We start from the raw sequence: 115,343 nt of genomic DNA on the forward strand, positions 1-115,343 counted from the left end.
CCTGATCTCGCTGTGGTTCCACTTCTACCGTTACCGCTATGTGCGCCGCGGCGACCAGTTCACCATGCCGTGGCCGAAGCCGCAGGGCTATTGACAGGAGAGGGCCTGCCGGTCTGGGCGGGCATGGCGTGACGAGGTGTCTGACGTGACGACAGCATTGCTGGCCGGGGCGGTCGCCGTGGCTCTCGTCCTGCACCTCGCCTGGCATACGCGCGCCAGCCGCAAAAAGGCCAAGGCTGATCTTGCAGCCGAGGCAGCCAGCATCCGGACCGTCATCACAGATGCCGTTGATGTCTCCGATGGCACAGCCGGCGTTGTCACCTGGGCCGGCACATGGAACGGACAGCGCGTGCAGCTGCGCACCATCGTCGACACGCTGGCAACGCGAAAGCTGCCGGCGCGATGGTTGAGTGTCACGATCACAGAGCCGGTTGCGGTGCCGGCGACCTTCGACATGATGATGCGGCCGGGCTCGCCGACGACCTTCTCCAATTTCGATCATCTTCAGCATACGCTGCCGAAGGCTCCGGGATTTCCGGCTGAAGCCGTGCTGCGAACCGACCTCAGGGCGGCGCGCTTTCCGCAGAACCTGATCGCCAGCCATCTCGACATCTTTGCCGAAGGCCGCGCCAAGGAACTCTTGATCACCCCGAACGGCGTGCGCATCGTCTGGCTGCTGGCCGAGGCCGAGCGGGCGCGCTACGGCGTGTTCCGGCAGGCCGCATTCGGCGGCGCAAGGCTGGATCCAACGCTGGTCGAGAGACTGCTGACCTCGGCCTCAGTGCTGCGCGATGCCATCAACCGACAGGAAAGGCAGGTCGCATGAGCGCACCCGCACCGACAAACCCGTATCTGGTGCTCGGCGCTGCCATCGTCTTACCGGCCAGCGGCCACGTCATTCTGGGCGTGCCCGTGCGCGGCCTGCAGTTCCTGTTCTTCATGGTGATCCTCGCCTGGGTGACGGCCAAGATCGCGCCGGCCGATGCCAGCTTCGTCGGCCGCCACGCCGGCGGCTTCCTGATCTATGCGCTGTCGATCCTCGATGCCTACAGAATAGCCCGCATCCGCACCGCCACATGGATTCACAGCGCCCGCGACGGCGGCGATAGTTCACAAGGCCGCATCGAGCCGGATACGTAACTACAGGAATATTTTTTTCATACGATTGAATTCGCACGACGCATTCGATACATCATCGTCTAGTGGTAACGTCGGGAGGCTGACATGTGTGGAATCGTCGGACTTTTTCTGAAAGACAAGTCGCTTGAGCCGCAGCTCGGCTCGATGCTGTCGCAGATGCTGATATCGCTCAGCGATCGCGGCCCCGACAGCGCCGGCATTGCCATCTATGGCGCGCCTTCCAGGAATGAAGCCAAGATCACCATCCAGTCCGCGAAGCCCGAGCGCGATTTCCGCGGCCTCGACGCCGAACTCGCGAAGGCCATCGGCGCGCCGGTGAGCATAGCGGTGAAGTCCACCCATGCAGTGTTGAGAACCGCGCCCGACAAGGTCGATGCCGCGCGCGAAGCGCTGCAGTCAATCCGCCCCGACGTGCGCATCATGGGCGCCGGCGAAGCGGTGGAAATCTACAAGGAAGTCGGTCTGCCGGAAGCGGTCGTCGACCGCTTCGACGTCCGCTCGATGACCGGCACGCATGGCATCGGCCATACCCGCATGGCGACGGAATCGGCCGTCACCACTATGGGCGCGCATCCGTTCTCGACCGGCGCCGACCAGTGCCTGGTGCACAATGGCTCGCTGTCCAACCACAACAATGTGCGGCGTGAGCTGGTGCGGGAGGGCATGAAATTCGAGACCGAGAACGACACCGAGGTCGCCGCCGCCTATCTCTCCTCGCAGATGGCGCATGGCAAGAACCTCGGCGAGGCGCTGGAAGGCACGCTGTCCGACCTCGACGGCTTCTTCACCTTCGTCGTCGGCACCAAGAACGGTTTCGGCGTGGTGCGCGATCCGATCGCCTGCAAGCCCGCCGTCATGGCCGAGACCGACCAGTATGTCGCCTTTGGCTCGGAATATCGGGCGCTGACCAAGCTGCCCGGCATAGACAATGCGAGGGTCTGGGAGCCGGAACCCGCAACCGTCTATTTCTGGGAGCATTGAGCCCATGCCGGCAACCAAACTTTCGAAGGCGGCGCAAGACCAGGCGTCCCGGGTCTTCGATCTTGATGTGTCGTCGCTGCGCGAGCTCAACCAGGCGCTTCACAATCTGACGCCCGGCTCCAACGAAACGGCGTGGGAAGTGCTGCACCCGAAGGGCAGCCATTCGGTTGCGGTCGGCGTCGACCAGCCTGTCAGCATCGATGTGCGCGGCAGCGTCGGCTACTACTGCGCCGGGATGAATGACGGCGCTGCCATCACCGTGCACGGCTCGGCCGGACCTGGCGTCGGCGAAAACATGATGTCGGGCTCGATCGTCATCAAGGGCGACGCCAGCCAGTATGCCGGCGCCACCGGCAAGGGCGGGCTGCTCGTCATCGAGGGCAACGCCTCGTCGCGCTGCGGCATCTCGATGAAGGGCATCGACATCGTCGTGCACGGCAATATCGGCCACATGTCGGCCTTCATGGCGCAGTCCGGCAATCTGGTGGTGCTGGGCGATGCCGGCGACGCACTTGGCGATTCCATCTACGAAGCGCGGCTGTTCGTGCGCGGCAAGGTCGAAAGCCTGGGCGCCGACTGCATCGCCAAGGAGATGCGGCCCGAGCATATCGAACTGCTGCAGGGACTGCTCGACCGCGCCGGCGTCACCGGCGTCAAGCCGTCGGAATTCAAGCGCTACGGCTCGGCGCGCACGCTCTACAATTTCAATATCGACAACGCCGACGCGTATTGAGGCAGCATGACCTACAAGAACCCGCCGACGACGCCGCGCAAATCCGCGACCTTCGACGACTACACGCTTTCCGAAATCCGCCGCGCCGCGGCGACCGGCATCTATGACATCAGGGGCGCCGGGGCCAAGCGCAAGCTGCCGCATTTCGACGATCTGCTGTTCCTCGGCGCCTCGATCTCGCGCTATCCGCTGGAAGGCTATCGCGAGCGGTGCGACACGTCGGTGGTGCTGGGCTCGCGCTATGCCAAGAAGCCGATCGAGCTGAAAATCCCGATCACCGTTGCCGGCATGAGCTTCGGGTCGCTGTCCGGCCCGGCCAAGGAAGCGCTCGGCCGTGGCGCCACACTCTCAGGCACGTCGACCACCACCGGCGACGGCGGCATGACCGAGGAAGAGCGCGGCCATTCCAAGCAACTGGTCTACCAGTACCTGCCGTCGCGCTACGGCATGAACCCCAGGGATTTGCGCCGCGCCGACGCCATCGAAGTGGTCGTTGGCCAGGGCGCCAAGCCGGGCGGTGGCGGCATGCTGCTTGGCCAGAAAATCTCCGATCGCGTTGCCGAAATGCGCACGCTGCCGAAAGGCATCGACCAGCGTTCGGCCTCGCGCCATCCCGACTGGACCGGGCCGGACGATCTCGAGATCAAGATCCTCGAACTACGCGAGATCACCGACTGGGAAAAGCCGATCTACGTCAAGGTCGGTGGCGCCCGCCCCTATTATGACACTGCACTTGCGGTGAAGGCCGGCGCCGATGTCGTCGTCGTCGACGGCATGCAGGGCGGCACGGCGGCGACGCAGGAAGTGTTCATCGAAAATGTCGGCCAGCCGACGCTTGCCTGTATCAGGCCGGCGGTGCAGGCGCTGCAGGATCTCGGCATGCACCGCAAGGTGCAGCTGATCGTGTCCGGCGGCATCCGCAATGGCGCCGACGTCGCCAAGGCGCTGGCGCTCGGCGTGGACGCGGTGTCGATCGGCACGGCAGCGCTGGTCGCACTCGGCGACAATGATCCGCGCTGGGAAGCGGAGTACAATGCGCTCGGCACCACCGCCGGGGCCTATGACGACTGGCACGAGGGCCGCGACCCCGCGGGCATCACCACGCAGGACCCCGAACTGATGAAGCGGGTTGATCCGGTCGCCGCGGGACGGCGTCTCGCGAACTACCTCAAGGTGATGACGCTGGAGGCGCAGACCATTGCGCGTGCCTGCGGCAAGAACAGCCTGCACAATCTCGAGCCCGAGGATCTCGTAGCCCTCACCATCGAAGCCGCCGCCATGGCCGGCGTGCCGCTGGCCGGCACCAACTGGATACCGGGGAAAAACGGCTTCTAAAAACACATCAAAATAAGCGAGGAACTATAATGGGGAACGATCTCGCCGCATTCGCCAAAGAGAACGGCGTCAAATATTTCATGATTTCCTACACCGACCTGTTCGGCGGCCAGCGCGCCAAGCTGGTGCCGGCGCAGGCGATCGCCGACATGCAGAAGGACGGCGCCGGCTTCGCCGGTTTCGCCACTTGGCTCGACCTGACGCCGGCGCATCCTGATATGCTGGCGGTGCCGGATCCGGATTCGGTGATCCAGCTGCCGTGGAAGCCCGATGTCGCCTGGGTCGCCGCCAACTGCATCATGGACGACAAGGAAGTCGAGCAGGCGCCGCGCAACACGCTGCGCCGGCTGATCGCGGAAGCCGCCACTGACGGCATGCATGTCAAGACTGGCGTCGAGGCAGAGTTCTTCCTGATCTCGCCGGACGGCAGCGTCATCTCCGACAAATACGACACGGCTTCAAAACCCTGCTACGACCAGCAAGCGGTGATGCGCCGCTACGATGTCATCGCCGAGATTTGCGACCACATGTTGGCGCTGGGCTGGAGCCCCTACCAGAACGACCATGAGGACGCCAACGGCCAGTTCGAGATGAACTGGGCCTTCGACGATGTGCTCGCCACCGCCGACAAGCACTCCTTCTTCAAGTTCATGGTCAAGTCGGTGGCCGAGAAACACGGCCTGCGCGCGACCTTCATGCCAAAGCCTTTCCAGGGCCTGACCGGCAATGGCTGCCACGCCCATATTTCGGTCTGGGACAAGGCCGGCAAGGTCAACGTCTTTGCCGATAACGCGATGGAACTCGGCCTGTCGGCCAAGGGCAAGAATTTCCTCGGCGGCATCATGAAACATGCCTCGGCGCTGGCCGCCATCACCAACCCGACGGTGAACTCCTACAAACGCATCAACGCGCCGCGCACCATTTCGGGCGCCACCTGGGCGCCGAACACGGTGACCTGGACCGGAAACAACCGCACCCACATGGTGCGCGTGCCCGGCCCCGGCCGCTTCGAGCTGCGGTTGCCGGACGGCGCCGCAAACCCTTATCTGCTGCAGGCCGTCATCATTGCCGCCGGTCTCGACGGCATCCGCTCCAAGGCCGATCCCGGCAAGCGCTACGACATCGACATGTACCAGAACGGCCACACGGTGAAAGGCGCGCCGAAGCTGCCGCTCAATCTGCTCGACGCGCTTCGCGAATACGACAAGGACAAATCGCTCAAGGCGGCGCTGGGTGAGGAATTCTCGTCGGCTTATCTAAAGCTGAAGCACCAGGAATGGAATTCCTATGCTTCGCACTTCACGCAATGGGAGCGCGACCACACGCTGGACATATAATCGTCCCCGCTGTGCGAGCGACCTCGGAATGACCTGATGAAATATTCGATCTTCTCGCTCGCCCGTGCTGCCCTTTCCGGCCACAAGAATTGGCAGCGCACCTGGCGCGATGCGGCGCCCAAGGACCACTACGATGTGGTGATCATCGGCGGCGGCGGCCATGGGCTCGCCACCGCCTGGTTCCTCGCCAGCGAGTTCGGCATCAGAAACGTCGCCGTGCTGGAAAAGGGCTGGATCGGCTCCGGCAATGCCGGCCGCAACACCACCATCATCCGTTCCAATTACGGCCTGCCCGGCAATACCGGCTTCTACGAGCTTTCGATGAAGCTTTGGGAGCGGATGGAGCAGGACCTCAACTATAACGCCATGGTCAGCCAGCGCGGCGTCCTCAACCTCTATCATTCCGATGCGCAGCGCGACGCTTATGCGCGGCGCGGCAACACCATGCGCATCAATGGCATCGATGCCGAACTGCTCGACCAGGCAGCGCTGAAGAAGATGCTGCCGTTCCTGAATTTCGACCATGCGCGCTTTCCCGTGCAGGGCGGCCTCCTGCAGCGCCGCGGCGGCACCGCGCGGCATGACGCGGTGGTCTGGGGCTATGCCCATGCGGCGAGCGAACTCGGCGTCGACATCATCCAGAACTGCGAGGTCACCGGCTTTGTCCGGGACGGCAACGGCAAGGTGACTGGCGTCGAGACGTCGCGCGGCAAGATCGGCGCCGGCAAGGTCGGCATGGCAGTCGCCGGGTCATCGTCGCGTGTCGCAGCGATGGCGGGCATGCGCCTGCCGATCGAAAGCCATGTGCTGCAAGCTTTCGTCTCGGAGGCGATCAAGCCGCTCATTCCTGGCGTCATGACCTTCGGCGCCGGGCATTTCTATGTCAGCCAGTCCGACAAGGGCGGGCTGGTCTTCGGCGGCGACATCGACGGCTATAATTCCTACGCCCAGCGCGGCAATCTGCCTGTCATGGAAGATGTCTGCGAGGGCGGCATGGCGCTGATCCCGATGATCGGCCGCGTGCGGCTTCTGCGCCAGTGGGGCGGCATCATGGACATGTCGATGGATGGCTCGCCGATCATCGACAAGACGCCGGTCGACGGGCTCTACCTCAATGCCGGCTGGTGCTATGGCGGCTTCAAGGCGACGCCGGGGTCGGGCTTGGTCTTTGCCCATCTGCTGGCGCGTGACGAAACGCACAAGGAGGCGGCTCGTTTCCGCCTCGACCGCTTCCGGACTGGCGCCATGATCGACGAAAAGGGCCAGGGCGCCCAACCGAACCTGCACTGAGGCTGGCGAGATGCGTATTGTCTGTCCCTTCTGCGGCGAACGCGAACTCGGCGAGTTCAGCTATCTCGGCGACGCCAAGCCGGCGCGGCCGGCGGCGGGTGCCGGCGAGGATGCTGTCTACGACTACGTCTATCTGCGCGACAATGTCGCCGGCGTGGTGGCTGAGAACTGGTATCACGGCGGTGGCTGCCGGGCCTGGCTGAAGGTCACCCGCAACACGCTGACGCACGAGATCTCGGCGGTGGAGCCGGCGGCGGGCGCCGGGGCGAGGCAGGTGGCGAAATGAGCTATCCTGTCGAAATCGTAGCCGTCGCGAAAAGCGCCAGCCCCCTACCTCCCCCTTGTGGGGAGGTCGGACCGCAGGTCCGGGTGGGGGTCGGTGCCGCACCCCCACCCCGCTGCTGCGCAGCGACCCTCCCCACAAGGGGGAGGGTGAAGAGCGCGACGGTCCCGCCTGGCATTGGATCGATGAGAGGCCGGCCATCGTGAGTTCCAGCCAATCCCATCGTCTCACATCCGGCGGTCTCATCGACCGCTCGGCGCCGCTCAACTTCCGCTTCGATGGCAAGAGCCTCTCCGGCTTCCAGGGCGACACGCTGGCGTCGGCGCTGGTCGCCAATGGCGTCAAGCTGGTCGGCCGCTCGTTCAAATACCATCGTCCGCGCGGCATTCTGACTGCGGGCTCGGAAGAACCCAACGCGCTGGTCGAACTGCGCACCGGCGCACGGCGCGAGGCCAACACCAAGGCCACGACGGCCGAACTCTATGAAGGCCTCGAAGCGGCAAGCCAGAACCGCTGGCCCTCGCTGCGCCACGATGTGATGTCGGTGAACCAGCTGTTCGCACCGATCTTCGTCGCCGGCTTCTACTACAAGACCTTCATGTGGCCGGCAAAATTCTGGGAAATGGTCTACGAGCCGGCGATCCGACGCGCCGCGGGTCTGGGTCGCGCGGCGGTCACCCCCGATCCGGATCACTACGACAAGGCCTGGGCGCATTGCGATGTGGTGATCGCCGGCTCCGGTCCGGCCGGTCTCGCCGCCGCACTCGCTGCAGGCCGCAGCAGTGCGCGCGTCATCCTGTGCGAAGAAGATTTTGCGCCCGGCGGCCGTCTGTTGTCGGATGGCGGCACGATCGACGGTCTGCCGGCCGCGGAGTGGCTGTCGCGCACACTGGCCGAGCTCAGCTCGATGCCGGATGTCCGCATCATGACCCGCACGACCCTGTTCGGCGTCTATGACGGCGGTACCTATGGCGCGATCGAGCGGGTCAACGATCATCTGCCGGTGCCGCCCCAGCATCAGGTGCGCCAGCGCCTGTGGCGCATCGTGGCCAAGCGCTGCGTCGTCGCCGCCGGCGCGATTGAGCGTCCCATCGTCTTTGCCGGCAATGACACGCCCGGCGTGATGATGGCGTCCGCCATCCGCACCTACGTCACACGTTATGCGGCGACGCCGGCAAAGCGGATCGCGCTGTTCACCAACAATGAGGATGGCTGGCGCACGGTCGAGACGGCACTCGGCGCCGGACTGCAGATCGCGGCGGTGGTCGACACGCGGCCTGACGTCTCGCCTGCCCATCGTTCTCTCGCTTCCAGGAACGGCTTCACCGTGCTGCATGGTTCGGTCAGCGGCGTCGACGGCAGCAAGGACGGCGTAAGAAAAATAGCGGTGTCGCTGACCGGCGGCGCGCGCGCCGAGGTCGAGGCCGACGGGCTTGCCGTTTCCGGCGGCTGGAATCCGGCGGTCGGGCTGACCTCATACCATCGCGGCCGGCCGAAATGGCGCGACGACATCGCCGCCTTCGTGCCGGACGGCGCGCCGCCCGGTATGGTCGCCGCAGGTGCGGCTAATGGTGACTTCGGGCTAGGCGCCTGCCTGCGCGCAGGTTTCGAGGCCGGCGCCGCAGCGGCGCATGACGCCAGCCGGATCGGCAATGCGGGATCGGCACCGGTCGCCGACGACGAGGCGTTCTCGCTGACCCCGCTCTGGCATGTCGCTGGCAAAGGCAAGGCTTTCGTCGACCAGCAGCATGATGTCACCGCGTCCGACGTCGAGCTGGCGCAGCGCGAGGGTTTTGAATCGGTCGAGCACCTGAAGCGCTACACCACGCTCGGCATGGCGACCGACCAGGGCAAGACGTCCAACGTCGCCGGCCTCGCCATCATGGCGGCGGTAACGGGCAAATCCATTCACGAGACGGGCACGACCATCTATCGCCCGCCCTACGTGCCGGTCGCCATCGGCGCTTTTGCCGGCCACCATCGCGACGAAAATTTCCATGCGACGCGGCTGACGCCGTCGCATCACTGGGCGGCCGAACAAGGCGCGATTTTTGTCGACACCGGCCTGTGGAAGCGCGCGCAATGGTATCCGCGCGCCGGCGAGAAAGACTGGCTGGAATCGGTCACCCGCGAGGTCAAGGCGGTGCGCGGCGGCGTCGGCTTCTGCGATGTGTCGACGCTGGGCAAGATCGATGTGCACGGCCCCGATGCCGGCGCCTTCCTCGACCGCGTCTACATCAACACCTTCTCAAACCTTGCCGTGGGAAAAGCCCGCTACGGGCTGATGCTGCGCGAGGACGGCCTCGTCTATGATGACGGCACGACCTCGCGGCTGGCCGATGACCATTATTTCCTCACCACGACCACGGCGAAGGCCGGGCTGGTGATGCAGCATCTCGAATTCTGCCGGCAGGTGCTATTCCCCGAACTCGACGTGCAACTGACCTCGGTCTCCGACCAGTGGGCGCAATTCTCGATTGCCGGGCCAAGGACGCGAGACCTGTTGAAGGAAATCGTCGACCCTGCCGAGGACCTTTCGAACGAAGGTTTTCCATTCATGGGCGTGCGCGAAGTCGCTTTGCGCGGCGGCATCAAGGCGCGGCTGTTCCGCATCTCCTTCTCCGGCGAGATGGCGTTCGAGATTTCGGTGCCGGCGCGTTACGGTGAAGCGATGGCACGCAATTTGATGCTGGCGGGAAAACCGTTCGGCGTGACGCCGTATGGCACAGAAGCCCTCGGCGTCATGCGCGTTGAAAAGGGCCATGTCGCCGGACCGGAACTGAGCGGCACGACGACCGCCGCCGATCTCGGCCTCGGCAAGATGATGTCGACCAAGAAGGATTTCATCGGTCGCGTCATGGCCGGCCGCGAGGCGCTGGTGGCGCCGGACCGGCAGGTCGTGGTCGGCATCAAGCCGGTCGACAAGGCGCGCCGCCTGCGCTCCGGCGCGCACATCATCCCGAAGGGCCAGACGCCCGGGCCTGATAACGACCTGGGCTACGTCACCTCGGTCTGCTTCTCGCCGACGCTCGACCAGTGGATCGGTCTCGGCCTTGTCGAGCGCGGCCGCGAACGCATCGGCGAGATCGTCCACGCGCATGATCCGCTGCGCGGTGAAGACTACGATATCGAACTCTGCAATCCCGTCTTCTACGATCCCGATGGAGGGCGCCAGCGTGGCTGACTTTTTCTGGGATGTTCGCAGCCCGCTCGAGCGCGCGCTCGCTCCTGGCGCTTGCGGCCCGCAAGGCGATGCCGGTGTGTCGCTGACCGAGATCCGCAATTTCGACCTCGTCCAGGTGATGGCACGGCGCGGCAAGGCGGGTGATTTGGCCGAGGCCGCGAACGCTCGTTTCGGCGTCGCGGCTCCGGAAACGCCGAAGGCAGTTGGCACCGCTGATGCGACGCTGATCTGGTCGGGACCGGATCAGTTTTTTGTCCTGTCGAAGGGTGGCAGGACTGAGGTGCTCGCTCAGACCTTTGCATCTTCCGCTTCGCTATCCGACCAATCGCATGCACGCGTGCTGATCAGCATCTGCGGCCTCAAGGCGCGCGCCATGCTGGCGAAACTGTCGTCGATTGATTTGCATCCCGATGCGTTTCCGGTTGGCGCTGCTGCCGCGACCTCGATGGATCACACCAGCGTCACGCTCTGGCGTGGTGGTGACAAGGCGGATGGGCAGGCGGTGTTCAACCTCCTGGTGTTTGCGACGTTTGCCGAAAGTCTGTGGCACACGATGTTGGATTCGGCTGCGGAGTATGGTGTGGCTATCGGGCATTCCGAGGAGCTTTAGCTCGATAGTTTCAGATGTTGGCGCCGCCCCTCATTGCCCTGCCGGGCATTTCTCCCCGTATAGTGACGGGGAGAAAGAAGCTGGTCGCAGCCTCGGCGCTCGTCCTGCAACGCTGGCGATTGGCGAAACCGGCGACGACAGCATCCTTCGCCCCGTTTACGAGGAGAAGATGGCGGCAGCCAGATGAGGGGCGGCGCTGGCGTTCGAAGATGGGTTTGATTGGAAGGGTCTAACCTGCAGCGACCGCGTCGAGAACGCCACCTCCACCTTGCCAAACCCAACCGCGCTGCTATTCTTGCTGCTAAAATAATTTTACACACAGGCAAACTTGTTTCTGTAACCGCAAGGCTGAGATGAGCCAGTCGCCCTACCCTTCAGTGACAGCCGGGCCGCCGCGGCCGAGCCTCATCCTGAGGCCCGGCCAGATCGCGCTGCCGCCGGGCATGGAGCGCCATACTATCCTGGGGAATGGCGCGGTGCTGATCGAGGTCGAGGCCGGCGATACGTTCACCGTGCGCAATGTCGAGGGCGGGCAGGCTTGCGAGTTGCTGGCCTGGGACAGGACCGGCGCCACCGATCCTTCCATCCTCGGCGAAAAGTCCAACAGCAATGCCGCCGGGATCAAGGCGCTTCTGGCCGGAGGCGATGACAGCCTGGCTTCCGTCCGTCGTGGCCTTGAGCGCCGCCAGGTGCAGCTCGACGAGCCCAAGGCGGTGCGTGTGTTCGGCGGCGCAACGCCTGCCGGCACCGAGCAGGCATTCACGGTCACGCGCGACGGCGCGATGCTGATTGCCGCACCCGGCGGGCCGATGCTCGTCGACGGCCATGATACGGCAACGCCGCTCACCGTTCTCGTGCGGCGCAACACCATCCGGCTGAAAACGAAGTCGCAGCTTGCCGATCCGCTCGCCGATCCGGTGCTAGACCTGCGCGTCCATTCGGCGACGGCCGAATCCTATTTCGTCAAGGCGGGCGACTACCTGCAGATCATCGATGTCGACGGCCGCCAGTGCACCGATTTCCAGTGCTTCTCGGCGCGCAAGCTGGACAAGGGGCTGGACCATCCGCTCGACGTAACGACGACGCGCACGCTGATGGGGTCGAGCTACCCGATGCCCGGCCTTCACTCGAAATATTACGACCAGGACATGGAGCCGTTGGTCGAGGTTATCCAGGACACATGCGGCCGGCATGACGCGTTCGCGCTGGCGTGTGCCGCCAAATATTACGACGACATCGGCTATCCCGGCCACACCAACTGCTCGGAGAATTTCAACCGCGCGCTGGCCGACAAGGGTGTCACCCCACGTGCCGGCTGGATGGCGATCAACTTCTTCTTCAACACGGCGATCGACGCCCATGGCGTCATGGTGTCGGATGAGCCGTGGTCGCGCGCCGGCGACTATGTCCTGCTCAGGGCGCTCACCGACATCGTCTGCGTCTCCTCCGCCTGTCCCGACGACACGACACCGGCCAATGGCTGGAACCCGACCGACATCCATGTGCGAACCTATTCCGGCCAACACAAATTCTCGCGAGCGATCGCCAGACGCATGACGCCCGATTCGGAACCGAAAATGACCCGCGAGACCGCCTTCCATTCAAGCTTCGCCAAGCACACCCGCAACTTCGTGGAATACCGGGGTTATTGGCTGGCCAATTCTTTCGCCAAAGAGGGGCCGATCGCCGAGTACTGGGCCTGCCGGCAGGACGCGGTGATCATGGACCTGTCGCCGCTGCGCAAGTTCGAGGTCACCGGTCCCGATTCCGAAGCGCTGCTGCAATACACGCTGACCCGCGACGTCAAGAAGCTCGGCGTCGGCCAGGTCGTCTATTCCGCCATGTGCTACGAGCATGGCGGCATGATCGACGACGGCACGCTGCTGCGGCTCGGCAAGGACAATTTCCGCTGGGTCGGCGGCGATGACCTGTCCGGCGAATGGCTGCGCGAGACGGCAAAGAAGCTTGGCCTCAACGTGCTGGTGCGCTCGTCCACCGACCAGATGCACAATGTCGCTGTCCAAGGGCCGAAGAGCCGTGACATTTTGCGAGAGGTGGTCTGGACCTCGCCGCTGCAACCGTCGATCGACGAACTCGAATGGTTCCGCTTCGCTGTCGCGCGCATCGGCGGCGGCAATGGCATTCCGGTCGTGGTGTCGCGCACCGGTTATACCGGCGAGCTCGGCTACGAAATCTGGTGCCACCCACGCGACGCCGAAAAAGTGTTCGATGCCATCTGGGAGGCCGGCCAGCCGCACGGGCTGAAGCCGATGGGCCTGCAGGCACTCGACATGGTGCGCATCGAAGCCGGGCTGATCTTCGCCGGTTACGAATTCTCCGACCAGACCGACCCGTTCGAGGCGGGCATTGGCTTCACCGTACCGTTGAAGGCCAAGACCGACGATTTCATCGGCCGCGAGGCTCTGATAAGGCGCAAGGAACATCCGCAGCACAAGCTCGTTGGCCTCGACATCGACAGCAATGTCGCCGTCGGCCATGGGGATTGCGTCCATATCGGCCGCGCCCAGATCGGTGTCGTCACCTCGGGCATGCGCTCGCCGGTGCTGAACAAAAACATCGCTCTGGCGAGGCTTGACGTCACCCACGCGGCAATCGGCACAGAGGTGGAGATCGGCAAGCTCGACGGTCATGCCAAGCGGCTGCCGGCGCGGGTGGTGGCCTTCGCTCACTACGATCCGCAAAAGACCAGGCCGCGATCCTGAGGGTTGCACCCCCGGCCCTTCGCAGGCTCAGGGCGTTCGAAGCTCGAAAGCAATTGGCTTTCCGTCCGCTACCGCGGACCGCTTCTCACCCCACAAGGGGAGAAGGACAAAGCGAGCGTTTCGCAACCGTGATGTGCACGACGCCACAAATCACTTGACGTGAAAGCGCGCCGGATCAATCTTCACTGTTAAGAAAAAAATACGACTGAGTGGAAACACTGGAGTCGTGCGGTCATGTACCGGGGAACAAGCTTCGCGAAGCCGAGGCATCACCGGCCGGGAACACAAAATGGGGAATTCAGACAGATGAGCACGATTACCACTGCCCTGGAGCAGCCCGCTGAAGGCAAGCTGCTCCGCAACATCGACTGGCGCGGCGCCTTCTGGGTGGCGAGCGGCGTTCCTGCCCTTGTCCTGTTTTCGATCGGCGGCATTGCCGGAACGACGGGAACGCTGGCCTTCGGGATCTGGATCGCTTCCATGATCATGGGCTTCCTGCAATCCTTCACCTATGCCGAGATCGCCGGCCTGTTCCCGAACAAGTCGGGCGGCGCCTCGATCTACGGCGCCACCGCCTGGCTGCGTTATTCCAAGTTCATCGCGCCGCTGTCGGTGTGGTGCAACTGGTTCGCCTGGTCGCCGGTGCTGTCGCTGGGCTGCTCGATCGCCGCCGCCTATATTCTCAACGCGCTGGCGCCGGTGCCGCTGTTCACCGAGGCGTCGCCGGACGTCGTCGCCTATATCGCGGCGCATGCCGGAACGGTGCCTGCCGACGCCATCGCCGCGGTGACCGCGGCGGCCACGCCGGCGATCCGCAACTGGACGCTGTTCAGCCACACGCTAGGTCCTGTCTCCTTCACCCTCAATGCCACTTTCTTCATCGGCGCGGTGCTGATGCTGATCATCTTCTCGATCCAGCATCGCGGCATTCTCGGCACCGCCAATGTGCAGAAGTATATCGGCCTCCTGGTCATCATCCCGATGCTGATCGTCGGTGTCGTGCCGATCGTCACCGGCCAGATCAACTGGGCGAACTTTTCGCCGCTGGTGCCGCTGGCGGCGGCTTACGCGCCGGAGCCCGGCTCGTGGAACATTGCCGGCTGGACGCTGGTGCTGGGCGGCATGTTCATCGCCGCATGGTCGACCTATGGTTTTGAGACCGCCGTCTGCTACACATCGGAGTTCAAGAACCCGGGGACCGACACGTTCAAGGCGATTTTCTATTCCGGCCTGCTCTGCATGCTTCTGTTCATCCTGGTGCCCTTCACCTTCCAGGGCGTGCTGGGCCTCAACGGCATGCTGGCGACGCCGATCGTCGACGGCTCGGGTGTCGCCGATGCACTGGCCGGCATGGTCGGGGGTGGCGCATTGATCCACAGCCTCTTGGTGATGCTGATGATCCTGGCGCTGGTGCTGTGCATCATGACGGCAATGGCCGGCTCGTCGCGCACGCTCTACCAGGGCTCGGTCGATGGCTGGCTGCCGCGCTATCTCAGCCACGTCAACGAGCATGGCGCGCCGACGCGCGCCATGTGGACCGATCTCGTCTTCAACCTGATCGTGCTGGCCATCGCCTCGGCCGACGCGACGAGCTTCTTCTTCATCCTCGCCGTGTCGAACTGCGGCTACATCATCTTCAACTTCCTCAACCTCAATGCCGGCTGGATCCACCGCATCGACAACGGCCACATCAACCGGCCGTGGAAGGCGCCGAGCTGGCTGCTCGGCCTCGGCGCCATCTTCGCCTATGTAAACGCCATCTTCATGGGCGCCGGCGCCAAGGTGTGGAACCCGATGGCGCTCTGGGCCGGCCTGATCACAGCCGCCTTGATCATCCCGGTGTTCTGCTACCGGCACTACGTCCAAGACAAGGGCAGGTTCCCCGACCACATGCTGGCCGACCTCGGCATGGCGGGCGCAGACCTCTCGGTCAAAAAGGCAGGCATGCTGCCCTACCTGACGCTGGTCGCCGGCCTGGTGGTGATGCTGCTCGCCAACTGGTACTTCGTCATCTGAAAGTGATGGCTGAAAAGAATGGGCGCGCTTCGGCGCGCCCGTTTCTTTTTGTGGCAGGACGTCAGCCGGCCTTGCGAGTGGCCGCTTCGGAGCCTTCGAAGAACCGGTTCGGCGGACGCTTCAGGCCGAGGTTCTCGCGCAAGGTGGTGCCCTCATACTCGCGCCGGAAGAGCTTTCGCCGCTGCAGCTCGGGCACCACCTTCTCGGCGAAGTCATCGAGCCCGGCAGGCAGATAGGGGAACATGACGTTGAAGCCGTCTGACCCCTCGGCAACCAACCATTCCTCCATCGCGTCGGCGATGGTTTTCGGCGTGCCGACGAAGGCAAGGCCGGAATAGCCGCCGAGCCGCTGCGCCAGCTGGCGGACGGTCAAATTCTCCCGGCGCGCCAGCTCGATGACGCGCTCGCGGCCGCTCTTCGAGGCATTGGTCTCGGGGATTTCGGGCAAGGGCGCGTCGGGGTCGAAGGCCGACGCGTCATGGCCGAGCGCGATCGACAGCGAGGCAATGCCGCTCTCGTAATAGACCAGGCTGTCGAGCTTGGCGCGTTTGGCCTGTGCTTCCTCGACACTGTCGCCGACGATGACGAAGGCGCCGGGCAGGATCTTGATGTCGTCGCGCGAACGGCCGAGCTTCTCGGCCCGGCTTTTGACATCGGCAAAGAAGCGCTGCCCGGACGCCAGATCGGAATGGGCGGCGAAGATCACCTCCGCCGTTTCGGCTGCCAGCTGCCGCCCGGCCTCAGACGCGCCGGCCTGGACGATGACCGGCCAGCCCTGCACCGGCCGCGCAATGTTGAGCGGGCCGCGCACCGAGAGATGCTCACCCTTATGGTCGAGCACATGCAGCTTCGCGGGATCGAAATAGAGCCCGCTCTCGGCGTCGCGGATGAAGGCGTCGTCGGCAAAGCTGTCCCAGAGGCCGGTCACCACATCGTAGAATTCCCGCGCATTGTGATAGCGCTCGTCGTGCTCGACATGCTCGTCGAGGCCGAAGTTCAGCGCGGCGTCGGGATTGGATGTGGTGACGATGTTCCAGCCGGCGCGGCCGCCGCTGATATGGTCGAGCGAGGCGAAGCGACGGGCAATGTGATAGGGCGCGTCGAAGGTCGTCGATGCGGTGGCGACAAGGCCGATATGATCAGTGACGGCGGCGAGCGCCGACAGCAGCGTGAACGGCTCGAACGAGGTCACCGTGTGGCTGCGCCGTAGCGCCTCGATCGGCATGTTGAGAACGGCCAGATGGTCGGCCATGAAGAAGGCGTCGAACTTCGCCGCCTCAAGCGTCTGCGCGAAGCGCTTCAGATGGGCGAAGTTGAAGTTGGCATCGGGATATGAGCCGGGATAGCGCCAGGCCCCGGTGTGAAGACTGACCGGACGCATGAAGGCGCCGAGCCGCAATTGCTTATTGTCTACCATGGGATGATCACCTGATGCGAATGAGCGTTGCCGCTCCGATATGTAAGCAGGATCGGACGGCTTTGTTGTCCTGGAAAGGAATTCTGTTTTGCAAAACCGGCGCCGCGAAGCATTTTCATACAGGTGGCCGTTCAACCTATTTTGATGAACCCGCCTGGTGTTGAGATACTTGCCTGGGTGCTCGGTGCCACCGGGAAGGAGAAAGCCAGAACGCCGCACGTCAAGCGTACGGCGTTCCAGCATTTTCCAAGGAAGATCCTGTGCCCCAGCAGCGCCTACTCGGCGGCCAGCGCCAGTGGCGGCCTGTCATTGTCCTGCACCGCCTCATCAGCCGGCTTCCTGCCTTTCTTCGGCTCGCGGCCGAAGAACAGCGCGTAGCCTGCCGGCAGCACCAGGATGGTGAGTACGGTGGCGACGAGGATGCCGCCCATCATGGCGTAGGCGAGCGGTCCCCAGAACACCGCACGCGAGATCGGGATCAGCGCCAGCACCGCCGTCATCGCCGTCAGCACGATTGGCCGGAAACGGCGCACGGCCGAGCCGATGATGGCCTCCGATCGGTCCATCCCCCTGGCGATGTCCTGATCGATCTGGTCGACCAGGATGATCGAGTTGCGCATGATGATGCCGAGCAGCGCGATGACACCGAGGATGGCGACGAAGCCGAACGGCGCGCCGCTGATCAACAGAGCCGCCGCCGCACCGATGATGCCGAGCGGACCGGTGGCGAGCACGAGCATCGCCTTGCCGAAATGCTGCAGCTGGATCATCAGGAGCACGACGATGACGGCCAGCATGATCGGCGCCTTGGCGGCAATCGAGGCCTGGCTTTCGGCGGAATCTTCCGCACCGCCCTGGATCTCGATCTTGTAGCCGGGCGCCAGGCCGGCGCGCATGCCCTGCATGTCATTGTAGAGCTTGGTGACGACGTCGTTCGACTGCACGCCATCCGGCAGCGTGGCGCGCACCGAGATGGTCGGCAGGCGGTCGCGCCGCCATTCGACGCCCTGCTCGAGCACCGGCACCACCTTGGCCACCTGCGACAGCGGCACGAAGCCGCCGAAATCGGTCGGGATATAGACCGAGTCGACCGAGGACAGCAGGCTGCGGCTGGCGTCCGGTTCGCGGGCGACGATGGAAACCGTCTCCTCGCCATCACGGAAGTCATCGAGCGGCGCGCCGGACATCGCTGCCTGCAGCATCTGGCGGATGCGCTGCGAGGTGACGCCAAGCGCACGGGCGCGGTCCTGGTCGATGACCAGCTTCATCGCCGGTACCGGCTCCAGCCAGTCGTCATGGACGGCGCCGAGCAGCGGATTTCCGGCGAATTTCGCCTTCACCTGGTCGGCGATGCGGCGCACCTCCTGGCGGTCCGGACCCATGATGCGCATCTGCACCGGCCAGCCGGTCGGCGGGCCGAGGAACAGACGGTCGACCTTGGAACGGATCGAGGGGAAATCCTGCGCCAGGATTGAGCGCAGCTTGAGGATCAGCCGCTCGCGCGCCGGTTCGTCATTGGCCATCACCAGAAGCTGCGCATAGTTCGGATTGCGCAATTGCTGGTCGAGCGGCAGGAAGAAGCGCGGCGCGCCTTCGCCGATATAGGTGGCGATGAAGCGCTTGTCCTTGTCGTCCATCATCCGGGCTTCCAGCGCCTTGGCCTGCGTCTCGACTTCCTTGATCGAGGTTCCCTCAGGCAACCAGAGATCGACGAGGATTTCCGGCCGCGAGGATTGCGGGAAGAAGTTTTGTGGGATGAACTGGAACGCCCACAGGCTGGTGGCGAAGGTGACCAGCGTCATCACCAGAACGATGATGCGGTGGCGCACCGCCCAGCCGACCGTGGCGCGCAGCCGCCGGTAGAAGCCGGTGTCGAAGGCGTCATGATGGTTGCCGGCATGCTTGCGCTGCTTGAGGATCATGTAGCCCAGCCACGGCGTGAAATAGACGGCGACGAACCACGACACGACGAGCGCGATGCCGACGACATAGAACAGCGTGCGCACATATTCGCCGGCGGTCGAGGCGGCGAAGCCGACCGGGATGAAGCCGGCGATGGTGATCAGCGTGCCGCTCAGCATCGGGAAGGCGGTCGAGGAATAGGCGAAGCTCGCCGCCTCGATCTTGACCAGCCCCTCCTCCAGCTTGCGCTCCATCATCTCGACGACGATCATGGCGTCGTCGACCAACAGCCCGAGCGCGATGATCAGGGCGCCGAGCGAAATGCGCTGCAGATCGATGCCGAGCTCGTACATGATGGCGAAGGTGGCGGCCAGCACCAGCGGAATGGCAATGGCGATGACCAGGCCGGAACGCCAGCCGATCGACAGCAGCGAGACAGCAAGCACGATCAGCAGCGCCTCGCCGAGCGCCTCCATGAACTCGTTGACGGCGTCCTTGACAACCTCGGGCTGGTTGGAAATCTGGTCGACCGCAACGCCGTAGGGCAGCGCTTCCTCAAAGCGCTTGTAGGTCGCCTCGACATCCGTGCCGACGTCCCTGACGTTAAAACCCTTGGCCATGACGACGCCGACCTGGACGCTTTCGTGGCCGTTGAAGCGGTACTTGCGCTGATAGGGATCTTCGAGACCGGAACTCACGGTGGCAATATCGCCAAGACGTGTCACCTGACCACCGGCGCGCAGGCGCAATTCCCTGATGTCGGCAGCCCTGGTGACATCGCCCTCGACCGAGATGCGCACCGAGCGCAGGCCGGTGTCGACGGAGCCCGCCGGATCGACATTGTTCTGGCCCTTGATGGCGTTCTGCAGGTCGGTCAGCGTCAGGCCGCGTTCGGCCAGGGCCTTGGACGAGACGTCGATATAAAGCTTCTCCGGCTGGTCGCCGATGATGACGGCCTTCTCGACGCCCGGCGTCGTCAGCAGCATGTCGCGAGCCTGGGTGGCGAATTTCTTCAGCTCCGGATAGCTGTAGCCGTCGCCGCCGATCGAGTGCAGGGTGATGAAGGTGTCGCCGAACTCGTCGTTGAAATAGGGCCCGAGCAGGCCTTGCGGCAGGTCGCCGGAGATGTCGCCAACCTTCTTGCGCACCTGGTAGAAGGCGTCCTTCACCTCCTCTGCATTGGTGTCGCCCTTGATCTGGACGGTGATGATGGCGCTGCCGGCGCGGGTGTAGGAACGGACGAAGTCGAGGTGCGGCGTTTCCTGCAGCTTGCGCTCGATCTTGTTGACGACCTGGTCTTCCATCTCCTGGATCGAGGAGCCCGGCCAGATCGCCTGGACGACCATGACGCGGAAAGTGAAATCGGGGTCTTCCTTCTGGCCCATGCGCATCAGGCCGAGCGCGCCGGCAATGATGATCAGACCGAACAGGAAGCGCGCGATCGAGGGATGGCCGATGGCCCAGCGCGAAAGATTGAAAGGCTGCTTTTCAGTGCTGTCGGTGGTGGTCATCGGCGTCAGTCCAATTCGTTGATCGTGAGCGCACACCCTCGGCATGCGGCTTCAGGTATTCCGATGCTGGCTTCCGGGCGGCGAGGCTTTCCGAGCGGAGAGACACTCATCGCGGTGGGACGCGCGGATCGATGCGGGGGAACTCGATCTTGGCGTCTCGACGATCGGGCGCTCGCCGCCCGGAAACCCTGAATTCGCTTGCCCAGCCCTTTCGCCGAAGCGACGATCAAGCCGGCTTCATGCCTGCGGTCAGCGCAGGGCCTTTGCGGCAGCGCCTTCCGCAGAGGCGGCCTGGACCGCATCGCCGGTCAGCTTGACCTTGAGATTCTCGGTCATGAACTGGGTGCCGGCGGCAACGACGACATCCCCCGGCTTGAGCCCGTCGGCGACGCTGACGCCGTCGGCGGTGAACTCCGCAACCTTGACCAGGCGCTCGTGCACCGTCTCGCCGGCGCGGTCGACGGTCCAGACAATCTTGCGACCATCCTTTTCCGCAAGCGCGCTGAGCGGGATCGACACCATCTCCTGCTTCTTGGCCACCGAGGCCTCGATGTTGGCGGTCATGCCGAGCAGCACGCGCGGGTCGTCGGGCAGCGAGACGCGGACGGCAAAGGTGCGCGACTGCTGGTCGGCGCTGCCGGCGACTTCACGCACTTTGCCGGAGAGCGCCAGCGCGTCATCGGACCAGAAGCTGGCCTTGACGTCCTTTCCCGGCTTGAAGGCGGCGATGTCCATTTCGGGAACCGCGATCAGCACTTCCTTTTCGCCGTCGACGGCAACGGTCATCATAGGCGTTCCGGCGCCGACCACCTGGCCGACATCGGCCGAGACCGCCGTGACGATGCCGTTCTCGCTCGCCTTGAGATCGGTGTAGACGACCTGGTTCTGCGCCTGGGCAAGGGTAGAGCGGGCGGCATCGCGCGTCGCTACCGCCTGGTTGTAGCTCAGCGTCGCCTGTTCGAGCTGCGACTTGGAGGTGAAGTTCTTGGCAAAAAGCTGTTCGGCGCGCTTGCGGGACAGATCGACCGTCTCGACCTGCCGCTCGGCGGCGTCGAGGCTGGCCTTGGCGCTCTTGACCGACAACTCATAGTCCGTGGGATCGATACGGGCTAGCACATCGCCTGTCGTCACATGCTGGCCGATGTCGACCAGGCGCTCAGTGACCTTGCCCGAGATGCGAAAGCCGAGGTTCATTTCGGTACGGGCTCGCACCGAGCCGGAATAGGTGAGTTCGCGACTCTTTTCGGCCTGGCCGATCTCGACCACCTTGACCGGACGGATGATGTCCTGGACCTCGGTCTTCTCCTGGCTGCAGGCGGCGAGCCCGAGCGTGGCGACGATCAGGCCGGCGACCGGCAGCTTGCGGATGATGGAACTGGACAAAGACACTTTCGTACTCCCGACTGGAGATGAACGGTCGACACCGGCGCCCGGCGGGCGGCGGCTATTACTTCAGAGCCTTGATCGCGTAATCGATGAGATCGTCGGGCATCGCCCGATTGGTCTTGGCAAGGCACTGCGCCACCATTTGCGGGTGGCACAGAATGACGGTGGCGGCGCCGAAGCAGCGCGATGCGATGACCGGATCCTGGTCGGCAAACTCGCCGGCCTCGATGCCCTCGCGGATGACCTCGGCAAACAGGTCGTGAATGCTGTCGATATGCTTGTCGATGACGCCCCAGTCGCGCTCGAGCGCGACGATGACCATTTCGTGGACCTTCTGGTCGTCGAGCATGACTTCCAGCGTCATCTTGTACTGCGCATGCACGTAGCGGCGCAGCCGCTCCTCGGCGCTGATCGGCAACCGGGAAATCTCGTAGGCCATGTTGTAGCTGGCGAGGAGCATGCGGCCGCAGACGGCCTGGTGGATTTCGACCTTGGAGGCGAAGAAACGGTAGATATTGGCCGGCGACATGCCGAGTTCGCGGGCGATGTCGGCGACATTGGTCTTGCCGTAACCATAGTGCCGGAACAGGCGTTCGGCACAGTCGAGAATACGGGTGACATTCTCCTGGCGGGTGGAGTCGGCCATTATGCTGGCGGCTTCGGACACGGTTCTCTGTCGATTTATGAGTGACGAATTTCAACTTTCGTCAGTCGTAAATCGAAAAGAGGGAAGTGTCAATGCGAATTCGACGTACGCGTATAATTTGGTGACAGAGGGTGTGCGCGAACTCGACCTTGCGCGTGCCGTTGCGCTCTGGAACTAAGATCCCTTCGCCATTTCCCGCAGCTGAAACTTCTGGATCTTCCCCGTCGATGTCTTCGGGATCTCGGCAAAAATCACCGCCTTCGGCACCTTGAAGCGGGCGAGCAGCGCGCGGCAGTGTTCGATGATCTCGGTCTCGCTTGCCGCCTTGCCGGGCTTCAACTCGACATAGGCGACCGGCACCTCGCCCCATTTGTCGTCTGCCTTGGCGACTACGCCGCAGGACGCCACGGACGGGTGTTTGTAGAGGGCCTCCTCGACCTCGATCGATGAAATATTCTCGCCGCCGGAGATGATGATGTCCTTGGAGCGGTCCTTGAGCTGGATGTAGCCGTCGGGATGCATGACGCCGAGGTCGCCGGAGTGGAACCAGCCGCCGGCAAAGGCCTCTTCGGTCGCCTTCCTGTTCTTCAGATAGCCCTTCATGACGATGTTGCCGCGAAACATGACCTCACCGATCGTCTCGCCGTCGGCCGGCGTCTTCTGCATCGTCCCCGGGTCCATCACGGTCAGGCCTTCCAGCGCTGCATAGCGCACGCCCTGCCTGGCCTTTTTGGCGCTGCGTTCGCCCTTGTCGAGACCGTCCCAGGCGCCGTGCCATTCGTTGACGACCGCCGGGCCATAGGTCTCGGTCAGCCCGTAGAGATGGGTGACGGCAAAGCCGGCATCGGCCATGCCCGACAGCACCGCTTCCGGCGGAGGTGCTGCCGCCGTATTGAAGGTCACCGTCTGGGGGAACGTCCGCTTGTCCTCGTCCCTGGCGTTGATCAGCACCGACATGACGACCGGCGCACCGCACAGATGGGTGACGCCGTGGTCGGCGATGGCATCGTAGATCGGCTTCGACCGCACCCAGCGCAGGCAGACATGGGTGCCGGCCTGGACGGCCAGCGTCCACGGGAAGCACCAGCCATTGCAGTGGAACATCGGCAGCGTCCACAGATAGACGGCGTGCTTGGCCATGCCGGCATGGATGGTGTTGGTGTAGGCCATCAGGGCAGCGCCGCGATGGTGGTAGACGACGCCCTTCGGGTTACCGGTGGTGCCCGAGGTGTAGTTGAGCGAGATGGCGTCCCATTCGTCGTCGGGCATCGACCAGGCGTAGCCCTCGTCACCGCCGGCGACGAACCCCTCATAGTCGATCGCGCCGATGCGCTCGCCCTTCGGATAGGGTGCATCGGCGGCATAGCCGGGATCGTCATAGTCGATGACCAGCGGCTTCACCTTGGCCAGTGCCAGTGCCTGTTTGACGACAGCAGCGAATTCGCGGTCGACGATGAGCACCTTGGTCTCGGCATGGTCGAGCTGGAACGCGATGACGGCGGCATCGAGCCTTGTGTTGAGCGAATGCAGCACTGCCTTGGTCATCGGCACGCCGAAATGCGCCTCCAGCATCGGCGGCGTGTTCGAAAGCATCACCGTGACGGTATCGCCCTTGCCGATGCCGCGCTTCGACAGCGCCGAGGCGAGCTTCAGCGAGCGCCGCCAGAAGGTGCGATAGGTGATGCGCTGGTTGCCATGGATGATGGCGACATGATCGGGATAGGTGCTTGCCGCCCGCTCCAGATAAGTGAGCGGCGTCAGCGGCTGGTGGTTGGCGGCGTTCTTGCCGAGATCCTGATCGTAGGGACTGCCCATCCCGTGCTCCCCGAGTTTTCTTTTGCTGAGAACTTCTAACCACAGGTTCCCGCCACGTCACCATCGGCGATTCCCGACCGGGCACATTTGGCGCAATGATCGTCCAGATTCGGGTGGGCAAAGAGGTATCGTGTACCCACGCCAGTTTGACTTTTGTCGAGAGCCGTGAATAATGTCAGCCGAGGAGACGGCATGGCGATCCGACCGGCAGAACAGCTTATCCACAAGGCCGCATGGCTCTATTATGCCCATGGCCTGCGCCAGGACCAGGTCGCCAGCCAGCTTAACATCTCCCGCGCCTCGGTCGCCATGTATTTGCGCAAGGCGCGCGAGACCGGCATCGTCAACATCTCGACCTCGACGCAGCTGTTCACCGACGACGTGCTTGCGCGCCAGCTCGAGGACGCGCTCAAGCTTGATGCGGTGTGGATCGCGCCGGAGAATGCCTATGTCGTCGACCCTTCGACGGACGTTGCGGTGCTGGCGGCGGGCGTCTTTCTCGAACTGGTCAAGAAGGGCGACCGGATCGGCGTCGCCTGGGGCCGCACAGTCTACACCATCGCCGACGTCATGTCCTATGCCGACCTGCAGGACGTCACCGTTGTGCAGCTCTGCGGCAATCTCGGCGCGCCCTACTCCTACCGTCCCGACCAGTGCACGATGGAGATCGCCCGGCGGCTCAACGCCAAGGGCCTCAATTTCTACGCGCCGCTGGTGCTGACGACGGAATTGCTGGCGCATGGGCTGCGCGCCGAACCGGTGATCCGCGAACAACTGGCCGATATTGCCAACTGCGATCTGGCGCTCTATTCGGTCGGCACTGTCGATGGCGACAGCCATGTCGTCAAATGCGGCGCGCTCAGCCCCGGCGAGATGGGGCTGTTGCGCGAAGCGGGCGCCGCCGGAGTCGTTGCCGGCCAGATCATCGATGCCACCGGCAAGGCGCTCGACTGCAGCTACAACCGCCGCGTCATCTCGGCCTCGCTGTCGTCACTGCGCCAGATCGAAAAGCGGCTGATGGTGGTGCAGGAAGACAACAAGTTCGAACCGCTGCTCGCAGCACTCGCCGGCGGACTCTGCACGCATCTGGTCGTCGGCGCCGGCATGGCGCGGCGGCTGCTCGAATATGCCGGAGCCAGCGCGGGGGCAAAAAAGGCTTCCTGACAAACGAAATCCTTGCAGCGGCGCATTGTCATCAAGGCGTCGCGGCACTCCTGTTCACAGCAACATCAAAGACAGCAAAGCGGACATAGCGACATGAAGAACCTTTGGAATGACGACGACGCGGAAATACTGGTGGCCGATTATGCGAAAAAGGGCGTGGCCCGCGACCTCGCGTTGCGCGTCTACACGACCCGGCTGCTCGGCGGCGAGCCGCGGCTGGTGCTGCATGGCGGCGGCAACACTTCCTGCAAGACCAAGGCCATAGACCTCGTCGGCGACGAATGGGACGTGCTGTGCGTCAAGGGCAGCGGCTGGGACATGGGCGTCATCGAACCGCAGGGCCTGCCGGCGGTGAAGATGGGCCCGCTCTTGAAGGCGCGCGCGCTGGCCAGCCTCGCCGACGAAGATATGGTGGCGCTGCAGCGCGCAAACCTCATCGATCCCGCCTCGCCCAATCCGTCGGTCGAAACGCTGCTGCACGCCTTCCTGCCGCACAAATTCGTCGACCATACGCATTCGACCGCGATCCTCGCCATCGTCGACCAGGCGGACAGCAAGGCGCTGATCAAGACCGTGTTCGGCGAACAGATGGGGTACGTGCCCTATATCAAGCCCGGCTTCGACCTCGCCAAGGTGGCCGCCGATGTCTACGACGCCGACCCCAGCGTCGAAGGCCTGATCCTCGACAAGCATGGCATCTTCACCTTCGGCGACGATGCGAAGCAGGCTTACGACCGCATGATCCACTATGTGAACGTGGCCGAGGACTATGTCGCCAAGCACGGCAAGCCGAAGCCGGCCAAGGTCACGCTGCCGGCAAAGCTGGCGACGCCCGCGGCAATCGCGCCGATGCTGCGCGGCGCGGTGGCGGTGGCGCGTGGCGAAGGCCGCTTCGATCGCATGATCAGCGACTTCCGCACCTCGGATGCCATCGTCGATTTCATCAATTCGGCCGGCATCGCCGACTATGCCGCACGCGGTGTGTCGACGCCGGACCTGTCGATCCGCATCAAGACCGGGCCGATGGCGGTTCCGGCGCCAGACGCCGACAAGGCCGGCGACTACAAGGCCGTCATCAAGAGCCATGTCGAGGCCTTCGCCAGCGACTATCGCGCGTATTTCGAAACCAACGACGCGCTGGACGACGTCGAGCGCACCATGCTCGACCCGATGCCGCGGCTGACGCTGGTGCCGGGCCTCGGCATGTTCGGCCATGGCCGCACGCTGAAGGATGCGAAGATCGCATCTGATGTCGGCGAGATGTGGATCGAGGCGGTGCGCGGCGCCGAGGTCGTCGGCAGCTTCCATCCTCTATCGAAGGCCGACCTCTTCCCGCTGGAGTACTGGTCGCTTGAGCAGGCCAAGCTCGCCTCCAACAAGCCGAAGCTGCTGACCGGCCAGGTGGTGCTGATCACTGGCGGCGCCGGCGCGATCGGTGCTGCGACGGCAAAACTGTTCGCCGCCAATGGCGCGCATGCCGTCGTCGTCGATCTCGATGCGGCCAGGGCGGCCGAGGCGGCAAAGGCAGCCGGCAACAATTCGATCGGCGTCGGCGCCGACATCACCAACCCGGCCGAGCTGCACGCCGCCTTCGACAAAGCTGTCGCTGTCTATGGCGGCGTCGACATTCTGGTCTCCAACGCCGGTGCCGCCTGGGAAGGCCGCATCGGCGAGCTCGACGATGCCCTGCTGCGCAAGAGTTTCGAGCTCAACTTCTTCGCCCACCAGTCGGCGGCGCAGAACGCGGTGCGCATCATGCTGGAACAGGGCACCGGCGGTGTGTTGTTGTTCAACACCTCCAAGCAGGCGGTCAACCCGGGTCCGAAATTCGGCGCCTATGGTGTGCCGAAGGCGGCGACGCTATTCCTGTCCCGGCAATATGCGCTCGACTACGGCGCGCACGGCATCCGCTCCAATGCGGTCAACGCCGACCGCATCCGCTCCGGCTTGTTGACCGACGCCATGATCGCCAGCCGTTCCGGCGCGCGCGGCGTGTCGGAGAAGGAATACATGTCGGGCAATCTGCTCGGACAGGAGGTGACGGCAGAAGACGTGGCGCAGGCCTTCCTGCACCAAGCATTGGCCGAACGCACCACCGCCGATGTGACGACGGTCGACGGTGGCAACATCGCCGCAGCGCTGCGCTAGACATAGACCTGGAGCGGTTCATCGCTCACCAAAACGACGAACCGCTCTCCCACCTGAAGGACTCCAGGCGGAGAACTGCTTTTGCAGGTCGTGCTGAAAAACTGCTCGAACTGGTCAAAATCCACTCCAATCCTTGGCCTATTGCTCGACCACTTTAGGGCGCGCCTTGTGTTTCGCATGCGAGCTCCGACCCTGATCCTTGGTGGAGTTGTCGATGGCTGCGAAGAGACTTCGTGTCGGCTTGCTGTTCGGCGGGCGCTCCGCCGAGCATGAGGTGTCGCTGCTTTCGGCAACCAATGTCATAGCCGCGCTGGACCCGGCGAAATACGACGCCGTTCCCATCTTCGTCACCCGCGAAGGCCAATGGCTGCTGAGCAATTTCAAGGACGGCGCGCTGGCGACACCGTCTGATGGGACGCAGCTTTGCCTGGCGCCGGGCGGGCATGGGCGGATGCTGGCGATTCCCGCCAAGGGTGCGCCGCACGACCTGCCTGCCATCGAATATGGTGTTCCGGTACTGCACGCCTGCATGGCGAGGACGGCGCGGTGGCTGGTGCGAGTCGGGCGGTCATGATGCAGGGGCAGATTCCTAACAGATATTGTTAGATCTTGTTGGATGCATTATAATGTGGGTATGAAAAACGAACCTATGCGCACCCTCACCATATCCCTCACCGCGCAGCAGATAGCTCGCCTGCAAAGCGCTATCGAAGGTGGCGGTTATGCTTCCAACAGCGAGATTGTCCGCGACGCCCTGCGCTTATGGGAGCAGCGCGAGGAATTGCGCACGCTCGAACTCCAGCACTTGAAGCGGGCCTATGCCGAAGGGATGGGCAGCGGCAAGCCAGTGGCTGTCGACCCCACCGAGTTCATCGGCAGCCTGAAGGCAGAACGCCGCGCCCGTGGCTAGCTATAGGCTCACACCGCGCGCTTCGCAGGATTTGCGAGACATCTGGCACACCATCGCCGCCGACAATGAAAACGCAGCAGACAGACTGTTGATGCGCATTTTCGAAAGACTGGAGCTGGCGGCGCAGCACCCCAAGATGGGCAGCGCACGGCCCGAGTTAAGCGCAACGGCCCGCGTGCTCGTCGAAGGCCGCTATATCATCATCTACGAGCCGCAGCCCGATGGTGTTATCGCTGTGGCGATTGTCCACGGGATGCGCGATCCAGACCATTGGTTGTAGGCCGGCAGGCTTACGATCAATATGAAAAGAGCGGCCCATGCCGCCCTTCGCATCTATCAGATGACCGATCCTACTTCGCGTTCGGGTTCGGCATCCAGGCCGGCATGGCGACATCGGCATGGGCGAATTGCGGCAGCTTGGCCGACAGGTCCTCCATGTTCTTGATGTCCTTGTCGATCAGGTCCTTCTGGGTGATCAGCGTCGGCGGCACGATGACGTTGTGGCCGGGATCTTCACCGGCGAGCAACTGCGCCAGCGCGCGCACCGAGACCTGGCCGACGACGGCAGGGTTGGTGGCGGCGGTGGCGGCCCAGGCGCTGTCGGTCTCGCGCATGGCCGCGATGTCCGAGGTAGAGATGTCGGCGGAGTAGATCTTGATCTTCTTGTTCAGCCCCGCCTCGTCGACGGCGATCTTCACACCCTTGGCGAACTCGTCATAGGGCGCGAACATCACATTGATGTCGGGATGCGCCTGCAGCACCGAGCGCGCCTGGTTGGCGACCGAGTTGGCGATCGGGTTGTCGAGCGTGCCGAACATCGCGACTTCCTTGATGCCGGCATGTTTCTTCTTCACGTCGACCCAGGTCTCGTTGCGGCGGTCGAGCGGCGCGATGCCAGCGACATAGACATAGCCGGCGTTCCAGCTCTCGCCATTGTCCTTGACCGCCTGCTCGAGCGCCAGGCGCGCAAGGTCCTTGTCGGACTGTTCGATCTGCGGGATCTTGGGGTTTTCGACATTGACGTCGAAGGCGACGACCTTGATGCCGGCATCGACCGCGCGCTGGGCGGCGTCCTTCATCGATTCCGTCAGGCCGTGCTGGATGATGATGCCCTGCACGCCGAGTGCGATGGCCTGGTCGACCATGTCGGATTGAAGGGCGGCGTCCTGGCGGCTGTCGAGCACGCGCAGATCGATGCCGAGCGCCTTGGACTGGGACTCGACGCCCGAGAGATAGGCCTGGAAGAAATCGCCGGTCGAGAGATAGCGCACCAGCGCGATCTTGACGCCGGGCTTGTCGAACGGCGCCGGCTTGTCGGCGGCAAAGGCCGGGACCTGCATCAGCATTGTTGCGCCGGCCAATCCGAGCGCGACCTTCCCCAAAAGTCGTCTTGTGATGTTCACGTTCTTTCCTCCGTTTGTTGAACCCAAAACTGTCCCGGCAGCCATTCTATCTCCTGCCCCGGCCGGAAAGGGCGAAGGTAAAGACAAGGGCGACGACGAGAACCACGCCCTTGACGAAATCCTGCGTGTAGTAAGGCGCGTTCATCATCGTCAGGCCTTGCAGCAGGATGCCGACGAACAGCGCGCCGATGGCGGTGCCGAAGGCGTTCGGCTTGGCGGCGCCGAGCACCGCGTAGCCGATCAGCGCCGCGGCAACCGCATCGAGCAGCAGATTATTACCCGACGCGATGTCACCGCGTCCAAGCCGTGCGGCCAGCAAAATCCCGCCGATCGAGGCAAAAACTCCTGAAATGACGTAGGCCCAGATTTTGTATGCCTTGACAGGCGCGCCGGCGAGTTCGGCGGCCCGTTCATTGCTGCCCACGGCATACATCATGCGGCCGAAGCGTGTGTATTCGAGGAAGAACCAGATCAGCACGGCGAGCACGATCAGCACGACCACCGAGACCGGAATGAGGTTCGGGATGAAGAAGTCGAAGCGGTGGCGGCCGAGCGCCAGGAAGGCGTCGGAGAATTTGCCGTTGGCGACCGAGCCGTCCGGCATTGTCATACCGGTGGCGATGGAGCGTCCTTCAGTCGGGATGCGCTGGAGGCCGACGAGCAGGAACATCATGCCGAGCGTCGCCAGCAGATCGGGCACGCGCATATAGACGATCAGCCAGCCATTGATGAGGCCGACAAGGGCGCCGATGAGCAGGCAGATGAGGACAGCGACGACCACGTTCTGCTCCAGCACCACCATGACATAGGCAGCCGCCATCATGGCCGATGTGGCAACCGAGCCGATCGAGAGATCGAAGCCGCCGACAACCAGTGTGGCGGTGACGCCCAGCGCCAGCACGCCGGTGATGGCGACCGACTGGAAAATGAAGACGGCACTTTGCGGCGAGACGAACCCGTCGGCGGCGATGGCGAAATACGCGATCAGCCCGAACAGAAGCACGATGAACCCATAGCGGATGGCGTAATCGCGCAGCGTCATTCAGCGCCCGCCGTCAATACCCATCTCAAACCCGTGCACTCCATTCCAACCCTCAGTTCTTCAATCATCGTGGCTCAGGCCGCACTGTGCAACGGCCCGCCCGCGACTTCGGCCAGCAGACGGTCGAGATCGACATCGGCGTTGCGGTGTTCGCCGACGATGGTCTGCTCGGACATCACCAATATGCGATCGGCCGTCTCCAGTGCCTCGTCGAGTTCGGTGACGAACAGCAGCGTGGCGCGGCCATTGGCGCTGGCCCTCAGCTTGGCGGCGATGTCGCGCCTGGCGGAGATATCGACGCCCTGGAACGGTTCGTCGAGAATGAACAATCGGGCGTCCTGCGCCATCCAGCGGGCCACCATCACCTTCTGCTGGTTGCCGCCCGAGAGAGTGGTCATCTCGTCCTTCTCCGAGCGGCAGACGATGCCGAGATCCTCGATCTGCCGGCGGGCAATAGTGCGTTCAAGGCCGCGTTTGAGAACTGAAAAGCGCGACATGCGCTTGTGGAAGGGCAGACTGATGTTTTCCTGGATGTTGAAGCCGCCGACGATGCCGTTTTCGGCACGGTCCTTGGCGACCAGAAACACGCCGGCGGCGATGGCTTCGCCCGTCGACCCAGGCGCATAGGGCTTGCCATATAAAGTCATCGTGCCGGACAGCGGCTTGCGCAGGCCGAACAGCGTCTCGGCGAGCGCGGTCTTGCCGACGCCAACGAGGCCGGTGATGGCAACGACCTCGCCGTCGCCGAGCGTCAGCGAGAATGGTCGGGCACCAGGGGCGATGCGCAAGGCATCGACGGTCAGGATCGGCTTGGCAGAACTCCTGGCTTCGATGCGGTCAAGATGGATCTTGCGGCCGAGCATGGCGTTAACGGCACCCTCATAGTCGAGAGGCTTGCTGTCGAAGACGCCTGAGATGACGCCATCGCGCATCGAGACGATGCGGCCGGCCAGCCGCCTGATATCCGACATGCGATGCGAGATGTAGAGGATGGCGACGCCCTGCTCGCGCAAGCGGTCGAGCAGCGCAAACAGCCGGTCGGCCTCGGCGCTGGACAGCGACGAGGTCGGCTCGTCGAGGATCAGCACTTTCGGCTGGTGCGCCATGGCGCGCGCGATGGCCACCATCTGGCGATCGGCCAGCGACAGGTCGCTGATGCTGGCCTTGAGGTCGATGGCGAGCCCCATGCGGTCGGCCACCGCTTTGGCTTCGCGGCGCACCCGGCCGGGGTTGAACAGCAGCGGCGCGCCCTTGCCGCTCAACCTATCCAGCGTCAGATTGGTGGCGACATCGAGATCGGCGACGACGCCGTCATTGATGTTTTGATGCACGGTGACGACGCCTGCGCGGATCGCCTCGGCCGGCGTGTTCGGCGCGAAATCATGACCGGCCAGGTGCATGGTGCCGCCGGCATGGTCGTAGACGCCGCTGATAATTTTCACGAGGGTGGACTTACCGGCGCCATTGGCGCCCATCAGCACGGTGATCTCACCGGCATGCAGTTCGAGCGAGACGCCGCCAAGCACCTCGATATGGCCGAAGGACTTTCTCAGCCCGTCCACGCGGAACACGGCATCATTGCCCATTCGTTTCCTCCCTGACCATGACGCTATGGGCTACGTCATCAATTGTCAACTCGATTGACAATTGCCAGTCAGCTTCCTAGCTTGGCCTCACCGCCACCGCTCCACTATGATTGAGCGAGCAAGCGGGAGGGTGAGGAATGACTGCGAAATTGCCGTTCGAAGCACTGTCGGTGGAGACGCTTGCAACGCGCCTCGGCACGAACGAAGCGCTGTGCGCAAAAATCGGCCCCGATACCGGTGCCTGGAAGGTGCGCGAGGTCGGCGACGGCAATCTCAACCTCGTCTTCATCGTCGAGGGCGTGTCGGGTGCGGCCGTGGTCAAGCAGGCCCTGCCCTATGTTCGCCTCGTCGGCGACAGCTGGCCGTTGCCGCTCAAACGCTCCTTCTTCGAGTATCACGCGCTGACGCGGCAAGAGGCGCGCGCGCCGGGTTCGGTGCCGGCGATCCTCCATTTCGACGAAGCCCAGGCGCTGATCATCATGGAATATCTGGCGCCGCCGCACATCATCCTGCGCCGTGCCCTGATCGGCGGCCGCGAGTTGCCAAATATCGCCCGCGACATCGGCCTGTTCATGGCCCGCACTTTGTTCCGCGGCTCCGATCTCTCCATGCCGACCAAGGACCGCAAGGCCGACCTGGCGCTGTTCGCCGACAATGTCGAGCTCTGCGGCATCACGGAAGACCTGGTGTTTTCCGATCCCTATTTCGACGCCAAGCTGAACCGGCACACCTCGCCGCAGCTCGACGGCCTGGTCGCCGAGCTGCGCGCCGACCGCGACCTCAAGGTCGAGGCGCAGCGGCTGAAGCATATCTTCGCCGCCAACGCCGAGACGCTGCTGCATGGCGACCTGCATTCGGGCTCGATCATGGTCACCGACACCGAGACGCGGATGATCGATCCGGAATTCGCCTTCTACGGTCCGATGGCCTTCGACGTCGGCATGCTGCTCGCCAATTTCTGGATGTCCTACTTCTCGCAGCGCGGCCATGAACACAAGGGCAAGCGTGACGCCATGCGTGCCTATCTGCTCGGGGTGACCAATGACACCTGGACGGTGTTCCGCGCCGAGTTCTCGCATCTATGGCGCACCGAGCGCACCGGCATGCTTTACCAGAAGAGCCTGTTCGAGGATCAGGGCGACATTCTCGCCTCGGAGCAGGCGCTCGACCATGTGCTGCACCAGATCTGGACCGACCTCTTGGGCTTTGCCGGCATCGAGGTGCACCGGCGCATCCTCGGCCTCGCCCACAATGCCGATTTCGAGACCATTGAAGACGAGGATCTGCGAGCCTCCTGCGAGGCCAAGGCGCTGAAATTCGGCCGCCACATCGCCGTCAACCGGCACCAGATTCACGGCATGGACGAGGTCAATAATCTGGCCGCTTTGATCGAACGGGAGAGCAGGATTTGAACGTCGGCGAGCGCCACTACCGCACCATCTGGCTGAGCGACGACCAGCGTTCGGTCGAGATCATCGACCAGCGCTGGCTGCCGCACGAGTTCCGGGTCGAGACGATCGGGAGCGTTGCCGGCATCGCCACCGCGATCCGTGACATGTGGGTTCGTGGCGCGCCGCTGATCGGCGTCACCGCAGCCTATGGCGTCGCCATCCAGATGGCGGACGATCCGTCTGACGAAGCGCTCGACGCGGTCTGGGAGACGCTGCACAAGACGCGGCCGACGGCGATCAATCTGCGCTGGGCACTGGACGAGATGCGGCGGTTCCTCAGGCCGATCGTATTGGGACAGCGCGCGGAGGCGGCCTATAAGCGCGCTGCCGAAATCGCAGACGAGGATGTCGATCTCAATCGCGCCATCGGCGAGAACGGGCTTGCCATCATCAAGGAGATCGCGGCACGCAAGAAGCCGGGCGAGCCGGTCAACATCCTCACCCACTGCAACGCCGGTTGGCTGGCGACGGTCGATTACGGCACCGCCACGTCGCCGATCTATCTCGCCGTCGAGGCCGGCATTCCGGTCCATGTCTATGTCGACGAGACGCGCCCGCGCAACCAGGGCGCCCAGCTGACCGCCTGGGAGATGGCCGGCCACGGCGTGCCGCACACGCTGATCGTCGACAATGCCGGCGGCCATCTGATGCAGCGTGGCGCGGTCGACATGGTGATCGTGGGCACCGACCGCACCACGGCCAATGGCGACGTCTGCAACAAGATCGGCACCTATCTCAAGGCGCTCGCCGCCTCCGATAATGAGGTGCCCTTCTACGTCGCTCTGCCCTCGCCGACCATCGACTGGACGGTGGGTGATGGGCTGACCGAAATCCCGATCGAGGAACGCTCCGGTGACGAGGTGTCGCTGGTCTGGGGCAAGACGGCGGACGGCAAGATTGCGCAGGTGCGGGTTTCGCCCGAAGCGACGCCGGCGGCCAATCCGGCGTTCGATGTGACGCCGGCACGGCTCGTGACAGGGCTGATCACCGAGCGCGGTGTGGCCAAGGCTTCGCGCGAAGGGTTGAAGGCGATGTTCCCCGAACGCGGATAATCTCCCCCCTTTGAGGGTCCCTTGAGGGGGAGATGTCGCCAAAGGCGACAGAGGGGGTCGGCGCGTCCTGACGCGACCTCCCAGCACCGACAGATGGACGCTAGCGCTCCAGTCGAACCGACCCCCTCTGGCCTGCCGTCCATCTCCCCCTCAATGGGTAGATTAGCGCCTCACCGGCTGGCTACCGGATTTCAGCCCTGCAACAAGAATTGCGGCCACGATGGCCGCTGACGGTTGCGGTTCTGGCGAAATCCGGCCAGAGCATCTAGGCCGGCAACCGGCCGGCCCGCGACGTTGCGCTTGAAACCAGATACGGGAGACTATTGGGTGGCTCGCATAACACTGAGACAATTGCTCGACCACGCCGCCGAATACGGCTACGGCGTACCCGCCTTCAACATGAACAATATGGAACAGGGCCTCGCCATCATGGAGGCGGCCGAGGAGACCAAGTCGCCGGTCATCCTGCAGGCCAGCCGCGGCGCCCGCGCCTACGCCAATGATGTGGTGCTGGCCAAGCTGATCGACGCGCTGGTCGAAATCCACCCCGACATCCCGGTCTGCATGCATCTCGACCATGGCAACAACGAAGCCACCTGCGTCACCGCCATCCAGTACGGCTTCACCTCGGTGATGATGGACGGCTCGCTGAAAGAGGACGGCAAGACGCCGGCCGACTATGCCTACAATTCCGGCATCACCCGGCGCGTCGTCGACATGGCGCATTGGGGCGGCGTGTCGGTGGAAGGCGAGATCGGTGTGCTCGGTTCGCTTGAGAGCGGCGGCGGCGAGCAGGAAGACGGCCACGGCGTCGAAGGCGCCATCAGCCACGACCAGCTCTTGACCGATCCGGAACAGGCGGTCGAGTTCGTCAAGGACACCCATGTCGATGCGCTGGCTGTCGCCATGGGCACCAGCCACGGCGCCTACAAATTCTCACGCAAGCCGGACGGCGCGGTGCTGGCGATGAACGTCATCGAGGAAATCCACCGCCGCCTGCCCAACATGCATCTGGTGATGCACGGCTCGTCCTCGGTGCCCGAGGACCTGCAGGAAATCATCAATAGATATGGCGGCCAGATGAAGCCGACCTGGGGCGTGCCGGTGGAAGAGATCCAGCGCGGCATCAAGCACGGCGTGCGCAAGATCAACATCGACACCGACAACCGCATGGCGCTGACCGGCGCCATCCGCAAGGTGCTGACCGAAAACCCGAGCGAGTTCGATCCGCGCAAATACCTGACGCCGGCCATGGCCGCGATGCGCAAACTGTGCAAGGAGCGCTTCGAGCAGTTCGGCACCGCCGGCAATGCCCAGAAGATCAAGCCGCTGCCGGTAGCTGAGATGGCCAAGCGCTACAAATCGGGCAGCCTTGATCCGAAGTTTGGGTGAAGTCCCCTGGCGCCTCTTCCTTCTCCCCTTGTGGGGAAGAAAGAAGAGCTATTGACATAAAAAAGGCCGGGCGCGAAAGCAGCCCGGCCAAAAGAAGGTCAAGAACCTTCAGAGGGGAACACCGTTCGGTGGAATGGGAGGAAACCGCCGAACGATAATTCCTATATGCGCGCATTCGCTGCGGTTGGCGACGAACGGCTTTCTAAAACAATGCGGGATGCGGAAATTTCGTTCTTGTCTTCCAAGATTTCAGCCGGCTGAGCGCCGGTTTCCAGGAGATCGGCGTAGTGCCGGCGCGCCACGTCGGGATGCGAGCGCAGGCGGCTCTTCAGCACATTGGTACCGACATTGCGAAACAGCGGATTGTCGGGATCGCTGGCCGGACCCCGCGCCTCGGCCGCCAGTTCCTCGGGCAGGTTGAGCAGCGGGATCGTGGCGTCGAGCCGGGCGCTGAAGAAGAAGGGCACCGAAATCCGCTCGACACCGGCCGGTGGCGTTACCACGCGGTGGACCGTTGCTCTCAGATACCCGTTGGAGGCCAGCTCGAGCAGTTCGCCGATGTTGACCACCAGCGTGTCGGGCAGCGGATCGACGTCGACCCAGGCACCGTCATATTCGACCTGCAGCCCCTTGCTCTCGTCCTGCAACAGAAGCGTCAGGAAACCGCCATCCTTGTGCGCGCCGACGCCCTGGTTGTCGCCGGTGGCGTCGCGGCCGGGGTAGCGCACGATCTTCATGCGATGGTTGGGCTCGGCCCGGTAGACGGGATCGAAGGCGTCCTCGGCCTGATCGAGCGACAAAGCGAAGGCCCGGAGCAGCCGGATCGCCACCGCCGTCGCCTTGGCCTGCCATGCGAGTAGCGCCGGCTTCAGCTCGGGCAGCGTGGCCGGCCACTGGTTGGGCCCTTGCAGCCGCGTCCAGGCGGGCACGCCGGGGCCTTGTTCGATGGCCGGGCGTTCGACGCCGATGTCGAGCTGTTCGCGCCAGTCGGCCTTGCCTTTGGTCAGCTCGCCGCCGGCGCGCGTGTAGCCGCGGAACTGCGAGGACTTGACCATTTCAATTGCCAGTTTGTCGGCTTCCGGCAGGGCAAAGAAGCGGCGCGACGCGTCGAGCACTTCTGCGGTATCCGCAGCCGATATGCCATGGCCGGTCAAATAGAAGAAGCCGACATCGCGCGCGGCCGTGCGCAGGTCGAAGAGAAACGTTCGCCGTTCCGAAGCGCCCTGCTCGAGGCGGCCGAGATCAAGCACGGGTACGATCCTGGGCATGGTCAAGCTCCTTGTTTCGCTGTCACGGTGGCACGCAGGCCGGTCCGATCAAAGCAACGCGCAACCCAATCTCGGCGCCGATAGAGAAAGCCGGCGCTGCGTTTGGCAGCCTGCCGGCAAATAACGTTCGTGGCCGCTCATCCGCGCCGGTCCAGCCTGGCGACCAGCCGGTCGCCGACCCACTGGATGCCGCAAACGAGAATGATCAGCACAATGACCACGGCGACCATGACGCTGGTCTCAAAACGCTGGTAGCCATAGCGGATGGCGAGATCGCCGAGCCCGCCGGCACCGATGGCGCCGGCCATGGCCGAAGCGCCGATCAGCGTTACCAGCGTCACCGTGAAACCAGCAACGATGCCGGGCAAAGCTTCGGGCACCAGCACCTCGCGGATGATCGTCCAGCGATTGCCGCCCATGGCGCGTGCCGCCTCGATCAGGCCGCGATCGACCTCGCGCAGCGACACTTCGGCGATGCGGGCATAGTAGGGCGTCGCCGCAATCGACAACGGCACGATCGCCGCCCAGGTGCCGATCGAGGTGCCGACGATCAGCCGCGTCACCGGGATCAGCGCCACCAGAAGGATGATGAAAGGCACCGAGCGGAAGCCGTTGATGACGGCGCCGAGCGCGCGGTTCACCCACAGGCTTTCGGCAATGCCGCCGCGCTCGGTGGCAATCAATGCCAGGCCGAGCGGCAGCCCGAAGACGAGCGAGATGAGGCCCGATGCCGCCGTCATCAGGACCGTCTCCCAGATCGAGCGCAGCAGAAGTTCAAACAGAACCGGCGACATGGCCAAGCACCTCCACCCGTGCGTCACGGGCCTTCAGGAATGCGATTACTTTGGACAGATGTTTCGGATCGTTGCCCGCGACCGCAAGGAACAGCGTGCCGACCGGCTGCTGCTGGACATGGTCGATGCCACCATGGACGAGGCGGAAAGGCCCCGGCACGGCCACCGCAAGATCGGACAGCAGCGGACCGCGCGCGGCCTCACCTGCGACGTCGACCCTGAGGATGAGCTCGGCGCCGCCTCCGGAAGCAAGCCGGCCGGCAATCTCGGCCGGCAGTTGCGGGCGGATGCCGCCGAGCAGGCTCCTGGTGATTTCGGAACGCGGCTCGGCAAAGACCGACCACACCGGGCCTTGTTCGACGATGCGCCCGGCATCGATCACCGCGACGCGGTCGGCGATCGAGCGGATCACCTCCATCTCGTGGGTGATAAGCAGGATGGTGAGGCCGAGCTGCCGGTTGATGTCTTTCAGCAAGGCCAGGATGGAGCGCGTCGTCTCCGGATCGAGCGCTGAGGTCGCCTCGTCGGACAGCAGCAGCGCCGGCCGCGCGGCCAGCGCCCTGGCGATGCCGACGCGCTGCTTCTGGCCGCCCGACAGCGAGGACGGATAGGCCTTCGCCTTCTCCGACAGGCCGACGAGGTCGAGCAATTCGGCGGCGCGCGCCAGCCGTTCGGCCTTTGGGCGGCCCTCGATCTTCAGCGGCAGCGCGACATTGTCCTCCACGGTCTTGGCCGACAGCAGATTGAAGTGCTGGAAGATCATGCCGATGCGACGCCGCAGCGGCTGCAATTCACGCTCGCCGAGCCGGCCGATCTCGCGGCCCTCGATGAAGACGTCGCCGGAGTCCGGCCGCTCCAGCCCGTTGAGGCAGCGGATCAGCGTCGACTTGCCGGCGCCGCTGCGGCCGATGATGCCGAGGATCTCGCCCTTCTTCACCGTCAGCGAGACGCCGTCGAGCGCAGGCGTCGCGCCAAAGCGGCGCTTGAGGTCGACCAGGCGTACGACATCTTCTTGCCCGGCCGATATATTGACCGGACCGGATGCCTCGGCCGTGACGTGCTGGTTCATCTCACTGTCCGTTTCAACGCTCGACAAATGCGACAGCGGCCCGCTCAACAGCGGGCCGCCTGCTCCTGACAACCAGGCGCCAATCAATAGGCGCTGATCCCGGTGCCCTTGTAGACCTTGTCGAACTCGGCCTTGACCGCCTCGTTCTGGTAGGACGCGACCAGCGTCTTCACCCACGCCTCGTTCTCGTTGCCGGATTTCACGGCGATGAAGTTGCGGTAGGGGTTGTCGGCCACTGGCTCCTGGGCGATGCGGTTGTCCGGGCCGAGACCGCTCTTCAGCGCCCAGTCGGTGTTGACGACAGCCGCGTCGAGATCCTCGACCGAGCGCCCGACAATGCCGGCATCCAGTTCCTTGATGACGACCTTCTTCGGGTTCTCGGCAATGTCGGCGGTGGTCGCCAGGATGCCGGTGCCGTCCTTCAGCTTGATCACGCCTTCGTTCTGCAGAACGCGCAACGCGCGGCCCTCATTCGAGGGGTCGTTGGGCAAGCCGATGACGGCGCCTTCGGGCAGGTCGGCAACCTTGGTGTATTTCTTGGAGTAGAGGCCGATCGGCCAGACGCCGGTGTAGCCGACGCGCACGATGTGGTACCCTTGGGTCTTGATCTGGTTGTCGAGATAGGGCTGGTGCTGGAAGGCGTTGGCGTCGATCTCGCCGCGCTCGAGCGCCTCGTTGGGCTGGGTGTAGTCGTTGAACACCACGGTCTCGACGGTCAGGCCTTTTTCGGCGGCCTGGGCGACGACGACGCGCCAGACATCCTCATCCTCGCCGCTGATGATGCCGACCTTGATAGACTTCTTGTCCTCGGCGAAGGACGGCGTCGGCTGAGCCAGACCGGCAAGCGTGACGGCCGAGGCAAAAAGTGCCGCAAGGGCAGCTCGCCGGCTGATGGCTGAAAAAAGAAGAGAGCTGGAAGCGTTTCCGCGTTCGGACATTGTCGATCCCTCGTAATCCTGAAGTCATTGCGGCGAGGTGGAATACCAAGCCTTGACGACATCATCGGCAATGCTGCTTGCCGGATCAAAGAACCGCATTTCTTCTCAAACACGAAGCCGGGAATATTCTCTCAAAGATTTCGCAATTGCGAGAACGGTCACGCCGGACCGGTCAGAATGTCTCGACAAAGGGCCGCAGCTCGACCTCGAAGCTCCAGGCGCTGCGATGCTGGCGATGGGTCGCGAGATAGGTCTGCGCGATCGCATCGGGCGACAGCTGGCTGTCCGGTCGCTCGGGCTTCGTCCCGACCGGCTCGATCTGGCCGTCGATAATGAAATGGGCGACATGGATGTTCTTCGGGAAGAGTTCGCGCGCCATCGACTGAGCCAGACCGCGCAGGCCGAATTTCGGCATGGCAAAGCCGGCGGAGTTGGGAAAGCCCTTGATGCTGGCGGAGGCGCCGGTGAAAAGAATCGAACCGGAGCCGCGCGCAAGCAGCCGCCGCGCCGCTTGCTGGCCGACCAGGAAGCCGCCATAGGCGCCGACAAGCAAGGCTTGTTTGACCGCATCGGGATCGACCTCGGCGATCGGGCCGCGCGTGCGGCCGCTGGCATTGAAGACCGCAAGGGCCAGCGGGCCTTGCTTGTCGGCGGCGTCGAACAGGCCGGCGACGGAGGCCGGATCGGCGACGTCGGTTTCGACGGCCAGCGCGCCGGTTTCCCCGACCAGCGCCGCGAGTTTGGCCGTGTTGCGGGCGGCCAGCACCACACGATAGCCTTCCGTGGTGAGAAGGCGTGCCAAAGAGGCGCTCAGGCCCGCACCCGCGCCGGCGATCACTGCGACTTCGGATGCCATGTCGTTTCTCCTTGGCGATGACGTGTTCGTCTCATAGCTGGCGTCTTGAGCGGCGAGACGCAAGAACGGCGTTGCTCGATTTTCGCTGTTCGGTAAAAAACCCTGCCGGCAGGTTCGGAGCGATCGACCGCGGCCAGGGTCTTGCCTGGCGAGACAATCCGTCCGACAGGTGATTGCGTTGGAATCGCAAACGGTGTCGCAAGGGAGTCGACCGTGGAACCAATCTGGGCCGTCGGCCTGATGACCGGCACCGTGCTTGACGGCAATATCGACGTGGCGCTGATCAAGACCGATGGCGAGCGGATCGCCGATTTCGGCACCTATACGCTGGCCCCCTACCCCGCAGCGATCCGTGCCTTGCTGGAGGAGACGCTGCGTCAGGCCCGGGTGTGGAATTTCGAAGGGCCGGAGCCGGCGATCTTTGCCGAAGCCGAGGCGGCGCTGACGCGGGCGCAGTCGGCGGCGGTGAAGGACCTTGTCGAAAGCTACGGCCTGACCATGGGCGATATCGGCGTTGTCGGCTTTCACGGCCAAACCGTGCTGCATCGTGCCCCGCAACCCGGGCGGCGCGGCGATACGCGCCAGTTGGGCGATGGCGCGCTGATGCATTCCATTTTGGGCGCCAAGGTCGCCTATGATTTCCGCTCGGACGATGTGCGCGCTGGCGGCCAGGGCGCACCACTGGCGGCTGCCTACCACGCGGCGCTTTTGAGGGAAGCCGACGCCAGCGGGGACACCGCTGTGCTCAATCTCGGCGGTGTCGGCAACGTCACCTGGTGGGACGGCAAGGACAACATCGTCGCCTTCGACACTGGCCCGGCCAACGCGCCGCTCAACGATTTCATCAAGGCAAACGGCCTCGGCGAGATGGACCGCGACGGCGCACTGGGCGCGGCCGGCACCGTCGATGAAGTGCGGCTGGCCAAATTGCTCCAGCATCCGTATCTGACCAAGCCCTATCCAAAATCGCTCGACCGTTTCGACTTCGGCGCCGCCATGGCCGACGGCCTCAGCGCAGAGGATGGGGCGGCGACGCTGACGGCCTTCACCGTCTCGGCCGTCGGCAAGGCGCTCGATTTGTTGCCGCGCCGGCCGAAGCGCCTAGCGGTCAGTGGCGGCGGCCGCCGCAACCCGACGATGATGGCGATGCTGGCGAGGCGCGCCAACGTCGAGGTGGTGCAGGCCGAGACACTGGGCTGGAAAGGCGATGCGGTGGAGGCCGAATGCTTTGCCTTCCTTGCCGTGCGCGTGCTGCGCGGCCTGCCGATCAGCTTTCCCAGCACCACCGGCGTGCCGCAGCCGATGCAAGGCGGGCGGCTGGCAGGTTAGAGCTTCTTCTGCAGGAAGATGCGGCTGCGGCCGGTGGGAAAGTCAGGCAGTTCGCCGAAGCGCCGGTAGCCTTGCCGCTCATAGACTTTGGCCGCTGTCGGATTGAACGTGTCGATCCAGGCGTTCTGGCAGCCCTGGGCGACTGCTTCGCGCTCGGCAGCGTCCAGCATGTCGCCGGCCATATGCCGGCCGCGCAGGCGTTCGTCGACCCACAGCCATTGCACATAGAGCCAGCCCCAGGCGGTGTATCCCGAAATGCCGGCGACGACAGCGCCGTGCTCGTCACGAACGAAGACCGCGATCGGCTTGCGGCCGGAGGGGCCGACATCGCCGTCATTGAACGCCGTCAGCCGCTCGGCCAGGAAGGCGAGGTCGTCTGACGAGGGGTCGGCAGTGGTTTCAAGCGTCGTCTTCATCCGGGCGGGGCTCGCATGGCAAGCCAAGCTCTAGCGAAGGACGGGATGAGGACGCAAGCTTTACGGCTTGATGGGCGGAGGCGACCGCCATGACCCCGCTGCTGCCGCAACCAGCATCAGCACGGCGGCGACGATCGCGCAGATGGCAAAGCCGAACGATGAATAAAGCGGCCCGAAGCTGGTGGTGCCGATGAAGACGGCGAGGTAGGTGACCGAGCTGTTCAGGCCCATGATGGTGCCACGGCGCGACGGATCGAGCGCGGTAAGGCGCATCACCAGCACGTTCAGGCCGAAATGATTGGCAAGGCCCCATATGGCGATCATAGCCAGGATCAGCACGAAATTGCTGCTTGCGAGCGCGATGGCGACATAGACGACGGCGACCAGCAGATAGGCGAAGGGCATGACGCGCCGCGCGCCGATGCGGTCGATGACGCCGTCGAGGAAGGCCGCGGCGCCGAAGCCGGCGCCATAGGCGAGCGCGGCCAGCGCATTGGCGCTGACGGGCTCGCCCAGATCCTGGTGCAGATGATCGCCGAGATAGCCGTAGACGCCGTAAAAAGCGGTCATGAAGGCGGTGCAGGCGATGAGCAGCGGCACGATCCCCGGAATGGCCAGCGCAACGAACGGCGACGGCGCCGGGCCGCTCTTCCTGACGTCGCTGAGCGAGGTCATCGACAAGGCAGCAAGCGCAATGGCGGAAAGCACCGCGACGGCGGCGAAGACGGCGCGCCAGTGCACGAGATCGGCAAGCACGGCCGACAGCGACACGCCGGCCACCATGGAGACCGTCCAGCCGGTCAGCACGACGCCGATCGTGCCGCTTTCGCGGCCGGGCGGCGCAATTGCCGCTGCACTGGCATAGATGGCCGGCATGGCGACGCCGGCGGCGATGCCGGCGACGGCCTGGGCCGCCACCAGCATGATCACCGTCGGCGCCAGCGCGCTGGCGAGAAGCCCGACCGCCAGCAACAGCAGAGCGCCCTGCAGCATGCGGCGGGCGCCGACGCCATCGATATAGCGGGCGAGGAACAAAGCGCTGGCGGAAGTGCCGAGACCGAAGGCAGCCGACGCGGCCATCACCGCCGGCACGCTGGTGCCGAAGGATGCGGCGACTGCCGGAGCAATTGGACCCAGGACCAGCGAGTTCGAGCCGATGACGGCGATGCAGCCGGTCAGGAGGTAGGCCAGCGCCGGGATCGGCTGATGGAGCGTTGCAGCTTGATGCGCGTTCGTCATCGGGTCATAATGGCCGAACTGAATTCCGCGACAACAAGGAATTTCGATATGGACGAAGAAACAGATGGGGTTCTGCAGAACAAGGTAGCTCCCCGCGAGCTCGACGCAATCGACCGAAAAATATTAGGCGTGCTGGTCGAGGATGCGACGATCAGCTACGCCGAACTTGGCGAACGCGTCTGCCTTTCGCCGCCGGCGGCGCATGAGCGGGTCAAGCGCCTGCGGCGCAGCGGCGCCATCCGCGGCACGGCTGTGATCATCGACCCGAAGGCGGTGAAGAAGCCGCTGCTCACCTTCGTGCATATCGATACCAAGGGCTGGGGCAAGACACCGGAGCTGATGGCCGTCTCCCAATATCCTGAGGTCGAGGAAATCCATTCGGTGGCCGGCGACACCTGCATGCTTCTCAAGGTCCGCACCGAGGACACCAGGGCGCTCGAAGGCCTGCTGGCGCGTCTCTACGAAACGCCCGGCGTCACCTCGACGCGAAGCTATGTCGTGCTGTCGACCTATCTCGAGCGCCCGGTGCAGCCCGAGATCACGGCGCAATGGCCGACGCCCCGGCATATGGCCACGCCGTTGTACTGATCTGCGCTATCTTCGTCTTGCCGGGGCCACAACAATCCTTCACAAACGGCACCCTATATTGTTGCCAGGCATTGATTTGGGGTGACGAGAGGCGCGGCTTGGAATTCGAACTGAAAACCATCGAGGCGCTGGCCCCCGATCAGGCGTCGCTAAGCGCCGCCTCGAAGCTCACCAAGCGCTCGAACTGGCCGCGGCTGGAGAAGAACGAGCAGCAGGCGCTGATCTGGGGCGAATGCCAGGGCTCGGGATCCAACCCCTATCGCACCGTCGTCGACACCGGCGACCACGGCTACAAATGCACCTGCCCGTCGCGAAAATTTCCCTGCAAGCACACGCTGGCGCTGATGTGGATCGCCGCCACGGCGCCGGCCAGCTTCACATCAGCCGAAACAACGCCGGAATGGGTCAATGACTGGCTTGGCCGGCGCAGGAAGACTGCGCCCCCGCCGGTCGACGCAAAGCCTGGCAGGGGCGCGTCTGGCAAGAGCATTGGCGAGGCCTCGCAGGCGGAGGAAAGCACCGTCGATGACGCCGCCGCGACGGAGCGCCGCGAGACGGCGCAGCGCAAGCGGGCGGAAGATACGCGCACCGCGGTGGCAGGCGCGCTGGACGAACTCGACCAGTGGATTGCCGACCAGCTGCGGCTCGGCCTTTCCGCCTTTGCCGACGCCAGCAGCGAGCGCTGCCGCCGCATTGCCGCGCGGCTTGTCGACATGAAGGCGACGGCGCTTGCCGGACGCATCGACGAAATCCCGGCCCGGCTAATGGCGCTGCGCAGCGAGGAACGGCCGGACGCGGCGATCCGCGAACTCGGCAAGCTGGTGCTGCTGGCCAAAGCCTGGCGCTCGGCGCCCACGATCCCGAGCTGAAGCGACTGGTGTCGGCGTCCGAAACCCGCGACCAGGTTCTGTCCAGTCCCGACGCGAAGCAGGTCGACAGCCATTGGGAGGTCGTCGGCGAGAAGATCGAGACCCGCCGCGACGGTCTCGTCAGCCATTCGACCTGGCTGCTCGATCTGAAAAGCCCGACGCCGCAGTTTGGGCTGCTGCTCGATTTCTTTCCGGCTTCGGCCGGCCGCCGCTCGGCGGCGTTCACGCCCGGTGACCGGTTCCACGCCCGCCTGGTATTCTACCCGTCGCGCCAGCCACTGCGGGCCTTGGTGGCGGAGCGCAAGGGCGACGTCGTGTCGGGCGCCTGGCCGGATTTCGGCCTCGACGCTGTCAAGGACCCGCTCGCGGCGCATGCGGCGCACCAGGACGCAGCGCCCTGGTCGACCGATAGCCCGCTGATGCTGCCTGCCGGCGCGATCCTGCTCGATGAGCGCGGCACCGCCTGGTGGCAAGCGGCGCACGACCCGCAAGGGATCGCCCTGCCTGTTAGCGGGACCGTCGATCAGACCGTGCTTGGCCTCGACCTCGCGGCCACGGCAGCGCTTTGGAACGGCGCGCGGCTCGATCTGCTGGCCGCGCAAAGCGGCTTCGGGAGGCTCGATCTGTCATGAACGAGCTCGAACTAACCGGCCTGGCGACGATGCGCGACTGCTGGATCACCGGCGGAACCGCGTTCGATCTGGCGCCAACCGCATGGAAGGAGATCGCGCGTGGCGCAAGCCCGGACGAACGGGAGCGACGTCTGCTGGCGATCGCGGCGCAGGCGCTCGATGTCGGCCTGCGGCCGTCGGCGCCGAAGACGCTGAAGCGGCGCCCGCCGCTGCCGAGGCTTGGCCTGCCACTGCTGCCGGAGCGGTTGCGGCCGCTGTTGCGGGCGGCCCTGAAGAACGCCGCCGATGCGCGGCGCAAGTCGCGCGTCGCGACGCTCGTCGCCAGCCGCGGCTACGTGCTGCATCCGATGGACTGGATGCCGTCGGCATCAGACCAGAACAGCCCTGACATCTATGCGCCGTGGATCGACTGGCAGGCCAGCGTCGAGGGGCTGAAGATTGCCCCGCAGGAGCAGCTGACGGCGCAGAACTGGGATGACTTTTACCCCGCCGCGCGCCGTATCGCGTTGGCCGAGATGCGCCGTCGCGATCCGGCCACGGCCCGCAGCCTGATGGAAGCCAAGGCGACGGGCGAGCCGGCTGAAGTCCGGCTGGCGCTCATCGAACTCATGCATTTCAACCTGACGCCCACGGACGCGCCATTCCTGAAAAGCCTGGCCACCGACCGCTCCGGCAAGGTGCAGGAGCTGGCGGGCCGGCTGCTGGCAAGGCTGGGCGAGCATGGCCGGCCGGGCAACGACGGAGCCGACGACCCCGTTGCCGAACTCGCCGCCTTCATCACAGAAGGCAAATCCGGCTTCATCCGCCGCCGCACCACATACACGCCGGCAAAACTCAAATCGGCTGCGCAAGAAAGTCGTCGCGTCGACCTGTTCGCAAGCTGTTACCTGGTCGATCTTGCGGCGCATTTCGGCAAAACAGAGTCCGATTTCATCGGGGCATGGCAATTCGGTGCCGATGACAGAGCGGATCTGTCTCTCGTTCGGATGGTCGCCGTGTCCGGCAGCGATGCCACGGTGGCGCTGTTGGCGGATACGCTTGTCGCCGAAGGTGGCAAGTCGGCATTGTTTGTCTTCCACCTCATGTTGCGTTTGGACAGCGGCAGGAAGCGGAACCTGATCAGGCGGATCCTGAAGGACGCTCAAAATCTTGAAGCGCTCAACCTGGTCGAAGGCGCCGAAGCGAGTTGGCTTGAATGGGACGATTTGACAAATGGCAAGGCGCTGTCGGCACTGCGCACCATGGTTGCGGGAAACGACGAGCCCGCGAAGCGAAGCGCGGACCACGCCCTGGAAACGATAGGCTTTCTTGCCACAGCGGAGACCGCTGAACGGTTGATCGGCGACATTGTTGCGGCCGGCATGCTGCCGGCGGCAGCCTCGCTCGTTTTCCTGCGCCTCAACGCGGCAATGACGGGAACCAAAACATGACAATCCGGAGAACAGCACCATGAACGCAGCCATCCGCCTCCCTGTCGAGCAGGCCTATGCCGCTGAACTGCAGGCGCTGGCGCGCAATGACGAACGCCAGAAGCCGGCCGGATGGAGCTTGTCGCCGAAGGCCGTGCTGACCTATCTGCTCGGCGGCAAGGCAAGCGACGGCACCGTGATATCGCCGAAATATGTTGGTCGCCGCCGGCTGATGGAAACCGCGGTGGCGACACTCGCTACCGACCGCGCGCTGCTGTTGCTCGGCGTTCCCGGCACCGCCAAGTCCTGGGTGTCGGAACATCTCGCCGCCGCCATCATGGGCAACTCGACGCTGATCGTGCAGTGCACGGCCGGCACCGACGAGAACCAGATCCGCTACGGCTGGAACTATGCGCAGCTTTTGGCCAAAGGGCCGAGCCAGGAGGCGCTGGTGCCGACGCCGCTCTACCGCGCCATGGAGAGCGGCAAGCTATGCCGGCTAGAGGAACTGACGCGCATGGGCTCGGACGTGCAGGACACGCTGATCACCGTGCTGTCGGAAAAGATGATGCCGATCCCGGAGCTCAACACCTCGCTCTATGCCCAGCGCGGCTTCAACATCATCGCCACCGCCAACAATCGCGACAAGGGCGTCAACGAACTGTCCTCGGCGCTCAAGCGCCGCTTCAATGTGGTGGTTCTGCCGCTGCCCGAAGACATGGCCGAAGAGGTGGCGATCGTCTCCAAGCGGGTCGACGAGATGGCCGGCGGCCTCGACCTGCCGGTGCCGAAGAATGTCGGCGAGGAGATTGCGCGCGTGCTGACCATTTTCCGCGAGCTGCGCTCGGGCGCAACCGCTGACGGCAAGGTGACGCTGAAGACGCCTTCGGGTTCATTGTCGACCGCCGAGGCGATCGCCACCATGGTCGGCGGCCTCAGCCAGGCGGCGTGGTTCGACAGCGGCAAACTCGGCGCCGAAGGCCTCGCCGCCAGCCTTGTCGGAGCGATCGTCAAGGACCCGGTGCAGGACAAGGTGGTGCTGGAGGAATATCTCGAAACGGTGCTCAAGAAGCGGCCGGGCTATGCCGGCTATTACGCGGCACTGAACGCAGCGATCTGAGGTCATGAGCGACGTCGCCTATTTCGGCATCCGCCATCACGGGCCGGGCTCCGCCGACAGCCTGGTGCAGGCGCTGCGGGACTTGCAGCCGGTCGCGGTGCTGATCGAAGGGCCGAGCGACGCGTCCGCCCTGCTGCCATTGCTGGCGCGCCCGCAGATGCAGCCGCCGGTGGCGCTGCTCTGCTACCCCGAGGACGACCCGGCCGCGACGAGTTTCTGGCCGTTCGCCGAGTTCTCGCCGGAATACCAGGCGGCGGTGTGGGCGGTGGAGAACAAGGCGGCATTGCGGTTCATCGACCTGCCGTCATCGGCACGGTTCGCGGCACCGGCAACCGACGACACCGACAAAACGGCTGACGCCGACAAGCCCGAACCCAAGGACGAAACCGGTGAGGATGGCGAGCCCGCATCGCATCGCGACCCGATCGGCACGCTGGCTGCGGCCGCCGGCTATGAAGATGGCGAAAGCTGGTGGGCCGACATTATCGAGCAGAATCCGCAGCCGGGTCCAATCTTCGCTGCCATCACCGATGCGATGACGACGCTGCGCGACGGCGAAGGTGCGATCGCGCCGTTCGAGGCCAAGCGTGAAGCGCATATGCGATTGGAAATCGCCGCCGCGCGCAAGGAATTCGCCGGACCGATCGCCGTCGTCTGCGGCGCATGGCATGTGCCGGCCCTGCAGGCCGCGCACGCGCAGAAGAACGACCAGGCGCTGATCAAGGGAATTGCCCGGCGCAAAAGCATCATGACATGGGCGCCATGGACCGGGCCGCGTCTTGCGCTGGGCTATGGTTATGGCGCTGGCGTCGTCGCGCCCGGCTGGTGCAAGCATCTGTGGCGCACACGAGGGCGGCGCGACGCCGCGACGCTGTGGCTGGCGACGATCGCGGCGGTGCTGCGGGCGAAGGGCCATCTGGTGTCGACCGCGTCGCTGATCGAGGCCGAGCGGCTTGCGCGCACACTGGCTGCCATTCGCGAGCGGCCGAAGCCCGGCTTCGAGGAATTGCGCGATGCCGCGATCGCGGCGCTGTTCAACGGCGAAGCGGTGCTGTGGGCGCTGGTCGAGGCCGAGCTGCTTTTGGGCGCGGATGTCGGCGAGATTCCGCCCGACACGCCGCTGGCGCCGCTGATCGAGGACCTGCAGCGCAACCAGAAGGCGGCGCGGCTGAAGCCGGAGGCGCTGGAACGCGAGCTGTCGGTCGATCTGCGCAGCGAAAGCGGACTGTTTCGTTCGACATTGCTGCACCGGCTGAACGTGCTTGGCGTGCAATGGGGCAGGCTGGCCGACGCCGGCCGCAGCCGCGGCACCTTTCGCGAAAAATGGACGCTGGCCTGGGAGCCGGAATATGCCGTGCGCCTGGTCGAGAACCTGATCTACGGCCCGACTATCGAAAAGGCCGCCAATGGCCGCCTGATCCAGATGCTCGGTGCGGCCGCGAGCCTCGACACGCTTGCCGCCCTTGTCCAGAGCGCCATTACGGCGGATCTGTCGGAGGCCGCGAGCGCCGGCCTTGTAGCGTTGGAGGCGCGCGCAGCGCACAGCAGCGAATGCCTGGAGATGCTGGCCTCGGTGCCGCCGCTTGCCGACATCATCCGTTACGGCGAGGCGCGCAAGACCGAAACCAACCGGCTGTCCGGTTTGTTGGAACGGTTGATCGTCGAAGGCGCGATCGCGCTGCCCTATGCGGTGCGCGACCTGGACGAGCAGGCCGCCACCACGCTGGTCGGTGCTGTGCGCAAGGCCGACACGGCGATCCGGCTGGTCGAGCCCGGCGAAGGCGTGCTCGATGCATGGCGCAACGGCCTGACCGGCGTGCTGGAAGGTCCGGGCTCGACGGCGCTGCTCGCCGGCTGCGCCGCGCATCTGCTCTATGAAGCCGGCCAACTGTCGGCAGAGGACGCCGCCGGGCTGCTCGGACGCAGGCTGTCGCCGGGGACGCCGGTCGCCCAGGGAGCGGGGTTCTTCGAAGGTTTCTTCAGCACTGCCGGCCAGCGGCTGATCTATGACGAGGGCCTGCGCGGCGCCGTCGATGGGTGGCTGAAATCGCTCGACGAGGACGCTTTCATCGCGCATCTGCCATTGCTGCGCCGCGTCTTCTCCAATCTGGACTCGATGGAGCGGCGGCGGTTGATCGAGGCCGTGCTCGGCCGCACCGCAAGGTTGCCGGCCGGCCTGACGCCGGCGCCGGATGGCGGCGAGGGCTGGCGCCGTCACCTGGAGCGGCTTGGGCCATTGCTGGCGGGCGGAGTGTGACAATGGATGACGAAGCCGAAGTGCCCGAACCCGGCCCAGCATCCTCCGATAGCGGCCGCGAGCGCCGCTGGCGGCTGGCGATCGGCGCCGATGACGAGGCTTCCTCCGCCCTTTCCAGTGATGACAAAAAACTGTCTTCGGCGCTCGATGCGCTTTACGGCGACGGCGCCAATGCCGATGCCGACCCGCGCAAGCGGCGCGGCGGGCTCGGCCGCTCGGCGCCACGCGTGGCGCAATGGATGGGCGATATCCGCTCCTTCTTTCCCGCCCAGGTGGTCCAGATCGTCCAGAAGGATGCCTTTGAGCGGCTGAACCTGAAGCAGATGCTGATGGAGCCGGAATTCCTCAAGGCGATCGAGGCCGACGTCAACCTCGTCGCCGACCTGATCTCGCTGCGTTCGGTGATGCCGGCCAAGACCAAGGACATCGCCCGCACCATCATCGCCGACATCGTTGCCAAGCTGATGCAGCGGCTGGAGCAGAAGACCGCCGAGGCGATCCGTGGCGCGCTCGACAAGTCGCGACGCACCAACCGGCCGCGCCAACGCGACATCGACTGGCCGCGCACCATCTCGGCCAATCTTCGCCACTACCAGCCTGAGCACAAAACCGTCGTGCCGGAAAAACTGGTCGGCTTCATGCGCAAGCAACGCCGGCTGGTCGATCTCGACGAAGTGGTGCTGTGCGTCGACCAGTCCGGCTCGATGGCGAGCTCGGTGATCTACGCCTCGATTTTCGCCGCGGTGATGGCGTCGCTGCCGGTCGTGCGCACCAAGCTGGTCTGTTTCGACACGGCCATCGTCGACCTGACCGAAGAGCTCAGCGACCCGGTCGAGGTGCTGTTTGGCGTGCAGCTCGGCGGCGGCACCGACATCAACCAGGCGGTCGCCTATTGCGCCGACCGCATCGAGCGGCCGACCAAATCCCACTTCGTGCTGATCACCGACCTCTATGAGGGCGGCAACGGCCAGGACTTGCTGCGGCGGCTTGCGGCGCTGGTCCGGTCCGGCGTCAATGTCATCGTGCTGTTGGCGCTGACCGATCAGGGCCGGCCGGGCTATGATCAGGCGATGTCGGCTTCGGTCGCGGCACTTGGCATACCGGTCTTCGCCTGCACGCCGGACCTGTTTCCCGACATGATGGCGGCGGCGTTGCGGCGCGAGGATATCGGCGCCTGGGCAGCCGGCGCCGACATCAAGCTGATCCGCGCCGAGACGGAGCCGAGCAGTCAGGCCTGACTATTCGAACGAATAGGCAAACCCGTCGGTGGAAGCGCTGACGGTCACCTTGGTCATCTTCTCGCCGTCGAGCGACCGGTTCAGCACGCCGCGGCTGAGTTCCGGCAACAGCGTGTTGGTGAGGATGGCGTCGATCATGCGGCCACCGGACTCGATTTCGGTGCAGCGCGCCTTGACCAGCGCCATGACGCCGTCGCCGATCACCAGTTCGGCGTCGTGGCTGGCGCGCAGCCGCCGCGCGATCTTGCCGAACTGATGGCGGGTGATGGCCTCGATCATCGAATCCGAAAGCGGATAATAAGGGATGGTCACGACGCGGCCGAGGAAGGCTGCCGGAAAGACTTTCAGCAGTGGAGCGCGCAAAGCTGCATCGAGGCCGTCGAGCCCCGCCCTCACCGTGCCGTTTTGCGTCCGCTCCATGATGACTTCGGACCCGACATTCGATGTCAGCAGGATCAGCGTGTTCTTGAAGTCGATGCGCCTACCCTCGCTGTCATCCATCATGCCCTTGTCGAAGACCTGGAAAAAGATCTCGTGGACGTCGGGATGGGCCTTCTCGACCTCGTCGAGCAGGATCACCGAATAGGGTTTTCGGCGCACGGCCTCGGTGAGAATGCCACCCTTGCCGTAGCCGACATAGCCGGGCGGTGCGCCCTTGAGCGTCGAGACGGTGTGCGCCTCCTGGAATTCGGACATGTTGATCGAGATCAGGTTCTGCTCGCCGCCATAGAGCGTCTCGGCCAGCGCCAGGGCCGTCTCGGTCTTGCCGACTCCCGAGGGGCCGCAGAGCAGGAACACGCCGACCGGCTTTTCCGGCGCTCCGAGCCCGGCGCGGCTGGTCTGCACGCGCTTGGCGATCATCTCCATGGCGTGATCCTGGCCGACGACACGTTCGGACAGCGTGGTGGCCAGCTTGATCGCCTTTTCGGTCTGGCTGGACAGCATCCGTCCCGTCGGGATGCCGGTCCAGTCCTGGACCACGGCAGCGACCGCATTGCGGTCGACCGACGGCAGGATCAGCGGCGTCTCGCCTTGCGCGGTGGCAAGCTCGGCCATGAGTTCACGCAGCCGCGCCAGATCGGCGACAGGATCTGACGGCGCAGCCTCCGCAGCCGGCGCTTCGGTCTCGAACGCTTTGGCCTTCGGCTTTTCAGGCTTGGACGTTTCGGCCTTGGGCGGTTCAGCCTTGGGCACCTTGGTCTTTTCTTCGTCCGGCGCTGCTGGTTCGGCATCGGCCTCGGTTGTCGCCACCGCATCGAGCGGCACGCCGTCGCCGCGCAGCCGCGCGCGCAGTTCGAGGATCTCGGCAACCAGCGCCTTTTCGCGCTCCCAGCGCTCCTCGGCGGCGGCGAGCATGGTCCCGGCCTCAGTGAGCCCGGCCTCGACCCGCGCCTGCCGGTCAGTTACTTCGATGCCGATCGCGGCCTCGCGGCCGATGATGCCGCTTTCGACTTCCAGCGCCTGGCGGCGCCGCAAAATGTCCTCGACCTCGGCCGGCGTCGCATGCTGCGAGATCGCCACCCTGGCGCAAGCGGTGTCGAGCAGGCTGACCGCCTTGTCGGGCAATTGCCGCGCCGGGATGTAGCGATGCGACAGGCCGACCGCCGCCTCGATCGCCTCGTCCAGGATCTGCACTTCGTGATGCTGTTCGAGCACGCCGGCTACACCGCGCAGCATGAGCACGGCGACCGCTTCCGACGGCTCGTCGATCTTGACCACCTGGAAACGGCGGGTCAGCGCCGGGTCCTTTTCGATGTGCTGCTTGTATTCGGCCCAGGTGGTTGCGGCGATGGTGCGCAATTCGCCGCGCGCCAGCGCCGGCTTCAAGAGATTGGCTGCGTCGCCGGTTCCGGCGGCACCACCGGCGCCGATCAGCGTGTGCGCCTCGTCGATGAACAGGATGACCGGCGTCTCGGAGGATTGGACCTCGTCGATGACCGCCTTCAGGCGCTTCTCGAACTCGCCCTTGACGCTGGCCCCGGCCTGCATCAGGCCGACGTCGAGCATGCGCACGCTGATGCCTTGCAGCGGCGGCGGCACGTCGCCCTGGGCGATGCGCAGGGCAAAGCCCTCGACCACCGCGGTCTTGCCGACACCGGCCTCGCCGGTCAGGATCGGGTTGTTCTGCCGGCGCCGCATCAGGATATCAATGATCTGCCGGATCTCCGGGTCTCGGCCGACGACCGGGTCGATCTTGCCGTCATGGGCGCGCTGGGTGAGGTCGGTGGCGTATTTGGCCAGCGCCGAATCCCCGCCCGGAGCGCGCCGCGGCGCCTCCGCGGTGGGAGCCACTGCTGCCGTGGCGCCGGCTTCGAGCGAGCCCTCCACCACCTCGGCAAAGCGGGCGATGACCCCGTCGGCGTCGATCTTGTCGAATTCGCCGCTGATCTTCGCCACCAGGCCTTCCAGCACCGGCGTCTTCAGGCAGGCGAGCACGATATGGGCGCTGCGGACCTCCTCCATGCCGAATTCCAGCGTCGCCAGGTTCCAGGCCTCCTGGATGGCGTGGAAGATGTGGTCGGAAAATTCCTCGATCGAGGTGGCGCCGTAGGGCAGCTTATCGACGGCGCGGGTCATGTCGCTGGTAAGCCGGCTGGCATCGACGCCGGCATCGGCAATGATCATCTGCATATCCGAACGCTCGAACAGCACCAGTTGTTCTATGAAATGGACGAGTTCGACGTAAGGATTGCCGCGCAGCTTGGCGCTGTCGGCGGCGGCCTTGAAGGCGCGCAGGCAGACCGGATTGAGCTTGCCAACCAGTTCCTTGCGTTTGAACCCCTGCGACGACCGGCGCTGTTCCATCGAACGTGCTCCTGCAATCTGCCCGTCGACAGCCTGCCACATATGCAGCCGCTTGACAAAGCGCTTGATGCAGCCGGCCTTTCTCTTTGTGGAGAGTCCCGCGCCGCCAAATGCAGACAACCACGATTTTTTCTAATCCTATGCGATGCGCTTCACATACGAGGTTGGGCAGGCGCGCCATGAATTGCGCCATTCGAGGCGCAGTTGCACCGACATTCATTAGCGCTCATTAACTTTTGAGCGGATGGCGAATTGTGGGAATATGCAACCGTGTGCTAACGTTGGGTCACGTACGGTTTTAGAGCCGGTCGCCGGGGGTATCTGTGATCGATCTCGCACTCTGGCTTGCTCCGCTGGACGGTGAAAATCCGTCAGGCGAAGACTTGCGCAACGATCCGGCTTTTCATGAGCTGGAGCGGCTCACGGAGCCGCAGGTCAAGGTCGTCCATGACGGGCGCAACAAGCCAGCCGCGCAATCGACCATTCCGGTCGACTGGCCTGCCGTGCTCGGCAAGGCCGAGGAGTTGCGTTCGCATGGCCGCGACCTGCGCCTGCTTGTCATTGTCGCCCGGGCGCTCGCCAATGAAGAGGGATTGGCCGGACTGGCACAGGGCCTGACCCTGATTGCAAGGACCTTCGAGACGCATTGGGAGACGATGCACCCGGCGCTGCGGGCCAGCCCCCAACCACGCGAGGCCGCCTTGCGCCGCCTCAACGCGCTGGCCGACCTGCAGAACGGCCAGGAAGGCCTGCTGGCGAACCTCAGGCAGATGGTCTTCTTCGCGCCGCGTCCCATCGGGCCGATCAGCGGACGCGATCTCGAACAGGGTGCGCTCGATGATCGCGTCATGCTTCAGGAAGCGGCGTCGGGATTGAATGCCACGGAGAAGGCAGCGCTGGTCAGCGCGCACGGACAGCTCCTGAACCGGGTGGGCAGCGGTTGTGCCGCCCATCAGGACCAGGCCGGTGAACAGATGACAGCGCTCATCGCCGGGGCGCACGCAGCGATCGAGGCGCTCGACGCGGTCGATACGGCCCTGAATGCCCGTCTTGACAGCAACGGGGCTGCCGTCCCGGACCTGAAACGATTTTTGCAGCGCGTGCTGACGACGCTGGAACGCAACACGGCGGTCGAGACCACGGAAGAGGCAGCGACGAAAGGGGCTGCCAGCCCGGCTGCTCCCCCGGCAAGCCCGGCCGCGCGGGTCAGAAACGGTCATGGAGCCGAGACGATGGCAAGCTACGCGGAGACCGGTGCGGGGCTCCCGGACAGGATTTCCTCGCGCGACGATGTGGTGAAGTGCCTCGACCTTGTGGTCGCGTTCTACGACCGCACCGAGCCCTCGAGTCCGATCCCGCATCTCGCCCGCCGGGTGCGCAGGATGGTGCACATGGATTTCGTTGAACTGATGGAAGACCTCGCCCCGTCGGGGCTCAAGGAATTCCGGCTGCTCGCCGGCGTTCCCGACGCCAAGAAGACTGCCCAGAAGGATGAAAGGTAGCAACACATGCCAGCCGAAAGCAAAGCGAAGGTCATCGAGCGAAATCGCGCCCCGCGCGTGCAGATCGCCTACGATGTCGAAACCTACGGCAGCCCGACGACGATCGAACTGCCGTTCGTCATGGGCGTGATGGCCGACCTGTCGGGCGCATCGCAGACCAGGGAAGCGTCCAAGACGGTGCTCGACCGTTCCTTTGTCGAGACCGATGCCAACCGCTTCCCCAAATTCATGGAAGCGCTGGGACCCAGGGTCAAGGCGCGGGTGAAGAACACGCTGCCGCAGGCCGAGGGACAGGAGCGCGACGAAGAACTGGCGCTCGACCTGACCTTCACCAAGATGGGCGATTTCGCCCCCGACAAGATCGCCGAACAGGTCCCGCAACTGGCCGAAATCCTCAAGATGCGGCGCCAGCTCGAGGAGCTGCTCGGCTTCATGGACGGCCGCGTCGATGCCGAAAAGCGCATAGCCCAATTGCTGAACAACCAGCCGTTGCTTGGCCAGATCGCCGCCCAGGCGCTGTCCGACGACAAGGGTGAGGAATAGATCATGGCCGAACAGCAAAAGACCGCAGCATCCGTCGCCGAGGCCGAGGCCGTCGATCTCGGTGAATTCAGCCAGCTGCTGGAGAAGGACTTCAAGGTCAAGAAGGACGACAGCGAGAAGCTGCAGCAGCTGGTGCGCAACTTGGCTCTGGCGGCGCAGTCGCGCTCCGAGACGACGACGATCTCGTCCAACTCGATCAAGTCGATCAAGTCGTTGATCGCCGGCATCGACAAGATGCTGACGACCCAGGTCAACGAAATCCTGCACGCGCCGGAAGTGCGGCAGATGGAAGGCACCTGGCGCGGCCTCTGGTACCTCATCAACAACACCGAGACGGATCAGAAGCTGAAGATCCGGGTGATGAACATTTCCAAGGAGCAGCTGGCCGATACGCTCGAAGACTATGAAGGCCAGATGTGGGACCAGAGCCCGATCTTCAAGAAAGTCTACACCGACGAGTATTCGATGCTCGGCGGCGAACCGATCGGCTGCGTCATCGGCGCCTACGAGTTCTCCAACCACCCGCGCGACGTCGGCCTGTTGCGCAACATCTCCGGGATCTGCGCCTCGGCGCACACGCCGTTCATCGCCGCCGCCTCGCCACGGCTGTTCCGCATGGACAGCTGGCAGGAACTGCCCAACCCGCAGGACCTGCAGCAGATCGTCTCCAACCCGGCCTACGCTTCGTGGCAATCGCTGCGCGAGAGCGAGGATGCGCGCTATATCGGGCTGACCATGCCGCGCGTGCTGGCGCGGCTGCCGTACGGCTCCGAGACCGTGCCGGTCAAGGGCTTCTCCTTCGAGGAAGAAGTGCAGGGCGACCACAACAAATATGTCTGGATGAACGCCGCTTTCCCGATGGGCGTCAACATCAACCGCAGCCACAAGCTCTATGGCTGGGGCACCCAGATCCGCGGCGTGGAGAATGGCGGCACGGTGCTCAACCTGCCGGTGCACTCGTTCCCGACCGACGACGGCTCGATCGCGATGAAGTGCCCGACGGAGGTTGCCATCGACGACCGCCGCGAGGCGGAACTGGCCAAGCTCGGGCTGATGCCGATCCTGCACCGCAAGAACACCGATCTCGCGGCCTTTATCGGCGCACACTCTCTGCAGGATGACGAGACGCGGGCGGGACGCCTGGTCGACCCCGACGCCCAATCCAACGAGCGGCTCTCCGCCAACCTGCCCTACCTGTTCCCGGTCTCGCGCTTTGCGCACTACCTCAAGGCGATTGCGCGCGACAAGGTCGGATCGTTCAAGGAACGCACCGACATGCAGATCTGGTTGACCGAATGGATCAACCGGTACGTACTGGCCAACCCGGCCTTCGCCGACGACAAGGCGCGCGCCAAGCGTCCGCTTGCCGCCGCCGAGGTGCAGGTCGACAGCGTGGAGGGCCGGCCGGGCTACTACAACGCCCGCTTCTATCTGCGCCCGCACTACCAGCTGGAGGGCATCAACGCCTCGCTCAGGCTGGTGTCGGAATTGCCGTCCGTTAAGACCTGATTGCAGCAACCAAACCTTTGTTTGAAAGCGGTGGAGAACGAAAATGCCCACAATGAAGATCGACGGTTTTCTGAAAGTTCCGGATATCAAGGGGCCTAGCACACGCGACGGCCATGACGACGAGATCGAAATCCATGGCGTCGATTACAAGATGGTCGCGCCCTACGACCCCAATTCCCTCTCGCGCCGAGGCCGCGTGTCGATGGGCATGATCAAGTTCACCAAGCACTATGACAAGGCCTCACCCTATCTGGCCAAGGCCCTGTTCGAAAACAAGGCGCTGGACGAGGTCAAATTCTCCGCGCGGCGGACCATCGACGGCGAGAGCAAGGACTATCTGGTCGTTACCCTGACCGACGCCTCGATCATGGAATACGACATGTCGCAGGCCGATGATGAAGCCGACCTGATCCAGGAGGAAGTCTCCTTCGCCTACAAGAAGATCAAGTTCGTCTATGACGACAATGACGAAGCCGAAATGGATGTCTATGTCGGCAAGTGAGGGGCGAGCAAAGCGCCCTGCCGCCGACAAGATACAGGCGGGCGGTTCACGGGCCAAGCGCGAGGCGGTACAGCCTTCGCTGTGGGACCGCCTCGTCAACGATCTGCCGGGCCTGAGCTCGGAGATAGACGGGCTCAGGCAGGCTCTGCAGGAGGAGCTTGGCGCAGAGCGCCTGGACGAGCTGCTGGCAGACGGACCGAGGCGCATCGACGCCGATGACGCATTGAACCCCGATCAGAAGCGCCGGCTGCACCGGCTGGCGTTTCAGAACCGGCACCGTGGCGAGCTTGAAAGCCGAGGCATCGTGGTGTCGCCCGATGTGCTGCGCGAGGCCGTGCGGCGCGACATCGAGGCGCTGTTCAACACCGAGCGTTTCGAATCCGCGCCGCTGCTATCCGATCTCGAGGCCGAGCAGATGACCGACAGTCCGACATCGCTGGCCGACTTTCCGGAGGTGCGCCGCAGCGTTGTCAATTATGGCGTGCCGTCCTTCTCCGGCCGGTCGTCGCGCGACTTCGATCGCGATGTTCTGGCACGCGAGATCCGCGCCGTGCTCGCCGCATTCGAGCCGCGGCTGAAGGAGAGCGCGACGAAAGTCACGGTCAACCTCGGCGACAAGACCGGCCTGAAGATCGAGATCGACGCCGTGCTGATCATGACGCCGACGCCCGAGCGCATGCGCCTGCGCACGACGATCAATCTCGACAACGGACTGGCGCGCACCGAGTTCAGGGAAGCCTGAGAGATGGACCGGGTCTTCGTAGAATATTACGAGGAGGAACTGTCCCACATACGCGGGCTGGCGGCGGAGTTCGCCGACATGCATCCGGCGGTTGCCCGCAATTTGTCGCTGGATACGGTGCCGTGTCCCGACCCCTATGTCGAGCGGCTGCTCGACGGCGTCGCCTTCCTCGCCGCGCGCACGCGCCTGAAGGTGGATGCCGAGCGCTCGCGGTTTTCGCGCAGCATCCTCGACGTGCTTTATCCCGATCTCGTCACGCCGGTGCCGGCAACCGCCATGGTGGTGCTGAAGCCCGGCCAGCAGGTGCAGACAATGCTTGCCGGCCACGTCGTCAAGCGCGGCACGCGGCTGGTCTCCAGCCTGCAGGCTGGCCTGTCGACACGCTGCACCTTCACCACCGCGCAGGACATGACGCTGTTTCCGATCGCGATCAGTTCGGTCGGCTATTTCCAGGACCGCAGCGCGCTTGCCGCCGCCGGCATCGGCCCGATCGCCGGCAAGGCCGGCGAAGCGGCACTTCGCATCACGCTGGCGCGGACCGGCAAAGGCAAGCTCGACGAACTGGCGCTCGACCGGCTCGACTTCTATTTCGCCAACCGCACCAAGGCGCCGCTGATCTTCGACGCCATCTTCGGAGTCTGCTCTGGTGTCGGCGCTCGACCGGAAGGCAAGACCAATCCATTGTCGCCGCTACCGCCGCCGGAGATGGTCGGCATTGCCGATGCCGAGGCGCTGATGCCGCGCACGCGGCCGACCTTCGAAGGCTACCGCCTGCTGCGCGAATATTTCATGATGCCCGAGCGCTTCCATTATGCGCGCGTCACCGGCTTGCTGCCGGTCGTGCGTAAATGCCAGGCCGGGCTCGAAATCGTCTTTTTGTTCAGGCGTCCCGTGCCCGAGCTCGCCGACCTGACGCCGGCGGATTTTGATCTGTTCGCGACGCCGATCATCAATCTCTTCGAGCGCGAGTGCAACGTCATCGAGCTCGACCAGCGCAAGACGCGGCAGGTGTTGCATGCCGACCGTACGCGGGCGCGCGACTTTGAAATCTACCGGGTCATCCGCGTCGAGGACGCCGATGCCGAGGGGCCCGATGCCGAGATACCGGAGCTGTTCAGCCTCGGGCAAAACCGCGGCAGCGGCTGGGTCTATTCGACCGAGCGGCGGCCGCGCCGGCCAACCGAGGACGAGCGGCGCCAGGGGGTGACCCGCACCTCCTATGCCGGCGACGACGTCTTCCTGGCGATCTCGCGCCCGGTCCACAGCCAGGCCAACAGGCCGCTCAAGCGCGTCGATATCATGGCGCTTTGCACCAATCGCGACCTGGCCATCCTCGACGACACGCCGACCCTGACGCTGGAAGCCGGCGACCCTGTGGAGACGGTCCGGCTGCTCGGCGCATTGCGTTCGCCGCAGCCGGCGATCCCGGCAGCGCTGCCGACCGGCGCCGACGGCGAGTCGCGCGCCGACGACCTGGCCTGGCGACTGGTGTCACAGCTGGCGCTCAACTTCCTCAGCCTGGCCAAGGAAGGCCGCGGCGTCGATCCGCTGCACGCGCTGCTCGATCTCTATGCCGAGCGCGGCGACCCCGGGCTCGCCCGCAATGTGCGCTCGATCGTGCGCATCGACTCGCGCGCGGTGATCGAAAGGCTGGCGATCGAAGGGCCGATGTGCTTCGGCCGCGGCACGGAAGTGACGCTGCATGTCGACCAGTCGGTGCTGGCGGGACAGAGCACTCTGCTGCTGTCGGGCCTGCTGTCGCGGCTGTTTGCCCGCCATGCCGGCATTAACGGGTTCGTGCGCACGCGCACGCGGTTGCTCCAGAAACAGGAGGATGTGCCATGGCCGATGACGCCCGGCAATCGCTACCTGATCTAGAGCGAGCCGCAACCCTGTCCGAGAGTTTCGACTTTTTCGAACTGCTGCGCCGGCTCGAACGGCAAGGCGGCCTGTTCGGCCATTCCGGCCGGCCGGACCGCGAGCCGGCAAGGCTCGGCCAGAATGTGCGGCTGTCCTTCGCAGTGCAGGACGTGGTGGATTTCCGCGAGCCGACGGACAAGTCGCCGGCACGCGTCACGGTCAACAATCTCGGCCTGCTCGGACCCGAAGGGCCGATGCCACTGCATCTGACGCGCTGGGTGCTCGATCGCCTGTCGCAACGCTGGTATGCCGGCGCCGAGGCGCGGCAGACGAGCGACACGACCTTCGTCGATTTTGTCAATATCCTGCAGCACAGGATGATCGCGCTCTACTATCGGGCCTGGGCGGATGCGCATCCGGCTGTGCAGGTCGAACGCGGTGTCGGCGGCCGCGTCCGTTCCATGCTGGAAGCGATGGCCGGCATCGGGCTGCCGGGCACGCAGGATGCCGAACTCGATACAGTAAAACTTCGCCAGGCCGCCTCGCTCGCTGCCCAAGTCGACGGCCCCGAGCGACTGACGCTGTTCCTGGCCGAAGCCTTCAAAGTGCCGGTGGTGCTGAAGGAGTTCGTCGCGGCCTGGATGACCATCCCCAAGGCGCTGCAGACGCGGCTTGCCGGCAGCTATGCCACGCTCGGCCGCAGCGCCACCATCGGCCCGCGCAGCTTCAGCCGGCAGAGCCGCATCGAGCTGCGCATCGGCGCGCTCAGCTATATCGATTACAAGGCCTTCCTGCCGGGCGGTGAGCGGCTGAAGCTGTTGAAGCAGGCGGTGCGCGACCTGATCGGCGAGACCATCGATGTCGATCTCAGGATCGTGCTTGCGGCAAAGGCAGTGCCGCCGGCGAAGCTCGGCACCGTCCAGCTTGCCCGCACCACCTGGCTGGCGCGACCGGTCGAAAAGGGGGACGCCGACGACATGCGGTTGCGGACCATCGTCGGCTGGCGGGAAGAGGTGGCGGCATGAGCCTGCTTCTGACTCTCGAACAGGGACCACGCGCGCAAGTCACGCGGCAGGCGCGGCTGGACGAGGGCGAGCTGGTAATCGGCCGCAGCGCCGACGCCGACTGGCAGATCAACGATCCCGACATGTTCGTCTCGCGCGCCCACTGCAAGATCACCAGCAAGCAGGGCGGCTATTTCGTCACCGATACCTCCAGCAGTGGGTTGTTCATCGACGATGCCGCCAGCCCGCTCGGCGCGGGAAATACCGCGCGCCTGCAAAGCGGCATGCGACTGCGACTGGGCGACTATGTGGTGTGGGTCGATTTGCAGACGGCGAAGACCGAGGCGCCGGCCTCCAGGCCTTCAGCGCCTGCCAGTAAGCCGGCGGCGTCGCGGGCGCCGGTCAGCCTCGGCGGCGACGATTTCTTTTCGTCCACCACGGAAGAAGAGCCGGGACGGCCACGCCCTGCCAACCTGCCCGATCCATTCGAAAAGCCGGTGCCCGGCGCATTCGCGCGTGCGCGGTCCGATGAACGCAGCTCGCAGGCGTTCGACGATCCGTTCAGCCTCGACCCTGTGGCAACGCCGGTGGCCGAGACCGCCCCCGACAAGGGTGTTGGCAAGCCGCTGTTCGACGATCCCTTCGGCCTCGATTCCGCACCGCTGTCGAGAGAGCCGAGCAGATCCAGTTCCGAGCAGCCGCCGGCCGACGATGACGGGTTTGGTTTTGGCCCGGCCGAGTCCACCAGTCTCGACGCAGGCGCGACGGATGGCGGCGCAGTGGATGCGCCCTCGCCTGCCCCGGCGCCCTGGGATCTGCCGGTCCGCGCGGCCGAGGCATCGCCACAGCGGCCACCGCCAACCCCGCCTCCACCGCCACCACGTGCTCCTGTCCGGCAAGCTGCTGCGCGGCCGTCGACCGGACAGGCGGACGCGGAATTGCGCGCCGCTTTCCTGCGCGGCATGGGCATGGACGAGTCCGATTTTCCCGGCAGCGATCCGGTGGCCGACATGGAGAAGTTCGGCCGCGAATACCGGCTGATGATGGAAGGGTTGATGCAACTTTTGCGCAAGCGCGCCGAAGAGAAGGGCAACGCCCGCGTCGCCCAGACCGTGGTTGGCGCGTCCGAGGTCAACCCGCTCAAATTCCTGCCTTCGGTCGACGATGCTCTGGTGACCATCCTGGCCGAGCGCAGCCCCGGTTTCCTCGGCGCCGAAGCGGCGATCAAGGACGCGGTGCGCGATCTGGCGCAGCACCACGTTCGTGCCTGGCGCGGCGTGCAAGGCGCGCTCAAGCGCATGATCGACCGCTTCGATCCGGCGGCGATCGAGCAGGAACTGAAGTCGAGTTCGGCGATCGGCAATCTGCTGACCGGCGGGCGCGGCGCAAAACTCTGGGAACTGTACCAGAAACGCCACCGTGAAATCGCTCACAGCGCCGAGACGCGCTTTCTGGGCGAAATCGGCGCTGATTTTAGGGACGCATATGAGGAGGACTGAGAGATGATCGACAGACGCGAATTCATTCTGGCCATCGGGGCTACGGGACTGCTGACGGCTTGCCAGAGCGGCCCGCCTAAACCGTCCGTCATAACGGTCAATTTGGCCGGTGGGGCCGGCATGAACCCGGGACCGGGCGGCGGCGACAGGCCGGTAACGGTAATGGTCTTACGGCTGAAGAGCACCGGCGCCTTCAATTCGGCCGATTATTTTGCCCTGCAGGGCGGTGCCGGCGCGGCACTTGGCGGCGATCTCATCGGCTCCGACACGATTTCCGTCGGACCCGGCAAGACCGCATCGAAGACCATCACGGTCGAACCGGAAGTGGCCGCACTCGGCTTCGTCGCGCTGATCAGGGAACCCACCGGACGCAACTGGCGCACGACCAAGTCGGTGTCGCCGGGATCGAAGTTCACCGTCAATGTGAAGCTCGGCAGCGGCGGCATTTCCGCCTAGCGGCGGCGGGTCCGCAAAGCCGCGCCAAGGTGATGAGCAGGAAGCAGAGAGTGCCGGCATGAGCGATGCAAACAGGGTGCTGTGGTCGGAGGGGCTTTTCCTTCGCACCCAGCATTTCCAGCAACAGGACCGCTTCTTCGAAGCGACGGTGCGCGGCGCCTTGCAGGCCGGGCATCTGCATACGTTCGGCTTTCGAACGTTGACGCTTGATCAGGCACAGCTCGATGCCGGCCAGATCTCGGTGCTTTCGGCGCGCGGCATCTTTCCCGACGGGACGCCGTTCGCGATCCCTGAGACGATGGATGCGCCGCGGCCGCTGGCGGTAACGCCGGAAATGGGCGCGGGACCGGTGCTGATCGCGCTGCCGCTCGAACCGCCCGGCGGCGTCGGCTTCGACCCGGCTCACGCCGAGCCGTCCGGCGCGCGCTATCGCGGCCGGATCGTGTCGGTGCGCGACGCCGTGCATGGCGGCTCCGATCCCGAGGAAATCGAGATCGCACGGCCGCAGGCGCTGTTGCTGGCGCCGGGCACGGCCGTCGGCGGCTACACCGCGCTGCCGGTGGCCGAACTCAAGGGCGTGCGCGCCGATGGCGGCGTGGCCTTGGACGACACCTTCCTGCCGCCGACCTTGGTCATCGGCGCGGCGTCCTGGTACAGCCGCCTGCTGCAGGAAGTGGTCACCGGCCTCGACCAGATCGCCGAGGCGCATGGCAAGATGGTGCTGGGCGGCCCCGGCCGCAGCGTCGAGGATCTTCTGATCCTCAATTTGGTCAACGCCGCGCGGCCGCGGCTGGCGCACATGCTGGCGCAGGACGTGTTCCATCCGGCCGAGGTCTATATGGAGCTGGCCGGCCTTGCCGGCTCGATGGCGACCTATGGCTCGAGTGCAAGGCGGCTCGGCGAACTGCCTGTTTACGACCACATGGCGCCAGGCCCGGCCTATTCGGCGCTGGCCGACGCGCTACGCTCCCTCATCCTCAGCCTGCGCTACATCGAGCCGAAATCCCGCGCCCTGCCGGTCATGCGCCATGCGACCAATGTGTGGAAGATCCGCATCGACAACCCGAAACTTCTGGTGGCGAGCCGCATCGTGGTGCGGATCGGCTCCGAACTGTCGGAGGATGCCTTGCGCAAGATTTTCGTCAACCAGGCGACCGTCGGCTCGGCCAGCGAATTCGAAGGGCTGTGGAAATCACGCCTGCCCGGCATTCCGCTGAAGCCCCTGCATTCGCAACCGCGCGAAATTCCCTATGACGGCGACCGGCTGTGCCTCGAACTCGACCAGAAAAGCGAGCACTGGGCCTCGCTGCTCGAAGCGCCCGGTTTCGTGATCGGCGTTTCGGGCGTGCTGCCCAGCGAACCGCAGGTCGACTGCTACTCGGTCAACAGGTGAGATGATGAGCAGGGACGATCCATTCGGACTGTCCGAGGATCGGGAGCGGACGCGCATTCGGCTGAGCGGAGCGCCAACGCCGCGCGCCATGCCGCTGCCGGCGTCAGGGGTGACTGCGAAACGCTCCGCGCGCGCGCATCCGAACGTGCTCGTCAACGCGTTCTCGCCGCTGCTGGAATTTGCACCCGAACTCGAAAACGCACAGCCGCCGGAGAACCCGGAAGCCCTGCGCACCAGGCTGCTCGACGAACTTGTGCGCTGCCGCGACACCACCATGGCGCAGGGCTCCTCGCTCGAGCGCGCCGACCAGGCCGCGTGGCTGGTGGCTGCGTTGCTCGATGATCTGGCGCTGAATACGCCGTGGGGCGGAGCCAGCGCGTGGCCACGCCAGCCGCTGGTGGTGATGCTGCGCGGCGACGTCGATGCCGGCGCGCAGTTCTTCGCCCGGCTCGAAGAGCTTGAACGCCATCCCAATCGCGACCGCGAAATGCTGGAGTTGCAGTATCATTGCATGGCGCTCGGCTTCCGCGGCAAATATCGAGTGCCGGGCCGCTCCGGCGACCGTTCGCTCAATGCCGTGCGTGTGGCGGCCGCGCGTTTCCTGCGCGACAGCGACGGCGAAGGCGCACCGCTGTCGCCCAACTGGAAAGGCGTGATCGCGTCCGATGAACCACAACGTTTCATCGTGCCGATCTGGGTGATGGTTGCGGCAGCGGCGGTGATCGCGACGGCCATCCATATCGGCCTGTCGATGAGCCTGAGCAGCCAGGCGGTCGAGCTTTCGGCGCTGGTGCGCGCACTGCCGCCGCCGACGCGTACGGATGTAACCCGCGCTTCGCCGAAGGTCGACGCGCCGCCGCCGGTGGCGGTCGATTTCGCGCTGCTGCCGGAATTCCAGGCGGCGGCGCCGGACGAGCTCAAGAGAGCGCTGAGCGGCACGGAGAGCGTGTCGCTGGCGCGGCTGGTCATCCAGGCCTCCAATCCCGAACTCTTCCAGTCGTCGCGAGCACAGCTGACAGACGGCTTCGATCCGCTCATCGCCTCGGTCGCCAAGGTGATCCTCGAGAATCAGGAGTTGATCGGCGATATCACCGTGGTCGGCCACACCGACGGCGTTCCCTTGCAAAAGACCAACCCACTGTCCACCAACCAGCGGCTGTCTGAAGCCCGCGCCGCGGAAATTGCCGATATCCTGGTCCAGAACGGCGTGCCTAAGGAGCGCGTGCGCTCCGAAGGCCGGGCCGCCACCGATCCGGTGGCCGACGACGGCACACGCGAAGGGCGGGCCTTGAACCGCCGCGTCGAAGTGCTGGTCGAAAAGAGGCTGTGACATGTTCATCCTGCGCTTCCTCTGGGCGGTCCTGACTTCGCGTTTCCTGTGGACGCTGATCGGCCTGGCGCTGCTGTCGCTGATCATCTGGGTATTCGGCCCGATCGTACGGGTCGGCGACTATGTGCCGATGGCGTCGGAGACGGTGCGCATCGTCATCATCGCGCTTCTGGTGATCTTCTGGCTGATCTGGCTGATTGTCGCGCAGCGCCGCGCGATCCGCGCCAACCGCATGTTCGTCGCCGAGATTTCCGCCCCGGTCGAGGAAAAGCGGCTCAGCCCGGGCGAGGAAAACGTCGCCGCGGTCGGCGCCAAGTTCCAGGACGTCATGGTCGAGTTGAAGCGCCGCAAGCTCGGCGGCCGCAAGTTCCTGCGCGAGATGCCGTGGTATGTGATCGTCGGCCCCCCGGCGACCGGCAAGACGACGGCCTTGCGCCAATCCGGCCTCAACTTTCCGATCGACCTCACCGACGATCTGCAGGGCATCGGCGGTACCCGCAACTGCGACTGGTTCTTCTCCGAAAACGCAGTGATGATCGACACCGCCGGGCGCTATGTCCAGCAGGAAAGCCAGCCCGATGTCGACGCCGTGGAATGGCTGGGTTTCCTCGATCTGTTGAAGAAGCATCGTGGCCGTCGTGCGCTCAACGGCGTCATCGTCGCGCTTGGGATCGACGCGCTGTCCGAGGGCGACGAAGCCGTCAAGGCGCATGGCCGCAAGATCCGCAGGCGCCTGGCCGAACTCGAGGAGCGGCTGGAGATCCGCTTGCCGGTCTATCTCATGCTGACCAAGGCCGATCTGATCAGAGGCTTCGAGGCCTTCTTCGGCGGCCTGTCGACGGCGGCGCGCGAACAGGTATGGGGGACGACCTTCCCGCTCGATGCACGCGTCGACGCCAAGACGATCGCGGGCGAAATCACGACGCTGTCGAGGGAGCTGGAAAAGCGGCTGGTGCCGCGGCTGGAGGATGAGGACAAGCTGGCCGAACGGGCCGAGATCTTCCGCTTTCCCGCACAGCTGCAAAGCCTGTCCGAGCCGATCCAGGTGCTGGTCGAGGCGATGTTCGGCGAGAGCCGCTACGAGGAGGCAGCCTGGCTGCGCGGCCTCTATCTCACCTCGGCGACCCAGGAAGGCGCGCCGATCGACCGGCTGACCGCGGCGCTCGCCTCCTCCTTCGGCCTGCCGGCACGACGCACGATGCCGGCGCAGCGTTTCGAGAAGCGCAGCTTCTTCCTCAAGAACCTTTTGACCGAGGTGATCTTCAAGGAGGCCGGGCTCGGCACCTTCGATCCTGTGGCGCAGCGCCGCCGCAGCTGGATCTGGCGCGGTGCCGCCGCTGCCTGCGCGGCTGCGGCCATACTCGCCGGCGGCCTGTTCACCTGGTCCTACTACGACAACCGCAACGCCATCGCCGCGCAAGCCGGCCAGTTCGAAGCACTGCAGGCGCCGCTGACGTCGGCCGCCGCGACGCCCGCCTCGGTGCTGCAGCCGGCTATGGACGTTGCCCTCAACGCCATGGACGAAGTCGCCAATGCCAGGACTGCGCCTCCGAACAAGGCACAGGACCTGCTCGGACCATCGGCTTCGGCCGAGATGATGCGGGCGCAGACCGACACCTATGACCACGCTCTGCGCAACGTGCTGGAGCCGCGCATGGTGGCGTTGCTGGAAGCGACCATGTGGCGGCAGATCCGCGATCCGGACTTCATGCTGGGCGCACTCAAGACCTACCGCATGATGACCGGTCTGTCTCAGATGGACTCCGACTTCGTCGAGAATTGGTGGGTGAACGACCTGCCCGAATTCGCGCCGGCCGCGCCCTTCCCGACCGCCGATGCCGAAGAACACCAGTTGGCCGCGATCCGGCGCATGGCGGTCGACGACAGCTACATCGCGCCCGACCAGGCGCTGGTCGCCGAAGCGCTGAAAACGGTCTGCACGATCTCGCTGCCGGCGCGGGCCTACAAGCAATTGCTGGCCGATCCGGCGGTGGCCGGATTGAAGGAATGGATCCCCGCCAATTTCGCCGGGCCGAATGGCGCCAAGGTATTTTCGCGACGCTCCGACAAGACGCTGCGCGTCGGCATATCAGGCGCCTTCACCTATGACGGCTTCCACGACGCGATCCTCGACCGGGTCGAGGATGTCGCCGCCCAGGCGGCACTCGACCGCGCGGTGTTTGCCGGCGGTTGCTCGGAAAATTCCGAGACCTCGGTGTCGGCACTGTCGGAAGATATCCTGAAGCTCTACTATGACGATTACATCGCGCAGTGGGACAGTTTCCTGCGCGACATGCGGCTGGCGCCGCTCAGCGACCTCAACATTGCCAGCGAGAATCTGAAGGACCTTTCCAGCGCCGATTCCGCGCTCAAGCGGCTGTTGACGGCGGTGGTCCAGGAGGTCGACCTCACCCGCTCGGACGAGGCGCCGACCGACGACAAGGCGGCGGCGAAGGGCGGCTCGAAACTGCTGGGCAAACTCGGCAAACTGGGCAAGATCGTCAAGACCGGCGCCAAGCTGTTGCCGCGGGCAGGCTCGGCGAGCGAAGTCGACCTGACCGGCACGCTGGTGGCCGAACACTTCAAGCCGCTCAAGAGCACGATTGCCGAGGTCGACGGCCAGCCGCCGGCGCTCGATGCCGCGGTCGTCGCGCTGACGGCGCTGTCCAACGTGCTGCAGACGGTGACCGCCAATCCCGACCCGCAGGACGCGATCAAGAAACAGGGCGGGCTTGCCGAACTGACCGGCGCCGTCGCCCGCCAGGCGCAAATCCTGCCCGACCCGGTCAACACCTGGCTGAGCGGCATTGCCGGCGACACCAGCGGGTTGACGCAGAAGGCCGTGGCTTCCGAGCTCAACGCCATCTGGCGCGCCGACATCCTGCCCTTCTGCCAGGCCGCGCTCAACGACCGCTATCCGTTCAGCCCCGACAGTGCCGTCGACGTCAACGTGCGCGACTTCGCCCGCCTGTTCGGACCGGCAGGGATGATCGACGGCTTCATCAACGACCATCTGATCGGCTATGTCGACACCTCGGCGCAGCCTTGGAAATGGCGTGCCGATTTCGGCCTCGACCCATCGGCGCTCGCCGCCTTCGAGCAGGCGCGGCGCATCCGCGACGATCTCTTTCCCGGCGGTCAGGGCCCGGTGATGGCCTTCACGCTCGAGCCGACCGACCTGTCGCCCAACATCACCCGCGTCACCCTCAACCTCGACGGCCAGAACCTGGTCTACTTCAACAATGCGACGCGGCCGCAGCCGATGACCTGGCCCGGCAAGGACGGCACCGGCGTCATCTCGCTCGCCTTCCAGCCGATCGACGGCTCGCCCGAAATCATGCTCAACGAGACCGGCAGCTGGGCGTGGCTGAGGATGCTGCGCGCAGGCCGCTTCACCGGCACGTCGCTGTCCGACGTCTACAGCCTGCGGCTCGGAACGAAAGGCATGTACGCCGACTTCAAGCTCAAGGCGGCGAGCGTGGAAAATCCCTACAACCTCCAGATGTTCAAGAAATTCTCATGTCCGCCGCAGATATGATCCTGCCCGGCTTCTACGGCAAAATGCCCGCCACCGGCGACTTCGTGACGCGGCGGCTGAAGGGCGAATTCGTACGGCTGTGGGACCGCTGGCTGGCGCAGCATCTGGTGCCATTGTTTGGCCAGGACATCTGGGCCACTGGCACCGCGCTGCGCTTTCTGGCCGGCACGAATTCCTTCGGCGCTTCGGCGGGCATCATCGTGCAAAGCGCCGACAAGGTCGGCCGGAAATTCCCCCTGAGCGTCGTTGCCCAGCTGCCTCAAGCGCCTGTCACGCTGACGCATGCCGAGGCATGGTTTGCGGGGATAGAAGAAGCGGCCATCGCCGCCCAGCAGGGCGAACTGACGCCCGACGAACTGGATGCAGCTTTGGCGGCACTGCCTGTTCCGTCGGTCGAGCCGGGCGAGGAACTGATCGCCGACATGGTGATGTGGACGGCGCATTCCGACATTTTCGACATCGACCCGCAATCGCCGCAAACGACGCTGGAGACAATCCTCGCCGGCAGTTGGGAGACCAGCTGATGAGGGTGAATTCGACGATGTGTAAAACACGGCACAGACGCAGACCCGATCGATAATTATGTCCAGCGCAGCCAAGGGCCCGCTGTTTTATCACCGTGTAAGGATGTGTGGTTTCGAATGTGGATATTGTCCAACCATACGCCATTCGCCGCCCAGGAAAGCTGGACGCGTGACGAGCGCGGGCACGAGGTCTGGCTGATTGCGATCAAGGCGTCGTTCGAGATCGATGCCGACGGCAAACAGCGGCTGTTGAAGGAGCAGACGCCGGTCAATTTGGCGCCCGTCTATGGCGCGGATCCGAATGAGCTTCTCGACGAGACGGATCTCAATCTGGAGAAGAAGCACACCGACATTCTGGTCGAGGGACATGTGTATACGCCCGGTGGTCGTCCGGGCGTCGAAAGTGCGGCGCGCATAAAAGTCGGCGACGTCGACAAGACCGTCCATGTGGTGGGCGACCGCGTCTTCCTGCCCGGCGCGGTGTCGGTGCGGATGAGCCGGGCCGAACCCTTCACCAAAATGCCGATCAGCTGGCGCCGGACCTATGGCGGCACCGATATAGAGGCCCCGAAACCGGACTGGGACCAGCGCAATCCGGTCGGCATCGGATTTGCTGTAGATCCGCAGCGGCTGATCAGCAAGACGGGGCCTAACTTCGAATATGCCGACGCGCCTTATCGCGATCATAGAAGCGGCAAGCCGGCCGGTTTCGGTCCGGTGGCGCGGCACTGGCAGCCGCGCATGAAACACGCCGGCACTTATGGCGCGGAGTGGGAAAAGACGCGCGATCCACTTTTGCCCAGCGATTTCAGCCGCATGTATTATCAATGCGCACCGGAGGATCAGCAGACCAGGGCTCCGCTCATCGGCTACGAAGATGTGCGGCTCGGCAATTTCACCGCCGATGGCTTCCTGCAGTTTCTCTTGCCGCGCATCACGTTCGATATGACGACCGAGTTTTACAATCGCCCGGACCGCAAGAACGGCGAAGCCATCATCCACACGCTGCGCATCAAGCCCGATCTCAGGCAGTTCTCGATCACCTGGATGTCGACCCTGCCGGTGCCTTACGACGAGGAGCGCCTGAACACCACGAATCTGCGCATCAGAAGGCGTACCGGATTTTCGCCAACAATCGCGGCGACAGGCGTCTGGCAGGCGAAAGAAAGAGAATGACGACCAAAAGAGATACGATCGTCGTGGTCGGTGTAGGAGCCCGCACGCCGCTGGGTTTCGACACGGCCTCGAGCGCGGCGGCTGTCCGCGCCGGTATCTCTGCCATTCAGGACCATCCCTACATGATCGACCGGTTCGGCGAGCGGATGAAGGTCACTCGTGACATCGGCCTCGATGATGGTCTGCGTGGACCTGACCGGGCCGTCGAGCTAGCAGTATTCCCGGCCCTTGACGCGCTACGGCCGTTTTTGGAATTGGGCCACTCAGCCGAGGTTACGTTGATCCTGTCCACCGGTGAGCCCCGGCCTGGCCAGCCTGATGGCTTCGCCGCGCAAGTCGATATGCGACTGCGCAAGCGGTTGGCTCAGCATGTCGTTCTGGAAGGCGGTGGCTCTACCGCGGGCGGCCATGCCGGGGGCCTGATAGCGATCTACCACGCTTGCAAGTCGTTGCGTGAAGGCAGGACCAAATTCTGCCTCGCCGGCGGCGTCGATACTTATCTCGAACCGGAAACTTTGGAATGGCTTGACGAGAACGAGCAGCTTCATTCCGAAGGCAACATCTATGGCCTTTGCCCAGGCGAGGCGGCGGGCTTCACTCTGCTCACGACGCTTGCCGTGGCGCGTGCCCACAGGCTTCACCCGTTGCTGGAAGTCGTCGGCTCCTCGATCGCGAGTGAAGAGAACAGGATCAAGACCGAGACGGTCGTATTGGGCGAAGGTCTCGGCGCAGCCTTCCGTTTTCTTTTCCAGGATGCGCCGATCGACAAGGTCGACCGCATCATCTGCGACATGAACGGTGAGCGCTATCGCGGCAATGAATATGGGTTCGCGGTCATCCGTAATCCCGGCCGTTTCAAGGATGCCGCCGATTTCGAGACGCCCGCCGATTGCTGGGGCGACGTCGGCGCAGCGTCGGGGCCGCTGTTCGTCAGCCTGATCACGGAAGCCGAAGCGCGCGGTTATCAACCTGGCCCGCTGTCACTGATCTGGGCAAGCTCCGAAAATGGCGCCCGGGCAGGTGTCTTGCTCGGTGGACCGAGAAAGGTTGCCTGATGCCAAGCCACATCACGGTCAACGGCCTCGGGCTAACCTACAAAGGCACTATCGGCCTCTCGATAGCGACGATCCCGGACGTCTGCAAGACACCCAGCCCCGGTGGACCGATCCCCCTGCCCTATCCCAATATCGCGACGCAAAGCACACTGAAGGACGGAACGACAACCGTCTTCGCCAAGGGCGGCAAGATGATCGCCGTCAAGGGCTCGCAGTATGGGATGAGTTCAGGCGACGAGCCAGGCACGGTCGGTGGCGTGAAGTCCAACGTCTTCAAGAAGGCGACGGACTGGATTACCTACTCGTTCGACGTGAAGATGGACGGCAAGAATGCCTGCCGGCATACAGATAAGAAGTTCCACAATGACAAGAATACGGTCAATTTAGCTGGCGATCTTGACCCTCTTCCACCTGGCGGACAGGCACTCCTTGACATTGTTTGCGAGTGCCACAAACACATTGACGATGTCGATGCCGGTCGATCTAGGAAGGCTACTTGTCCTGAACTCGGAGAGCAGAAGCATTCCTGTGTGGATGCCGGGTGCCGTTTGCATAATGCGCAAGGGAAAACACCGAAATTACAGGCCGAGGAATGCTACAGTGTGGAGACAGGCGACCATATTCCGAACGTTTCCCGTCAGTGCCCACCTAATGTGCCGTTCTGGCAACATCGCAGATGGCTGTCTGGAAAGATCTTTCCAGATGGGGCAATTCTCGATGCTAATGGGAAAGTTGATCGATTTACCGAGTACAAATTTCAATGTCCGAAAGGCACGCCGGTTGCCTATGCCAAGGCGACCGGAGCTCCAAGGGGCCTATCTGAAGGAACAACCCCGCAGACTTGGACCCCGGCAAAATTTAATAAGAAAGGCGTCATGAAAAAGGCCGATCAGCGCACCAGGACTGTTGAACTCGGAGCGAAACAGAAACCACCGGTCACCAACCCACCACTTTTGCTCACAAGCGAGATGTGCAAGTGATGAACCTCGACCAGTTGAATCATGTAGTTACCATGCGTTCCGGAGATTATCTGGCGGTACGCCCGGGGCTTTCGATATGCCTTTTTTACGCAGAACCAGCTTCTGAAATCAGCGCTGACGTTGCACGGATACTTGAAGCCTATATGGACTTCATCAAACCGAACTACTTGAATTCCTACCTGGCCACGGACGGCGCTTGGAAATCCGCGAAATCTAAGGTCTTCAGCTCTACCCTTGAGAATCTTAGAAGGGTCAAGAAGGGCAACTTTGCTGAGTTTCATTTCGGTCAAGAACCGAATTCAAACGTTGGAGAATTCGGAGCGCATTATAAGGCGGGGCCACTCAACGACCCCTTTTTCGATCGTTCGACTAATGTCCTTCACCTGGAATTTCCACTTTATTACGCTGAGGAACCACAAGCGGCGAGGCTAGCCAGCTTCGTTGAGCAACTTATACGATTCAGAATGCCGGATTCTGGCTATTGTGGGTACGCGTTTAAGCACCTCTTTATGACGTTCACTGACCAAGCCTTCGCCTTTATCGCATCCAAGGCGATGCGCTTTGTAGGATTCGATGTGCCAGAAGACGCGGTAAGACTTTGGGCGCGAGGTCATGTTTACAATGTTTCTTGGATAACTTTGCTTGGTCCGAATATCATGAGGAAACTTGGTGGAAGCGACGGCTTGCGACGCGCCCTCGCAGCTTCTCTCAAGGTCACGGAAATCAATGGCGGCCTTCTGATACAGTCGTCGGAAAAGCCTGTTGCTGGCGACGTAAACCGAGGGATGAAAGACATTGAGCCTATGGTTCAGCTTGCCACGGTGACAAAGCCAGCCAGAATCGAGGTGGCCAACGTTGGACCGAGCATTCCAGACTTTGCCGAACGGTGGCTTAGTCGCTTCGATTCATTAAACAATTGAGCGCTTAAAGATATGGATCGGCCATTTCCCGTTTCGTTTTCCCCGAACTCGTCCCCTCGCGAGTTGAACGTAATTGTCGAATTCACGGATATTCCAACGGAATTCGCCATGAACTCTCTTAACAACGATGTTCTCTCTGTTTTCGCCAACTTGGCAGATCACGGGGGCCTATCTGGAGACTCAATTTACCCTGGCGCTTTTCAAGGACTGACATGGAGAGTTACGCTTTCACAACGTTCCGCACAATGCTCCTTACAAAATCTTATTGTTGACCCTTCATCGCACTTTATACTTGTAAACATGCTTCACTGGTTTCACATCAAGGTGTCTTCTCTCAGATCGGCTTTCATTCTATGGCCTCCTGAACAAGTAGTTAAGGACGCGTCATTTGTTGAATTCCCGAGCACATTTCCAAAATTATCTTTTAATCAAAGGATCGATGAAATATCCGACGAGTTCGATATAGAGGTCGATCTAGACGGCTTAGCTAGTGATGATATACTTAAACAATTTGTAGATGTAGTTGATATCTGGTTCATGGCAACACACCGCGGTGCATTTTCCAGCGACACTTTCGAGCCGTCAGCATCTGGAGTTTTCCCGGGGGAAGATATCGATATAGAGCCCGATAGCCTAATTTGGTACGTCGATCGATTCCGAACACAGATGGAAGCTCTGGACAGCCTGTTGAATATCTTTGAATGGCTTCATCACAATATATTTCGAATCAAGGAAGTTACTATCAGCCGATAGAATCCGTCGCGTGTAATATTTTTACAGCAGATTGCAGAGTTGACCCCACTCTTTCACCTTGTCCGATATCGGAACTCTAGCACTGTCATCTCCGAAATGATCCTCGAAAGCCTGGCCAATTTGGCTCGGTTCGGCGGTGAAGAGATCCGCCGCGCGCGCCTCGGGAAACAGCTCCAGAAACGCGGCGCCCGCCGGCACGGCCAGCGCCGGTGCGCGCATCTGGTGGATCAGCCAGTGCAGGACTGCGCGGTCACTCAGCATGCCGGCGCCGCGCACGGCCAACGGCGCGGTTTCAGGCGATTTGAGCAATCCTCCCATCCAGGCCCGTACATCCTTGTCGGGCGCCGCTTTGACCGCCGCACGCAACGCCGTCATTGCGTCGGGGCCGCCGCTAACCGCCACCTTGCGCAGCGCGGGACTGGCGAGGTCGCCGGAGCCGAGTTCGGCCAGCGCCCATGCGGCCCAGAAGCGCGGCTGCTCTTCAGCATCCTCCAGCGCCGTCCGTAGATCCGGGGCAAGGTCTTTGCGTTTCAGCTTGCCGGCGAGGCGCAGGCCGGCGGAGCGCACACGCGCATCCGGATCGCGCACAAGCCGCGTCAGCATCTGCTTGGGATCGACGCCGTGCCCGAGGCAGGCCGACACGCCGAGAAATCGCTTGAACGCATCCTGCGCGCCGATCCAGTCCCGCACCTCCGCGGCGATGGTTTGCGGCTTGTGCCAAGCCAGCGCGCCGACCAACCCACGTGCATCGTCCTGGCTTTTTCGGCCGAGCTCGACAGCCTCTGCCAGACGGCCGCCGTCGCACTGCTCGATCGCCATCCATGCGTAGAGGAACAGTTCGCCCTTTTCGGGGAAGTCTTCATAGGCCGCGACGACGAACGGCCAGGCGGCCGGGCCGGCGATGCGCAAACCATCGAGGTTGGCTTCCATGCGCCGGTCGACGCCGGCGACCACATGAAGGTCCGGCGGATCGTCCATCATCAGCGTGTCGCGCTGCGCCCAGAAGAAGGCGGCCTGCTCGGCGTGCTGCCTGACGATGTCAGGAACGATTGGCCGTTCCGGCGCGCCTTTCAAATTTTGACTGCGGGTCGCGGCCATCATCAGTTCAGGTCGATCGAACCGCCGCGGATACGATTGGCGGCGCTCGCCTGGCTGGTGACGTAAGTGCCGCGAATGGTGATGCGGCCGTCCTTTTCCATGATGATCGTCGCCTTGCCACAACGCAGTTCGATACGCTCCTCGCCGATGACGCGAACGCGCTCGCCGTCGCGCACGATTTGCGGCGCACCGGTCTTGCGCGCCGGCTCGACGATGCGGCCGACGATCAGCGGCTTCATCGCGTCACCTTCCTGAAACAGCAAGGCCACTTCGGAGCCGATCATGTCGGCTGTCAGCTCGGACAGGCTTCGCGCGGGTAAGGCTGTCTCTTCCGGGTTACCGGGGAACACCACCAGCGGTGATGCATCATCATCGAAACCGAGAAAGATTCCTATCACCACACCGTCAATGCGTTCACGAACGTCACTCATCGTTGGACCTCAATTCTCGCTTATCTTCGAGCCCTTCATGGTGATGTCGCTGGAAGCCTTGATGCTGATCTTGCCCGACGCCTTGACCGAGATATCCTTGCCTTCGATCGCGATCGTGCCATCTTTTTTCATCATAATTTTTGCTGACCCAGTCTGGATCAGTATCTCGTCGCCCGCGTCGATGACCAGCTTCTTGCCGATTTTGATGGTGCCATTGCCAGTGACCGAAATGGCACTGTCTTTGCCAACGGAAAGCGAATGCGCGCCCGCCACGGATGTCGAATCGTCCTTGCCCACCGAAGCGGTGCGTCCACCGCCGACCGTCGAGCCTTGATCCTTCGCGATGCTCTCGGTGTGGCCGCCGCCTATCGACACGCTCTGGTCGGAAGCGATCTGCCAGCTGTCCTTTGCGCCGATGCTGTGGCTCTGCCCTGCACCAACCGTCACCGAGCGCGAAGCGCCGATGGTGTTAGTCTGGACGGCACCGACGGTCCTGGTCTCCGCCGCACCGACGCTGTCGACCCGCGCCGCGCCGACCGTCACCGTCTGGACGATCGCAACCGTCTGTGTGTGATTGGCGCCGATCGTCTCGGTCGAGTTCGAGCCGATGTTGATCGTTTCATCGACCCCCACCGTCAGTGAGCGGTTCTTGCCCACCGTCTCGGTGTCGTTCGACCCGATATCGGTGGTCTGGTCGACACCGACCTTGACCGTCTTGTTGTTGCCGACGTCCTCGTCGAGGTTGTGGCCGACGGAGTGCTTGGCGTCGTGGTCGATGCGGTCGGACTGGTCGTGCTGGACCAGCTTCTGGCGATCATTCTTGATCAGAAGGTGGTGGTCCTTCTGCGCCTGGAAGTTGACCAGCTCGGAGCCGGCCTTGTCCTCGAACATCAGTTCGTTGTAGCCGCCACCGCCCTTCGACGAGTTGGACTTCCAGCCGGACTGCGTGGCGTTGCCAGGCAGTCCGTAGGGCGGCATCTGCGAGGCGTTGTAGACCCGGCCGGTGATGATCGGCAGGTCCGGATTGCCTTCGATGAAATCGACGATAACTTCCTGGCCGATGCGCGGGATCTGGATGAAGCCCCAGCCGCTGCCGGCCCAGGTCTGCGACACCCGCACGAAGCAGGAGCTCTTCTGGTCCTTCTTGCCGAGGCGGTCCCAGTGGAACTGCACCTTCACCCTGGCATATTTGTCGGTGAAGATCTCCTCGCCGGACGGACCGACCACGGTCGCCGTCTGCGGCCCGCGCATGATCGGCCTTGGCGTGATGCGCGGCGGCCGATAAGCAACTGAGGTCGGCGCCACACCGAGCACCACCTTGAAATTCTCGCCATCGGTGTCGACGCCGGCGCGATAGCCCGGATCGAACAGCCGGTACTCGGCGCTGAGCACCAGATAGTCCTTGTTCTGGTCGTCGCGCGGAAAGCCGTCGAGCTTGAAGGTGCAGCCGGAAAACAGGCCGCGCACCGTGCCGACGGCGGCAATGCGCAGGTGTGGCGCCTGGATTTCTTCGCGCCTGATCGCCGCCAGGCTGTCGCCGCGCCCGACTTCCAGATGCGCGCCGGGGTGGCGATAGTTCTCGCCCGCGGCCTGCTTGTGGCCGAAGGGCTGCTCCGACTTCGCCATCAAATCGGCGGCGGGTTTTTCGAAGTCATAATCGGTGTGGGCATAGGCGCCGGGGCGCACCGCGCTGCCTGGAATCCAGTCGGTGATGTATTCGACGTCGCGGCGCGAGCCCTGCCCTTCGAACTGATATAGCACCGTCTCATAGCCCGGCGCCGGCTTGAGCTTGCTCATGGCGTCGGCCAGGATCAGCGTGTGCTCGCCCTCGGCATGCTCGAAGAAGTACATTATGCCTTCATGCTCGAGCAGCCGCTGCACGAAATCGAGGTCGCTCTCGTCGTACTGCACGCAATATTCGCGCGGCGGATAGGAGCCTTGCAAGCGCTTCTCGAACTTGGCGATGCCGCCATATTTGGAGAAGATCTCCTCCACGATCTCGACGGCAGTCTTGTCCTGGAAAATGCGGCAGTCGGTGGTATTGCCGAGGAACCACAGCCACGGCCTGACGACCGCCTCGTAGTGAGCCAGCCGATCTTCGATGCGGGTAAGGCGAAACTCGGCGATGAGGCCGCTGAACCAGCGCTTGGGGTCGGCCTCGCCTTCGATCGAAACGGCGCCGCCCAGCATCTTCAGCGGGTCGATATCGGCATTGGTCGAAACAAATCCAACGGTGTAGGCAAGGCAGCGGCTGATCTCGTCGCGGCCGACGAGATGCGTGAAAGTCAACAGTTCGGCGCCGACCGGCGTCTGCACAAGCGCGGCGCGTTGTTCACTCGGCATGGGTCGTGCCCCTCCTGAGCGCTAGTGTGGCAGGTTCGAAGCCCTTCTTGTGTTAACGACCTCACGTTCAGGGATATTTCGCAACTTGCCACCCAAGCCATGTTGAGCCTACCACATGTTCTATGGCAGACCAAAGAGGACAAGGCGGCAGGCCGTTGCTGTTTGCGCCGCTTTCGCCAGTGTGAAACGCCGCTCTCCCGCTGTGCCCGCAAGCTGCTAGACTGTGGCACATCGGATCAATGGAAGCGCAGCGGTCGACGGTCCATAGCGCATGTTCATCAGTCTGCAGATCAGCAATGTCGATGTCCTGCCTGCCGGGCTGCCGCCCGGCTACGCATCGCGCGACCGCGGCTTCGAGATCGGGCGGGAGAACTGCGCCTGGACCTTGCCCGATCCGGACAAGTTCATCTCCGGCCGACATTGCGAGATCCGCTACGAAGGCGGCGCCTTTTTTCTCCACGACGTCTCGCGCAACGGCACATTCGTCAACAGGTCGAGCCAGCGCCTGACCGGCCCGCATCGGTTGGCGCAAGGGGACCGGCTCCGGATCGGCCGCTATATCGTCTCGGTATCGATCGATGACGGGAACCCAGCCTTCGGTGGCCATGGCTCGACGCAACGGCAGATGCCCGTTGCCGGATCCTTTCCAGACCATGCCGCTTCGCCACGGCCACTGACCGCGCCGCCCGCTTCGGTCTCCAGCCGGCCACAGCAAGCCGACGAGATCCTGCGCGCGATTGCCGCCGGCGCCGGCATTCCGCCAGAGGTGCTTTTGCTGCGCCAGCCGCAGGAGGTGGCCGGCGAGATCGGCGCGGTGCTGCGCATCGTCGTCGACGAACTCGTGCTGCTGTTGAAGGCGCGCGCCGCCGCGAAAGTCCTGGCCAAGACCAGCGACCGGACCATGATCAATTCCGCCGACAACAATCCGCTGAAGTTCGTGCCCGGGACCGACGAAATCCTCGACATCATGTTCGCGCGGCGCAGAGCCGGCTATCTTGATGCCAGGCACAGTATCGAAGACGCTTTCCACGACCTCAAGACGCATGAATTCGCCACCTTCGCCGCCATGCAGGCAGCGCTGTCGCGGTTGCTTGACGATCTGTCGCCCGAGGCGATTGCGAAAAAACTGCCGCCATCCTCCTTTGCCTCGAAGAAAACGCGCGCCTGGGACGCGCTGGTCGCGACCTGGCGGGCCAAGGAGGAAGCGCACGAGAATGGCATGCTGGACATATTCCTCACCTATTTCAGTGAAGCCTATGCCAAGGCCGCCAAACAGAAGACCGGCAAGGGCTAAGCCCGCGCACCGCTGAAGACACCGTGAAGGCGACCCGAGCACGGGCCGGCCACCAAAATTGCGCCGGGTTTCCATCGCAACCTTCTGAGACTACGATCACATACGACGATTGAGCACGCGGGTACGGTTGGTCGACCTCGGGGGTCTGCGGCACATGTCATGTCACGGCGAGATAGCGTCCTGCGGTCCGCGTTTGCGCGGACATGGCGCTGTGCGTCGCGGCGCGCGGGCGTAGAGGCAGAGATCGGCGATGAGCTCGAAGGATGATCCTTTCGATCCGACCGGCAAAACCGTCATCCGCCCCAGCCGCCCCAATCCCGGCCGCAAGCAAAAGACGGTTCTCGCCCGCGATGCGCCGGCCCCCGGCAGTACGGTGATCGCCCCTGCCAGCGTCCCGGAACCCACGGTTTTCGATCCCAACGCCGGCCGCCAGCCGCCGTCCGACGTCACGGGGACGGTGATCTATCAGGGAACGCCCTTCGCCAACGCGCCGGCCGATCCGCCCGTTCACGGCTCAGCCGGGACGGCGGGGAAAACGCCATGGGATGCGCTGCTCGGCGCCAGCGATGCCGTCGATTATGGCGCGGCCAACCCGATCGTCGCTGCCGCGGCGCCCTTGCTGATACTGCTTGGGCATCTGCGGCTGATGGCTGTCGAAAGACCGGCCGAGCCGCTGGCGCAGCATGTCGCCGGCCTGATCGAGGATTTCGACCGCAAGATCGCCAGGACCGATACCTCGGAAGAGGATGCGCGCATCGCCAGCTATGTGCTTTGCGAAACCGCCGACGATATCGTCGCCAATCTGCCCGGTTCCAGCCGGGATGCGTGGGCGCAGCACGCCATGCTGCAGCGCTTCTTCCAGGTCAAACCCACCGGCGCCGGTTTTTTCCAGGCGCTGAACACGGTGCTGGCGACGCCGGAACCTCATCGCAATCTCATCGAGCTGATGCATGTCTGCCTGTCGCTTGGCTTCGAAGGCCAGTATCGCGGCCAGCCGCGCGAGAGCCTCGAACGGGTCCGCCGCGACGTCTACGAGACATCAGCCTATTTCCGCGTCCTCGGTGACGACGACATCTCGCCGCGCTGGCAAGGCTTGTCGGTCACATCGGCGCAAGGCTCCAGGCGGGTTCCGCTCTGGGCCATAGCCGCTGCAACCGCGGCAGTTTTGACCGCAGCCTTTTTCACGCTGCGCGTGCTCATCACCAATGATGGCGAGGCTGTTGCCGGCGAGTTGCTGGCGCTCAATCCGGCGACGCCGGTCACCATCGAGCGCACCGGTTTCGTGCCGCTGACCGAGGAGGTGAAAGTCGTCGCAGCGCCAACGACGATTGCGCAGGTCGATCGCATCCGCACTGCCTTGGCCAAGGAGATCGAAGGCGGCGGCGTCAGCGTCGGCACCAAGGGTGATTTCATCATCGTGGAAATCAGCAACGCCCTGCTGTTCCAGTCGGGACGAGCCGAGGTCAAGCCGGAGTTCGAGCCGGTGGCCGCCAGCATCGCGGCGGCTCTCGACGCGGAGCGCGGGCCGATCCGGATCGTCGGCCACACCGACAACGTCAAACCGAAGAAGACCAGCGCCTTCAAATCGAATTTCGACCTCTCCGTCGCACGTGCCCAGTCGGTGGAAAAGATGATCGCAGCGCATTTCAGCGATCCGTCGCGGACAAAGGTCGAGGGCAAGGGCGAGGACGAGCCCATCGACGACAATGCAACGCCGGAGGGCCGCGCCAAAAACCGCCGTGTCGATGTAATGATCCCGCGGGAGGAGACGCTGTGACCGGCTGGCTGCTGCGCATCTTCAGCGCGCTCGCGCTCGCCGGCTTTGCCGCCGCGGTCTGGTACGCCGGCCCGTTAATCCGCTTTGCCGGCGCCCGGCCGTTGGATCCCATCTGGCTGCGGGCAATGATCATCGGCATCGTCGTCGGAACGGTGGCGATCATCTACGCAATCCGGCTCTGGCGCAGGCGCAAGGCGCAGAAGGCGCTGGAGGCCGCCATGGCCAGCGCCGAGGATGACGGCAGCGATGCAAAGATGCTGGAAGCTCGCATGAACGAAGCAGTCGCGACGCTCAGGCAGTCGAGCGGCAAGCGCAACTTCCTCTACGACGTCCCCTGGTACATCGTCATTGGCCCGCCGGGCGCCGGCAAGACCACCGCGCTGGTCAATTCCGGCCTGAACTTTCCGCTTGCCGGGTCGGGCCAGGCGCAGCCGGTGGCGGGTGTCGGCGGTACGCGCAATTGCGACTGGTGGTTCACCGACGAGGCGGTGCTGATCGACACGGCCGGGCGCTACACGACGCAGGATTCCCATGCACGGACCGACAGCAAAAGCTGGCTGGCGTTCCTGTCGCTGCTCAAGCGGCACCGGACGCGCCAGCCGATCAATGGCGTCATCCTGGCGATCAGCCTTTCCGATCTGATGGCGGACAGCGAGCAGGCGGCCCGCGTCGCCGAGATCCGCAGCCGCCTGCAGGAAATCCACGAGGTCCTGAAGGTCCGCTTTCCCGTCTATGTGCTGTTCACCAAGGCCGACCTGGTCTCCGGATTCATGGAATATTTCGGCGGTTTCGACGAAGCACGCCGGCGCAAGGTGTGGGGCGCGACCTTCCAGACCGCCGAGCGCGGCCTGAACATGGTCGCGGAAGCGCCAGCCGAATTCGACGCGCTGGTGAAGCGCCTGACCGAAGAGATGAGCGAGCGGCTGCAGGCGGAGACCGATCCGGTCGCGCGCATCGCCATTTTCGGCTTCGCCGCGCAGCTCGGCGCGCTGAAAGGCCGGATCGTGCATTTCCTCGAGGGCGTTTTCGAGCCGACGCGCAAGCAGCTGAACGCCCCCCTGCGCGGCCTGTATTTTTCTTCCGGCACGCAGGAAGGCACGCCGATCGACCAGTTGCTGGGCAGCATAGGCCGCACTTTCGGCAGGAGTGCCCAGGCGCATCTTTCCGGCACCGGCAAAAGCTTCTTCCTGCACGATCTGTTGAGCCGCGTCATTTTCGCCGAGTCCGGCTGGGTGTCCTATGACAGGGCGGCCGACAGGCGCGTTGCGATCGCCCGCTACGCCGGCCTGACAGCGATCGCGGCCATAGCGATCGCCGCGCTTGGCGTTCTCGGCCTGAGCTTTACGACCAACAAATCGCTGGTCGCCGCGACCGGACAGGCGGCAGGCCAATACCGCGCGACAGCCGCGCCGCTGCTGGCCAGCACGACGGTGTCGGATGCCGACCTCGAAACCGTCATCGGTGCGCTAGATGCGCTGCGCGGCCTGCCGGCCGGCTATGACACCAAGGATCAGCCGACGCCGGCCACGGCGACGTTCGGCCTCAGCCAGCGCGAGCGTATCCTTTCGGCTTCCGAGACTGCCTACCGGCAAGGGCTGGAGCGCATGTTCCGCTCGCGCCTGCTGTTCCAGCTCGAACGCACGATCGAGGCCAGGATGGCCGATCCGATGGCGCTGTACGAGCCGCTGAAGATTTACCTGATGCTGGGCGGCAAGGCGCCGAAAGTGGATGACGAGCTGGTCGTCACCTGGCTGAAACGGGACTGGGAACAGAACCGCTATCCCGGCGCCCACAATCGCGACGGCCGGGCGCAATTGGAGAAGCATTTGCGCGCCATGCTGGCGCTCGACAACGACCAGGATCCCTCGTTCGAACTCAACCGCGCGCTGGTCGAATCCGCCCAGCGCTCGCTCGGCCGCATGAGCCTTGCCGATCGCGCCACCGCTCTCATCCAGTCGGCCACCTATGCGGCGGCGCTGGACGATTTTTCGGTGGCCTCGCAAGCCGGCCCGGAAGCGCCGATGCTGTTCGAGCGCAATGACGGAAACGATGTCGCCGGCCTTCGCGTCCCCGGTCTCTACACCCATGCCGGCTTCGACTTCTATCTGGCGCAACTTGCCAGGAGCGCGCAGGCGCTGGTCGACGATCAATGGGTGATCGGCTCGAGCGGCGAGCAAGCCGGTTTCGACCAGGAATTGCTCAAGCTCGGCCCGGAGCTGCTCGATCGCTATGGCAAGGGCTTTGCGGCGGCGTGGAACGAGGTGCTCGACAGGTTGAAGTTCAAGGCAATGGCCGCCGACAAACCGCAATATCTGGCGCTGTCCGCAGCGGGATCACCGAGTTCGCCGCTGATGCAGCTGTTCGAGGCGATCGCGCGCGAAACAGCTTTGACGCAAGAGCGCAATCCGGCTGCGCCGTCTCAAGACAGCGACCAGGAAACCGCCGCGCGCGCCAAGGGCCTCGCCCGCATCGGCATCGAGATTGCGGCGCGCAAATCGCAGAGCAGGGCCGGGACCGCCTTTGTCAGCACCCAGAACCAGGATCCCGGCGCCAACATCGAAGCCCAGTTCCGGTCTTTCCAGGCTTTGGTGGCCGGGGCGCCGGGGCAGCGGCCGCTCGACGCCCTGACCCAGAATTTCCGCGAAATCTATCAGAGCGTGCGGCTGGCCGCCGATGTCCCCGCCCAGACGGACCAGGCCAACGCCAATCTGCAGCTGCAGATATCGACTCTACGCGCCAACGCCTCGCGGCTGCCGAAGGCGCTGGCCAGGATGGTGAGCGCGGCGGCGGACGATTTCGAGGGCACCGTCGCCGAAACATCGACCACGCATCTCAACGAGATGCTGGAGGAGACCGTCGGCCGTCCGTGCGAAGAGATGATTGCCGGGCGCTTTCCATTCGCCCCCGCCGGTACCGACGATGTCGCCATGGCGGATTTTGCCAGATTGTTTTCTCCAGGCGGGGTTCTCGACCGGTTCTTCGCGCAGAACCTGGCGTCGCTGGTCGACATGAGCGGCCAGGACTGGGACTGGAAGCAGGACACCAGGTTCGGCCGCAATCTGGCGAAATCGACGCTGAAGAACTTTCAGCTCGCGGCACAAATCCGCGCGGCTTTCTTTCCGCTCGGCGGGCCGGTGCCGTCGATCAACATCACCTTCACGCCGCTGTCGCTGCATGGCGATGCCGACATGGCGCTGCTCAATATCGACGGCCAGGTGCTGCAGGCCACCCAGGCCGGCAACACGCCGGGACTGATTCCGTGGCCGGGCAAGACCGGTTCGGCCAGTCTCAGCCTGACGCCGGAGCTGCCCGGCCGCGAGTCCGCAATCAAGTTCGACGGTCCCTGGGCTTTGAAACGATTGCTGGACAAGGGGCAGGTCACCGCCAATGGCGATAGTCTCGAAGCGCATTTCGTCATCGGCGGACGGGATGTCGCCTACACGATCAAGACCGGGGAGGACGGCAACCCATTCACGCTGCCGGCGCTTTCCGCGTTCAGCTGTCCGAAGGCTTTCTGATGGGGAATTGCATGGCAGGACCAGCGATTGCAGGACGCAGAGACAGCGGCGGCACCACACGGTCCGTCATCAGCGGCTTAGATTTCGATACTCTAATGAATGGGGCTGTGGCAGACTGGCCAGGCACGTCGGCCAAGGCGTTGCGGAGCGTAGGCAAGTGAACGATGCCGCCTTTGAGAGCTACGGCGTGAGCCACAAGGGCTGCGTGCGTGACCACAATGAGGACAGCTTCCTGGTCGAGCCGCGGATCGGCCTCTGGGTGGTGGCCGACGGCATGGGCGGGCACGAGGCCGGAGAAGTCGCTTCGGCAAGCATTGTCGAGCATCTGGCGACGATCGGCATCGCCAGTTCGGCGCCGGATCTGCGCGCCCGCTTTGAGGATCGGCTGAACCGGGCGCATGCCGAGATTCGCCGGATTTCGCGCTCACGCGGCGTGACCATCGGCTCCACCGTTGCCGCACTGCTGGCCATGGACGGCAGGTTCGCCTGCCTGTGGTCGGGCGACAGCCGCGTCTATCTCGTGCGCAACGCCGCGATCGCGCAGATTTCGCGCGACCACACCGAGGTCCAGGAACTGCTCGACAGCGGCGCGATCAGCGCGGCCGAAGCGGAGAACTGGCCGCGCCGCAACGTCATCACCCGCGCCATCGGCGTCAACGACGAAATCGCCATCGACTTCCAGCAGGGAGAGACCCTTGCCGGCGACATTTTCATCCTCAGCACGGACGGCCTGACGGCGCATGTCAGCGACGCGGAAATTGCGGCAGCAGTGCTCTCGGCAGCGCCGCAGGCTGCCTGCGAAAAGCTGCTTTCCATGGTGCTTGAGCGCGGCGGCACGGACAACGTCACCATCGTTCTGGTCAAGATCAGAGACAAAGGCAATGGCCTGTCCCGAGCAGAAGGCCGCGACCGATGAGCTCCGACGACAAGACCCGGCTATTGCCCAACATGGCGGATACCAGCGTCGGCACGCAGCTCAGCGGCATCTACGAGCTCGACGAACGCATCGCGTCGGGCGGCATGGGCGAAGTCTATCGCGGCCACAACATCCAGACCGGCGATCATGTCGCGATCAAGATCGTGCTGCCGGAATTCGCCCGCGATCAGACGATCCTGTCGCTGTTTCGCAAGGAAGCCTCGATCCTCAACCATCTGTCGCATGACGCGGTCGTGCGCTACCACGTCTTCACCATAGATCCCGGCATCGGGCGGCCCTATCTGGCGATGGAATTCGTCGACGGCCAGTCGCTGTACGACGTCATGCGCGGCGGGGCGATGGCGACTCCGGATGTGCGCAAACTGTGCCACCGGCTGGCCTCGGGCCTGAGCGCCGTGCACCAGGCCGGCGCCATCCACCGCGATCTGTCGCCCGACAACATCATCCTGCCGGGCGGCCGGGTCGAGCGGGCAAAGATCATCGATTTCGGCATTGCGCGATCGGCCGCGGTCGGTGGCGAGACGCTGATCGGCGGCAAGTTTGCCGGAAAATACAATTACGTCTCCCCCGAGCAGCTCGGGCTCTATGGCGGCGAGGTCAGCGAACAGTCCGACATCTACAGCCTGGGGCTGGTGCTGGCGGCGGCGCTGCGCGGCAAGCCGATCGATATGGGCGGCTCGCAATACGAGATCGTCGAAAAACGGCGGACCGTCCCTGATCTCTCCGGCATCGATGCCGATTTCAAGGACATCGTCGAAGCGATGCTGCAGCCTGACCCGGATGATCGACCGGCCAGCATGGCCGAAATCGCCCGGTTGACGCGCGACGACAGCGACGCGACCTTGCCGCCGGCATCGCTCGCGCCCCGGCCCGGTCTGCCGCGAACCGGGCAGACCGCAGGGCCTGTCTCGAAGATCGGGGACTCGCCGGCCCAAGGCTTCGGTTCGGCCCCGCCAAGCGGCACGGCGGAGCCGTCTTTCGTGCCGCACGTGCGCCCAGCGCACCTGTCGCAGCCGAAACCGGCTGCTGAAACTCCCAGACGAGCAAGCACACCGCCGAAGCGTGCTACTACAGGCAGAAATCTGACGATCGCGGTGCTGTCGGCGGTGGCCGTGGTATCGCTTGGAGGGCTCTATGCATCGGGTATCGTGGGATTCGGAGACCGGCCTCGCCTCACCGACACCGGCAAGCCGCTCCAACCCGAACTGACAAAGCCGATCGTCGCTGACAAGCCCGTTCCGGACACTGCGCCGGTCGAGAAGACGGTGCCAAAGACGCAACCAGCGGAGACTGCGGCTGAAGATCAGGCCAAAGCGCCGGTCGAGCCGCAGCCGACGCCACCAGTCGCGTCGAGCGCTACGGCCCCGCAGCCGGCCGAACCGACCGACAAGACCGTCGCGCTGCAACCGCCATCCGGCCCGTCGAAGCCCGATGCCGCGAAGAACCCGGAGCCTGTCAGCACGCCGGTAGAGCCCAAGGCGACAGCCCCAGAGCCAGCCACGCAAACACCTGAAGCGACGGCCGAGGCCCCCAAACCCACAGCACCGACGCCGCAACCCACCGCTCAAGCGCCCGAGCCCAAGGCGCAGGCGCCTGAACCGACCGCGCAGGAGCCCAAGCCGGACATGCAGGCGCCTGAACCGACCGCGGAGCCTAAGCCGAGCCAGCCCGATATTGCCAGCGGCGAGCAGGCCGACAAGCCGGCAGAGCCCGACATTGCCATGAACGTGCCCAAGCCGGAGGTGCCGCCACCGGCCGATGCGGCCGCGGAGCGGGTCACCTGGGTACGCGCCTTCAATGGTGGTGACTGTTTTTTTGCGACGGTGACGTCGGCCGCCGACAAGGGTGTCGCGATCGAGGGCTTCGGCACGTCGGTGCCACCCTTCGAACAGTTGCTTGGGGAATTCCAGGCGAAGTTCCATGTCGAGCCGGATATCAGCGTCCGCCTTATCCAGCCCCCGCAATGCGGGATCACCGGCTTCCTGCGTTTCATGGGCGCGAGCACGGCCGACAGGCCGCAGCTTGTCCTCGACCAGACATCGGTGCCGGACGGCTCGCCGATCGACGGCACGCTGGTGACGCATGGCGGGCTGGTGTCGAGCGTGTTCCTGATCGACCACAGGGGCATCGCCTTCAACCTCGACGACCATGTTGTCGTACAAGCCGACAAGGCGACCTTCTCGATCCCGATCGGGCTCGGCGCCGCCGACAAGGCGGCAGGCAAGGCGTTGCCGCAGATCATCATGGTGATCACCGGGCCGCAGGACATAAAGGCGGCGGACTTCACAACGCCGACGCCGGCCTCGGTGCTGTTGCCCAGGATCCTTGACGAGATCGGCGCCAGGAGTTCGGCATTTTCGGCGACCGCCAAATACTTCCGCCTCGGCGGCTAGCACCGACGCCGATGCAACGCCGTCGCCGAGATCCCGTCCTGCTTGCCCGGAACGTGCGCGTGAAGCTCGCCGCGAGCGCGGTCGCGACGCTGTTGCTGGCGCTTCTTTCCACCGGGCAGGCGCGCGCCGAATTCACCGTCTGCAACCAGACGCTCGACGTCGTCAATCTTGCCGTCGGCCAGAAGGTCGACGATGCCGACCAGACCGATGGCTGGTGGACCATCGGCGCCAATCAATGCGTCAACGTCATTCGCGAGGAGCTGACCAACCGCTACATCTACATCTACGCGACGGATGTCTTCGGCCACGCCATTCTGGCAGGCTCCACCGACATGTGCATCGAGCGGCGGCGGTTCTCGATCCGCGGCATCGATGAATGTTGGCAGCGCGGCCATATCGCGGCGAAGTTTCTCGAAGTCGACACGCAGGAACAGGTGCGCTGGACCTTCTTCCTGACCGGAAGCGCACCGTGACGCACAGCATCGACACCAGCTTCAAGGCAAAGAAGCAGGCGCGCGCCGCGCTGCGCAGGCGCAGGATCTGGCTCGGGCTGGCGGCTGGCCTGGCGACAATCGTCCTCGCCGCGATTGCCACCGGCTTCTATCTTACCGCCGACTACTGGTCGTTCGGCGACGAGGACGAGGAACTGCATGCCGTCGAAGGCTCGGACGACGTGCCGGCCGACGCATCGGTCTACGTGCCGGCCATCATCGACCTTGCCGGCGACCCGATGTGGATCACACTGGCGCCGGAGGCCGGCGCCGCGAAGAGCCGCGAGATGCCGCGCCCGACGGAGCTCGACCAGGCCGGCATCTCCCCTCAGATCATGGTTCTCTCCGACGTGATGCTGAGCGCCAGCGAAAAATTCATGACGACGATCCCCTCGACGCAAGAGGATTTCGCCTTCTTCCAGGCGCAGCGGAAGACCGCGGTCGCGCCACCCGCCGAACCCAACGATCCGCAGAATGACCTGCAGAACGATCTTCAACCATCGCCCGGCGCGGACGGGGCTCCGGCGGCCTCCGGCCCAGCTCCTGACCCGCAGGTCGCTCCGGGTGCATCGGCGGCGGCCGATGACCCCGAGGCCGGCTGGGGCGAGACCATCGATGAGGGCGAAGCAGCACTCCCCGCCTTTCAGAAGACACCGGTCGAAAACAACACCAGCGTTGCCACCGTCAGCTCGGAATACCAGCGCTTCGAGGCGACCCAGGACATTTTCGTGAAAATCCTCAACGACCGCAGCCTGGACAGCGTGGCGCTCGATGCGCATTTTTCCGCCGACGACGCAAAGCTTGCCGGCGAGAGGCTGAAGGCGCTGTTCGACAAGGACGGCCTGCAGCCTGGTTATGTCGTGGCGATGCGCGGCTTCAGGCCGACGCGCGAGACCACGACGATGTCGCTGATGCAGGTCTCGATCTACGCCAGGAACGTCTTTGTCGGCACGCTGACACGCAACGCGGCCGGCGCCTTCGTGTCGGGCGTCGACCCCTGGGTGCGCGAGGACCTGTTCAATTATTCGGGCGCCGAGACCGAAGGCACGCAGAAACGGCAATACCGCCTGCTCGACGCGATCTATTCGACGGCTGCCCGCAACAATGTGCCGAGCGGCATCATCGGCGAAGCCATCATGTATCTGTCGCGGGGACAGGATCTGGATGCTTTCGCCAGCGAGGACCAGCGTCTTGTGCTGATCTATTCGCAGACGCCGCGCGGCAAGAACGAGACCGACGGACGGGTGCTCTATGTCGGTATCCAAGGCACGCAAAAGAGCTTGGATTGTTTCGTTTTCCAGCAGAGCGACGGCCAGTTTTCCTGCGTCTCGGGCGATGACCAGGTGCGCTCGCTGACGGTGGCCAATGGCATGGTGACGCCGGTCAACGGTGTCATGACGTCGACCTTCGGGCCACGCAAGCATCCGATCCTGGGCGTTGTTCGCATCCACAAAGGCGTCGACTGGGCAGCACCCGTGGGGACCCCGATCGCCGCAGCCTTCGACGGCGAGATCATCTTCCAGGGCGACGGCGGCGGCTACGGCAATGTGGTCAAGATCGCCCATGGCGGCGGCCGCGAGACGCGCTACGCGCATATGTCGAAATTCGCCATTGCCAGCGGTGTCGGCACCAAGGTGAAGGCCGGCGACATCGTCGGCTATATCGGCACCACCGGCCTGTCGACCGGGCCACATTTGCATTTCGAACTCTATCAAAGCGGTCAGGCGATCGATCCGCTCGGAACAGTGACCGCTGCAATCGCCGTCACTTCCAGCGATCCCGCCGTCGAAACCCTGACCGACCGTATCGTCCACGTCGAATCGGGCGGTAGCGCGCGGGCCAAGAACCCGCTGTCTTCGGCGACAGGCGCCGGCCAGTTCATATCCAAGACCTGGATCCGGATGATGAACACCTATCGTCCCGAACTGGCGCGCTCGCTGTCGACCGCAGACCTGCTCGCTTTGCGCTACGACGCCACCATCTCGCGTGAGATGGTGCGCAATCTGGCGCGCGAGGGCGAAGCCTATCTCAAGGCGCGCGGCCATCAGATTACCGCCGGCCGGCTCTATCTCTGCCATTTCCTCGGCATGGAAGGCGCACATCAGGTGCTGGCGTCGCCGGGATCGGCGCAGTTGAGCGCCGTGCTCGGCTCGTCCGTTATCCAGGCCAACCCGTTTCTTGCCGGCAAGACCGCCAGCTACGTCGTCGACTGGGCGGAACGGAAGATGGGCCGCAAATTGCCGACGCCCGCCACCACCGATGCGGGCCAGCAGACGACGACGGAAGTCCGCCAGACATCGCCGGAGTTCGAAAAATACAAGCAGGCGATAACGGCACTGGTCGGCTCGATCCAAAATACTCTTGAGCCGGGCTAGAGCTGGCAGTTCGCCCCGGCTTTCGCCAAGCCGATTGGTTCTGAGGCCGGCGAATGGTATGTTTGCGGATATTTGGGAAGGTTTTTGGGTCCTTGTGAACCAAAACTGTGGCTGGGATCACATACGCCCAACAGCCATTTTGGCAGAAGCGATACAGTCGCTGGTGAAATTTAGCATGCGCAGCCATCAATAACGCGCCCCATTGGGGCGGAGGGCCGATCCCATGAAAGCGTTTGCCGTCCTTTTGAGCGGATTTTTTCTGTTAATGCTGACCGCGCTTGGCACCGTCCAGGCGGCGGCGCCGGATGCCGGTGGCGTCAAACGCGTCGCGCTGGTCATCGGCAACAGCAAATACGTCCATGCCGTCGAATTGCCCAATCCGGCCAATGACGCGCATCTCATCGCATCGACGCTGCGCAATGCCGGCTTCGAGGTGATCGAGGGCGTCGACCAGGACAATGCCGGCATGCACAGCCTGATCAGCAAATTCACCGAGCAGTCCTACGATGCCGACCTCGCCGTCATTTTCTATGCCGGCCACGGCATGCAGGTCGACGGCAAGAACTTTTTGATCCCGGTCGACGCCGAACTGACGTCACCTGCCTATCTCAAGACCCGCACCGTCCAGATCGACGACTTCATGGCCGCATTGCCACCCGACCCGGCGGTCGGCGTCATCATCCTCGATGCCTGCCGCGACAATCCGCTGGCACGCACACTGGCGGCCGCGATGCCGAAGACCCGCTCCACCGCGCTGGGCACCGGCCTGGCGCCGATCGACCCTAAATCAGAGGGCGTCGGCACCGGCGGCATCCTGATTGCCTATGCCACCGACCCGGGCGCCATCGCCTTTGACGGCAACGGCGTCGACAGCCCCTACTCGACCGCGCTCGCCCGGCACCTGACCGAACCCGGCGTCGAGATCCAGAGTGCGCTGACGCGGGTGCGCGGCGAAGTGGCCGAGACCACGCAAGGCCGCCAGCGGCCATGGCACAACGCATCGCTGGGCCGCGAGGTTTTCCTTGGCAAACCGGCCGCCGAAGCCGTGCCGGTGGCAAAACCGGCCGCCGACGACGCGAACGCCGCGACAGCGCCCGCCCCCACTCTCGTCACCAGCGAACCGCCTTCGTGGGAGGTCGAGCAGCGGCTTTGGGACGAGGCCTCGAAGCGCAACACCGCGCCATTCTACGAAGCCTATCTCGAACAGTTCCCGAATGGCCGCTTCGCCACGGTGGCGCGGCTCAACATCGATGCGCTGAACGATCCGAAAGCCCAGGAACGGGACGTCGCCGCGCTTGCTGCCGAAGAAGCGAACTCGGGTTCTGCCGTGCGCACCTCGGTAGGCATTTCGGACGACATGAAGAAGGTGCTGGGCACCGAGGCGACGGAGAACGCGATCGGTCTCGATCGCCAGGGCCGCATCGACCTGCAATTGCGCGTCGAGGCGCTGGGCAACGAGCTTGGCCGCGTTGACGGCAATATCGGCGCCAAGACCCGGCAAGCGATCGGCGACTGGCAAGAGGGGAACGGGCTGCCTCCGACCACCTTCCTGACGCGCGAGCAGCTGGCGTTTCTGATCATCCAGACGGATCCGATGAGGGAGGCCGTGCGTGCCAAGCATGAGGCCGACCAGGCCGGCGTGGACAAGCCGAGAAAACAGGTGGTGCAGAAGGTCCGCACGCTGAAGCCGGTGGCGGAAAAGCCACGCAAGAAGCAGTACGCCCAGAAGCCGCGCCGACAACAGCAGTTCGTGCAGAAAAGGCGCAACCGCGAGGTCGTGCGCGAGGATGAGCCGCCGCCGCGGGACAATAATGATTTCCTGACCAAGGCGCTGATCTTCGGCACCGGCGTAGCGGTCGGCGGCGTGCTCAAGAACTGATCGATCACATCGAACAACAACAACGCCGCGTGTCCGTTGGACGCGCGGCGTTGTTGGTAAACCTACAGAGAGGCGTGCCTCGAAAGACGCTACTGCGCCTTGATCCGCATCTCGACCCGCCGGTTGACGGGATCGTAGGGATCGGGATTGCGTGGATTGGCCTCGCCGAGACCGACCGCCTTGATGCGGGTGGATTCGATGCCGTTGGATTCGAGGAAGGCGGTGACCGACTGCGCCCTGCGCTGCGACAGCCCCTCATTGTAGGTCGCCGAGCCGGATGCGTCGGTATAGCCTTCGACGACGAAGGACAGCTTGCTCAGCCGATCGTCCTTCAGCGCCTTGGCGAATTCGTCGAGTTCGCTGCGCGCCTTGGCGTCGAGTTCGGACGAATCCAGGCTGAAATTGATCAGCATATCGAGGCCGGTCTTCTCCGGAGGCTTTTCTTTCTGGCCGGTCTTGCTCTTGCACTCGTCCTCGGTGCCGACACAAATCCCGCGTGCCGCGCCGTGATCGATCGCGCCGGCAAAGAACTTCACAATGTCTTCCGATTTCTGAAGTGGGTCGGCATAGACGTGAGTCGAGAAAAGCACGGTCGCCAATGCCAAGACTAAAATGTGCCGCTGCATAACGGTTACTCCCGTTTCGAGCATCCGATTTTCACTCAGGCCCGATCCATGGATCCGGGCCAACTCTTCCTGTTCGACAATGATCTGTCGAGATCACGGTCGGCTGTGGAATATACCAAACCGTGAGGCGTTTGTCTGTGAACAACGTCATGGACATGTGGTGGTCGACAGACTTGACCCGCGCCTCGCAGGCGGGTTGAGTGAGGGCTGGGGGAGGATAACAGCAGCGATGGTCAACGGGCTTCGATTCCAGACCGCACGCGATCTCTTCGCCGCGAACACGGCTGTCGCCCGGGACATGACGGCTGTTCCGACCGACCAACCCTCGCTCGAGTTCTGCCGCCGGCTGATGGCCGGGCGCATCCCGGAGGAAGCGATTACCTTTTGCGCCTATCTCCTGCCTGACCGGGCCGCAATCTGGTGGGGCCATGAGTGCCTGGGGCATCTGACCGAGCTGCTCGAAGAGCAGGACCTCGCAACGCTGGCACTGATCCAGGAGTGGGTCGGCGACCCCAACAATGCAACCCGCCGGGAGGCTGTCGCCGGGGCGGCGATGACGCAGCAGCACACGCCTGCCGGCTGGATCGCGCTAGCGGCGCAACGGCACATCAATGGCCTGACGCCGCAGACCAACGGGTCGAGGCTGCGGCCGCTGCCGGCTGCGCATGCAGTCAATGCCGGCATACTGGCCGGACTGGCGCGGGTTGCGGTGGCGGACCGTTTCTCCGTGCTCACCGCCTTTGTCGAGATGGGCATCCATCTGGCCGAAACCGAGGCGCTGCGCCGAGCCTGATTGCTCTGGATCGTGATGAGATTTCATTGAAATCTGATCCAACCCATTGTTGGCGGTCTCATTTGCAGCCGTTTTGCGCCCATTTGCCGAGTGCCACCTTGAAGCGCGTGCCCAGCGGGTGTTGCAGGCGCAACACCGAGACATCATTGGTGACGTAGGTCTTGGCCTGGTCGCACAGCCGCTCCTCGGTCCATTGATGACAGTTGCTGCACTGGTTGTCCCAGACGGACTTTTCCAGGCCCTCGACCGGACTGAAGTGCGGCTTGCCCTGGATGAGCTGGGCGATGCTCTTGCCGTCGATCGCCGGGTCGCCGAAATTGACCGGAACGTCGAAAAGGACTGGCGCGTCCGAGCCCAGCTTCGGAATTTCCTCACGCAGCTGTTCCAGCGCCTGCTCGCCGGCGTCCGTACCCGGCGGGTTGGCGGCCGCGCCGGTGCGCGCCTGCGTATCGCCTTCGGGCGCAGCCGCGCCGGAATCGCCGACGATCAGCGGCGCCTTGAGATCGACCTTGTGAAGCACGACATCGGTAGTCAGCGAAACGTTGACCCAGGGCTGCTGGCGTCCGGCTGTGGCCTTGAACACATCCGACGTAACCCGGTTCATCGCTTCGGTGATCGAGACGTTGACCTCGCCGATATGGGCAAGCAGCGCCGCCGAAAATGGCGAGTGCTCGCCCGGTCCGTCATAGGCGAGCTGGTTGGGATTGGCAGCGAAGGCGACCAGCGTGCCGGCGCCGCCATTCTCGATCGGTATTTCGGCAAGGCCGCTGCTTGCCGTGCTGTCGCCGCCAGTCTCCTTGGCAAGCACATCGGCGAGCGGGTTGTCGCGGCAGGCGTCGAGGAACACCAGCCTGATGCTGGTCTCGCGCGCCATCTGCCGCAGGATGAAATCCACCTGCACGGCTTCGAAGTCGAGCGAGGTCTCGTCCTCCAGCGCCGCATCGACAGGCAGCAGGTAATTCCTGCCCGAGACCTGCAGGCCATGACCGGCATAGAAGAACAGCGCGACATCGGCGCCACGCACCTGCCTGGCGAATTGCGCGATCTTTTCCTGCGTCTGCGCCTTGGTGAGATCGAGGCCGGAGACGATTTCGAAGCCCAGGCCCTTCAGGCGATCGGACATTGCCTGCGCATCGTTCACCGGATTGGGCAGCACCGGCGCGTTCCGGTAATGGGAATTGCCGAGCACCAGGGCGATGCGGCGTTCGGCACTGGCCGCGGTCATGGTAATGGTCATGGTCAACGCAAGCGCCAGCACGGCGAGGCCGATGCCGCGCATGAAGTTGCCGCAACTTGCAATCATGTTCAAACGCACCGGATTCCTTTTCGGTTGACGGGCCTTCTCAGTTAAGGACCGGCTCAGTTGGAGAGCGGCGTGGCGGAGAACTCGATCCGCCGGTTCAGCGCCTTGTTCTTCGGCGTATCGTTCGGCGCCACCGGCTTTTCCTCGCCATAGCCGGAAGCCGTGATCTGCGCCGATGGAATGCCCGCAGCGATGATCGCGTCGGCGACCGCCTTGGCGCGCCGTTCCGACAGGTTCTTGTTGGCCGTCGGCGAGCCGTCGGAATCGGTATGGCCCGAAACCTCGACCTTCAGTTTCGGACATTTGCCGACGACGCCGACCACCTCGGCCAGCAGCGGGCGGCTCTTTTCATCGAGCCGAGCGCTGGCTGGGCGAAAATAGACGGCGCCGGTGCGCGACAGCACCTCGAACCTGTTCAGGCATTCATCGTCGCTGAAGGACGTCTTGCCTGCATCTGTGGCGACCGGCCCGGCATCGGCTGGGGCTGCGGCCGCGATGGCAGGCGTGGCCGCAGGCTTGGCGCCATCAGCGGCGAAGACGAAGTCGAACGACACCGAAGCCGTCGGGACGATGCTGCTGACATTGGCCGCCTGCTGGAGTTTTTCGATGTTGGGCAACAGGCCGAAATCCTCGACATGCACGGCGACCGGCGCCTCCGAGGCGATCGACACCATGCTGTCGGTGATCATGGTGACCACGACATTGGCCTCAAGGTCCTTGTCGACGCCGTGCAGGCTCAGGCGAAACGGGATATGCGCGCTCATGCGCCGTTTGGTGGCGAGATCGGCAAAAGCGGCGGGATCGACTTTCGCCGTCACTTCCGCCGTCGGGAATTTGAAGGTTTCGAAGAACAGGAAGCGCATGCGGACATTGCGAAGGTCGATACCGGTGTCGACCGAGTTGAGGTCGAACGTGACCTTGGCGGCGCCATCCGATGTCAGCGTGCCCGAGAGGTTCCTGATCTTGTTGGTTTCGACAATGGTGTTCTTCTTCACCGATTGATAGGTGAGTGTCGAATTCGCCGGATCGAGCGTCCAGTTCAGCTGCGCGTTGGCCGCCTGCGGCGCAAGCAGCAACAGACCGAACACCACGACCACCAGAGCGGGCGGACGCCAGCGCTGCGACGACTTTCCATGCCTTACTAATCCGACGACCCCGAACATGCATGTCCCCCGTGACAACACATTTCAGTTGCGATGACGGCGGTCGAACGCCGTGACCTCAGCCAGCATAGAGCGTTAGCCGCGGCTTAGCGAGTAGCGGAGGCGTGATATCGCCGTTGCTTGCTCGGACAGGCCCCGGTTACCGGCTGGCCCACAGCACCCCACGCTCGAAGATGGTGCGCATTTGCGGGACGGAAAACTCATCCGCGGTGTGGCCGAGCGCGCTGAAGAAGACGCGGCCCTTGCCGTAGCGGCGCTTCCAGACCACGGGCATGACGACGCCGTCGATGAAGTCGAGATGCTCACCGCTGAACGTCGTCGTCGCCAGCACCTCGTTGCTCGGGTCGACATGCATGTAATACTGCTCGGAATGGTAGGCGAAACCCTCGATACCCCTGACGATCGGATCGTCGCTGATGATGTCGACACGGTAGTGGATGATGTCGCCGGGGTGCGCGACCCATTGGCCGCCGGTCATGAACTGATAGGCCGGCTCGTTGCGAAAACTGTCGCCCATGGTGCCGTGGAACCCGGCAAGGCCGGTTCCGCCGCTGACGGCGGCGGTGAGGTTTTGCAGCTCCGGTTTCTCGATCGTCGACATGGTGATCACCGGCACGATCAGATCGATGGCCGGGAGCTGCGGATCGGCGAGCGCCGATGTGCCCTCTTCTATCCGCACTTCGAAGCCATGCCCCGTCAATATCTCGCTGATGACAGCGGCGCTGCGGGCCGGCGTGTGACCCTCCCATCCGCCCCAGAAAATCAGTGCCGTCTTGCTCATGCTCGTCTCTCCTTTGGTCGGCAATATTGATAGGCAAGCGGAACGCTTTTGTCTTCCCTTCCATGATGGGCATTCTGGGACGGGCATTTCTGGTCGGAAATCACGACCCGGCGATGAATTCCGTGGATGAGGACCGATTGGCCGCGCTGGCGTCTTGTTTCAATGCCGGGCTGCACTCAAATCAGCTGTCTTCGCGTTTGCGCAGACATCGGTCCGATCCGCCGCAACCAGCCGGAGCCTTCCGGGGAGACCGCTCTATGAGTTTCGACCAGACGACTGTCGCCGCCTATCTGGAAGTCATCACCATCAACCTTGTGCTGTCTGGCGACAATGTCGTGGTGATCGGCATGGCGGCCGCAGGCCTTGCCAAGGCGTTGCGGCAGAAGGCGATCGTCGCCGGCATTGCCGCGGCGGCGGTGATCCGCATCGTCTTTGCGGTGATCGCGGTGCAGCTGCTTGAAATTCCGGGCATCATGCTGGTCGGCGGCATGCTTTTGTTCTGGGTGTGCTGGAACATGTTCCAGGAGTTGCGCTCGGCCGGCGACGGCGAGGACGTCGACACTGAAGCCGCAGGTCGCAGATATGCCGCGTCCGGCCATAAATGCTTTTTCTCTTCCAGCCCTCGGATGCTGGGCTGATTCCTTGGCCGGCGCAAGAAGTTGCTGCGCGAGGCCGCACATCTACGCCGCTATCTGCAACCACTGACGAGATCCAAGGCCAGGCTCAACTCCCGGCAGACGGGCAACGAAACAACGGGATTGGCCGTATGTGGTTCCAGCCTATACGTCGCCTGGACCGGCGATCACATGCCCTTCATATTGCGGCAAGTCGTCGGCGATGGTGAACCATGGCGCCTTGGAGCCGACGAAGATGTGCGCGGTCGGCCGGATCGTCGGATCGTCGACCAGCGTGCCCATGGCGACATGGACATAGGCGCCGTCGCGGACCAGCGAATACAGCAACGAGCCGCAGCGGCTGCAATGCGCATCGTGGCCGCTGTCATCGCCGAAATGGATGAGCCCGTGATGCCCTTCGGCAAGGGCAAGTTTCTCGCGCTCGATGCCGGCGAAGGGCTTGAAGGCGGAACCTGTGGTGCGCCGGCAGTTCGAACAATGGCAGATCGCGGCATAGACGAACTCGTCCGCCACTTCATACTGAACCGTGCCGCAAAAGCATTTGCCGGTGAGCCTGCGACTCATGGTTCCTCCTTCGCTCCCCCGCCAAGGGATGTTCTTATTCAAGTCAGCCGAGTCGAAAGTGGCGGAAGCGCAGGTATCATCCATTCGCAGGCCGGCCTCAGCTGAATATGAACATATCCTAGTCGAGGTCGGCCACGGCTTCACCGGCACCGCCCTCGATGCGCTGCGACAACGAGGCTTCCATGAAGTCGTCGAGGTCGCCGTCGAGCACGCTCGACGGGCTGGTGCTCTCGACGCCGGTGCGCAGGTCCTTCACCAACTGGTAGGGCTGCAGCACATAGGAACGAATCTGGTGACCCCAGCCGATGTCGCTCTTCGACGCTTCTGTGGCATTGGCCACCGCTTCGCGCTTCTTCAGCTCTTCCTCGTAAAGGCGCGAGCGCAGCATTTCCCAGGCCTTCGCCTTGTTCTTGTGCTGCGAGCGTTCGGCCTGGCAGGCAACCGCGATGCCGGTGGCGATATGGGTGATGCGAACCGCCGAGTCCGTGGTGTTGACGTGCTGGCCGCCCGAACCGGATGAGCGGTAGGTGTCGATGCGTACATCGGATTCCGAGACGTCGATCTCGATCCTGTCATCGACGACCGGGTAGACCCAGACGCTGGAGAAGGACGTGTGGCGGCGCGCATTGCTGTCATAGGGTGAAATGCGGACCAGGCGATGAACGCCCGACTCGGTCTTCAGCCAGCCATAGGCATTGTGGCCCTTGATCAGGAGCGTGGCGGACTTGATGCCGGCCTCTTCGCCGTCATGGACTTCCAGCACTTCGACCTTGTAACGGCGACGCTCGGCCCAGCGCGTGTACATGCGCAGAAGCATCGAGGCCCAGTCCTGGCTCTCGGTGCCGCCGGCGCCGGCATGGACTTCGAGATAGGTGTCGTTGGCGTCGGCCTCGCCCGACAGCAGCGTCTCGACCTGGCGGGCCTTGGCCTCGCCCTGCATCGAGCGGAGGGCTGCTTCCGCCTCGGCGATCACGCTCTGGTCGCCCTCTTCCTCACCCAGTTCGATCAGGCCGATATTGTCTTCCAGCGCCTGAGTCAGGCTTTTGACGCCGGCGATCCCGTCTTCGAGGCCTTGGCGCTCGCGCATCAGCTTTTGCGCTTCCAGCGGATCATTCCAGAGGCTGGAATCCTCGGCGCGCACGTTCAGGTATTCAAGCCGCTTTATGGCCTGATCCCAGTCAAAGATGCCTCCTCAGCAGGGTGATCGCCTGCCTGATCTCGTCGACAATATTCTGCGTTTCCGCGCGCATGGCTGGTTGTTCTGTCCTGTTTTTGAAGTGGCGCTTGGGTCGGCGCGATACATAGGCACGGCATTGCTGCCTGTAAAGCGAAATGGGCCGGCTCAACAAGCCAGCCCACTCGACGTAAAAAATCAGGTCGTCAGTAGAGTCCGCCGCCGGGTGCCTGGATGGCTTCCGTAGCCTGCGGCGATAGCGGTCCGCCGGCGCCGTTGGACCCGTCGGCGCCCATGCCGATCACCCAATAGCTGTCGGCTGGGCCGGTGCCGGGCTTGAAGGCTTCGATGATGGTGCCGGGATCGCCCGACGCGGCACGCATGCCGGTCTTGCGGTTGATCGCGACCAGGTTCATGCCTTCCGGCACCTTGAAGTCGACATTCGGCGTGCCGTCCAGCGCAACGCGCATGAAGTCCTTGAAGATAGGTGCCGCCAGACCGCCGCCAGTGGCGCCATGGCCGAGACCGCGCGGCGTGTCGTAACCCATGTAAAGGCCGACGACGAGGTTCGGCGTATAGCCGATGAACCAGGCGTCCTTCTCGTCATTGGTCGTTCCGGTCTTGCCGGCGATGTGGCGGCCAAGCTCGGCGATGGTGGCGCCGGTACCGCGCTGGACGACGCCTTCCATCATCGAGGTGATCTGGTAGGCGGTCATCGGATCGAGCACCTGCTCGGAATTGTCGACCAGTTCCGGTTCGGGCTGGTTGTTCCATTCGGGCGCATTGCAACCTTCGCAGCCGCGCTCGTCCTGCTTGAACACGGTCTTGCCGTAGCGGTCCTGGATGCGGTCGATGAGCGAGGGTTTGATCGACTTGCCGCCATTGGCCATGATCGAATAGGCCGACACCATGCGCATCACCGTCGTCTCGCCGGAACCCAGCGCCATCGGCAGATACGGCGCCAGATGGTCGTAGACGCCGAAACGCTCGGCATATTCCACCACCAGCTTCATTCCCATGTCGTTGGCGAGCCGCACCGTCATCAAATTGCGCGACTTTTCGATACCGGAGCGCAAGGTCGCGGGGCCGGCCACCGTGCCGTCATAGTTCTTCGGCGTCCAGGTCGTGTTGCCGCTCTGGATGGTGATCGGTCCGTCCATGATAACCGAGGCCGGCGTATAGCCATTGTCGAGCGCGGCCGAATAGACGATCGGCTTGAAGGACGATCCCGGCTGGCGCATCGCCTGCGTGGCGCGGTTGAACTCCGACTGCGCATAGGAGAAGCCGCCGACCATGGCCAGCACGCGGCCGGTATGTGGATCCATGGCGATCAGGCCGCCCTCCACTTCCGGCACCTGGCGCAACGTGTAGGCGCCTTCCGACCCTTCGTTCTTCTGCACGAAGATGACGTCGCCGGGCTGCAGTACATCGGCCGGAGACTTGGCCTTGACCGTCTTGCCATCGACCACATGGCGCATGGCAAAGCCCATGTCTTCCTTGCTGACGGCGCCTTCGACGCGTTCCTTGACGATATCGCCCGAAATCTGCCGCGTCGGCTGCAGGCCGATGGAAAGGCCGGTCGCCGAGCTGTCGAGCACGACGGCAAGCGACCATTCCGGCACGTCTTCCAGCCCCTTGACGTTGCCCAGCGCCACGCCCCAGTCGCCGGAAGCATCGATATGCGTCACCGGTCCGCGATAGCCGCGCAGCGTGTCGTATTTGAGCAAGCCGTTCTGCATCGACTTGCGGGCGATGAGCTGGATCTTCGGATCGAGCGTCGTGCGCACCGAAAGGCCGCCCTCATAGAGCGCGTTCTCGCCATAGCGCGAGATGATCTGGCGGCGCACTTCCTCGGTGAAATATTCACCCGCAAACAAATAGGAGCCATTGCGACGCGGCGTCACGCCGAGCGGCTCGGCCTTGGCCTTGTCGCCTTCCTCGCGCGTCACGTAGCCGTTCTCGACCATCTGTTCGATGACCCAGTTGCGGCGCTCGATGGCGCGGTCGGCATGCTTGAAGGGATGGTAGTTGTTGGGCCCCTTCGGCAGCGACGCCAGATAGGCGGCTTCCGCGACCGTGAGTTCGTTGACCGACTTGTCGAAATAGGTCAGTGCCGCGCCCGCAACGCCATAGGCGCCGAAACCGAAGAAGATTTCGTTGAGATAGAGCTCAAGGATGCGGTCCTTCGAATAAGCCTGCTCGATGCGGAAGGCCAGGATCATCTCCTTGATCTTGCGCTCGTAGGTCTGGTCCGAGGACAAGAGGAAGTTCTTCGCCACCTGCTGGGTGATGGTCGAGGCGCCGACCTGGCGCCTGCCCGAACCCAGATTCTGCAGGTTGACGTAGATGGCGCGGCCAAGCCCGGTGATGTCGATGCCGGGATGGTTGTAGAAATTCTTGTCCTCGGCCGACAGGAACGCCGCCTTGACCCGGTCCGGAACCGCCTGGATCGGCAGATAGAGCCGCCGTTCGCGCGCATATTCGGCCATCAGCGAGCCGTCGGAAGCATGGATGCGGGTCGTCACCGGCGGCTCGTACTTGGCCAGAACCTCGTAGTCGGGCAGGTCTTTCGATAGATGGCTGATGTATATCGCCACGCCCGCGGCGACGATAAGCGCCAGCGTCGTGCCGATACCAAAGAAATAGCCGATAAGACGAATCATGCCCGCTCCAGTCCGAGGTCCGGGAATTTCCTAGACGAAGCCGCCTTTCGCGCAAGCCTTCGCAACTGTCCCGATCCGTGAAAACCCATGTCGCCACCATGTGGGCAAAATACGGCAGTGCCCGGTTTAGGCATCCCCCACCTGAAATAAAAGCGCCTGGTGTTGTCGTCGTGCAACGCTGCCTCCGGTTGTGGGCGGCGGCGACCATCTCAGCCTCCGGTTCCCGTTCCCATCTTGGCGGAGGCAAACAGGGCGACGGCGTTGGTGATGCTCTGCGCCGCCTTGCCGCGCCAGTCGGCGTCGAGCAGTTGCGCTTCATCCTTGGCGTTGGAGAGATAGCCAAGTTCCACCAGCACCGACGGCACATCGGGCGCTTTCAGCACTTTGAAGCCGGCCGAACGCTGCGGATTATTGATCAGGCCGACGCTGGTGGACAACTGGCCGACCAGAGTGTGGGCAAAGCTCATCGAGAAATTATGCGTCTCGCGGCGGATCAGGTCGATCAGTATGTCGGTGACTTCCTTGTTGTCGTCCTTGATCACCATGCCGGCGAACTGGTCGGAGAGGTTTTCACGGTCGGCAAGCGCCTGCGCTTGCGGATCGGACGCCTTGTCGGAGACGGTATAGACGGTGGCGCCTCTGATACCCTTGACGCCGATCGTGTCGGCATGGATCGAGATCAAAAGGTCGGCCTCGTGCTGCCGGGCGATGCGCACGCGGTCATCGAGCCGCAGGAACTCGTCGGTATCGCGCGTCATGAACACGTCGTAGTTGGCGACGGCGGCGAGCTTGTCGCGCAATTCGGTGGCGAAGGCCAGCGTCACGTTCTTCTCGATGGTGCCGTTGAGGCCTTCGGCGCCACCGTCGATGCCGCCATGGCCGGGATCGATGACGATGGTGAAGCGATGCCCGGGATTGGAGATCGGCCCTGTGCCGACCCTGGAGCCCTTGTCGGTGGAGACGGTCGAGCCAGTGGTCAGCGCCTGGTTGGCAAGGGCTTCGTCGAACTCGCGGTCGGAGGCTGCCGACATGTCGATGGCGATGCGATAGCCTGCGCCGTCATCGTTCTTGAGCACGTCGAGCTTGTCGACCGAGAACGGTCCCTTGCCGGTCAGGATCAGCCGCGATCCCTCGCCCTGATCGCCATAACGCACCGCCTTGACCAGGCCGCGGGCCTTGGCGTCCTTCGCGCTAATGGCGAATCGGGTGCGCGGCAGGTCCACGACCAGCCGGTTGGGGCCGCGCAGCAGGAACCATTTGATGTCGGGCTCGCGGTCGAAATCGATGACGATGCGCATCTTGGTTGCGTCGCCGGCCATCTTGTAGGCGGTGGCGCCGAGTGGCGCATCGGCGGCGCGTGAAACCGGCGCAAAAGCAAGGCAAAGCGCCAGCAGCAACAGCACACCGGCAGCGCGCAGGAAACGGCCTGCACGGCCATGGCCCTTGTCTGTGGTGCCCGCCAGTCCCATTTCTTTGCAGTCGCTCCCGGTTTGGCGCCTTGCGCCCGTGGTTGGTCGAAATGCCGGTCAGGCCGCAGACTCGATTAACGATTGGTATCCAGAGAAGGTTAACCAAGCCTTTTCATCGAGGATTAAGGCCTGTGCTTCCGTTACGGCACTGCTTTTTGCCGGCATCCGAAATCGGGGTTGCCTTCCACCCCGTCAAATCATAAAAGCGATGGTGGATCACTGCAATCCTGGAACCGCTTCTCCCGCAGCTTCCTGCTACAGGTCAGATGAAAGGCGGCTCCTTTCGCTCCAGCGAAAAGGCTTAGGTGATCGCGACGAATTTCGCAGGTGTGCGCCCGTGGCGGGGGAATCGCCTGCGTGAGGAAAACGGCCGGGTTTGTTCCCGTGCCGGCTCTGTATGAGCAAACAAGCTGGTCCGGTTCGTCCGGGCTTTGGTTCAAAAGGTTCTGCTGGTGACGATGGCTTCAAGCGCAATCATGGAAAGGTCCGCATCAAACCGCGCCATTGTGGCTGCGGGCGGCACCGCCATGGCGCTCAAGCGGCGTCCGGCGGACATTCAGACATCCGGCACCCACATCCCAGACACGCAGCAGCGGGCTTTGTCTCGCAAGCTGCGGCTGACGGCTGCCGGGAGGAAACGAAATAATGCCCAACAAAATGCTGATAGACGCCTCCCACCCGGAGGAAACACGCGTTGTCGTTATCCGCGGCAACCGTATTGAAGAATTCGACTTTGAATCTCAGGACAAGAAGCAGCTCAAAGGAAACATCTATCTCGCCCGCGTAACGCGCGTCGAACCTTCCCTTCAGGCAGCCTTTGTCGAATATGGCGGCAACCGTCACGGTTTCCTCGCCTTCAGTGAAATTCACCCCGACTATTACCAGATCCCGGTCGCCGATCGTCAGGCTTTGCTGCGCGCTGAAGCGCAGGAAGCCGAGGACGAGGAGAACGAGGACAATGACGGCGACGACCGCCAGAGTCGCGATCGCGGCCGGCGCGGCCGCCGGCGCGGCGGCAAGGGTCGTGAGCGCGGCGAACACAAGCGCGACGCCGGCGCCGATGATGAGAACGGCGAACATGGCGATGCCGGCAGCGATGCCGTCTCCGAAGCGCCTGCTTCCGAGCATGCCGCGGCCAATACCGGCGGGCATGACGATCATGCCGGGCATGGCGACAGCGAAGCCTCCGACGCCGAGACATCCGGGACCGAACCGTCGGAAGGCGGCCCGACATCGATCGCGGCAAGCGTCGAAGCGGATGTGATCTCCGAAGCTGTCCCTGCGGCGGAGCCGGGTGACGAAAGGTCGTCCAGCGAGGCAAGTGGCGAAGCCACCTCCGAGGACAATGACCGCGGCATGCTGGAAGAGGTGCAGTCCTCGCATCCGGACGACCACGAGATCGAATCCGTAGGCGCCGAGGATGCGCTGGAAGAGGTGCGCAGCCGCCGCAAGCCGGTGCGCCGCCAGTACAAGATTCAGGAAGTCATCAAGCGCCGGCAGATCCTGCTGGTGCAGGTGGTCAAGGAAGAGCGCGGCAACAAGGGCGCTGCACTCACCACCTATCTGTCGCTTGCCGGCCGCTATTCCGTGCTGATGCCCAACACCGCACGCGGCGGCGGCATTTCGCGCAAGATCACCAGTGCGGTCGACCGCAAGCGCCTCAAGGAGGTCGTTGCCGATCTCGAAGTGCCGCAGGGCATGGGCGTCATCCTGCGCACCGCCGGCGAAAGCCGCACCAAGGCGGAAATCAAGCGCGACTACGAATATCTGATGCGGCTTTGGGAAAACGTCCGCAATCTGACGCTGCAGTCCACCGCCCCTGCCCTCGTCTATGAGGAAGGCAGCCTGATCAAGCGCTCGGTGCGCGACCTCTACAACAAGGATATTGACGAGATTCTTGTCTCCGGCGAGGAAGGCTACCGCGAGGCCAAGGATTTCATGCGCATGCTGATGCCGAGCCACGCCAAGGTGGTTCAGCCGTTCCGCGACACGACGCCGATCTTCGTGCGCAACGGCATCGAGGCGCAGCTCGACCGCATGCTGCAGCCGCAGGTGACGCTGAAGAGCGGCGGCTACATCATCATCAACCAGACCGAGGCGCTGGTCGCCATCGACGTCAATTCGGGCCGCTCCACCAAGGAGCACTCGATCGAGGACACCGCTCTCCACACCAACCTTGAAGCGGCGGAAGAAGTCGCCAGACAATTGAGGCTGCGCGATCTCGCCGGCCTGATCGTCATCGACTTCATCGACATGGAGGAGAACCGCAACAACCGCTCCGTCGAGAAGCGGCTGAAGGATCACCTCAAGAACGACCGAGCCCGCATCCAGGTCGGCCGCATCTCGCATTTCGGCCTGATGGAGATGTCTCGCCAGCGCATCCGCGCCAGCGTGCTGGAATCGACCATGAAGCCCTGCCCGCATTGCGGCGGCACCGGCCATGTGCGCTCCGATTCGTCGGTGGCGCTGATGGTGGTGAGGGCGATCGAGGAATTCCTGCTCAAGGATTCGCGCAGCCACATCACGGTGCGGACCCCGGCGGCGACCGCTCTCTATGTGCTCAACCACAAGCGCGGCACGCTGGTGGAACTCGAAAGCCGCTTTGGCTTGACCATCACCGTCGAGGCCGATGATACGGTCGGTGTGCAGCATTACGCGATCTTCCGCGGCGCCATTGCCGAAAAGCCGGAAGGCTTTGTCGAAGCGCGAACCTTCCCGGCCTATGTCGAGCCGGAAGAGCCCGAGGACGAGATCGTCATCGAGGAGGAAGACGACGAGGTTGTGGTACAGGCCGAGCAGCCGCGCCAGGCGCAGCCGCAGTCGCAGCAGCAGCAGCCGAGATCGGCTGAGGACGGCGAAGGCCGCGACCGCAAGCGTCGCAAGCGCCGCAGGCGGCGCGGCGGCAAGGATCGCGAACGCGAACATGGCGATCGCGAGCATGGCGCCGAAGGTGCTTCGGTATCTGCGGCAAGCGACGACTTTGCCGCTGAACCAGGCGATGACGATGCAACACAGCAAGACGAAGCCCAGGTTGGCGCCGTCGAAACGATGGAAGCATCAGATGACGCCCAGGGCAAGAAGCGCCGTCGCGGCAAGCGCGGCGGCAAGCGCAATCGTCGCGAAGACGGCACGGAGACCGAAGCCGGCGAAACCGCCTCGGTGGCCGAGGCCGCTGAAGTCGGAACGGCCGCAAGCGAGCCCGTAGCAGCCGTAGCGGTTGAAGAAGCAGCGGCTCCCGCCGCGGCGAACGACGACGCTCCAGCCGAAAAGCCGAAGAAGAAGCGCGCTTCAAGGGCAAAGAAGGCTGTGGTGGAAGTCGCCGATGAGACGGCGGCCGAGGCTGCACCGGAGGCTGCCGTCGAAGCAGCCGCCCCCGCTGCGGCCGATGCCGCCACGGAAACGACCGTCGACGACGAGCCCGCCAAGGCTCGCCCGTCACGGCGCAAAGCCGTGGCCGCGGATACCTCCGCGGTGCCGGTGGTTTCCTCCAGCGTTGCCGACGAGGCAAAGGCCGAGGAAAAGCCGAAGCGCGCCGGCTGGTGGCAGCGGAAGGGCTTTTTCTAAGCTATTCAGCCGATTAAGATAGGTTCCTGACAAAAATCCCGCGCCGTTCAAACCACGGCGCGGGATTTTTGCATGCGCGAATGACGGAAGGCGTCAGGGGGCGAAAATCGACCAGTTCATCATCCTGGCCAGTTTTTCCAAGGCGATCGACCCCAGCTTGGAATTGCCGTTGGCGTTCAAGCCCGGCGACCATACGGCGAGCGAAGCAACACCCGGCACGATCCCCAATATGCCGCCGCCGACGCCGCTTTTGCCGGGAATGCCTACACGGAAGGCGAAATCGCCGGAACCGTCATAGTGGCCACAGGTCAGCATCATGGCGCCGATGCGCCGCGCCCGCTCGGCAGACACCACGGAGTGCCCGGTTGCCGGGTTTCTGCCGCCATTGGCGAGGAAGCGGCCGGCCAGCGCCAATTGCCGGCAGCTCATGGCGATGGCGCAATGGTGGAAGTACACGCCCAGCGCCAGCTCCGGTGCATGGTTGAGATTGCCGAAGGATTTCATGTAGTTGGCAAGCGCGAAGTTGCGATAGCCGGTGGCGCGTTCGGAAGCCGCGACCTCGCGGTCGATGATGATCGCTTCGTCATCGGCAAGGAACTGGATGAAGCGCAGGATTTCGCCGATCGCCTCGCGCGGCTGGTGGCCGGCAAGCAGTATGTCGGAGACGACGATGGCGCCGGCATTGATGAACGGATTGCGCGGAATGCCGTTCTCATGCTCGAGCTGCACGATCGAGTTGAACGGATTGCCCGACGGCTCGCGTCCGACACGCTGCCACAGCGCGTCGCCGACATTGCCGAGCGCCAACGTAAGCGTAAACACCTTGGAGATGGACTGGATCGAAAACGCCTGGTCGGCGTCGCCGGCGACCAGCACGCGGCCGTCATTGGTCACGGCGGCAATGCCGAATTTGTTCGGATCGACCTTGCCGAGCTGCGGAATGTAGGTGGCGACCTCGCCGCGATCGGAGCGCTCGGCCATCTCGGCGGCGACGTCGGCCAGCGCTTGTTTAAGATCCGGCATGCTCGTCCCCGCTATTTCAGCCAGCGCTCGATGCGCGCCAACGCCTCGACCATGTCGTCATGGCTGCCGGCATAGGAAAAGCGCATCGTGCGGTGTCCGGCCAGCGGATCGAAATCGCGACCGGGCGTCGCCGCCACATGCGCTTCGGCCAGCATTTTGCGCGCAAAGGCCATGCTGTCATTGGTATGCCGGGTGACATCGCAGAAAGCGTAGAAGGCGCCGTCCATCGGCGCCGCCAAGGGAAATCCGAGTTCCGGCAGGCGCCGCATCAACAGCTCGCGGTTCCAGGCATAGCGCGCCTTCACCGCTTCCAGCTCTTGGGTCGCCTTGAAGGCCTCGATCGCGGCGATCTGCGACAGTTCCGGCGGCGAGATGTAGAGGCTCTGGGCGATGCGCTCGATCGGCCTCACCAGAGCTTCCGGCAGCACCATCCAGCCGATGCGCCATCCGGTCATGCAATAATATTTCGAGAAGGAATTGATCACCGTCACGCCTGAGCCATGGGCCAGCGCCGTGGTGTCGGGCGCGGCATAGGCCAGCCGGTGATAAATTTCGTCCGATATCACCGCGATGCCGAGTTCTTCGGCTGTCCTCACCAGTGCCGACAACTCGTCGACGGGAATGACCGCACCTGTCGGATTGGCCGGGCTGGCGAACAACACACCCTTCAGCGGTTTTTCCCGGTGCGCCGATTTCAAATGTTCGGCATGAAGATAGGCGTCGCTGCCGAGCTCGATCTCGACGATCTGGATACCGAGCGCGGCCATGATGTTGCGGTAGGCCGGATAGCCGGGTGCTGCGATGGCGACGCGGTCGCCGGGATCGAACATCGCCAGGAATGCCAGATTGAAGGCGGCCGACGATCCCGTGGTCACGGCGATCCGGTTCGGCGCGACATCGATCCCGTAATGGTCGCCATAATGCGTGGCGATCGCCTTGCGCAGATCCGCCAGACCGAGCGTGTCGGTATAGCCGATGCGTCCGATCCTCAGCGCATTTGCGGCTGCTTCCCTCACGCCCACGGGTGCCGGATCGGATGGCTGGCCCACGGCCATGGACACGACAGGCACGCCCGTCGCCTTCAGCCGGTTGGCTTCGGCCAGAATGTCCATGGCGTGAAACGGCTCGACTTCACCGCGGCGCGACAGCGAAACTACCATTTGACCTCAATCTTTCCGTCCGGCCCGCCGCTCAAAGCCATCAACCGGCGGCAGCGCCGCACAAATGCCCGATTGATGTGAGGATCACAAGTTCGCCTAGTTTCGGTGCCGTGACTTTTCATCGTTCGCCCGCTCGTTTACCAGTGGACCTCATGCTGAGCCGACCCAAATCGACAATGTCCAAATCTTCCATGGGGAAGACAGCGCGCGGCTTCGCGACGCTTTTGCTTGCCGCCGCCGTCGCTGTCACCGGCTCGGTGACGGCCTTCGCCCAGGCGGTGCCGGTCGTGCGCGATGCCGAGATCGAGGCGCTGGTGCGCGACTATGCGCGGCCGATCTTCAAGGCGGCCGGTCTTGCCAATGACGGTGTCGATATCGTTCTGGTCAACGATCAGAGCTTCAACGCCTTCGTTACCGGGCGCCGGCTGTTCATCAACACCGGCGCGCTGATGCAGGCCGAAACGCCCAACGAGATCATCGGCGTCATCGCCCATGAGGCCGGCCACATCGCAGGCGGCCATCAGCAGAAATTGCGCGACCAGCTCGAGCGCGCCAAGACCATGGCCATCATCGCCACGCTGCTTGGCGCCGGCGCCATCGTTGCCGGCGCCACCACCAACAGCCGCGGCCTTGCCGGCGCCGGCATGGGTGTCGCCGCGGGCGGCGGCGAGATGGCGCAGCGCAGCATTCTTGCCTACCAGCGCACCGAAGAGTCGACCGCCGACCGCTCTGCCATCACCTATCTCAATGCCACCGGCCAGTCCGGCATGGGCATGCTGAAGACCTTCGCCCGCTTCCAGAGCGCGCTGTCGCTTTCCGGCACGCAGGTCGATCCCTACCGCATCAGCCACCCGATGCCGCAGGAGCGCATCGCCAATCTCGAAGTGCTGGTCAAGCAGAGCCCTAACGTCGACAAGGTCGATCCGCCGGCACTGCAGCAGCGGCACGACATGATGCGCATCAAGATCGCCGCCTATATGGGCGGCCAGGCCGCGGCCACGCGGCTGATCCGCAAGGCCCCGGGCAGCCTCGCCTCGCGCTATGGCGAAGCGCAGATGGCCTATCTCTACGGCAATCTGGGTGCGGCGCTGACCAAGGCCAATGCACTGATCAAGGAACAGCCGAAGAACCCCTACTTCCAGGAAATGCGCGGCGACATACTGATGAAGGCCAACAAGCCCAAGGACGCCGCGGACGCCTATGCCAAGGCGGTCAGCCTCGATCCGATGAGGTCGGGCCTGTTGCCCGTTTCTCTCGGCCAGGCGCTGATGGCCATCGGCACGCCCGATTCGCTGAAGAAGGCGGTGGTGCAGATCAACAACGGCCTCGGGCGCGACAAGGAAAACACGGTCGGATACCGCTATCTCGCCCAGGCCTATGGCGAGCTTGGCAACATTCCGGCGGCGGAACTCGCCACCGCCGAGGGCCATTTCTATTCCGGCGATTACACGAATGCGAAAATTTTCGCCATGCGCGCGCAAAAGGACTTGAAGCGTGGCGAACCCGGCTGGATTCGGGCGCAGGACATCATAAACTACAACCCTTCAGGCAAACTCAAGAAATGAACCTTCCGGTCGCCCGCGGCGACTAGGATAGACCGGAACCGGTAAAGAGGATGAGACGATGAACAAGGCAATATTGCTCGGCACGACGGGAGTGGCGGCTGCTCTTGCCATGCTCGCTTTCGGGTTCGTCGCCGGCAGTCCGCAGGTGGCCAAGGCCGGCACGGCGCAGACCGTGCAAACCGCCTCTGCCGACACCAAGATCGATCGCACTGAGATCGAGGGCATTATCCGCGACTATCTCCTGAAGAACCCCGAAGTGCTGCTCGAAGTGCAGGAGGCGCTCGAGGCCAAGCAGAAGGAAGAGCAGCGCATAGCCAGCCTCGGCGTCATCGAGAAGGCCAAGTCCGAGATTTTCAACTCGACCTTCGACGGCGTCGTCGGCAATCCGAAGGGCAAGGTCACCATCGTCGAATTCTACGACTACAATTGCGGCTTCTGCAAACGCGCCATCGACGACATGCAGGCTCTGACAAAGGCCGATCCGGAACTGCGCTTCGTGCTCAAGGAATTCCCGATCCTCGGGCCGGATTCGCAAAAGGCCAGCGTCGTCTCGATGGCTTTCCACCTGATGCATCCGGAGAAATACGGCGAGTTCCACAACGCCCTGCTCGGCGGCCAGGGCCGCGCCACCGAGGCGGCGGCCATGAAGGTTGCGCTGTCGCTAGGCGCCGATGAGGCAAAATTGCGCGAGAAGATGAAGGATCCGACCATCACCGAGGCTTTCTCCAAGACCTTCGACCTCGCCAACAAGCTGGCCATCACCGGAACGCCTTCCTACGTGGTCGGCAATGAGGTGGTGTTCGGGGCGCTCGGCCAGGAAGTGCTGGCTGAAAAGATCGAGGCGGCGAAAGCCGCGCTCTGATCTTGCACGCGAGCCTATTTCTCACGGGCACATTTCCGCCTGTTGTGGACAGTGAAAGATCGCACTTGTGCTCTTTCCGCGGGCGGCTATGCCCATTATAGAAGGCCCTGCGCGCCGGCTTGAGGCCGGCGTCGGAAAAGGTCGGCATTTTTGAAAACGATTTTCGTCCTGAACGGCCCCAACCTGAACGCGCTCGGCAAGCGCGAGCCGGGCATCTATGGCGGCAAGACGCTTGCCGCGATCGCCGACGACTGCAAGCAGGCGGGCGCCGCGCTTGGCCTCGAGATTGATTTTCGCCAGTCGAACCATGAGGGCGACCTCGTCGACTGGATCCAGGAAGCCGGCGACAAGGCAGCCGGCATCGTCATCAATCCGGGTGCCTACAGCCACACCTCGATTGCCATTCACGACGCCATCCGCGCTGTCGCGCCGCTGCCCGTCGCCGAAGTTCACCTCTCCAACATCCACGCGCGGGAACCATTCCGCCACGTCTCCATGGTCGCGCCGGTCGCTGTCGGCATGATCTGCGGGTTCGGGCCGCTTGGCTACTCGCTGGCGCTGCAGGCGCTGGCGGCACGCCTATGACCGGCCCACAAACAGAAGGCTCGAAAATGTCGATAAAGAAGACCGGTGTTGACCAGCAACTGATCCGCGATCTCGCGGGCATACTGAATGACACCAATCTCACCGAGATCGAAGTCGAGCTCGGCGACCTGAAGGTGCGCGTGTCGCGCCAGGCGCCGGCCGTCCACGCCATCGCCGCCCCGCAGGCCGGTTATGCTCCGGCAGCGCAGCAGCCCGCGGCGGGCGCGGCTGCCGCACCAGCAGTGGCCGACCCGTCCAAGAACGCGGTCCCCTCGCCGATGGTCGGCACCGCCTATCTCGCGCCCTC

The 115,343-nt window shown here is 64.0% G+C and carries 90 protein-coding genes and 1 pseudogene (2 of these 91 running past the window's edge); 62 read left to right on the forward strand and 29 right to left on the reverse strand.

What is annotated here, in order from left to right; all coding sequences use genetic code 11:
- The 13 genes from NKH38_RS04980 to NKH38_RS05040 all read left to right on the forward strand — a co-directional run.
- Nucleotides 1–94, forward strand: partial view of an APC family permease gene (locus tag NKH38_RS04980; RefSeq protein WP_023668547.1) — the end only. 1,301 nt of this gene lie to the left of the window's left edge; the window shows 94 of its 1,395 coding nt (coding positions 1,302–1,395); its start codon lies beyond the left edge, outside the window; it ends in the stop codon at nt 92–94.
- A 42-nt stretch (nt 95–136) separates the two neighbouring features.
- The gene (locus NKH38_RS04985; protein WP_023704841.1) at nt 137–826 is read left to right on the forward strand and encodes a hypothetical protein; all 690 of its coding nucleotides are present in this window, start codon (nt 137–139) and stop codon (nt 824–826) included.
- Nucleotides 823–1,140, forward strand: a complete 318-nt coding sequence (locus tag NKH38_RS04990; protein WP_023668549.1) for a hypothetical protein — start codon at nt 823–825, stop codon at nt 1,138–1,140. The genes NKH38_RS04985 and NKH38_RS04990 overlap by 4 nt, the downstream gene beginning before the upstream one ends.
- Before the next feature lie 84 nt (nt 1,141–1,224).
- Entirely contained in the window at nt 1,225–2,121 is an 897-nt protein-coding gene (locus NKH38_RS04995; protein WP_023668550.1) for a class II glutamine amidotransferase, read from the forward strand.
- Between the two features lie 4 nt (nt 2,122–2,125).
- Complete coding sequence (locus tag NKH38_RS05000; RefSeq protein WP_023668551.1) at nt 2,126–2,854, forward strand: GltB/FmdC/FwdC-like GXGXG domain-containing protein; 729 nt, start codon at nt 2,126–2,128, stop codon at nt 2,852–2,854.
- A gap of 6 nt (nt 2,855–2,860) precedes the next feature.
- A complete protein-coding gene (locus NKH38_RS05005; protein ID WP_023668552.1) occupies nt 2,861–4,189 on the forward strand; it encodes an FMN-binding glutamate synthase family protein in 1,329 nt (442 codons plus the stop codon).
- Nucleotides 4,190–4,218: 29 nt separating this feature from the next.
- The gene (gene glnT, locus NKH38_RS05010) at nt 4,219–5,526 is read left to right on the forward strand and encodes a type III glutamate--ammonia ligase (RefSeq protein WP_023668553.1); all 1,308 of its coding nucleotides are present in this window, start codon (nt 4,219–4,221) and stop codon (nt 5,524–5,526) included.
- A 36-nt stretch (nt 5,527–5,562) separates the two neighbouring features.
- Nucleotides 5,563–6,816, forward strand: a complete 1,254-nt coding sequence (locus tag NKH38_RS05015; protein WP_352500547.1) for a sarcosine oxidase subunit beta family protein — start codon at nt 5,563–5,565, stop codon at nt 6,814–6,816.
- A 10-nt stretch (nt 6,817–6,826) separates the two neighbouring features.
- Nucleotides 6,827–7,102 (forward strand): sarcosine oxidase subunit delta, encoded by a 276-nt coding sequence (locus tag NKH38_RS05020; RefSeq protein WP_352760900.1) that lies wholly within the window; start codon nt 6,827–6,829, stop codon nt 7,100–7,102.
- Nucleotides 7,103–7,301: 199 nt separating this feature from the next.
- Nucleotides 7,302–10,283 (forward strand): sarcosine oxidase subunit alpha, encoded by a 2,982-nt coding sequence (locus tag NKH38_RS05025; RefSeq protein ID WP_352762490.1) that lies wholly within the window; start codon nt 7,302–7,304, stop codon nt 10,281–10,283.
- A complete protein-coding gene (locus NKH38_RS05030; protein ID WP_023819024.1) occupies nt 10,261–10,893 on the forward strand; it encodes a sarcosine oxidase subunit gamma in 633 nt (210 codons plus the stop codon). The genes NKH38_RS05025 and NKH38_RS05030 overlap by 23 nt, the downstream gene beginning before the upstream one ends.
- A gap of 353 nt (nt 10,894–11,246) precedes the next feature.
- Nucleotides 11,247–13,616, forward strand: coding sequence for a trimethylamine N-oxide demethylase (locus NKH38_RS05035; RefSeq protein ID WP_352762492.1), 2,370 nt, complete (start codon nt 11,247–11,249; stop codon nt 13,614–13,616).
- Nucleotides 13,617–13,922: 306 nt separating this feature from the next.
- Nucleotides 13,923–15,632 (forward strand): trimethylamine N-oxide permease, encoded by a 1,710-nt coding sequence (locus NKH38_RS05040; RefSeq protein ID WP_023825985.1) that lies wholly within the window; start codon nt 13,923–13,925, stop codon nt 15,630–15,632.
- Between the two features lie 61 nt (nt 15,633–15,693).
- On the opposite strand, the gene NKH38_RS05045 is transcribed toward NKH38_RS05040, so the two are convergent.
- The 5 genes from NKH38_RS05045 to NKH38_RS05065 form a co-directional block, all read right to left on the reverse strand.
- Nucleotides 15,694–17,049: an LLM class flavin-dependent oxidoreductase gene (locus NKH38_RS05045; protein ID WP_352762494.1), complete on the reverse strand. Its 1,356-nt coding sequence runs from the start codon at nt 17,047–17,049 to the stop codon at nt 15,694–15,696.
- Between the two features lie 275 nt (nt 17,050–17,324).
- The gene (locus tag NKH38_RS05050; RefSeq protein WP_352762496.1) at nt 17,325–20,462 is read right to left on the reverse strand and encodes an efflux RND transporter permease subunit; all 3,138 of its coding nucleotides are present in this window, start codon (nt 20,460–20,462) and stop codon (nt 17,325–17,327) included.
- 249 nt (nt 20,463–20,711) lie between these two features.
- Entirely contained in the window at nt 20,712–21,851 is a 1,140-nt protein-coding gene (locus tag NKH38_RS05055) for an efflux RND transporter periplasmic adaptor subunit (RefSeq protein ID WP_352762498.1), read from the reverse strand.
- A 58-nt stretch (nt 21,852–21,909) separates the two neighbouring features.
- Nucleotides 21,910–22,494 (reverse strand): TetR/AcrR family transcriptional regulator, encoded by a 585-nt coding sequence (locus NKH38_RS05060; RefSeq protein WP_352762500.1) that lies wholly within the window; start codon nt 22,492–22,494, stop codon nt 21,910–21,912.
- 174 nt (nt 22,495–22,668) lie between these two features.
- Nucleotides 22,669–24,309, reverse strand: a complete 1,641-nt coding sequence (locus NKH38_RS05065; protein WP_352762502.1) for an acyl-CoA synthetase — start codon at nt 24,307–24,309, stop codon at nt 22,669–22,671.
- Between the two features lie 192 nt (nt 24,310–24,501).
- Here NKH38_RS05065 and NKH38_RS05070 point away from each other — a divergent pair, with 192 nt between their 5' ends.
- The 5 genes and pseudogenes from NKH38_RS05070 (at nt 24,502) to NKH38_RS05090 (ending at nt 28,811) form a co-directional block, all read left to right on the forward strand.
- The gene (locus NKH38_RS05070) at nt 24,502–25,473 is read left to right on the forward strand and encodes a sugar-binding transcriptional regulator (protein WP_352762504.1); all 972 of its coding nucleotides are present in this window, start codon (nt 24,502–24,504) and stop codon (nt 25,471–25,473) included.
- A gap of 93 nt (nt 25,474–25,566) precedes the next feature.
- Nucleotides 25,567–27,621 (forward strand): bifunctional aldolase/short-chain dehydrogenase, encoded by a 2,055-nt coding sequence (locus tag NKH38_RS05075; RefSeq protein WP_352762507.1) that lies wholly within the window; start codon nt 25,567–25,569, stop codon nt 27,619–27,621.
- A 214-nt stretch (nt 27,622–27,835) separates the two neighbouring features.
- Nucleotides 27,836–28,182, forward strand: a pseudogene (locus tag NKH38_RS05080) (D-alanine--D-alanine ligase A); the annotation flags it as partial.
- Between the two features lie 88 nt (nt 28,183–28,270).
- On the forward strand, nt 28,271–28,531 hold the full coding sequence (locus NKH38_RS05085; RefSeq protein WP_023732183.1) for a ribbon-helix-helix domain-containing protein: 261 nt from the start codon (nt 28,271–28,273) through the stop codon (nt 28,529–28,531).
- Complete coding sequence (locus tag NKH38_RS05090) at nt 28,524–28,811, forward strand: type II toxin-antitoxin system RelE/ParE family toxin (RefSeq protein ID WP_352762509.1); 288 nt, start codon at nt 28,524–28,526, stop codon at nt 28,809–28,811. Before NKH38_RS05085 ends, NKH38_RS05090 begins: the two co-directional genes overlap by 8 nt.
- A gap of 70 nt (nt 28,812–28,881) precedes the next feature.
- On the opposite strand, the gene NKH38_RS05095 is transcribed toward NKH38_RS05090, so the two are convergent.
- The 3 genes from NKH38_RS05095 to NKH38_RS05105 form a co-directional block, all read right to left on the reverse strand.
- Complete coding sequence (locus tag NKH38_RS05095; protein WP_023692173.1) at nt 28,882–29,934, reverse strand: substrate-binding domain-containing protein; 1,053 nt, start codon at nt 29,932–29,934, stop codon at nt 28,882–28,884.
- 46 nt (nt 29,935–29,980) lie between these two features.
- Entirely contained in the window at nt 29,981–30,976 is a 996-nt protein-coding gene (locus NKH38_RS05100; RefSeq protein ID WP_023668572.1) for an ABC transporter permease, read from the reverse strand.
- A 74-nt stretch (nt 30,977–31,050) separates the two neighbouring features.
- Nucleotides 31,051–32,562, reverse strand: a complete 1,512-nt coding sequence (locus NKH38_RS05105; protein WP_352762512.1) for a sugar ABC transporter ATP-binding protein — start codon at nt 32,560–32,562, stop codon at nt 31,051–31,053.
- A gap of 137 nt (nt 32,563–32,699) precedes the next feature.
- On the opposite strand from NKH38_RS05105, the gene mtnK reads away from it, so the two are divergent.
- The 3 genes from mtnK to fba all read left to right on the forward strand — a co-directional run bounded on the left by mtnK (nt 32,700) and on the right by fba (nt 36,457).
- Nucleotides 32,700–33,974, forward strand: coding sequence for an S-methyl-5-thioribose kinase (gene mtnK / locus NKH38_RS05110; RefSeq protein WP_023834846.1), 1,275 nt, complete (start codon nt 32,700–32,702; stop codon nt 33,972–33,974).
- Complete coding sequence (mtnA, locus tag NKH38_RS05115) at nt 33,971–35,065, forward strand: S-methyl-5-thioribose-1-phosphate isomerase (protein WP_023668575.1); 1,095 nt, start codon at nt 33,971–33,973, stop codon at nt 35,063–35,065. Before mtnK ends, mtnA begins: the two co-directional genes overlap by 4 nt.
- 327 nt (nt 35,066–35,392) lie before the next feature.
- The gene (gene fba, locus NKH38_RS05120; protein WP_023687044.1) at nt 35,393–36,457 is read left to right on the forward strand and encodes a class II fructose-bisphosphate aldolase; all 1,065 of its coding nucleotides are present in this window, start codon (nt 35,393–35,395) and stop codon (nt 36,455–36,457) included.
- 161 nt (nt 36,458–36,618) lie between these two features.
- Here the strand turns inward: fba and NKH38_RS05125 are convergent, their stop codons facing one another.
- From NKH38_RS05125 to NKH38_RS05145, 5 genes are all read right to left on the reverse strand, one after another.
- Nucleotides 36,619–37,725: an isopenicillin N synthase family dioxygenase gene (locus NKH38_RS05125; protein WP_023709947.1), complete on the reverse strand. Its 1,107-nt coding sequence runs from the start codon at nt 37,723–37,725 to the stop codon at nt 36,619–36,621.
- A gap of 137 nt (nt 37,726–37,862) precedes the next feature.
- The gene (locus tag NKH38_RS05130) at nt 37,863–38,519 is read right to left on the reverse strand and encodes a methionine ABC transporter permease (RefSeq protein WP_023668578.1); all 657 of its coding nucleotides are present in this window, start codon (nt 38,517–38,519) and stop codon (nt 37,863–37,865) included.
- Nucleotides 38,500–39,588, reverse strand: coding sequence for a methionine ABC transporter ATP-binding protein (locus NKH38_RS05135; RefSeq protein WP_023709948.1), 1,089 nt, complete (start codon nt 39,586–39,588; stop codon nt 38,500–38,502). Before NKH38_RS05135 ends, NKH38_RS05130 begins: the two co-directional genes overlap by 20 nt.
- 83 nt (nt 39,589–39,671) lie before the next feature.
- The gene (locus tag NKH38_RS05140) at nt 39,672–40,526 is read right to left on the reverse strand and encodes a MetQ/NlpA family lipoprotein (protein WP_023668580.1); all 855 of its coding nucleotides are present in this window, start codon (nt 40,524–40,526) and stop codon (nt 39,672–39,674) included.
- A 172-nt stretch (nt 40,527–40,698) separates the two neighbouring features.
- Nucleotides 40,699–41,382, reverse strand: coding sequence for an SDR family NAD(P)-dependent oxidoreductase (locus NKH38_RS05145; protein ID WP_023668581.1), 684 nt, complete (start codon nt 41,380–41,382; stop codon nt 40,699–40,701).
- Between the two features lie 213 nt (nt 41,383–41,595).
- Here NKH38_RS05145 and NKH38_RS05150 point away from each other — a divergent pair, with 213 nt between their 5' ends.
- Nucleotides 41,596–42,711, forward strand: a complete 1,116-nt coding sequence (locus NKH38_RS05150; RefSeq protein ID WP_352762518.1) for an anhydro-N-acetylmuramic acid kinase — start codon at nt 41,596–41,598, stop codon at nt 42,709–42,711.
- Here the strand turns inward: NKH38_RS05150 and NKH38_RS05155 are convergent.
- Nucleotides 42,708–43,127 carry a GNAT family N-acetyltransferase gene (locus tag NKH38_RS05155; RefSeq protein ID WP_352762520.1) on the reverse strand — a complete coding sequence of 140 codons (420 nt, stop codon included), beginning with the start codon at nt 43,125–43,127 and terminating at the stop codon, nt 42,708–42,710. The two genes, NKH38_RS05150 and NKH38_RS05155, sit on opposite strands and share 4 nt — an antisense overlap.
- Before the next feature lie 60 nt (nt 43,128–43,187).
- Nucleotides 43,188–44,366: an MFS transporter gene (locus tag NKH38_RS05160; protein ID WP_023726345.1), complete on the reverse strand. Its 1,179-nt coding sequence runs from the start codon at nt 44,364–44,366 to the stop codon at nt 43,188–43,190.
- 48 nt (nt 44,367–44,414) lie between these two features.
- Between NKH38_RS05160 and NKH38_RS05165 the strand changes: the two genes are divergently transcribed.
- The 7 genes from NKH38_RS05165 to NKH38_RS05195 all read left to right on the forward strand — a co-directional run bounded on the left by NKH38_RS05165 (nt 44,415) and on the right by NKH38_RS05195 (nt 52,479).
- On the forward strand, nt 44,415–44,954 hold the full coding sequence (locus tag NKH38_RS05165; protein WP_023687041.1) for an Lrp/AsnC family transcriptional regulator: 540 nt from the start codon (nt 44,415–44,417) through the stop codon (nt 44,952–44,954).
- Between the two features lie 98 nt (nt 44,955–45,052).
- Complete coding sequence (locus NKH38_RS05170) at nt 45,053–45,823, forward strand: SWIM zinc finger family protein (RefSeq protein WP_352762523.1); 771 nt, start codon at nt 45,053–45,055, stop codon at nt 45,821–45,823.
- Between the two features lie 8 nt (nt 45,824–45,831).
- Nucleotides 45,832–46,455, forward strand: coding sequence for a hypothetical protein (locus tag NKH38_RS05175; protein ID WP_352762526.1), 624 nt, complete (start codon nt 45,832–45,834; stop codon nt 46,453–46,455).
- Nucleotides 46,452–47,885, forward strand: coding sequence for a DUF5691 domain-containing protein (locus NKH38_RS05180; protein ID WP_352762528.1), 1,434 nt, complete (start codon nt 46,452–46,454; stop codon nt 47,883–47,885). Before NKH38_RS05175 ends, NKH38_RS05180 begins: the two co-directional genes overlap by 4 nt.
- Nucleotides 47,886–47,904: 19 nt before the next feature.
- A complete protein-coding gene (locus NKH38_RS05185) occupies nt 47,905–48,984 on the forward strand; it encodes an ATP-binding protein (RefSeq protein ID WP_352762530.1) in 1,080 nt (359 codons plus the stop codon).
- A 4-nt stretch (nt 48,985–48,988) separates the two neighbouring features.
- Nucleotides 48,989–51,241, forward strand: a complete 2,253-nt coding sequence (locus NKH38_RS05190) for a DUF5682 family protein (protein WP_352762532.1) — start codon at nt 48,989–48,991, stop codon at nt 51,239–51,241.
- Between the two features lie 2 nt (nt 51,242–51,243).
- Complete coding sequence (locus tag NKH38_RS05195; RefSeq protein ID WP_023704819.1) at nt 51,244–52,479, forward strand: VWA domain-containing protein; 1,236 nt, start codon at nt 51,244–51,246, stop codon at nt 52,477–52,479.
- Here NKH38_RS05195 and tssH read toward each other — a convergent pair whose 3' ends face one another.
- Entirely contained in the window at nt 52,480–55,284 is a 2,805-nt protein-coding gene (gene tssH / locus NKH38_RS05200; protein ID WP_352762535.1) for a type VI secretion system ATPase TssH, read from the reverse strand.
- A gap of 323 nt (nt 55,285–55,607) precedes the next feature.
- Here tssH and tssA point away from each other — a divergent pair, with 323 nt between their 5' ends.
- The 18 genes from tssA (at nt 55,608) to NKH38_RS05290 (ending at nt 76,570) form a co-directional block, all read left to right on the forward strand.
- A complete protein-coding gene (gene tssA / locus NKH38_RS05205) occupies nt 55,608–56,786 on the forward strand; it encodes a type VI secretion system protein TssA (protein WP_352762537.1) in 1,179 nt (392 codons plus the stop codon).
- 6 nt (nt 56,787–56,792) lie between these two features.
- Nucleotides 56,793–57,329: a type VI secretion system contractile sheath small subunit gene (gene tssB / locus NKH38_RS05210; RefSeq protein ID WP_023673718.1), complete on the forward strand. Its 537-nt coding sequence runs from the start codon at nt 56,793–56,795 to the stop codon at nt 57,327–57,329.
- Nucleotides 57,330–57,332: 3 nt separating this feature from the next.
- Nucleotides 57,333–58,838, forward strand: a complete 1,506-nt coding sequence (gene tssC / locus NKH38_RS05215; protein WP_023682611.1) for a type VI secretion system contractile sheath large subunit — start codon at nt 57,333–57,335, stop codon at nt 58,836–58,838.
- A 52-nt stretch (nt 58,839–58,890) separates the two neighbouring features.
- Entirely contained in the window at nt 58,891–59,340 is a 450-nt protein-coding gene (locus NKH38_RS05220) for an Hcp family type VI secretion system effector (protein ID WP_023673716.1), read from the forward strand.
- Nucleotides 59,327–60,082, forward strand: a complete 756-nt coding sequence (gene tssE / locus NKH38_RS05225; RefSeq protein ID WP_352762635.1) for a type VI secretion system baseplate subunit TssE — start codon at nt 59,327–59,329, stop codon at nt 60,080–60,082. The genes NKH38_RS05220 and tssE overlap by 14 nt, the downstream gene beginning before the upstream one ends.
- Before the next feature lie 3 nt (nt 60,083–60,085).
- Nucleotides 60,086–61,960 carry a type VI secretion system baseplate subunit TssF gene (gene tssF / locus NKH38_RS05230; RefSeq protein ID WP_023754028.1) on the forward strand — a complete coding sequence of 625 codons (1,875 nt, stop codon included), beginning with the start codon at nt 60,086–60,088 and terminating at the stop codon, nt 61,958–61,960.
- Nucleotides 61,924–62,967, forward strand: coding sequence for a type VI secretion system baseplate subunit TssG (tssG, locus tag NKH38_RS05235; RefSeq protein WP_023673712.1), 1,044 nt, complete (start codon nt 61,924–61,926; stop codon nt 62,965–62,967). The genes tssF and tssG overlap by 37 nt, the downstream gene beginning before the upstream one ends.
- Nucleotides 62,964–64,445, forward strand: coding sequence for a type VI secretion system-associated FHA domain protein TagH (gene tagH / locus NKH38_RS05240; RefSeq protein ID WP_352762539.1), 1,482 nt, complete (start codon nt 62,964–62,966; stop codon nt 64,443–64,445). Before tssG ends, tagH (NKH38_RS05240) begins: the two co-directional genes overlap by 4 nt.
- A 3-nt stretch (nt 64,446–64,448) precedes the next feature.
- Nucleotides 64,449–64,901, forward strand: a complete 453-nt coding sequence (tssJ, locus tag NKH38_RS05245) for a type VI secretion system lipoprotein TssJ (protein ID WP_352519182.1) — start codon at nt 64,449–64,451, stop codon at nt 64,899–64,901.
- A 58-nt stretch (nt 64,902–64,959) separates the two neighbouring features.
- Complete coding sequence (tssK, locus tag NKH38_RS05250) at nt 64,960–66,294, forward strand: type VI secretion system baseplate subunit TssK (RefSeq protein WP_023709959.1); 1,335 nt, start codon at nt 64,960–64,962, stop codon at nt 66,292–66,294.
- A 4-nt stretch (nt 66,295–66,298) separates the two neighbouring features.
- Nucleotides 66,299–67,624 carry a type IVB secretion system protein IcmH/DotU gene (gene icmH / locus NKH38_RS05255; RefSeq protein WP_352762543.1) on the forward strand — a complete coding sequence of 442 codons (1,326 nt, stop codon included), beginning with the start codon at nt 66,299–66,301 and terminating at the stop codon, nt 67,622–67,624.
- Between the two features lies 1 nt (nt 67,625).
- Nucleotides 67,626–71,162 (forward strand): type VI secretion system membrane subunit TssM, encoded by a 3,537-nt coding sequence (gene tssM, locus NKH38_RS05260; RefSeq protein ID WP_023729246.1) that lies wholly within the window; start codon nt 67,626–67,628, stop codon nt 71,160–71,162.
- On the forward strand, nt 71,144–71,686 hold the full coding sequence (tagF, locus tag NKH38_RS05265) for a type VI secretion system-associated protein TagF (RefSeq protein ID WP_023729245.1): 543 nt from the start codon (nt 71,144–71,146) through the stop codon (nt 71,684–71,686). Before tssM (NKH38_RS05260) ends, tagF begins: the two co-directional genes overlap by 19 nt.
- A 117-nt stretch (nt 71,687–71,803) precedes the next feature.
- The gene (locus NKH38_RS05270; RefSeq protein WP_352762547.1) at nt 71,804–72,862 is read left to right on the forward strand and encodes a DUF2169 family type VI secretion system accessory protein; all 1,059 of its coding nucleotides are present in this window, start codon (nt 71,804–71,806) and stop codon (nt 72,860–72,862) included.
- The gene (locus NKH38_RS05275) at nt 72,859–73,917 is read left to right on the forward strand and encodes a beta-ketoacyl synthase N-terminal-like domain-containing protein (protein ID WP_023729243.1); all 1,059 of its coding nucleotides are present in this window, start codon (nt 72,859–72,861) and stop codon (nt 73,915–73,917) included. Before NKH38_RS05270 ends, NKH38_RS05275 begins: the two co-directional genes overlap by 4 nt.
- Nucleotides 73,917–74,897: a DUF4150 domain-containing protein gene (locus NKH38_RS05280; protein ID WP_023729242.1), complete on the forward strand. Its 981-nt coding sequence runs from the start codon at nt 73,917–73,919 to the stop codon at nt 74,895–74,897. Before NKH38_RS05275 ends, NKH38_RS05280 begins: the two co-directional genes overlap by 1 nt.
- Nucleotides 74,897–75,817, forward strand: coding sequence for a type VI immunity family protein (locus tag NKH38_RS05285; RefSeq protein ID WP_023729241.1), 921 nt, complete (start codon nt 74,897–74,899; stop codon nt 75,815–75,817). Before NKH38_RS05280 ends, NKH38_RS05285 begins: the two co-directional genes overlap by 1 nt.
- A 108-nt stretch (nt 75,818–75,925) precedes the next feature.
- Entirely contained in the window at nt 75,926–76,570 is a 645-nt protein-coding gene (locus NKH38_RS05290; protein WP_352762551.1) for a hypothetical protein, read from the forward strand.
- A 21-nt stretch (nt 76,571–76,591) separates the two neighbouring features.
- Here the strand turns inward: NKH38_RS05290 and NKH38_RS05295 are convergent, their stop codons facing one another.
- From NKH38_RS05295 to NKH38_RS05305, 3 genes are read right to left on the reverse strand one after another with little or no spacing between them, the layout of a single operon-like run.
- Complete coding sequence (locus NKH38_RS05295; protein WP_352762553.1) at nt 76,592–77,671, reverse strand: HEAT repeat domain-containing protein; 1,080 nt, start codon at nt 77,669–77,671, stop codon at nt 76,592–76,594.
- Nucleotides 77,671–78,099, reverse strand: a complete 429-nt coding sequence (locus tag NKH38_RS05300; protein WP_023729239.1) for a DUF6484 domain-containing protein — start codon at nt 78,097–78,099, stop codon at nt 77,671–77,673. Before NKH38_RS05300 ends, NKH38_RS05295 begins: the two co-directional genes overlap by 1 nt.
- Nucleotides 78,100–78,108: 9 nt before the next feature.
- Nucleotides 78,109–80,442, reverse strand: coding sequence for a type VI secretion system Vgr family protein (locus tag NKH38_RS05305; RefSeq protein WP_023729238.1), 2,334 nt, complete (start codon nt 80,440–80,442; stop codon nt 78,109–78,111).
- A 271-nt stretch (nt 80,443–80,713) separates the two neighbouring features.
- On the opposite strand from NKH38_RS05305, the gene tagH (NKH38_RS05310) reads away from it, so the two are divergent.
- The 8 genes from tagH (NKH38_RS05310) (at nt 80,714) to NKH38_RS05345 (ending at nt 95,106) form a co-directional block, all read left to right on the forward strand.
- Entirely contained in the window at nt 80,714–81,736 is a 1,023-nt protein-coding gene (gene tagH, locus NKH38_RS05310; protein ID WP_023729237.1) for a type VI secretion system-associated FHA domain protein TagH, read from the forward strand.
- 250 nt (nt 81,737–81,986) lie between these two features.
- Nucleotides 81,987–83,513 carry a type VI secretion system protein TssL, long form gene (gene tssL, locus NKH38_RS05315; protein WP_023729236.1) on the forward strand — a complete coding sequence of 509 codons (1,527 nt, stop codon included), beginning with the start codon at nt 81,987–81,989 and terminating at the stop codon, nt 83,511–83,513.
- Complete coding sequence (gene tssM, locus NKH38_RS05320) at nt 83,510–87,031, forward strand: type VI secretion system membrane subunit TssM (protein ID WP_352762557.1); 3,522 nt, start codon at nt 83,510–83,512, stop codon at nt 87,029–87,031. Before tssL ends, tssM (NKH38_RS05320) begins: the two co-directional genes overlap by 4 nt.
- A 157-nt stretch (nt 87,032–87,188) precedes the next feature.
- Nucleotides 87,189–87,947 (forward strand): PP2C family protein-serine/threonine phosphatase, encoded by a 759-nt coding sequence (locus tag NKH38_RS05325; RefSeq protein ID WP_352762559.1) that lies wholly within the window; start codon nt 87,189–87,191, stop codon nt 87,945–87,947.
- Nucleotides 87,944–90,361 (forward strand): serine/threonine-protein kinase, encoded by a 2,418-nt coding sequence (locus NKH38_RS05330; protein WP_352762562.1) that lies wholly within the window; start codon nt 87,944–87,946, stop codon nt 90,359–90,361. The genes NKH38_RS05325 and NKH38_RS05330 overlap by 4 nt, the downstream gene beginning before the upstream one ends.
- Before the next feature lie 11 nt (nt 90,362–90,372).
- Complete coding sequence (locus tag NKH38_RS05335) at nt 90,373–90,834, forward strand: DUF1036 domain-containing protein (protein WP_023667922.1); 462 nt, start codon at nt 90,373–90,375, stop codon at nt 90,832–90,834.
- A complete protein-coding gene (locus NKH38_RS05340) occupies nt 90,831–93,227 on the forward strand; it encodes a M23 family metallopeptidase (protein WP_352762565.1) in 2,397 nt (798 codons plus the stop codon). The genes NKH38_RS05335 and NKH38_RS05340 overlap by 4 nt, the downstream gene beginning before the upstream one ends.
- Nucleotides 93,228–93,492: 265 nt before the next feature.
- The gene (locus tag NKH38_RS05345; protein WP_352762567.1) at nt 93,493–95,106 is read left to right on the forward strand and encodes a caspase family protein; all 1,614 of its coding nucleotides are present in this window, start codon (nt 93,493–93,495) and stop codon (nt 95,104–95,106) included.
- A gap of 89 nt (nt 95,107–95,195) precedes the next feature.
- On the opposite strand, the gene NKH38_RS05350 is transcribed toward NKH38_RS05345, so the two are convergent.
- Nucleotides 95,196–95,732 (reverse strand): OmpA family protein, encoded by a 537-nt coding sequence (locus tag NKH38_RS05350; protein ID WP_352762569.1) that lies wholly within the window; start codon nt 95,730–95,732, stop codon nt 95,196–95,198.
- A gap of 229 nt (nt 95,733–95,961) precedes the next feature.
- Between NKH38_RS05350 and NKH38_RS05355 the strand changes: the two genes are divergently transcribed.
- Nucleotides 95,962–96,525 (forward strand): DUF6931 family protein, encoded by a 564-nt coding sequence (locus NKH38_RS05355; RefSeq protein ID WP_023735648.1) that lies wholly within the window; start codon nt 95,962–95,964, stop codon nt 96,523–96,525.
- 58 nt (nt 96,526–96,583) lie between these two features.
- Here NKH38_RS05355 and NKH38_RS05360 read toward each other — a convergent pair whose 3' ends face one another.
- The 3 genes from NKH38_RS05360 to NKH38_RS05370 form a co-directional block, all read right to left on the reverse strand.
- Entirely contained in the window at nt 96,584–97,828 is a 1,245-nt protein-coding gene (locus NKH38_RS05360) for a caspase family protein (protein WP_352762638.1), read from the reverse strand.
- A gap of 56 nt (nt 97,829–97,884) precedes the next feature.
- Complete coding sequence (locus NKH38_RS05365; RefSeq protein WP_352762571.1) at nt 97,885–98,991, reverse strand: OmpA family protein; 1,107 nt, start codon at nt 98,989–98,991, stop codon at nt 97,885–97,887.
- 139 nt (nt 98,992–99,130) lie between these two features.
- Nucleotides 99,131–99,772 carry a ThuA domain-containing protein gene (locus NKH38_RS05370; RefSeq protein ID WP_352762574.1) on the reverse strand — a complete coding sequence of 214 codons (642 nt, stop codon included), beginning with the start codon at nt 99,770–99,772 and terminating at the stop codon, nt 99,131–99,133.
- A 257-nt stretch (nt 99,773–100,029) separates the two neighbouring features.
- Between NKH38_RS05370 and NKH38_RS05375 the strand changes: the two genes are divergently transcribed.
- A complete protein-coding gene (locus tag NKH38_RS05375) occupies nt 100,030–100,410 on the forward strand; it encodes a TerC family protein (RefSeq protein WP_502905771.1) in 381 nt (126 codons plus the stop codon).
- A 141-nt stretch (nt 100,411–100,551) separates the two neighbouring features.
- Here NKH38_RS05375 and NKH38_RS05380 read toward each other — a convergent pair whose 3' ends face one another.
- The 4 genes from NKH38_RS05380 to NKH38_RS05395 form a co-directional block, all read right to left on the reverse strand.
- A complete protein-coding gene (locus tag NKH38_RS05380; RefSeq protein ID WP_352740084.1) occupies nt 100,552–100,971 on the reverse strand; it encodes a GFA family protein in 420 nt (139 codons plus the stop codon).
- Between the two features lie 118 nt (nt 100,972–101,089).
- A protein-coding gene (gene prfB / locus NKH38_RS05385) for a peptide chain release factor 2 (protein WP_352761430.1) occupies nt 101,090–102,221 on the reverse strand; the annotation gives its coding sequence in 2 pieces (ribosomal slippage) (nt 101,090–102,154 and nt 102,156–102,221; 1,131 coding nt in all).
- A 130-nt stretch (nt 102,222–102,351) separates the two neighbouring features.
- Nucleotides 102,352–104,808 carry a penicillin-binding protein 1A gene (locus tag NKH38_RS05390; RefSeq protein WP_352761433.1) on the reverse strand — a complete coding sequence of 819 codons (2,457 nt, stop codon included), beginning with the start codon at nt 104,806–104,808 and terminating at the stop codon, nt 102,352–102,354.
- Between the two features lie 209 nt (nt 104,809–105,017).
- Complete coding sequence (locus tag NKH38_RS05395) at nt 105,018–106,277, reverse strand: N-acetylmuramoyl-L-alanine amidase (RefSeq protein ID WP_352761436.1); 1,260 nt, start codon at nt 106,275–106,277, stop codon at nt 105,018–105,020.
- A 645-nt stretch (nt 106,278–106,922) separates the two neighbouring features.
- Here NKH38_RS05395 and NKH38_RS05400 point away from each other — a divergent pair.
- The gene (locus tag NKH38_RS05400) at nt 106,923–109,841 is read left to right on the forward strand and encodes an Rne/Rng family ribonuclease (RefSeq protein WP_352761439.1); all 2,919 of its coding nucleotides are present in this window, start codon (nt 106,923–106,925) and stop codon (nt 109,839–109,841) included.
- Nucleotides 109,842–109,934: 93 nt separating this feature from the next.
- On the opposite strand, the gene NKH38_RS05405 is transcribed toward NKH38_RS05400, so the two are convergent.
- Complete coding sequence (locus NKH38_RS05405; protein WP_023735371.1) at nt 109,935–110,864, reverse strand: glutaminase; 930 nt, start codon at nt 110,862–110,864, stop codon at nt 109,935–109,937.
- A gap of 11 nt (nt 110,865–110,875) precedes the next feature.
- A complete protein-coding gene (locus NKH38_RS05410; protein WP_023707005.1) occupies nt 110,876–112,024 on the reverse strand; it encodes a pyridoxal phosphate-dependent aminotransferase in 1,149 nt (382 codons plus the stop codon).
- A gap of 152 nt (nt 112,025–112,176) precedes the next feature.
- Between NKH38_RS05410 and NKH38_RS05415 the strand changes: the two genes are divergently transcribed.
- The 4 genes from NKH38_RS05415 to accB form a co-directional block, all read left to right on the forward strand.
- A complete protein-coding gene (locus NKH38_RS05415) occupies nt 112,177–113,589 on the forward strand; it encodes a M48 family metalloprotease (RefSeq protein ID WP_023707006.1) in 1,413 nt (470 codons plus the stop codon).
- A 58-nt stretch (nt 113,590–113,647) separates the two neighbouring features.
- Nucleotides 113,648–114,451 carry a DsbA family protein gene (locus NKH38_RS05420; RefSeq protein ID WP_352761443.1) on the forward strand — a complete coding sequence of 268 codons (804 nt, stop codon included), beginning with the start codon at nt 113,648–113,650 and terminating at the stop codon, nt 114,449–114,451.
- Nucleotides 114,452–114,601: 150 nt separating this feature from the next.
- The gene (aroQ, locus tag NKH38_RS05425) at nt 114,602–115,036 is read left to right on the forward strand and encodes a type II 3-dehydroquinate dehydratase (RefSeq protein WP_023667485.1); all 435 of its coding nucleotides are present in this window, start codon (nt 114,602–114,604) and stop codon (nt 115,034–115,036) included.
- A 26-nt stretch (nt 115,037–115,062) separates the two neighbouring features.
- Nucleotides 115,063–115,343 carry the 5' portion of an acetyl-CoA carboxylase biotin carboxyl carrier protein gene (gene accB / locus NKH38_RS05430; RefSeq protein WP_023681496.1) on the forward strand. It continues 184 nt past the right edge of the window, so 281 of the gene's 465 nt are visible here — the first part of the coding sequence; the start codon lies at nt 115,063–115,065; its stop codon lies beyond the right edge, outside the window.

The sequence above is a fragment of the Mesorhizobium sp. M1078 genome (assembly GCF_040318615.1).
GTDB lineage: Bacteria > Pseudomonadota > Alphaproteobacteria > Rhizobiales > Rhizobiaceae > Mesorhizobium.

Coding starts and splice junctions, on each gene's coding strand:
- NKH38_RS05370 (WP_352762574.1), bottom strand. CDS start 99,772: ATGAGCAAGACGGCACTGATTTTCTGGGGCGGATGGGAGGGTCACACG.
- tagH (WP_352762539.1), top strand. CDS start 62,964: ATGAGCCTGCTTCTGACTCTCGAACAGGGACCACGCGCGCAAGTCACG.
- tssG (WP_023673712.1), top strand. CDS start 61,924: ATGGCCGATGACGCCCGGCAATCGCTACCTGATCTAGAGCGAGCCGCA.
- NKH38_RS05415 (WP_023707006.1), top strand. CDS start 112,177: ATGCTGAGCCGACCCAAATCGACAATGTCCAAATCTTCCATGGGGAAG.
- NKH38_RS05065 (WP_352762502.1), bottom strand. CDS start 24,309: ATGGGCAGTCCCTACGATCAGGATCTCGGCAAGAACGCCGCCAACCAC.
- tssF (WP_023754028.1), top strand. CDS start 60,086: ATGGACCGGGTCTTCGTAGAATATTACGAGGAGGAACTGTCCCACATA.
- glnT (WP_023668553.1), top strand. CDS start 4,219: ATGGGGAACGATCTCGCCGCATTCGCCAAAGAGAACGGCGTCAAATAT.
- tssJ (WP_352519182.1), top strand. CDS start 64,449: ATGATCGACAGACGCGAATTCATTCTGGCCATCGGGGCTACGGGACTG.
- NKH38_RS05330 (WP_352762562.1), top strand. CDS start 87,944: ATGAGCTCCGACGACAAGACCCGGCTATTGCCCAACATGGCGGATACC.
- tagF (WP_023729245.1), top strand. CDS start 71,144: ATGTCCGCCGCAGATATGATCCTGCCCGGCTTCTACGGCAAAATGCCC.
- NKH38_RS05045 (WP_352762494.1), bottom strand. CDS start 17,049: ATGGTAGACAATAAGCAATTGCGGCTCGGCGCCTTCATGCGTCCGGTC.
- mtnK (WP_023834846.1), top strand. CDS start 32,700: ATGACTGCGAAATTGCCGTTCGAAGCACTGTCGGTGGAGACGCTTGCA.
- NKH38_RS05030 (WP_023819024.1), top strand. CDS start 10,261: ATGGAGGGCGCCAGCGTGGCTGACTTTTTCTGGGATGTTCGCAGCCCG.
- NKH38_RS05360 (WP_352762638.1), bottom strand. CDS start 97,828: ATGATTGCAAGTTGCGGCAACTTCATGCGCGGCATCGGCCTCGCCGTG.
- NKH38_RS05355 (WP_023735648.1), top strand. CDS start 95,962: ATGGTCAACGGGCTTCGATTCCAGACCGCACGCGATCTCTTCGCCGCG.
- NKH38_RS05165 (WP_023687041.1), top strand. CDS start 44,415: ATGGACGAAGAAACAGATGGGGTTCTGCAGAACAAGGTAGCTCCCCGC.
- NKH38_RS05000 (WP_023668551.1), top strand. CDS start 2,126: ATGCCGGCAACCAAACTTTCGAAGGCGGCGCAAGACCAGGCGTCCCGG.
- NKH38_RS05140 (WP_023668580.1), bottom strand. CDS start 40,526: ATGTCCGAACGCGGAAACGCTTCCAGCTCTCTTCTTTTTTCAGCCATC.
- NKH38_RS05395 (WP_352761436.1), bottom strand. CDS start 106,277: ATGGGACTGGCGGGCACCACAGACAAGGGCCATGGCCGTGCAGGCCGT.
- tssK (WP_023709959.1), top strand. CDS start 64,960: ATGAGCGATGCAAACAGGGTGCTGTGGTCGGAGGGGCTTTTCCTTCGC.
- NKH38_RS04995 (WP_023668550.1), top strand. CDS start 1,225: ATGTGTGGAATCGTCGGACTTTTTCTGAAAGACAAGTCGCTTGAGCCG.
- NKH38_RS05220 (WP_023673716.1), top strand. CDS start 58,891: ATGAAGATCGACGGTTTTCTGAAAGTTCCGGATATCAAGGGGCCTAGC.
- NKH38_RS05145 (WP_023668581.1), bottom strand. CDS start 41,382: ATGGCATCCGAAGTCGCAGTGATCGCCGGCGCGGGTGCGGGCCTGAGC.
- NKH38_RS05365 (WP_352762571.1), bottom strand. CDS start 98,991: ATGTTCGGGGTCGTCGGATTAGTAAGGCATGGAAAGTCGTCGCAGCGC.
- NKH38_RS05130 (WP_023668578.1), bottom strand. CDS start 38,519: ATGTCGCCGGTTCTGTTTGAACTTCTGCTGCGCTCGATCTGGGAGACG.
- NKH38_RS05380 (WP_352740084.1), bottom strand. CDS start 100,971: ATGAGTCGCAGGCTCACCGGCAAATGCTTTTGCGGCACGGTTCAGTAT.
- NKH38_RS05160 (WP_023726345.1), bottom strand. CDS start 44,366: ATGACGAACGCGCATCAAGCTGCAACGCTCCATCAGCCGATCCCGGCG.
- NKH38_RS05075 (WP_352762507.1), top strand. CDS start 25,567: ATGAAGAACCTTTGGAATGACGACGACGCGGAAATACTGGTGGCCGAT.
- NKH38_RS05390 (WP_352761433.1), bottom strand. CDS start 104,808: ATGATTCGTCTTATCGGCTATTTCTTTGGTATCGGCACGACGCTGGCG.
- NKH38_RS05180 (WP_352762528.1), top strand. CDS start 46,452: ATGAACGAGCTCGAACTAACCGGCCTGGCGACGATGCGCGACTGCTGG.
- NKH38_RS05050 (WP_352762496.1), bottom strand. CDS start 20,462: ATGACCACCACCGACAGCACTGAAAAGCAGCCTTTCAATCTTTCGCGC.
- NKH38_RS05300 (WP_023729239.1), bottom strand. CDS start 78,099: ATGAGTGACGTTCGTGAACGCATTGACGGTGTGGTGATAGGAATCTTT.
- tssH (WP_352762535.1), bottom strand. CDS start 55,284: ATGGAACAGCGCCGGTCGTCGCAGGGGTTCAAACGCAAGGAACTGGTT.
- NKH38_RS05410 (WP_023707005.1), bottom strand. CDS start 112,024: ATGGTAGTTTCGCTGTCGCGCCGCGGTGAAGTCGAGCCGTTTCACGCC.
- NKH38_RS05405 (WP_023735371.1), bottom strand. CDS start 110,864: ATGCCGGATCTTAAACAAGCGCTGGCCGACGTCGCCGCCGAGATGGCC.
- tssC (WP_023682611.1), top strand. CDS start 57,333: ATGGCCGAACAGCAAAAGACCGCAGCATCCGTCGCCGAGGCCGAGGCC.
- NKH38_RS05295 (WP_352762553.1), bottom strand. CDS start 77,671: ATGATGGCCGCGACCCGCAGTCAAAATTTGAAAGGCGCGCCGGAACGG.
- tssL (WP_023729236.1), top strand. CDS start 81,987: ATGAGCTCGAAGGATGATCCTTTCGATCCGACCGGCAAAACCGTCATC.
- NKH38_RS05155 (WP_352762520.1), bottom strand. CDS start 43,127: ATGAAGACGACGCTTGAAACCACTGCCGACCCCTCGTCAGACGACCTC.
- NKH38_RS05100 (WP_023668572.1), bottom strand. CDS start 30,976: ATGACGCTGCGCGATTACGCCATCCGCTATGGGTTCATCGTGCTTCTG.
- NKH38_RS05015 (WP_352500547.1), top strand. CDS start 5,563: ATGAAATATTCGATCTTCTCGCTCGCCCGTGCTGCCCTTTCCGGCCAC.
- NKH38_RS05060 (WP_352762500.1), bottom strand. CDS start 22,494: ATGGCCGACTCCACCCGCCAGGAGAATGTCACCCGTATTCTCGACTGT.
- NKH38_RS05020 (WP_352760900.1), top strand. CDS start 6,827: ATGCGTATTGTCTGTCCCTTCTGCGGCGAACGCGAACTCGGCGAGTTC.
- NKH38_RS05335 (WP_023667922.1), top strand. CDS start 90,373: ATGCAACGCCGTCGCCGAGATCCCGTCCTGCTTGCCCGGAACGTGCGC.
- NKH38_RS05135 (WP_023709948.1), bottom strand. CDS start 39,588: ATGAACCAGCACGTCACGGCCGAGGCATCCGGTCCGGTCAATATATCG.
- tssM (WP_023729246.1), top strand. CDS start 67,626: ATGTTCATCCTGCGCTTCCTCTGGGCGGTCCTGACTTCGCGTTTCCTG.
- NKH38_RS05400 (WP_352761439.1), top strand. CDS start 106,923: ATGCCCAACAAAATGCTGATAGACGCCTCCCACCCGGAGGAAACACGC.
- NKH38_RS05285 (WP_023729241.1), top strand. CDS start 74,897: ATGAACCTCGACCAGTTGAATCATGTAGTTACCATGCGTTCCGGAGAT.
- NKH38_RS05275 (WP_023729243.1), top strand. CDS start 72,859: ATGACGACCAAAAGAGATACGATCGTCGTGGTCGGTGTAGGAGCCCGC.
- NKH38_RS05375 (WP_502905771.1), top strand. CDS start 100,030: ATGAGTTTCGACCAGACGACTGTCGCCGCCTATCTGGAAGTCATCACC.
- NKH38_RS05305 (WP_023729238.1), bottom strand. CDS start 80,442: ATGCCGAGTGAACAACGCGCCGCGCTTGTGCAGACGCCGGTCGGCGCC.
- NKH38_RS05185 (WP_352762530.1), top strand. CDS start 47,905: ATGAACGCAGCCATCCGCCTCCCTGTCGAGCAGGCCTATGCCGCTGAA.
- tagH (WP_023729237.1), top strand. CDS start 80,714: ATGTTCATCAGTCTGCAGATCAGCAATGTCGATGTCCTGCCTGCCGGG.
- NKH38_RS04990 (WP_023668549.1), top strand. CDS start 823: ATGAGCGCACCCGCACCGACAAACCCGTATCTGGTGCTCGGCGCTGCC.
- NKH38_RS05345 (WP_352762567.1), top strand. CDS start 93,493: ATGCTGACCGCGCTTGGCACCGTCCAGGCGGCGGCGCCGGATGCCGGT.
- tssE (WP_352762635.1), top strand. CDS start 59,327: ATGTCGGCAAGTGAGGGGCGAGCAAAGCGCCCTGCCGCCGACAAGATA.
- NKH38_RS05280 (WP_023729242.1), top strand. CDS start 73,917: ATGCCAAGCCACATCACGGTCAACGGCCTCGGGCTAACCTACAAAGGC.
- NKH38_RS05270 (WP_352762547.1), top strand. CDS start 71,804: ATGTGGATATTGTCCAACCATACGCCATTCGCCGCCCAGGAAAGCTGG.
- NKH38_RS05190 (WP_352762532.1), top strand. CDS start 48,989: ATGAGCGACGTCGCCTATTTCGGCATCCGCCATCACGGGCCGGGCTCC.
- NKH38_RS05290 (WP_352762551.1), top strand. CDS start 75,926: ATGAACTCTCTTAACAACGATGTTCTCTCTGTTTTCGCCAACTTGGCA.
- NKH38_RS05040 (WP_023825985.1), top strand. CDS start 13,923: ATGAGCACGATTACCACTGCCCTGGAGCAGCCCGCTGAAGGCAAGCTG.
- tssB (WP_023673718.1), top strand. CDS start 56,793: ATGCCAGCCGAAAGCAAAGCGAAGGTCATCGAGCGAAATCGCGCCCCG.
- NKH38_RS05085 (WP_023732183.1), top strand. CDS start 28,271: ATGCGCACCCTCACCATATCCCTCACCGCGCAGCAGATAGCTCGCCTG.
- NKH38_RS05070 (WP_352762504.1), top strand. CDS start 24,502: ATGGCGATCCGACCGGCAGAACAGCTTATCCACAAGGCCGCATGGCTC.
- NKH38_RS05105 (WP_352762512.1), bottom strand. CDS start 32,562: ATGGGCAATGATGCCGTGTTCCGCGTGGACGGGCTGAGAAAGTCCTTC.
- NKH38_RS05195 (WP_023704819.1), top strand. CDS start 51,244: ATGGATGACGAAGCCGAAGTGCCCGAACCCGGCCCAGCATCCTCCGAT.
- icmH (WP_352762543.1), top strand. CDS start 66,299: ATGAGCAGGGACGATCCATTCGGACTGTCCGAGGATCGGGAGCGGACG.
- NKH38_RS05005 (WP_023668552.1), top strand. CDS start 2,861: ATGACCTACAAGAACCCGCCGACGACGCCGCGCAAATCCGCGACCTTC.
- NKH38_RS05350 (WP_352762569.1), bottom strand. CDS start 95,732: ATGCAGCGGCACATTTTAGTCTTGGCATTGGCGACCGTGCTTTTCTCG.
- NKH38_RS05420 (WP_352761443.1), top strand. CDS start 113,648: ATGAACAAGGCAATATTGCTCGGCACGACGGGAGTGGCGGCTGCTCTT.
- NKH38_RS05125 (WP_023709947.1), bottom strand. CDS start 37,725: ATGCCCAGGATCGTACCCGTGCTTGATCTCGGCCGCCTCGAGCAGGGC.
- NKH38_RS05035 (WP_352762492.1), top strand. CDS start 11,247: ATGAGCCAGTCGCCCTACCCTTCAGTGACAGCCGGGCCGCCGCGGCCG.